The organism is Paenibacillus sp. FSL H7-0442 (genome assembly GCF_038593105.1).
GTDB lineage: Bacteria > Bacillota > Bacilli > Paenibacillales > Paenibacillaceae > Paenibacillus > Paenibacillus polymyxa_D.
In genome coordinates, this window is the sequence record NZ_CP151963.1 from 5390116 (window position 1) to 5505458 (window position 115343).

104 protein-coding genes and 1 riboswitch (1 of these 105 running past the window's edge) are annotated in these 115343 nt (G+C 46.2%); of the genes, 31 read left to right on the plus strand and 73 right to left on the minus strand.

The genetic code is table 11. The features are described from left to right. Positions 1-77 precede the first annotated feature (77 nt). From MHH57_RS23830 to MHH57_RS23875, 10 genes are all read right to left on the minus strand, one after another. Positions 78-224, minus strand: coding sequence for a hypothetical protein (locus MHH57_RS23830; protein WP_318627688.1), 147 nt, complete (start codon positions 222-224; stop codon positions 78-80). A 27-nt stretch (positions 225-251) separates the two neighbouring features. Beyond that, positions 252-1646 (minus strand): contractile injection system protein, VgrG/Pvc8 family, encoded by a 1395-nt coding sequence (locus tag MHH57_RS23835; RefSeq protein WP_340886716.1) that lies wholly within the window; start codon positions 1644-1646, stop codon positions 252-254. 21 nt (positions 1647-1667) lie between these two features. After that, the gene (locus MHH57_RS23840) at positions 1668-2282 is read right to left on the minus strand and encodes a hypothetical protein (protein WP_340886718.1); all 615 of its coding nucleotides are present in this window, start codon (positions 2280-2282) and stop codon (positions 1668-1670) included. 38 nt (positions 2283-2320) lie between these two features. After that, entirely contained in the window at positions 2321-3448 is a 1128-nt protein-coding gene (locus MHH57_RS23845) for an N-acetylmuramidase domain-containing protein (RefSeq protein ID WP_340886721.1), read from the minus strand. A 24-nt stretch (positions 3449-3472) separates the two neighbouring features. Beyond that, entirely contained in the window at positions 3473-4915 is a 1443-nt protein-coding gene (locus tag MHH57_RS23850; RefSeq protein WP_342434613.1) for a discoidin domain-containing protein, read from the minus strand. After that, on the minus strand, positions 4915-6375 hold the full coding sequence (locus MHH57_RS23855) for a discoidin domain-containing protein (RefSeq protein ID WP_342434614.1): 1461 nt from the start codon (positions 6373-6375) through the stop codon (positions 4915-4917). The genes MHH57_RS23850 and MHH57_RS23855 overlap by 1 nt, the downstream gene beginning before the upstream one ends. 89 nt (positions 6376-6464) lie before the next feature. Then, entirely contained in the window at positions 6465-9221 is a 2757-nt protein-coding gene (locus MHH57_RS23860; protein WP_342434615.1) for an NlpC/P60 family protein, read from the minus strand. 51 nt (positions 9222-9272) lie between these two features. Beyond that, the gene (locus tag MHH57_RS23865) at positions 9273-9650 is read right to left on the minus strand and encodes a DUF4280 domain-containing protein (protein WP_029518643.1); all 378 of its coding nucleotides are present in this window, start codon (positions 9648-9650) and stop codon (positions 9273-9275) included. Positions 9651-9652: 2 nt separating this feature from the next. Then, a complete protein-coding gene (locus tag MHH57_RS23870; protein ID WP_342434616.1) occupies positions 9653-10189 on the minus strand; it encodes a hypothetical protein in 537 nt (178 codons plus the stop codon). After that, a complete protein-coding gene (locus tag MHH57_RS23875; RefSeq protein ID WP_342434617.1) occupies positions 10161-10766 on the minus strand; it encodes a hypothetical protein in 606 nt (201 codons plus the stop codon). Before MHH57_RS23875 ends, MHH57_RS23870 begins: the two co-directional genes overlap by 29 nt. 372 nt (positions 10767-11138) lie before the next feature. On the opposite strand from MHH57_RS23875, the gene MHH57_RS23880 reads away from it, so the two are divergent. Further along, positions 11139-12323: a HAMP domain-containing sensor histidine kinase gene (locus MHH57_RS23880; protein WP_341040245.1), complete on the plus strand. Its 1185-nt coding sequence runs from the start codon at positions 11139-11141 to the stop codon at positions 12321-12323. Positions 12324-12462: 139 nt separating this feature from the next. On the opposite strand, the gene MHH57_RS23885 is transcribed toward MHH57_RS23880, so the two are convergent. Beyond that, the gene (locus tag MHH57_RS23885; RefSeq protein WP_342434618.1) at positions 12463-13419 is read right to left on the minus strand and encodes a nucleoside hydrolase; all 957 of its coding nucleotides are present in this window, start codon (positions 13417-13419) and stop codon (positions 12463-12465) included. A 210-nt stretch (positions 13420-13629) separates the two neighbouring features. Between MHH57_RS23885 and MHH57_RS23890 the strand changes: the two genes are divergently transcribed. After that, positions 13630-14223 (plus strand): hypothetical protein, encoded by a 594-nt coding sequence (locus MHH57_RS23890; protein ID WP_165145925.1) that lies wholly within the window; start codon positions 13630-13632, stop codon positions 14221-14223. A gap of 81 nt (positions 14224-14304) precedes the next feature. Here the strand turns inward: MHH57_RS23890 and MHH57_RS23895 are convergent, their stop codons facing one another. Genes MHH57_RS23895 through MHH57_RS23905 form a run of 3 tightly spaced genes read right to left on the minus strand, consistent with a single transcriptional unit; the run spans position 14305 to position 17822 of the window. After that, positions 14305-14913 carry a pentapeptide repeat-containing protein gene (locus tag MHH57_RS23895; protein ID WP_029518648.1) on the minus strand — a complete coding sequence of 203 codons (609 nt, stop codon included), beginning with the start codon at positions 14911-14913 and terminating at the stop codon, positions 14305-14307. 37 nt (positions 14914-14950) lie between these two features. Continuing rightward, positions 14951-15460 (minus strand): MarR family transcriptional regulator, encoded by a 510-nt coding sequence (locus MHH57_RS23900; RefSeq protein ID WP_029518649.1) that lies wholly within the window; start codon positions 15458-15460, stop codon positions 14951-14953. Next, positions 15450-17822: an ATP-dependent DNA helicase gene (locus MHH57_RS23905; RefSeq protein ID WP_342434619.1), complete on the minus strand. Its 2373-nt coding sequence runs from the start codon at positions 17820-17822 to the stop codon at positions 15450-15452. The genes MHH57_RS23900 and MHH57_RS23905 overlap by 11 nt, the downstream gene beginning before the upstream one ends. Positions 17823-17991: 169 nt before the next feature. Here MHH57_RS23905 and MHH57_RS23910 point away from each other — a divergent pair, with 169 nt between their 5' ends. After that, positions 17992-19068, plus strand: a complete 1077-nt coding sequence (locus MHH57_RS23910; RefSeq protein ID WP_029518651.1) for a diguanylate cyclase — start codon at positions 17992-17994, stop codon at positions 19066-19068. A 134-nt stretch (positions 19069-19202) separates the two neighbouring features. Continuing rightward, complete coding sequence (locus tag MHH57_RS23915; protein WP_013312483.1) at positions 19203-19376, plus strand: aspartyl-phosphate phosphatase Spo0E family protein; 174 nt, start codon at positions 19203-19205, stop codon at positions 19374-19376. A gap of 83 nt (positions 19377-19459) precedes the next feature. Here MHH57_RS23915 and MHH57_RS23920 read toward each other — a convergent pair whose 3' ends face one another. Beyond that, positions 19460-20347: a LysR family transcriptional regulator gene (locus MHH57_RS23920; RefSeq protein WP_328801165.1), complete on the minus strand. Its 888-nt coding sequence runs from the start codon at positions 20345-20347 to the stop codon at positions 19460-19462. 131 nt (positions 20348-20478) lie between these two features. Here MHH57_RS23920 and MHH57_RS23925 point away from each other — a divergent pair, with 131 nt between their 5' ends. Continuing rightward, entirely contained in the window at positions 20479-20850 is a 372-nt protein-coding gene (locus MHH57_RS23925) for a CidA/LrgA family holin-like protein (RefSeq protein ID WP_029518652.1), read from the plus strand. After that, positions 20847-21524, plus strand: a complete 678-nt coding sequence (locus MHH57_RS23930; RefSeq protein ID WP_029518653.1) for a CidB/LrgB family autolysis modulator — start codon at positions 20847-20849, stop codon at positions 21522-21524. Before MHH57_RS23925 ends, MHH57_RS23930 begins: the two co-directional genes overlap by 4 nt. A gap of 149 nt (positions 21525-21673) precedes the next feature. Here the strand turns inward: MHH57_RS23930 and MHH57_RS23935 are convergent, their stop codons facing one another. The 4 genes from MHH57_RS23935 to MHH57_RS23950 form a co-directional block, all read right to left on the minus strand. Then, the gene (locus tag MHH57_RS23935; protein ID WP_342435188.1) at positions 21674-23377 is read right to left on the minus strand and encodes an FAD-dependent oxidoreductase; all 1704 of its coding nucleotides are present in this window, start codon (positions 23375-23377) and stop codon (positions 21674-21676) included. Between the two features lie 193 nt (positions 23378-23570). Further along, on the minus strand, positions 23571-25061 hold the full coding sequence (gene glpK, locus MHH57_RS23940; protein ID WP_165145910.1) for a glycerol kinase GlpK: 1491 nt from the start codon (positions 25059-25061) through the stop codon (positions 23571-23573). A 56-nt stretch (positions 25062-25117) separates the two neighbouring features. Further along, on the minus strand, positions 25118-25675 hold the full coding sequence (locus MHH57_RS23945; protein ID WP_029518656.1) for a glycerol-3-phosphate responsive antiterminator: 558 nt from the start codon (positions 25673-25675) through the stop codon (positions 25118-25120). A 205-nt stretch (positions 25676-25880) separates the two neighbouring features. Continuing rightward, the gene (locus tag MHH57_RS23950) at positions 25881-26834 is read right to left on the minus strand and encodes an alpha/beta hydrolase (RefSeq protein ID WP_029518657.1); all 954 of its coding nucleotides are present in this window, start codon (positions 26832-26834) and stop codon (positions 25881-25883) included. Between the two features lie 260 nt (positions 26835-27094). On the opposite strand from MHH57_RS23950, the gene MHH57_RS23955 reads away from it, so the two are divergent. Then, positions 27095-27730: an NAD(P)-dependent oxidoreductase gene (locus MHH57_RS23955; RefSeq protein WP_029518658.1), complete on the plus strand. Its 636-nt coding sequence runs from the start codon at positions 27095-27097 to the stop codon at positions 27728-27730. 159 nt (positions 27731-27889) lie between these two features. Here the strand turns inward: MHH57_RS23955 and MHH57_RS23960 are convergent, their stop codons facing one another. From MHH57_RS23960 to kduI, 8 genes are all read right to left on the minus strand, one after another. After that, positions 27890-29077, minus strand: coding sequence for a cation:proton antiporter (locus MHH57_RS23960; protein ID WP_029518659.1), 1188 nt, complete (start codon positions 29075-29077; stop codon positions 27890-27892). 354 nt (positions 29078-29431) lie between these two features. Beyond that, positions 29432-30019, minus strand: a complete 588-nt coding sequence (locus MHH57_RS23965; RefSeq protein ID WP_029518660.1) for a GNAT family protein — start codon at positions 30017-30019, stop codon at positions 29432-29434. A gap of 65 nt (positions 30020-30084) precedes the next feature. Further along, on the minus strand, positions 30085-31446 hold the full coding sequence (locus MHH57_RS23970; protein ID WP_340933584.1) for an MFS transporter: 1362 nt from the start codon (positions 31444-31446) through the stop codon (positions 30085-30087). A 92-nt stretch (positions 31447-31538) separates the two neighbouring features. Then, positions 31539-32690, minus strand: coding sequence for a winged helix-turn-helix domain-containing protein (locus MHH57_RS23975; RefSeq protein ID WP_165145895.1), 1152 nt, complete (start codon positions 32688-32690; stop codon positions 31539-31541). Then, entirely contained in the window at positions 32671-33909 is a 1239-nt protein-coding gene (locus tag MHH57_RS23980; RefSeq protein ID WP_341071356.1) for an MFS transporter, read from the minus strand. The genes MHH57_RS23975 and MHH57_RS23980 overlap by 20 nt, the downstream gene beginning before the upstream one ends. Positions 33910-34156: 247 nt before the next feature. After that, the gene (gene kduD, locus MHH57_RS23985) at positions 34157-34933 is read right to left on the minus strand and encodes a 2-dehydro-3-deoxy-D-gluconate 5-dehydrogenase KduD (protein WP_069010990.1); all 777 of its coding nucleotides are present in this window, start codon (positions 34931-34933) and stop codon (positions 34157-34159) included. A gap of 49 nt (positions 34934-34982) precedes the next feature. Continuing rightward, a complete protein-coding gene (locus tag MHH57_RS23990; protein ID WP_029518665.1) occupies positions 34983-35627 on the minus strand; it encodes a bifunctional 2-keto-4-hydroxyglutarate aldolase/2-keto-3-deoxy-6-phosphogluconate aldolase in 645 nt (214 codons plus the stop codon). Positions 35628-35705: 78 nt separating this feature from the next. Beyond that, on the minus strand, positions 35706-36536 hold the full coding sequence (kduI, locus tag MHH57_RS23995; RefSeq protein ID WP_029518666.1) for a 5-dehydro-4-deoxy-D-glucuronate isomerase: 831 nt from the start codon (positions 36534-36536) through the stop codon (positions 35706-35708). 340 nt (positions 36537-36876) lie between these two features. Between kduI and MHH57_RS24000 the strand changes: the two genes are divergently transcribed. Then, positions 36877-37833, plus strand: coding sequence for a sugar kinase (locus MHH57_RS24000; RefSeq protein ID WP_029518667.1), 957 nt, complete (start codon positions 36877-36879; stop codon positions 37831-37833). A gap of 181 nt (positions 37834-38014) precedes the next feature. Here the strand turns inward: MHH57_RS24000 and MHH57_RS24005 are convergent, their stop codons facing one another. Together MHH57_RS24005 and MHH57_RS24010 are read right to left on the minus strand one after the other, a co-directional pair. After that, positions 38015-39028: a LacI family DNA-binding transcriptional regulator gene (locus tag MHH57_RS24005; RefSeq protein ID WP_029518668.1), complete on the minus strand. Its 1014-nt coding sequence runs from the start codon at positions 39026-39028 to the stop codon at positions 38015-38017. Between the two features lie 256 nt (positions 39029-39284). Beyond that, complete coding sequence (locus MHH57_RS24010) at positions 39285-40694, minus strand: MATE family efflux transporter (protein ID WP_029518669.1); 1410 nt, start codon at positions 40692-40694, stop codon at positions 39285-39287. A 356-nt stretch (positions 40695-41050) separates the two neighbouring features. On the opposite strand from MHH57_RS24010, the gene MHH57_RS24015 reads away from it, so the two are divergent. The 3 genes from MHH57_RS24015 to MHH57_RS24025 all read left to right on the plus strand — a co-directional run bounded on the left by MHH57_RS24015 (position 41051) and on the right by MHH57_RS24025 (position 44521). Next, entirely contained in the window at positions 41051-42058 is a 1008-nt protein-coding gene (locus MHH57_RS24015; RefSeq protein WP_029518670.1) for an acryloyl-CoA reductase, read from the plus strand. 257 nt (positions 42059-42315) lie between these two features. Further along, positions 42316-42876 (plus strand): RNA polymerase sigma factor, encoded by a 561-nt coding sequence (locus MHH57_RS24020; protein WP_029518671.1) that lies wholly within the window; start codon positions 42316-42318, stop codon positions 42874-42876. After that, positions 42836-44521, plus strand: a complete 1686-nt coding sequence (locus tag MHH57_RS24025) for a DUF4179 domain-containing protein (protein ID WP_069010992.1) — start codon at positions 42836-42838, stop codon at positions 44519-44521. Before MHH57_RS24020 ends, MHH57_RS24025 begins: the two co-directional genes overlap by 41 nt. Before the next feature lie 108 nt (positions 44522-44629). Here the strand turns inward: MHH57_RS24025 and MHH57_RS24030 are convergent, their stop codons facing one another. The 10 genes from MHH57_RS24030 to MHH57_RS24075 all read right to left on the minus strand — a co-directional run bounded on the left by MHH57_RS24030 (position 44630) and on the right by MHH57_RS24075 (position 57040). Beyond that, positions 44630-45454: a carbohydrate ABC transporter permease gene (locus MHH57_RS24030; protein WP_029518673.1), complete on the minus strand. Its 825-nt coding sequence runs from the start codon at positions 45452-45454 to the stop codon at positions 44630-44632. After that, positions 45454-46320, minus strand: a complete 867-nt coding sequence (locus MHH57_RS24035) for a sugar ABC transporter permease (RefSeq protein WP_016822711.1) — start codon at positions 46318-46320, stop codon at positions 45454-45456. The genes MHH57_RS24030 and MHH57_RS24035 overlap by 1 nt, the downstream gene beginning before the upstream one ends. Before the next feature lie 16 nt (positions 46321-46336). Further along, on the minus strand, positions 46337-47569 hold the full coding sequence (locus MHH57_RS24040; protein ID WP_341071359.1) for an extracellular solute-binding protein: 1233 nt from the start codon (positions 47567-47569) through the stop codon (positions 46337-46339). 349 nt (positions 47570-47918) lie between these two features. Next, the gene (locus MHH57_RS24045) at positions 47919-49301 is read right to left on the minus strand and encodes a lanthionine synthetase C family protein (protein WP_039271784.1); all 1383 of its coding nucleotides are present in this window, start codon (positions 49299-49301) and stop codon (positions 47919-47921) included. Beyond that, positions 49298-50899 carry an ABC transporter ATP-binding protein gene (locus MHH57_RS24050; RefSeq protein ID WP_340886744.1) on the minus strand — a complete coding sequence of 534 codons (1602 nt, stop codon included), beginning with the start codon at positions 50897-50899 and terminating at the stop codon, positions 49298-49300. The genes MHH57_RS24045 and MHH57_RS24050 overlap by 4 nt, the downstream gene beginning before the upstream one ends. Positions 50900-51180: 281 nt before the next feature. Next, positions 51181-54360, minus strand: coding sequence for a lantibiotic dehydratase (locus MHH57_RS24055; RefSeq protein WP_342434620.1), 3180 nt, complete (start codon positions 54358-54360; stop codon positions 51181-51183). 31 nt (positions 54361-54391) lie between these two features. Next, positions 54392-55159: an ABC transporter permease gene (locus MHH57_RS24060; RefSeq protein WP_029518678.1), complete on the minus strand. Its 768-nt coding sequence runs from the start codon at positions 55157-55159 to the stop codon at positions 54392-54394. Between the two features lie 13 nt (positions 55160-55172). Then, positions 55173-55967: an ABC transporter permease gene (locus tag MHH57_RS24065; RefSeq protein ID WP_029518679.1), complete on the minus strand. Its 795-nt coding sequence runs from the start codon at positions 55965-55967 to the stop codon at positions 55173-55175. Then, a complete protein-coding gene (locus tag MHH57_RS24070; RefSeq protein WP_029518680.1) occupies positions 55964-56692 on the minus strand; it encodes an ATP-binding cassette domain-containing protein in 729 nt (242 codons plus the stop codon). The genes MHH57_RS24065 and MHH57_RS24070 overlap by 4 nt, the downstream gene beginning before the upstream one ends. 174 nt (positions 56693-56866) lie before the next feature. After that, on the minus strand, positions 56867-57040 hold the full coding sequence (locus MHH57_RS24075) for an FDLD family class I lanthipeptide (protein WP_193373363.1): 174 nt from the start codon (positions 57038-57040) through the stop codon (positions 56867-56869). Between the two features lie 501 nt (positions 57041-57541). Between MHH57_RS24075 and MHH57_RS24080 the strand changes: the two genes are divergently transcribed. After that, positions 57542-58012: a hypothetical protein gene (locus MHH57_RS24080; RefSeq protein WP_342434621.1), complete on the plus strand. Its 471-nt coding sequence runs from the start codon at positions 57542-57544 to the stop codon at positions 58010-58012. Positions 58013-58217: 205 nt separating this feature from the next. Here the strand turns inward: MHH57_RS24080 and MHH57_RS24085 are convergent, their stop codons facing one another. The 10 genes from MHH57_RS24085 to MHH57_RS24130 form a co-directional block, all read right to left on the minus strand. Then, positions 58218-58409, minus strand: a complete 192-nt coding sequence (locus MHH57_RS24085) for an ATP-binding cassette domain-containing protein (RefSeq protein ID WP_029518683.1) — start codon at positions 58407-58409, stop codon at positions 58218-58220. 121 nt (positions 58410-58530) lie between these two features. Continuing rightward, on the minus strand, positions 58531-58704 hold the full coding sequence (locus tag MHH57_RS24090) for an FDLD family class I lanthipeptide (protein WP_155271705.1): 174 nt from the start codon (positions 58702-58704) through the stop codon (positions 58531-58533). 942 nt (positions 58705-59646) lie between these two features. Next, positions 59647-61710 (minus strand): ABC-F type ribosomal protection protein, encoded by a 2064-nt coding sequence (gene abc-f / locus MHH57_RS24095; protein ID WP_341071362.1) that lies wholly within the window; start codon positions 61708-61710, stop codon positions 59647-59649. A gap of 103 nt (positions 61711-61813) precedes the next feature. Further along, a complete protein-coding gene (locus MHH57_RS24100; protein WP_165145821.1) occupies positions 61814-61957 on the minus strand; it encodes an RAxF-45 family protein in 144 nt (47 codons plus the stop codon). Between the two features lie 80 nt (positions 61958-62037). Next, positions 62038-63216, minus strand: a complete 1179-nt coding sequence (locus MHH57_RS24105) for an MFS transporter (protein WP_209947677.1) — start codon at positions 63214-63216, stop codon at positions 62038-62040. A 69-nt stretch (positions 63217-63285) separates the two neighbouring features. Next, positions 63286-63385: riboswitch (purine riboswitch) on the minus strand. Positions 63386-63442: 57 nt separating this feature from the next. Continuing rightward, complete coding sequence (locus MHH57_RS24110; protein WP_341071363.1) at positions 63443-64402, minus strand: alpha/beta fold hydrolase; 960 nt, start codon at positions 64400-64402, stop codon at positions 63443-63445. A 12-nt stretch (positions 64403-64414) separates the two neighbouring features. Next, positions 64415-65464, minus strand: a complete 1050-nt coding sequence (locus MHH57_RS24115; RefSeq protein WP_341071364.1) for a glycoside hydrolase family 130 protein — start codon at positions 65462-65464, stop codon at positions 64415-64417. A gap of 59 nt (positions 65465-65523) precedes the next feature. Beyond that, positions 65524-66357, minus strand: a complete 834-nt coding sequence (locus tag MHH57_RS24120; protein WP_023990883.1) for a carbohydrate ABC transporter permease — start codon at positions 66355-66357, stop codon at positions 65524-65526. A 2-nt stretch (positions 66358-66359) separates the two neighbouring features. Next, complete coding sequence (locus MHH57_RS24125) at positions 66360-67244, minus strand: sugar ABC transporter permease (RefSeq protein ID WP_039271802.1); 885 nt, start codon at positions 67242-67244, stop codon at positions 66360-66362. 67 nt (positions 67245-67311) lie between these two features. Then, complete coding sequence (locus MHH57_RS24130; RefSeq protein ID WP_029518689.1) at positions 67312-68631, minus strand: extracellular solute-binding protein; 1320 nt, start codon at positions 68629-68631, stop codon at positions 67312-67314. Positions 68632-68865: 234 nt separating this feature from the next. Between MHH57_RS24130 and MHH57_RS24135 the strand changes: the two genes are divergently transcribed. The 3 genes from MHH57_RS24135 to MHH57_RS24145 all read left to right on the plus strand — a co-directional run bounded on the left by MHH57_RS24135 (position 68866) and on the right by MHH57_RS24145 (position 72464). Beyond that, entirely contained in the window at positions 68866-70041 is a 1176-nt protein-coding gene (locus MHH57_RS24135) for an AGE family epimerase/isomerase (protein WP_165145809.1), read from the plus strand. Next, positions 70038-71237, plus strand: a complete 1200-nt coding sequence (locus MHH57_RS24140; protein ID WP_318627716.1) for a glycosidase — start codon at positions 70038-70040, stop codon at positions 71235-71237. The genes MHH57_RS24135 and MHH57_RS24140 overlap by 4 nt, the downstream gene beginning before the upstream one ends. 213 nt (positions 71238-71450) lie before the next feature. Beyond that, positions 71451-72464, plus strand: coding sequence for a substrate-binding domain-containing protein (locus tag MHH57_RS24145; RefSeq protein ID WP_342434622.1), 1014 nt, complete (start codon positions 71451-71453; stop codon positions 72462-72464). 122 nt (positions 72465-72586) lie between these two features. Here MHH57_RS24145 and MHH57_RS24150 read toward each other — a convergent pair whose 3' ends face one another. Together MHH57_RS24150 and MHH57_RS24155 are read right to left on the minus strand one after the other, a co-directional pair. Further along, the gene (locus tag MHH57_RS24150) at positions 72587-72799 is read right to left on the minus strand and encodes a cold-shock protein (RefSeq protein WP_025721956.1); all 213 of its coding nucleotides are present in this window, start codon (positions 72797-72799) and stop codon (positions 72587-72589) included. A 120-nt stretch (positions 72800-72919) separates the two neighbouring features. Then, positions 72920-73435 (minus strand): DUF2179 domain-containing protein, encoded by a 516-nt coding sequence (locus MHH57_RS24155; RefSeq protein ID WP_013312523.1) that lies wholly within the window; start codon positions 73433-73435, stop codon positions 72920-72922. A 156-nt stretch (positions 73436-73591) separates the two neighbouring features. Between MHH57_RS24155 and MHH57_RS24160 the strand changes: the two genes are divergently transcribed. Together MHH57_RS24160 and MHH57_RS24165 are read left to right on the plus strand one after the other, a co-directional pair. Then, positions 73592-73768, plus strand: coding sequence for a CsbD family protein (locus MHH57_RS24160; RefSeq protein WP_068939077.1), 177 nt, complete (start codon positions 73592-73594; stop codon positions 73766-73768). Positions 73769-74023: 255 nt separating this feature from the next. Further along, positions 74024-75067 carry a stalk domain-containing protein gene (locus MHH57_RS24165; RefSeq protein WP_029518693.1) on the plus strand — a complete coding sequence of 348 codons (1044 nt, stop codon included), beginning with the start codon at positions 74024-74026 and terminating at the stop codon, positions 75065-75067. Between the two features lie 79 nt (positions 75068-75146). Here MHH57_RS24165 and MHH57_RS24170 read toward each other — a convergent pair whose 3' ends face one another. The 4 genes from MHH57_RS24170 to MHH57_RS24185 all read right to left on the minus strand — a co-directional run bounded on the left by MHH57_RS24170 (position 75147) and on the right by MHH57_RS24185 (position 79155). Beyond that, positions 75147-75944, minus strand: a complete 798-nt coding sequence (locus MHH57_RS24170; protein ID WP_342434623.1) for a copper amine oxidase N-terminal domain-containing protein — start codon at positions 75942-75944, stop codon at positions 75147-75149. A gap of 198 nt (positions 75945-76142) precedes the next feature. Beyond that, on the minus strand, positions 76143-77324 hold the full coding sequence (locus MHH57_RS24175; protein WP_069011002.1) for an NAD(P)/FAD-dependent oxidoreductase: 1182 nt from the start codon (positions 77322-77324) through the stop codon (positions 76143-76145). 27 nt (positions 77325-77351) lie between these two features. After that, positions 77352-77783 (minus strand): DUF1641 domain-containing protein, encoded by a 432-nt coding sequence (locus MHH57_RS24180; RefSeq protein ID WP_029518696.1) that lies wholly within the window; start codon positions 77781-77783, stop codon positions 77352-77354. A 544-nt stretch (positions 77784-78327) separates the two neighbouring features. Continuing rightward, entirely contained in the window at positions 78328-79155 is an 828-nt protein-coding gene (locus MHH57_RS24185) for an HNH endonuclease signature motif containing protein (RefSeq protein WP_341071368.1), read from the minus strand. 262 nt (positions 79156-79417) lie between these two features. Between MHH57_RS24185 and MHH57_RS24190 the strand changes: the two genes are divergently transcribed. Further along, complete coding sequence (locus tag MHH57_RS24190; protein ID WP_039271815.1) at positions 79418-80911, plus strand: alpha-amylase; 1494 nt, start codon at positions 79418-79420, stop codon at positions 80909-80911. A gap of 64 nt (positions 80912-80975) precedes the next feature. Here MHH57_RS24190 and gpmA read toward each other — a convergent pair whose 3' ends face one another. The 5 genes from gpmA to MHH57_RS24215 all read right to left on the minus strand — a co-directional run bounded on the left by gpmA (position 80976) and on the right by MHH57_RS24215 (position 86839). Then, positions 80976-81725: a 2,3-diphosphoglycerate-dependent phosphoglycerate mutase gene (gene gpmA, locus MHH57_RS24195; protein WP_029518698.1), complete on the minus strand. Its 750-nt coding sequence runs from the start codon at positions 81723-81725 to the stop codon at positions 80976-80978. 136 nt (positions 81726-81861) lie between these two features. After that, entirely contained in the window at positions 81862-82602 is a 741-nt protein-coding gene (locus MHH57_RS24200; protein ID WP_341071369.1) for a Bax inhibitor-1/YccA family protein, read from the minus strand. Positions 82603-82750: 148 nt separating this feature from the next. After that, complete coding sequence (locus MHH57_RS24205) at positions 82751-83038, minus strand: hypothetical protein (RefSeq protein WP_029518700.1); 288 nt, start codon at positions 83036-83038, stop codon at positions 82751-82753. Positions 83039-83237: 199 nt separating this feature from the next. Continuing rightward, a complete protein-coding gene (locus MHH57_RS24210; RefSeq protein ID WP_342434624.1) occupies positions 83238-85574 on the minus strand; it encodes a glycoside hydrolase family 2 TIM barrel-domain containing protein in 2337 nt (778 codons plus the stop codon). Between the two features lie 200 nt (positions 85575-85774). Continuing rightward, positions 85775-86839 (minus strand): LacI family DNA-binding transcriptional regulator, encoded by a 1065-nt coding sequence (locus MHH57_RS24215; RefSeq protein ID WP_342434625.1) that lies wholly within the window; start codon positions 86837-86839, stop codon positions 85775-85777. A 144-nt stretch (positions 86840-86983) separates the two neighbouring features. Here MHH57_RS24215 and pepT point away from each other — a divergent pair, with 144 nt between their 5' ends. Together pepT and MHH57_RS24225 are read left to right on the plus strand one after the other, a co-directional pair. Next, positions 86984-88219 (plus strand): peptidase T, encoded by a 1236-nt coding sequence (gene pepT, locus MHH57_RS24220; RefSeq protein ID WP_209947651.1) that lies wholly within the window; start codon positions 86984-86986, stop codon positions 88217-88219. A 198-nt stretch (positions 88220-88417) separates the two neighbouring features. Then, on the plus strand, positions 88418-89254 hold the full coding sequence (locus MHH57_RS24225) for a methyl-accepting chemotaxis protein (protein ID WP_069011007.1): 837 nt from the start codon (positions 88418-88420) through the stop codon (positions 89252-89254). Positions 89255-89447: 193 nt separating this feature from the next. On the opposite strand, the gene MHH57_RS24230 is transcribed toward MHH57_RS24225, so the two are convergent. After that, on the minus strand, positions 89448-90323 hold the full coding sequence (locus MHH57_RS24230; protein ID WP_165145785.1) for a DNA-binding protein: 876 nt from the start codon (positions 90321-90323) through the stop codon (positions 89448-89450). A gap of 556 nt (positions 90324-90879) precedes the next feature. Between MHH57_RS24230 and hxlA the strand changes: the two genes are divergently transcribed. Beyond that, the gene (hxlA, locus tag MHH57_RS24235; protein WP_340933625.1) at positions 90880-91515 is read left to right on the plus strand and encodes a 3-hexulose-6-phosphate synthase; all 636 of its coding nucleotides are present in this window, start codon (positions 90880-90882) and stop codon (positions 91513-91515) included. A gap of 5 nt (positions 91516-91520) precedes the next feature. Next, a complete protein-coding gene (gene hxlB / locus MHH57_RS24240) occupies positions 91521-92078 on the plus strand; it encodes a 6-phospho-3-hexuloisomerase (RefSeq protein ID WP_209947649.1) in 558 nt (185 codons plus the stop codon). A gap of 179 nt (positions 92079-92257) precedes the next feature. Here the strand turns inward: hxlB and MHH57_RS24245 are convergent, their stop codons facing one another. From MHH57_RS24245 to MHH57_RS24280, 8 genes are all read right to left on the minus strand, one after another. Further along, complete coding sequence (locus MHH57_RS24245; RefSeq protein WP_029518709.1) at positions 92258-94390, minus strand: endo-1,4-beta-xylanase; 2133 nt, start codon at positions 94388-94390, stop codon at positions 92258-92260. A gap of 62 nt (positions 94391-94452) precedes the next feature. Beyond that, positions 94453-95376, minus strand: coding sequence for a carbohydrate ABC transporter permease (locus MHH57_RS24250; protein WP_029518710.1), 924 nt, complete (start codon positions 95374-95376; stop codon positions 94453-94455). 439 nt (positions 95377-95815) lie between these two features. Next, positions 95816-96796: a sugar ABC transporter permease gene (locus MHH57_RS24255; RefSeq protein ID WP_029518711.1), complete on the minus strand. Its 981-nt coding sequence runs from the start codon at positions 96794-96796 to the stop codon at positions 95816-95818. A gap of 14 nt (positions 96797-96810) precedes the next feature. Continuing rightward, complete coding sequence (locus MHH57_RS24260; RefSeq protein WP_029518712.1) at positions 96811-98478, minus strand: ABC transporter substrate-binding protein; 1668 nt, start codon at positions 98476-98478, stop codon at positions 96811-96813. A gap of 210 nt (positions 98479-98688) precedes the next feature. Beyond that, positions 98689-100452 (minus strand): sensor histidine kinase, encoded by a 1764-nt coding sequence (locus MHH57_RS24265; protein WP_342434626.1) that lies wholly within the window; start codon positions 100450-100452, stop codon positions 98689-98691. Beyond that, positions 100449-102080 (minus strand): response regulator, encoded by a 1632-nt coding sequence (locus tag MHH57_RS24270; RefSeq protein WP_029518714.1) that lies wholly within the window; start codon positions 102078-102080, stop codon positions 100449-100451. Before MHH57_RS24270 ends, MHH57_RS24265 begins: the two co-directional genes overlap by 4 nt. A gap of 273 nt (positions 102081-102353) precedes the next feature. After that, complete coding sequence (locus MHH57_RS24275; protein ID WP_342434627.1) at positions 102354-103127, minus strand: class I SAM-dependent methyltransferase; 774 nt, start codon at positions 103125-103127, stop codon at positions 102354-102356. Positions 103128-103240: 113 nt separating this feature from the next. Then, entirely contained in the window at positions 103241-103582 is a 342-nt protein-coding gene (locus MHH57_RS24280) for a cupin domain-containing protein (protein ID WP_029518716.1), read from the minus strand. Positions 103583-103929: 347 nt separating this feature from the next. On the opposite strand from MHH57_RS24280, the gene MHH57_RS24285 reads away from it, so the two are divergent. From MHH57_RS24285 to MHH57_RS24300, 4 genes are all read left to right on the plus strand, one after another. After that, on the plus strand, positions 103930-105165 hold the full coding sequence (locus MHH57_RS24285) for an FprA family A-type flavoprotein (RefSeq protein ID WP_039271834.1): 1236 nt from the start codon (positions 103930-103932) through the stop codon (positions 105163-105165). Between the two features lie 36 nt (positions 105166-105201). Next, on the plus strand, positions 105202-106395 hold the full coding sequence (locus MHH57_RS24290; RefSeq protein WP_165145776.1) for an FAD-dependent oxidoreductase: 1194 nt from the start codon (positions 105202-105204) through the stop codon (positions 106393-106395). Positions 106396-106397: 2 nt separating this feature from the next. Beyond that, a complete protein-coding gene (gene rd, locus MHH57_RS24295) occupies positions 106398-106568 on the plus strand; it encodes a rubredoxin (protein ID WP_209947646.1) in 171 nt (56 codons plus the stop codon). 61 nt (positions 106569-106629) lie between these two features. Then, on the plus strand, positions 106630-107334 hold the full coding sequence (locus MHH57_RS24300; RefSeq protein WP_029518719.1) for a Crp/Fnr family transcriptional regulator: 705 nt from the start codon (positions 106630-106632) through the stop codon (positions 107332-107334). A gap of 132 nt (positions 107335-107466) precedes the next feature. Here MHH57_RS24300 and MHH57_RS24305 read toward each other — a convergent pair whose 3' ends face one another. The 4 genes from MHH57_RS24305 to MHH57_RS24320 all read right to left on the minus strand — a co-directional run bounded on the left by MHH57_RS24305 (position 107467) and on the right by MHH57_RS24320 (position 111790). Next, complete coding sequence (locus MHH57_RS24305; protein ID WP_209947644.1) at positions 107467-109263, minus strand: glycosyltransferase 87 family protein; 1797 nt, start codon at positions 109261-109263, stop codon at positions 107467-107469. 99 nt (positions 109264-109362) lie between these two features. Beyond that, positions 109363-110073 carry an MBL fold metallo-hydrolase gene (locus MHH57_RS24310; RefSeq protein WP_209947642.1) on the minus strand — a complete coding sequence of 237 codons (711 nt, stop codon included), beginning with the start codon at positions 110071-110073 and terminating at the stop codon, positions 109363-109365. 375 nt (positions 110074-110448) lie between these two features. Beyond that, a complete protein-coding gene (locus tag MHH57_RS24315) occupies positions 110449-111090 on the minus strand; it encodes an SDR family oxidoreductase (protein WP_342434628.1) in 642 nt (213 codons plus the stop codon). Between the two features lie 100 nt (positions 111091-111190). Continuing rightward, positions 111191-111790: a TetR/AcrR family transcriptional regulator gene (locus tag MHH57_RS24320; protein WP_165145764.1), complete on the minus strand. Its 600-nt coding sequence runs from the start codon at positions 111788-111790 to the stop codon at positions 111191-111193. A gap of 242 nt (positions 111791-112032) precedes the next feature. Here MHH57_RS24320 and MHH57_RS24325 point away from each other — a divergent pair, with 242 nt between their 5' ends. From MHH57_RS24325 to MHH57_RS24345, 5 genes are all read left to right on the plus strand, one after another. Further along, complete coding sequence (locus MHH57_RS24325; RefSeq protein WP_165145761.1) at positions 112033-112773, plus strand: phosphate ABC transporter ATP-binding protein; 741 nt, start codon at positions 112033-112035, stop codon at positions 112771-112773. Further along, positions 112770-113531 carry an iron export ABC transporter permease subunit FetB gene (gene fetB, locus MHH57_RS24330; RefSeq protein WP_165145758.1) on the plus strand — a complete coding sequence of 254 codons (762 nt, stop codon included), beginning with the start codon at positions 112770-112772 and terminating at the stop codon, positions 113529-113531. The genes MHH57_RS24325 and fetB overlap by 4 nt, the downstream gene beginning before the upstream one ends. A gap of 123 nt (positions 113532-113654) precedes the next feature. Beyond that, entirely contained in the window at positions 113655-114002 is a 348-nt protein-coding gene (locus MHH57_RS24335) for a general stress protein (RefSeq protein ID WP_029518726.1), read from the plus strand. Positions 114003-114242: 240 nt separating this feature from the next. After that, positions 114243-114539: a hypothetical protein gene (locus MHH57_RS24340; protein WP_029518727.1), complete on the plus strand. Its 297-nt coding sequence runs from the start codon at positions 114243-114245 to the stop codon at positions 114537-114539. Between the two features lie 89 nt (positions 114540-114628). Next, on the plus strand, positions 114629-115343 hold the 5' portion of the coding sequence (locus MHH57_RS24345; RefSeq protein WP_029518728.1) for an AraC family transcriptional regulator. The gene runs 188 nt beyond the window's last position; only the first 715 of its 903 coding nucleotides appear in the window; the start codon lies at positions 114629-114631; its stop codon lies beyond the right edge, outside the window.

Genomic DNA, 115343 nt, shown 5'->3' on the forward strand with positions numbered 1-115343 from the left:
ACAGTGCTAAAAGGGTATAGATCATCAAACTCAAATAAGGCTCCTTAGGAGCCTTATTTACTTGTTGCTAAACATATTTAACGCTCGTCACCTTTGGTACTATGCTGAGTTACATGAATAAAAGGATATTCGCCTTTGCTTATTTTACGTTTCCATTCTTGGACCATATCTTCCTGGGTCGGCGCTTTCTCATTGACAATTGCCCCTGTAGTTACTTTAGCCATGCTTTCCCCTTCTCTTGGTAGTTTTATTTACTGCGTCTTTATCTTTTCTCCAGTCATTTTAATGTTACCATCCATTTCTACCAGACTCGTTTTACATTTTAAACCGATAGCATCCTTCGCGGTGACCTGAATTGTGTTCCCCGCATTGAATACCAAATTTCCATCAGCCTTAACACGGATGTCCTTTTTACTCCGCAATTCGATGCCATGGTCATCCAGCAGTCGAATCACCACTTCATCGTCGTTCCCAGTGATTAAAATTTCATTTTTCTCAAAAATAATAGCTTTGCGGTACTTGGTCATAAAGATTTTCGTCGATGGGTCCTTAATAAAGTCACCTCCTTTGGATCTCTTTCGGATCGAGTGGGTCACAATAGCGTCTTTTTCTTTAGCGGTCGGAAAGTAAATGTCTACAAAATCAAATAGCTCCGGCATGCAGTACCATCCTGTATTCCCTTCCGATGTATAAAATGTAGCCGTTGGGAAAGCGTAGGTTTCCTTGACATTCGGCTTGACCTTATCCATTTCATAAAAGAAAACCTTCACATGGTCCTGCTCGATTCCAATAACCTTCGATTTTAACGAGATACCACGAATGCTTTCATTTACAATCAAATCCTGTTTCATTCCATCCGCTGTAGTCAGCACATATTCATGCCACAAAGCACTATGTCGTATAAACGCAACCGATTGCAGGACGTATAATGCTTTCCCTTTAAATTTAACCTCCCCCCCAATTTGCAGCAGGACATCTCTAGCCCCTGTCGTTTGCACTTTATAATATAAAAGATTGTCATCCTTGCTGGCTCCTGGTTTGGTTTTTCTCGTCATGGAGTAGTTATACTGCCTGAGCTCAGGCTGATTGACGCCATCCGGCAATCCAAAATAAAACTGAGGTTTTTCACCAATCGGATCAGGTATTAGTCCCCAACCAAGCCGAGACGCTATACGTTTTAGAAACGACCAGTCCGTTTCGTCGTATTGCATCGTAAATTCCTGTAAAAGCTGATCTTTTAAGCGGCTCGTACAATTGGCTTTGGGATAGGATTTGAGTACATGTTCAAGTAATGCCTGCACCTTCATCTTCACATTTTGAAAGGATTGTCTATGAAGCACTTCATCCAGCTGGCTTGTATAGGAGAGGGCCTCGACGACCAAATAGGCTACATTGGACACCAACTTGATTCTGAACTGCGTGACTAATCCCCTAAATAATACACTCTGCTTTTGATCATCATTCACATAAGAAACGACTAACTTCGCCCCTGCTTCCATATGATCTGTGTACTCTTCCATTTGGGCACCCGTTAACACACCTGTCAAAAAGACTTTCACATGCTCATTCATTTTCTGTACAACTTTAACTTTTGGATTTTTAAGAGATAAAACCGTTCCATTATACTTGATGATTGGATATCCCATGTTACCGCTCCCTTTTGTCGGTTAGTTTACGTTTATCCGTTGTTTGCTTACGTATTGAATGACATCGTTAATAGTTTGATTATGTCCCTTATCGTTAAGGGTCTCATCTAATGCAGGAATTGTGGTAAAAGTTTTATTTTTTTTCTGAAAATAAATGTCCGCTATAGGGAATGGTTTTGCACCATCTGGTCCAGACCCCGTTTCATAATAAGCGATAATGATAACGTCTTTTAATCCATCCTTATTTAGATCCTTGAAGGCCACCGCTTCTATGCCTTCATCAGCATACCACCATTCATTCCCATATAAATCAGGAAATGAATATACAACTCGTTCTCGGTCATCTAATAGAAAAAAGAAGTTTTTAGGAATTTCATCTTTTTTTGTTTTAGTCGATACAAACCGTACTTTCCCAAAGCCCTCAAGAGTAGTTTGAAAAGACTGCTCCTCGTTAATGGTATACTTATCTGTGTTTAGTTTTTTGATATTACTATTTACGTTGTTACGCGTTATAGAACTTTGCATCGGTTTAGTTAAGGTTGCAGTCTCTTGAGGAATAGCTGAATATAATCCCATAGCCTTAAGCCCATTTAAAAAGCTGGATATAACAATTATGAAGATAAACACTCTATACATGCACTTGCCCCCTTGAGCTCTTCATTTAAACATATATATTAACTATTCTTATACAAGTCAGTATTTGATTTTAGCTTTTTTGTGTAATCATCTACTTTTGCTGGTCCGTTATATCCACGTACAAAGCGTCTTAAATCATTTGTTTGTAAAGAACTAAGTAGATTTTTAGAGTTTTTTATATATCTGGAGAACCCTTTTATCTGCTCTTCATGCCCAGAACTGAATGCCAGAAACATATCTTTAGCAGAACTGTATCCCGCCATTTTATAATTAGAGCCCAATATTTGCCCCAATCCCATACTTATAGAAGCATAAGCTTTTTTTTCATTCTGAGTGATGGCAAAATTCAGAGTAGCATATTCACTGCTCTGATTAGTGTGCACTTCTTTCCACTTCATTTCAACACTTTCTCGATATCTATGCTCCTTCCAATGTTTTTTTGGTTTATCTAAAAATGTAAACAATGAAGTTGGATGCTCTACAAAATGATGCACTTCAAATCTTATTACTAACTTGCCATTTCTAAAACCTGAGCCTCCTGATTCAACAAGAATAACGGCTCCAAGTAAGTTAGGATCGACGTTTAACTCTGCTCCTAGTTTTTTAATAACGTCACCATACTTCTTTTTGAATTCAGCAACAGATCCAAAACTGCTTTTATCACCTTTTCCTGTTTCAATCCCGTCCGTTTTTGGCGTATTTGGAGGTTTAACTTCTTCTTTCTTCTTAGTATCATCAGATGGTGGTGATGCTTTAGTACTCGTATCGATCAAACCTAGCTTCTCGCGAATAGCTCGTCCCGCCTCCTCAGCAGCCAGCCTTTCCCTGATATCTCCACTTGCCTCCGCAGTCATCCAACGAACGGTTTCTTTTTGCATTTGCTCTTGAGCCCATTTGGGGAACGTAGCCATTTCGCGGAGCTTGCTACGAAGTCCTTCTGCCAGCTTCTGCGCTTTACGCATACCAACCTCGTCACCATTGGCTTGTGCAATATACCAATCTTCTTTGTATTTACGCAGCCAGGTGTGGGCCCAGTCGGGGTAATTTAGTTTTTGTTTTTTCTGTTCTGCTGCAAGATCAAAAGCCTGTGCCTTCCTGTGCGCATTAGCGGTTGTTAAAGCTTTCAACATAGGGGTTGCACCAAACGTTGGTTCTTTCCATTTCATATGTCTTCTCCTTTGTTAGAAATGCTAGAAGAATCGTATCTCCGACATACAGGTATCGTGATATTTAGTTCCTCGCTCTACGGTCTCAATCGTTATTTTCACGAATGAAGTATGAATAGGCTTATCAAGAAATTCGTTGCTTATAAAATCATTATCTATCATCATGGTCTGCCCGTTTGAAAACTCTAGTTTCATTCGTTTAACTCTATTATTTGCTTGGAAAGCTTTGGATGACTTAGCTAAACCATTAATAAGCTCAAACCCCTTCAGTTCTTGCATAGAGCCGAAATCAATTTTGATCCACTCCCCGATCCCGTTTCCTTTAACTCCTTCACACCAGGCTGTACTCGCATCTCCGTCCATGATGTTTTGGGCAGCATAGGAATTTCCTGCTTGGTCTGGAAGTGTAGAAGAGGCAATGATTTTCCGTGCCGGGATACTTTTTCGATATTTCATTAAATCCGTTGTTGTTTGTATCCATTGTGTAGGGGACACGTTATAGCCTATCCTGTGGAACACATTGGAGTATTTTATAGGCAGACCTGTTGGGATGTCTCGTTGTTGCATTTCACCCTTCGAGTTCAAATAAGCAACCCTGTGATTATCCGAGGTTATAACAGGAGAGTTTGTGGCTTTCATTAATAACCTCTTCTCTCCTGTTCTGATATTGAGCAAATACGTCTTATCAAGATCGTAAGAAGAGAGCAGTAAATTATCGTTATAAAGCCACTGTTCAATCTGTATGCCGTCTAATCCTGACTTGATTTGTTGAATTTGCTTATTCTTGAACAAGTCATAAATCAATACATTATGGTTACTATTGACAAGGGCAAATTGATTACCGTCAGGCGAAAACACGGGAAGATTGAGATAGTGACCATCATTTAATTGCCCTAATGCTTTAGTTTCCTGCATCTGATTTATATAATAAAAAAAGGCAGCATCCTCTGTGTAAACACACTTCCGAAAGTCAGGAGACATAACGGCGTAGTCCCTATTCGGCACCTTAAATTCAGTTATTTTCTTTGTGGTAGACAGATCAAAGATTTTAATGATTAAATAATCCAAATCCTGCGATTCTCTACATAAAGCGATATGTTTGCCATCATCCGAGAAACCAGCCAGATACAACTCATTTTCAGGATACGCTTCACCTTCACTTGCATGTAATTTACCTATAATGTCATCTAAATCAATATAGGTATTGCCTGTAGGATCATCCATATCAGCGAGATAATCCACAGGCATGTTTCCATTTTCCGCTTCAAAGAGCAACCAATTTACAGCCCTTTTTGTTGGAGGAAGTTTCTCGGACTGAGAGACAGAAGCATGAGTTTCATTCCGCTCCTGTCCTACTTTTCGGCTCTCGTTCGATTGTATACAGCCACATAGCATGGAAAAGATCATGACGAATAACGCAATTTTACTTATCCATACCGCAGTTTTATTTCGCTTTCTACTGCTCATCACAATAACTTCAGCTCACCTATACAAGTATTGGGGAAATCCGTGCCATTTTTGACTTCTAGAATGGTAACTTTAACGAAAGATGTCCGTATAGGTTCATCGAACTTGAAGCGGGTGTCATTATTCTCAAGCACCACAGATTGTCCATCCGAAAAATCAAGTTTCATTTTTTGGATTGCATTTATGTCTAAATACTTATTGTTAACTCGTATAATACCGTCAACCATCTCCAAACCTCTGACCTCTTGAATTGAACCCAAATCTATAGTTACTGTTTCTCCTATTCCGCCTTCCTTCGTTCCTTCACACCAAGGGGTTAAATTATTATCGTCCGTTAAATTTTTCACATTAAAAGAATAGTTACTCTGATTAGGAAGTGTGGAAGAGGCCGTAACCTTTTTCACTTTGACCTTGTTGCTATATTTCATATAATTGGTTTTTGTTTCGATCCACTGTATTGGAACTACCCAGGTTCCTTCACCACTTACAATGGACGAAATATCTTCTTTTTTTCCACTAGCTACATCAATCATGAACATTTTTACAACCTCATCATCTGCCAGAACCAATTTTTTTTGATCTGGGGATATAATAAAATCGCCCTCATTTTTAGTTATAAACTGTACTTTTCCAGTGTGTATATCTAGTGAATAAATATCGTTTATGAAAGTATTATCTTTTTTATAAGTGGTATAAATAAGTCGGTTCTCCTGATCCCATTGCATAATACTCGAGACATCAGTGCCTGCAAGCAGAAGCTTCGTACCACTATCACCAGATAGATCAAGCATTACGATCCCTGTCTGATCATCAACAAAACATAACTTGGTGTTATCCGGTGAAAACACTCCCTGAGCAATATTACCAACATCCGCTTTGCCTTTGTTAGTCTTCAATTCTGTAGTTCTTTTACTTATTGCATCATATAAATACAAACGTCCGTCCATTACGTATAGATATTTGCTTAAATCAGAAGAGATCACAGGATATTGAGCCGTTGGCGGCAATTTAAACTCTCGTTCTTTTTCTCCCGCGTCCAGATCGTACACTTCAATAATGAGCATCTCCTCTGGTTGCTCCCCATAAACATCTCTGATAATCGACATACGACTGCCGTCACTTGTTATTTCCCCAACATATACTTGTGAGCCACGATATTTTAGACGTTCTTCCCGAGTTTGCATGGTGTCAATCAGGTCGTCGATACGGATATTAGTTTCTCCAGTAGGATCATCTAAATTGGTTAAGAACTGAACTCGATCTTCTACGCCTTCCTGACCATTCAAAAGCCAGCTTGCTTGCTTTCCATTCCCCTTTGCAGCATCCTGATTGACCTTAACCTCATTACTTGATAGTTTATTGGGGGACTGCGAAGATGTATTGTCCTCTCCTATGGTTGCTGTACATGCAGATATCAGCACTGAAAAAACAATAATCAAAACTACTTTTATACAACGCATGATTTCTCCTCTCTTCTACACTCTCTATAAAGTTTCCTCATTAAGCGGGTTGGCTCAGTTCCTTTATACGATTCTGTACTTCCTTATCCCTACTTATTTTTAATGGATCCATCGTCTTGGATAATACGCCTAACTGCTATTACGTTTGTATATATACGACCGTAAGACCCCTTCCAATCTTTGCTTAATTTATCTATCGTTACATTATGAGAAGGCTTTTTATCTGAATCCATTTCACTAGGCTTAGTTGCGTTACCATGCTCGTGAATAAATTCCCCGTTCCCGATATACATGCCTACATGATTCGGTTGTCTCCCCGTTCTTTTTTTCCAATCAAATAATATTAGGTCACCTAACTTCAGGTTTTTATAATCCCCCTTAGAGCGTAAACTTTGGTGGTCAACCTCTGTCCCCCGATTGATTTGGTCTCTTGTAGTACCGCCTATATGCACATTTAATATGGTCAAGTACACCGAGGAACTAAAATCAGAGCAGTCCATATAAATAGGTGGATTGTTGGGGTCCAGCTTCATCGTTGTAATTTTAGTATCCATACAGTAAGGAATCTTGCCTAAAAACTTCCTAGCGAGTTCCACAATTGCTTTCCTTTTCTCATCAGCAGAACTGTTGGATGGTGTAGGCTTCGGTTCCTCCTTCGCTGGCTTTTCAGGAGTAGTCGGCGGCTTCTTGCCCGGTTCCGTTTTCGTTGTTGTCGTTGCTGGAACTGTTGGCGTTGCAGCCTTATTAACCTTAGGCCATGGAAGAATGCCATTGGCTACTTGATGCAGGTACACTGCGAGCACATCACGACCATATCCCTTATTTTCCAGGCCGTATTTTTTCGCAAAATCATGCAAAGCGGCGTTGAGCTCCTTATCCCAATCGCCTGTAGTTGGTAGCTTGTACGAGAAGCTGTCTGGATACTTCTTGGCAAGCTTGTTCAAATTATCTCTGGCAAGCAGGCTGTTCACGCCATACTTACTACGCAGGGCAGCCGCTTCCTTAGCAATAGCCCTTTGATCGGCGATGGTCAGCTTATGGGCCGCATCTGCGTATTGTCCGGACAGCTCCTCCAGCCGATTCGCATCCAGATAGGATTTGGCTGAATGACCACGAATCAGCTCGTTGATTAGCACGTTGTCACGCAGTTGGTTCGCGAGAAGATGCATCTGCTTTTGCTTGGCTTTGTCGTTGGCTCCATGCGCTTCCCACCACTGGGACGTGTATTCATGCATTTGCGCTCTGGCCCAGGCAGGCATACGATCTATTTCTGCCACCTGCTGACGCAATTGCTTGGCCTTGGCCGCTGCTTCCTTGGCCCCCTTTTTGTCCCCGGCTGCCACGGCTTTGTAGTAGTCCGTTTTAAATTGAAGCAGCAAATTCTGCACCCATTGCGGATACCCTTTTCCCTTCAATTCTTGAATCAGGGATTTATAAGCTTTCAGTTCGGCATCAGGTACCTGATTTTTCATGAACTTACTAGCCTTGATATGAAGTGCTCCATCGGTTCGGATATAGCTAGTTTTGCACGTCAGAGATATTTCGCGAGTAGCGGTCATCTGTACCTTTTTGCCATGCAGCACTAGGTCTGTATCGGCGTGAAAGGTAAGATCGTGATGACTGTACACGTGAATACCGGATGCAGGATTTAAGCGTACCAGTATCTTGTCTTTCTGGGTGGAGAGGGCTAATTCCTTATCATCGAATCTCGCCACTTTTTGTGTTTTGGTATGAAATAGCTTTCTTGACGGTTGACTGATTTCATCTCCTTTGTAGTCTCTCTTACGCAGGGATTGAACTACACGAGCTTCCTTTTCTTTGTTAGATGGAAAATACAAATGGACATGATCCCCCAGCTCAGGCATGCAATGCCAACCGATCCCATCTCCGGTATACATAGTGGGGTAAGAAAACCAGCACCCTTCAACTTTGGACTGCATGGAATCCACGGACAGATGAAGTTTAACGGATTCGTTTTCACTATTTAAATCAATAACTTTCCCTTCAATAGAGGTACCTTTGATTAACGGGTTATATATAAGCTCCCTCGGAATACCTGCTTCCGGAACGAGAATGTAGCCATATGTCATAATACCTTGCTTCATCCCTGCATGAATTTGATCAATAACCCAATGCTTTCGTCGAAACAAGACCACATCTCCAAGTTCAAAACGCTTCGTATCCTCCACTTCAGCATATGTATACCGGGGGCCTGACTTTGTTTTTTGGAGGGAAAAGTTAATGCTGCGCAGTTCACCTTTCACCTGTTCTTTTGAGGCACCTAACCATAGTCTCGGGAACACGGACGTAATCTCGGCAATCAGTCCAGTTTGTAGATGAGAAGCCATTCTTTTCAGAAGCTCCCAGTCACTCTCCCCATACTGAATAGTAAAGCCATCTAACTTTTGATTGCTGTCCGTCAGGTCAATAAAATCCCCATGTGGATAGGCATCTATGAGTTCGCGGAATAGTTGATAATATGTCAATTTGCCGTTTTGAAACGAACGGTTTTTCCTTTGTTGATCCATCAGATATGTAAAAGAGGCAGCCTCGATGTACATGTGATATACGCCATTTTTGAATGCAATTCTAATATTGGTGACGATTCCTTTAAAGATGCTAACTGTCCCTCGGTCTTCATCCATCTCATATACCTCTAGCACATCCTCATCATGTGCTAAACCGTCATACTTCGCATGGTCCTCATCCGGTATGAGAGCAGTAATGTACACCTTGCCGTGCTCATTTATCTTCTGTGTCAATTCAAAATCAAGCAGCCTGATAATCTCATACGGTGCATTTACTTTAATATTTCCATAAGTCAGCACAGTTCCTGCCAGTCCCATCTTACTCCCCCCGGTTGCTTTTCATGTGATGCAAATCCTACGATCTGTTAACTATTCCTGCCCGTCTGTGGTGAACGAGATTTTTCCACACCACATGCATAAGTTCGTGGAGCAGCTCATCAGAGCCGGAGATTGATCTACGTATACATCCTTTTTTCCATTCAACCAAGGCATAGAAACGCTCGGTTTGCAGGACTGCGGAATGATTTTCCCGGAATTCCCTTTGTTAGCAGAAGAGACTGCAGGATTATGCATACTACGACACATTCCGAAAGAAGGGATATGCGTCTGCGGGTGAAAATCCTGAATATTCCCTTGTAGTTTGTCACCAATACTAATTCCCCTGTTAGCTGAAACACTAAATCTTCCTGTATGACTTCCATAGCTGCAATGTATCTGTGCCCCATCCACTACATAGCTCTCACTCATTCTTAGACTCTCCTTTGTATAGATGGCCCCTCTGTATCGACCTTTTGTAATTTCAAGCCTGCCAGATTGAACTTCAAAATACATTCAGCCACATCGAGGTCTACAATGATATGATGATTGGCACCCTGAACCCTGAATATTTTATGATTCTCGACTGCATATTCATCTAAAATGATTTTCTTCAGTGTACCGTCCCTATGATATTCACTGCGTGGTGATAAACACATCAGGCTAGGCGGATTTGCCAGCCAATACCTTGTTTGCTGCATTCGCTGCATATCGGCAAAAACAACTAACTTCCAGCTTAATCCGGCTTGATATATATCAAAGATTTCCTTTAGTTGTTCCGAAACGATGGGTAACGGATGCTCTATAAAATCAATATAGTCCGCATCACCTGATACATAAAATTGTAAAATAGATTCTTCATCGGCACATGATGAGCTTTCTGCCCATTCCAATAACTGCCGGCGATTCGTCCCTACTGGATACATATACTCTGTAATACGATTATCCTGTTGAATTATGTAATACTCCATAAGCTGTTGAATACACCACCTCACTGATTCCTTTATACTCCCCTATTCTTACTTCCAAATCGTCCTCACATTTCAAGGCCTTGAATTCAGGTAAATGTACAGCCTGCTGAATAGCATCTTTCGCTAATTTCAGAATATATTGATGAAATTTCCCTGCAGCCTGGAGTACAAATCGCTCCACATCAGGCTGAAAAATCTTGTTCATATAAGGTTTTCGAAGCTGATTCAATTCATCCTCCAATTCTGCTAAAAAGCTGAATGCCCAGCCTGCATCATAGATTCCATAACAAGGTTGAGGATCAAAGAACCAATTTTTATCATAGGCTTCGACGACATAGTTATAGTTGCGATCCACCAGATACGTGCGCCTCATAGAATAAGTAATGTATCCGATCCTTGTCTTGGCCACTTCTGTGAAATTGGCTTGTAGGCAGATCGATTGAAAGGATTGAATAAAAGAAAAAATGAGTTCCTCTTTTCTATGCTCATATAAAGACGCTGCCTGATGTAATTTCTCATTCAGTACATCTTCCGCATAGGTCTTATGGAAGTGTTCTAGGGCTTCCTGTCTATTCATAATTCCACCTCTGAACCTATTATATAGAATATTTACATGATATTACTGGTTCTATCCTCCTATTTTATTACACAATTTTCATATCATGAGATTATATATGAATTTATGAAAATAGAATGAAAATAATCATATATTTTCGTGAATGTGTAATAATACAAACAAAAACCTTCCCAGAAAGGCTAGCATTAGACCTAAAAAATGAAGGTTTGCGCAAGCGAATAGGTAAATGGAAGTAGAAAGATCGGTTTATAATGAAATAATCATGTATAATTAACAATACGCTCCAAAAGCACATTCAGAGGATCGAGAATGGGATACACAAACTGCTAAAGTTTTTGGATAACCACCACTTTGCATCAGGATTGGAGATACATGACTACTTCACCTACAGGTTTTTATAATAGTATTCAAGAGGCTACCGCGCACGTCATTGATGTGCTAAGTGATATTTTACATGTAAACACCATTTTTATTGCCGCTAATGATGGGATTACGAATGTAATCGTTGATTCATTTAACCGGGAAGAGATACTCGTTAAGAAAGGGGATGTGCTCCCTTTTGAGCTTAGCTATTGCAGTCTGGTGTTGGATCATCCTGCGGATCACCTCACGATTTCAGAAACGACTATTCACCCGCACACATGCGATTTAGATGTGACTAAAACCATGGGAAACCACTCATTTACAGGAATCCCTATTCGCATGAAAAATGGTCAGGCTTACGGAACCATTTGTATCTTGGACGCACCATCTGTACATTTGACAGAATCCGAATTGAAGGCCCTACAGGCTATGGCTGTATTTCTGGGTTATGTGGTGGAACTGGAGAAAGAAAAGATAGATGCTGAGATCTCTGCCCTGAGCAAGCTGGATTTGATCTCTTCCCTGAGTAATAAAATTCGGTTTTCGCTAACCGAAATATGGGGAGCCACCGACCTCATGCTGACGACAGAGTTAACAGAGGAACAACAGCAATATATGAGCATCATGGAGTCGAGCAGTCGCTCGCTTATGACGTTGTTGAGTAATATTTTGGATTACAGCAATATAGAGTCCAGGCAGATCGATGATATTGAAGATCCGTTTGATCTGAGAACGATGATGGAAAATGTATTGAGTCTGTATACAGAGGTAGCCGCACAGCGGAATCTAGAGTTGAAGCTTGACTGGAATCTCACCAGCTCACCTATTTTTATCGGGGATGAGGCTAAAATTCGCCGTATGCTGATTAATTTGGTAGATAATGCAGTGAAGTTTACAAGCACAGGAGCCGTCACTTTATCTGCAACCACCCGATCTGTGACCGATGCACCTGAGGTTGAACTGGAATTAAAGGTGAAGGATACTGGAATCGGTATATCTCCGAATAAATTGAAATTGTGGCTTGAACATGACCGTGGATACTCCCCCTCATATGGTAATCCAGGCTTGGGTTGGCAGATTACCAAACATCTATTAAAACGAATGAAGGGTAAGATGACAGGGAGGAGTGAACCTGGTAGCGGGACGGAGATAACGCTCCAATTCACCCTGAAAATATACCAGGAGTCTGCCTGAAACAGAGATTAGCTTGTGATATATAGAGATATCATGCAATAGAAGCCCGTGACGTATAACGTTCACGGGCTTTATGTTATGGGTACGTCTCACTAGGCAGTATTATCGCCCTATGCCGCACGTCTGTACATTGCCAGACTTAGTAACGTTTGGGAGCAGCCAGTTTGGCCAAATCCGCCAAATACGTAAAGAAGGCTTCCGGGTCTGTATCATACACCAGATTCACAGGACGTCCATCCGCCTGTTCCACCGTTCTGCCCTGACTTGGCCCTTCTGCGATCACGCTGCAATGCACCGTCTTTTTCTTGACAATGTCCGGGCGTCCTACGGATGCAGTGGTCAGTACATCCCACAAGTAGTAGGTTGAGTTCGTTTCGCTATAGACGAGCGGCGGACATCCCGCGTAGCAGTTGCCTAGGAAATCCACACCCTCATATCGGCGCTCGGCAGCCCAACGATTGCGTACTGCTGGAGTTAATGGTACTTTGCTTGTGCTTTCCAGCGCTACCAGATCAATCGTGATGCCGCTTTGCCACACCCGATATGCCGCTTCTGGGTCCCAGAATACATTCCACTCTGCTGTGCCGTCATGCTCCGGCTCTTCCACATTCCCTTTTTCAAAGGTGCCGCCCATCCATACCAGCTTTTCAATCTTTGCTTCAATATCCGGTGCTTCATCCAGCGCCCGCGCCAGATCGGTTAGCGGTCCAGTGAATAGCAACAGCGTTTTGCCTTCAGCTCCGCGTACCTTTTCGATCAGATGCTGATGAGCTGGCAGGGATGAAAGCGGTGCTTCCATACGCCCCGATTCATTCAGTACGGGTAATGCATCCACATAGAAGGAATGTAAACGCCAAGCGGCAGGAAACGGATTTTTACCGCGTGAATTAGACTTTGCGACTTCCACAGGCCCTTTATTTTGTCCAAAACGATCAATAATTTTACGGCTGGCATCCGTCGCAGGCTCCAGATAACCATCTGCTGGAATCACCGATACTCCGGTCAAATGAACCTGCTCCATCTGAAGCAGCATAAAAAGGGATACTAGATCATCCACTCCACCATCATGATTAAAATAAACGTTTGTCTGACTCATCTGTCTCTTCCTTCCTTTATCCCCGTAAGCAGGCTTGTTCCTATCGGCAACCACCCTTCATTATGCCTGATCGCTTCACAGGAGTAAATGTGCGATAGTGCGTGAATCAGGGATTTTTTGCTTGCGCCATGCTTAAGATAGGTAGAAATGTGTGTAATAACAGGGTAGAATCATGGGTCCTAATCGGAAGCGTATGAAGGAGAGATGCATATGACAGCCCAAACAATAGAAGAGTTGGAGCAGATCCGTAAAGAGTGTAAATCCATGGTGACAAAAAGAGCTGCGGCTTCGGGTGGAGCGGTATTAGTTCCAGTTCCAGGGGCTGACGTTCTTGCTGATGTTGGCATTTTGATGCAGCTACTGCCAGCCATTAATGGAAAGTTCGGATTATCTGAGAAGCAGCTGGAAGGTCTGGACGCAGAAACCAAATCCATGGTGTATGGTTTTATCACTTCGATTGGCAGCAAGCTGATTGGGCGACTCATCACCCGTGAAGTTATCGTGCAGATTTTGCAAAAGATGGGCATTCGGATCGCTACCAAGCAGGTTAGCAAGTTTGTTCCCCTTCTGGGGCAAGGGCTAGCCGCGGCAATTGGCTTTACTGCTATGCGAACCATTGGCAATCGGCATGTCGATCAATGTTATGAAGTAGCCAAACGCTTGCTGGAACAGCGAACTGCCGTAGATATCGCGCGCAACTGGACGGTTCCACAGCAGCCTCTAGAGCCTGTGGGAATTGATCATTTGCCAAACCAGAACCCGGAAGCAGCAATTCCACTACTGCCGGCATCCACTAAAGATTAAGTCCTTCAATTTCGAATCAACCGTCCATTTCACCCGCACGGGGTACTCCAGATCAAAACCAGCATCGGTATCCCGTGCTTTTTAGCCTTCTACCTTGGCTCCATAGGAGCGAGCCACCGCTACTGCCTGCTCGATATCCAACTTGGCTCCAGTGATGTCCAGATCTTTAAAATTCACGCCATCCATCTTCGCACCGCGCAGGTCTGTTCCTTGAAGATGGGCTTTGTGCAGTCTTACCCGGCTAAGATCAGCCTCTCGCAAATCTGCTTTTTCCAAATTGCATTCGGATAAGTCGGCTTCCTTGAATCGTATTTTTCGCAAATCTTGTTTTCTTAAATCTGCATGACGCAAATTCGTATAAGACCAATCTCCGCCCGTAATTGTGATACCATCCATATTCGCCCCCGCAAAATCTGAACCTACCAGCTTGCAGTTATCAAACCGGACTACAAACAGATTGGCGCTGGTGAACAAACAATTGGTAAAAGCCGACTCCTTGTAGTGAGATGCATTCAGAATGGCCCCGGTAAAATCACAGTCCACAAAAGTACAGCCTTCCACAAGGGACTCATTCATCTCCACACCCCGAAAGCGACATCGGGTAAACTCGCAATTTTTCCACTCGCCTTCTCTGGCATCCATTGATCCAAAATCACGGTCTTCATAGACCTCATCTGTATAAAAGAACATGTTCTCTCTCCTATTCCTTATTCCCTATATCAGGAATTCAGCATTTCGGCAAGGACCGCTCAAAACCGCCTTTCATTTTCCCCAGCAAACCCTTCATCATCTGATGATCCTGCGGCGTAAACTCAGACATACACGACCGAATCAGCTTCGTATAATAAGGGACTATCTTACTTAATAGCTCTCGTCCTGCCTCTTTTAATCCGACAGTCACCATCCGTCCGTCACTCTCATGAGCCACACGTTCAATCATGCCATCTCGCTCTAATCCGTCGATCAACCCCGTCATGGTTCCACGCGTCACATCAGCCTTTTCCGCCAACTCTGACGGTGTCATGCGATGTGGGGAGTGGCAATGCAACAGGCTAAGCACGATAATCCGACCCTGAGAAGCCCCCAACTTGGTCAAATCTGTATCCATTTCTCTGAAAATACCATTAGCCAAGCGCGCAAATGTCACAAAAGTCTCTATATTATCTACTTCGGCATCCTCATGTCCAAAGCTACGCAGCACCCCGCGTATGGAGTCATTATGAAAATTAAAGTTCATAGTCTATCCATTCCTTCCTTAATCCCGCTTGTTCCGTCAGACGGTAGCTTTTCCATTCATCTGGCAGCAAAGAAGCATACGGTTCCTTGGCAAAACGATCATCTACCAGGACCAACAATCCTTCGTCGTGCTCTGTGCGGATAAGCCTGCCACCTGCCTGAAGAACCTTGTTCATCCCTGGATATACATACGCATAGTTGAAACCATTCCGTCCCTGTTCCGAAAAGTAATCCCGCAGCACATCTCGCTCTGCTCCAATTTGCGGCAAGCCAACGCCGACGACGACTACCCCATTTAAGCGATCCCCGGGTAAATCAACACCTTCAGCAAACACACCACCCAATACGGCAAAGCCAAGCAAGGTGTGCTCTTGCCCAGGCTGGAAGGCCTCTAGGAATCGATCCCGCTCTGGTTCGGTCATCCCCGGACTTTGTACCAACGTATTTGCGGACACGTCCCGAAGCATGAACTCCTCATATACCTCACGCAGGTATGGATAGGACGGGAAAAACACAAGCATATTTCCTTTCCGTTCCACAACCAATGCAGCCAGCATATCCGCAATCGCCCCTTTGGAACGCTCGCGATCCCGATAACGGATGGAGAGCGGCAGCAGACGTACATCCCATTGCTCCTGATGGAAAGGGGAAGGAACCTGTAACGTATAATCTTCCTCGTTTGCTCCGAGCATGTCCCGATAATAAGCAAGCGGTGTCAACGTCGCGGAAAAATAAATGGCTGAGCGGTAGCCCTTAATAGCTTGTCCCAGCAAGTGAGAAGGATCGAGGCAGAACAGCTTGACCCTCACTTCACTGCGCCCTGCTTCCACATAAGTAACGTACCGTTCATCATATAAAGCAGCAATCCGCAGCATATTCTGAGCAGTCAAATACGTATCCAGAAGCAATGCGTAGGCCGTACTTTCACTGCTTGCGCGACTTGTACTACTCCCCGTTACCAGTTCACGTTCAGCAGCTTCCACAAAAGGCACCAGCAGCTCCAGCACCTCTTGCGGCGCTACTGTCTCCACTGCTTTTCCTGTGTCTGCATATTGCTTGCGCAGCGTAATCATATGTGCGTTCACTGCACTCGCAGCCGCAGCAATCTCCGAGCTTAGCAGCTTAAATTCTCGTTTCAGTTCCAAAAAAGAAGATTTCAAAATTTCCGCCGAAAACATGTCCCGGCCGCGTTCTACCAGATTATGCGCCTCATCCACCAGTACGACACCTTTTCGCTTGTGCTCCTCCAGCAATCTTTTCAGAGAAATCCGTGGATCGAAAACATAATTATAATCACTGATTATACCATCCGAGGCATACGCCACATCCAGCGAAAATTCAAAGGGACAAACCTTATGCTTGCGCGCATAACGCTCAATCACCGCCCGGGTCATTAACGTCTCATTCGCCAAAATATCGGATACCGCACCGTTGATCCGGTCGTAGTAGCCCTCGCACATGCTGCATGATCCAGCGTCACAATCATTTTCATCCTTAAAGCAAATTTTATCCTTCGCAGTCAAAGTCACCACATGCATGTGCAGCCCTTGGGTCTGCATTCTGGCATAAGCTTCTTCAGCTGCTGCCCGAGTGGTGGTACGAGCCGTTACATAATATACTCGCCTAACCTGCCCCTCACCGATCGCCTTGATCGCAGGAAACAAAGTGGATACCGTTTTACCGATACCCGTAGGCGCTTTGGCAAACAGGTTAACCCCTTCGGCAATCGTCTTGTACACCGAACCCGCGAGCGTTCGCTGACCCGAACGATACGTGTCAAAGGGAAAGTCCAACATAGCAATGCTGGCATCCCGCTTTTCCGCATGTGCTCTCAGCAGGAATGCATACGGTGCATAACCAGCAATCATCTCCTGCGCGAAAGCTTCCAGCTCAGTAAAGGATAGCTCGCGCCTAAATCGGCGAATGTCTTCACTGTGTGCCTGCACATAAGTAAGCTGGACCTGCATGGAATGATGTTGTTCCTCACGAGCAATCATATAGGCATACAGAAATGCTTGCGCCCAGTGTACGGGTTGACCGTCACCCTGAATATCTTCGAGAGGCAAAGAGATCGATTTAATTTCATCGACCGTCCATACGCCATCCAGCTCAATCAGTCCGTCACAGCGGCCTTCAATGATAAACAATTCGTCCTTATACTGAATTTCTGTACGTAAATGTACCTCTTTGCGGTCATGCTCCTTGTAACCTTTCTGGATATCCTGATGCACGCGAGTTCCTTCGAGCATACTGCTATTCGATCGAAAGCCGCTATGAATGCTGCCGCTCCGATGCACATATTCCACAAGTGGACGCACCGATATGTGAATTGGTTCCTTCATACGATCACCCGTTCCGGTCATAGTCCTTTCACTGTACCACGTAGATAAACGAAACGTAAGGGACAGAAGAATCGTTTAATGGTCGATTGGTATTCACTCATGCCTACTTTTTACCGAAATATAGAAACGAGGCCTTTTGCTTTATTCCCCACGATACTACAACTCTCATTACAGCATAAAGGATAGGGATATGTTAAAAGAATTAATTAACAATTTTGCGTTATTAACGAGCTTCTTATTCTTCGGAAATTTATTTTCCCGGAAATATGAACGTTACCTGACAAATCATGCACTCATTCATCAGATATTAAACGGTTTAATGCTGGGCGTGTTTAGCATTCTGTTAATGATGACCGGTTTATGGATCCGTGGGCACTTTGTGGTTGATCTCCGCCAATTGGCGATTATCATATCTGTTTATATAGGAGGATCGGTATCCGGTCTGCTGACCACCCTGATCGTCATCCTGTATCGTATTTACATCACAGGGGGATGGACGGATATTACTCTGACTGTTACGGTTAATTGCTTCATGACACTAGTCCTTTCACTTATCTTTATTCGAGAAAAAAAGCTAGCCCTCGGCAAATGGATGTCAGCCGTGCTTGGGGCTGTTGTTGTGTCGCTGTTATCTGCTTTTTTTGTGGATGATCCACCCAACTTAGAATCTATAATAATGATCACAACCGTGAAGATTCTTGGCGGCTTGTTCACTTATTTTATGATGTCCCATATCAAAAAAACAGAACGGGCTATTCACCTGCTGGAAGAGGCTGCGAACCGCGATCATTTAACCGGGCTATACAGTCCGCGTGCTTTTGATGCGCTGTTCGAAGAGGTACTTCATGCTTCCAAAACTACAAAAAAACCCTTTGGACTTGTGATGCTAGATATTGACCACTTTAAAAAAATTAATGATACGTACGGCCATTTGAACGGAGACGCAGTCTTAAGCCAACTGGGAATTTTGTTAAATCGGGAATCTACAACAAGAGCATATCCCTCCCGTAAGGGCGGAGAGGAATTCGCAATTCTACTCGGAGACTGTGATACTGAAAAGGCGGCAAACTTTGCCGAGAAGATTCGGAAAGCTGTGGAAAATGAATGTTTTCTCTTGAATGACGGAACCATACTCTCCTTAACCGTATCCATCGGGGCAGGCAGCTCTCCTGTTATTGCATCGAGGCGTTTATTGGAAAAAGCAGACGAGGCATTGTATGAAGCTAAACGATCAGGACGCAATCGGGTAGAACTGGCAAAACCATAGATATTAGTCGCTAAATGTCAGGAAAGCTGGATTATTGTTAATAAAAAGTGGTAAAATGGAAATAACATCGTTATCAAAAAAACTTCTGCCGCTAGTGGAGACATGCCTTACAATCGACATGGGGGGTGGGCTTTGTGAACCTCGAACAATTGGAAAAACTCATGGAAAAAGAACGCCGTGAACTGAATCGCATGGCTGACTTACACGGATTAAAAGATGAACGTGTATTGGACAAATCCTCCAGACTTGACCGTATTATGGACAAGTACCTTCACACCAAGCGTGCAATAAACCAAACACACTCATAGAAGCAAGCTACATCGCTGCCCCTCAGGGCAGCTTTTTTATTCTGCATCGTACTCACCTTCTCGCGGACTGACTACTTCCCGCCCTATTCCGTCCGCAACAATTGCTGTGTGAACGATATCCATTCTCTGGCGGCAAAGGACAGGTAGCGATCGTTCCGCCAAATCATCCCCAAATGCCAAGGAATGACGGGGTCTACCAATGGAAGAACACGCAAGCGCTCAGAATCCAGATCTCGGCAAATGGCCTCCGGCAACAGAGCTACTCCCAGGTTTGCAGCAACCATTTCGCTAATCAGATCCCATTGTGAGCTTTCGTACACTACACGCGGCTGAAAGCCGGCACGAACACATTCCGCAATGATACGGTCATGCAGCGTAAAATCCTCACGAAACAGTACAAATGCCTCCTCCGCCAACGCAGATAACGGTACCTCCTTGCACTCTGCCAATGCATGCGTAGGATGAACGAGCAAATTCAGCTTTTCCTCCACAAACAGAAATGTCTCAAACATATCTCCAACTGCGGGCAGCACGATCACCCCGATATCCAATGCCCCGGCTTCTACGTCCCGTTCCACTTTCTTCGCCCCGTCCTCAAATAATTGAATGGTCACATCAGGATATGCCTTATGGAATTCTCCAATGACACGCGGAAAAAAGCTCGATCCGACCATAGGGGGCAGGCCAATACGGATATGTCCCTTTTTCAGGTTCATCAAATCACTCAGCTCCGAGGACAGGCTCTGAAAGGACTTTACAATTGCTTGTGCCTGAAGCTCAATGACCTTTCCCGCGTCCGTCAATTCGATTCTTTTGCCAATTCGGTCGAACAAAGCGACCCCCAGTTCATCTTCTAGACTTTTAATCGTCTTACTGATCGTCGGCTGGGTAATAAACATGCTCTGGGCTGCCTTTGTAAAGCTACGCAACCGCGCGACTTCCAAAAAATATTGTAAATGTCGGATATCCAAAGCTACACCTTCTCCCATAGATAAACGGAATAGATTATATTCTTTATATGCATTTTACTCATGAAAGCTTGTGATGTAAAATTTCATTACAGTTTGAAAATAACCGATCACAAAGATAGGAGTCATTATATATGAAAAGCTTCATACGCGGTGTCCTCCAGATCGCCGTCCTGATGGCCTTTTCGCTCATCCTGAACGCGGTAGTCTCCTGGCTCCACCTGCCTATACCCGGTAGTATCATTGGTATGCTAATCCTTTTTATTCTGCTGCAAACCGGCTTGGTCCGGCTAAGCTGGATTGAAGTTGGCGCAAACTGGTTGCTGGCCGAGCTGCTATTATTCTTTATTCCCTCCGCTGTCGGCGTCATGAATTATTGGCCGATGCTGGAACACGATGGTATGAGCATTATGCTGGTCGTGTTGCTCGGCACCTTTCTGGTGATGGCCTGCACAGGTATGGTCGCCAGTCTGCTTGGTAAACGAAAGGAGCATAAATCATCATGATCGGTCTTCTATGTATTGTATTGACACTCGCTATTTACTGGATGGCCAAACGCATGTACCGCACACTGCCCAAGGTGTATTTGTCTCCATTGCTCATTACACCTGTTGTTATCATTTTGATTTTGACGCTGACGGGTGTGAATTACCGTTCTTATAATTCGGGCGCCCACTTGCTGTCCATGCTGCTACAGCCAGCTACGATTGCATTTGCTGTCCCTTTGTACCGATATTTCCCAGTGTTAAAAAAACACGCTACCCAAATCGTGCTTAGCGTGCTGTCTGGATCTGTTGTAGCCGTGTTGTCCTCCATGGCGCTTGCCAAGTGGATGCACCTGAATTCTTCCCTGCTGAGCAGCCTGATTCCTCGCTCCATTACGACACCCATTGCGATGAATGTATCGCAAACGATTGGCGGCAATCCGACGGTCACAGCTGTATTCGTTATTCTGACCGGATTGAGCGGTCTTATTATCGGTCCAGTGATTGTAAAACTGTTCCGTATCGAAAATGAAGTCTCCCGTGGGGTACTGCTCGGTACCGGTGCTCATGGTACGGGCACTTCCAAAGCATTCGAGTTCAGTTTGCTGACGGGGACGATATCCAGCATCTCGATGGTGCTCGCCGCTCTCTTTACCTTGGCAGCCGCCCCGTTCCTGTTCCACTTGATGCTGTAAACAATCTGCATACAACAAAAGCAGCGATTCTCTTAAAAATAGAGAATCGCTGCTTTTGTTTTGTAGGCCCCTTTTCCGCATAAAGCAGCGGTGAGAACGAAACGATGGTAGAGAAGCGGAGCGGTAAAGGATACGCATCCTCGTTCCTATTAGATGGCTTTAACGTCACCTTGTTTCACCTGTACCTCTAAAGGCGTTACAGCTTCATACAGGTAAGCATCCAGCTCAGCCGTATATTGTCGTTCTTGCGCGGCGCTCCAGCCTGCATGTTCAGACATCCATGCGATGGCGGGCTGTTTCCAGCGCTTCACCTCGTCAATCTGGAAGAAAAGTGCTCCCGTTCGCCGTATGAAAAAATCAGACGGTGTCACCGTCATTTCCTGTTCCATCGCATACAGGAGCGGGACACGCACTTCCACAGGCAGTGCCGCTTCCTTCTCGGTAGTCTCCTTCATGCTGCGTGCCGCTATCGCAAACAGCCGCTCTGTGTTGGAGCCATAGCGGATTGCCCATGCTCTAGCCGTTTCAGGCGACAGGCCGAGTGCAACACCTGCTGCGGTTTGCTTACCTACGTACGCGTCCCAGCCCGCCGAGCCGCCTACGCTGCCACCCGAAATCGGGATGTGTCTGGTGCGGCATGCCCGGAAGCTCTGCCCATGCAAGCGCCCCAGCTCCCGTACCGCACGATCCACGACGAGTTCGGACATTTTCCGGTAGCCCGTCAGCTTGCCGCCTGCAATCGTGATCAGACCTGAACGGGATTCCCAAATTTCGTCCTTACGTGAAATTTCTGAAGGGCTTTTATCGTCTTCATAAATGAGCGGCCGTACCCCTGCCCAACTGGATTCTACATCCGTAACAGTCAGCTTCACATCCGGGAACATTCCGTTGATCGCTTGAAGCACATACGCCCGATCTTCGACGGTCATCCGGGGATGCGCCGTATCCCCCTCATACACCGTGTCAGTCGTACCTGCATAAGTTTTTCCATCACGCGGGATGGCAAATACCATGCGTCCATCCGGTGTATCGAAGTACACTGCCTGTTTGAGCGGAAAGCGCTCAGCATCGAACACTAGGTGAATACCTTTCGTCAGGCGTAGCACCTTACCCTCCTTGGAGCGATCCATTTCCCGTAGCGTGTCTACCCATGGTCCAGCTGCATTAATAACCAGCGAAGCTCGAATTTCGTATGGTTTTCCCGTTACCCGGTCCGTTACGCTTGCACCGCTTATTCGTCCTTTGTCATACAGCAGCTTGTCAGCCTTGGCATAGTTCACCGCCAGCGCCCCTCGTGTAACAGCTTCCTTCATGACCTCAATCGTCAGGCGAGCGTCATCTGTACGATACTCCACATAGCTGCCGCTTCCCTTCAGTCCATCACGCTTCAGCAAAGGCTCGCGCTCTAGTGTAGCCTGGATGTCCAGCATACGACGGCGCTCACTACGCTTAACACCAGCAAGGAAATCATATACCAGCAGCCCGATAGAGGTGGTAAATGCGTTAAACGTGCCGCCCTTGTGAAAAGGAAGCAACATACGCTCCGGTATGGTCACATGTGGACCATTTTCGAATACAATTGCCCGCTCCTTCCCCACCTCAGCTACCATCTTAACTTCCAACTGCTTCAAATAACGAAGACCCCCATGCACTAGCTTGGTCGAGCGGCTGGACGTACCTGCTGCAAAATCCTGCATCTCCACCAATGCTGTCTTCAAACCACGATCCGCCGCATCCAGCGCAATACCCGCCCCTGTAATGCCGCCGCCAATGATTAATATATCAAAATGCTCATGTCCCATACGTTCCAAGACAGCGGTTCTCTCCTGCGCAGCAAATCCCTGTTCTCCCATCATGTATCCCTCCAGCTTTGTATATATTCACGATGCAATCTGCCAACCGACTCATCATAAGGTACAAAAAAAGACCACGAACATCGCTGCGGCGGATGCCGAGCGGTTCATGGTCTCTCCAAGTCTCCTGACGAGTATTAACTTATCTATATCGTAGCACACACGATACGCTATGAAAAGGGAAATCTGCCTGCTACTTGAACGCCATTGCGGCATGAACTGCCTTTTTCCAGCCACCATAAAGATCAGCCCGCACGTCTTCACTCATGGACGGAGTAAAGGTATGATCACTTTGCGCATACCCCCGGACCTCATCCAAACTGCTCCAGAACCCAACTGCCAGTCCTGCTAAATACGCCGCACCGAGTGCAGTTGTCTCGTTCACAGCAGGTCGTTCTACTGGCAGATCGAGAATATCGCTCTGGAACTGCATCAGGAACTCGTTCATCACTGCACCTCCATCTACACGCAATGAACGCACAGGTACACCCGAATCGCTCGCCATGGCAGTTAGGACATCTTTAGTCTGGTAGGCCAGCGATTCCAGTACCGCTCGTATAAAGTGCTCCTTGGTCGTTCCCCGCGTCAAACCAAATGTCGCACCGCGCACGTCACTATCCCAATACGGGCTGCCCAGACCCACAAAGGCCGGGACAAAATATACCCCTTCTGTGGAGGTCACACGCGCCGCATACGCTTCACTATCTTTGGCTTCGCGGAACATACGCAACCCATCACGCAGCCACTGAATAGCAGATCCGGCTACAAAAATGCTGCCCTCCAGCGCATACTTCACCTGACCATTCAGCCCCCATGCAATGGTCGTAATCAGTCCATGTCCCGAGTCACAGGGTTCATCTCCGGTATTCATCAGCATAAAGCATCCCGTACCGTATGTATTTTTAATCATACCTTTGTCGAAGCATCCCTGACCGAACAGAGCTGCTTGTTGATCGCCTGCCGCTCCGGCAATAGGGATTTCCTGTCCGAAAAAGTGATAATCCACCGTATGCGCATATATCTCAGAAGATGATTTCACCTCTGGTAGCATAGACGCAGGAACGCCGAGAATATCCAGCAGCTCCTCATCCCATTTTAGCTCATAAATGTTGTACATGAGTGTGCGGGCCGCATTGGAGTAGTCTGTTACATGTGCTTTACCACCAGACAATCTCCAGATTAGCCAGGTATCAATCGTACCAAACAGCAAATCCCCACGCTCCGCTTGAGCTCGTGCCCCTTCGACGTTGTCGAGTATCCATTTGACCTTGGTGCCAGAAAAGTAGGGATCAATGAGTAGTCCCGTTTTGCTATGAAAAATATGATCAAATCCACGGCTTTTCAATTCCTCGCAGATCCCGGCTGTTTGCCGTGACTGCCATACCAGTGCATGATATACAGGCAGACCCGTATGTTTATCCCACACTACTACGGTTTCCCGTTGATTCGTAATACCAATCCCGGCAATTTGGCTGGCTTTCACACCTGATTCTGACAAGCAGGAGGCGATGACGGCCAAAATAGAGCTCCATATTTCATTGGCGTTTTGCTCTACCCACCCGGGCTGGGGAAAATACTGTGGGAACTCCCGTTGTGCCTTGTATACCACTGTTCCCTGCCGATCAAACAAGATGGCCCGCGAACTGGTTGTGCCCTGATCTAAGGCAAGAATGTATTGCTCCATCGTTTCCCAGCCTCCTTGCTTATTATGTATGGTTACCCACTTGATACAAATAAAAGCTATTGCTTATAGTGTTCGAACAGCTGTTTATTGGAGGTCGTAACTGCTGTAGCTCCCGCGGCCAACGCTGCTTCCACATCCTCAGGGGTGCGAATAAGTCCGCCTGCCAAAATAGGAATGCCAGTGCGTTCGCTGACCTCCTTAATCATCGGTGGAACAACACCGGGCAGCACCTCAATATAATCCGGACGCGTTTTTTCTACCAGCGCGTAGCTTTTTTCCAGTGCAATCGTATCGAGCAGGAACACCCGCTGTACAGCAAGAATTCCTTTCTTTTTAGCAGTTGCGATCACCCCGGACCGGGTCGAAATAATCCCAAATGGCTTAATTTCCTGACACAAATATTCAGCCGCATACTCGTCATTCTTCAAGCCTTGCACCAGATCGGCATGCAGGAGCATTTGCTTGCTGCGACTTCTAGCCATCTGGTACAGGCTACGCAGCTGCGCTACATGCGTATCCAGAAAAACCGCATACTCATAAGAACTGTCCAAAATACCCTCCAGCTGCTTCATATGCTTAGCTGCAGGTAAAATGCGTTGTCCCTGAAATGGCATGGATATCCCCCTTAGGCTGAATGTCGGTCAAACTCGTTCAAATTTTATATTATCACTCTGTTCGACGAACGTGAAGCGGTTTCATTGCAGATATGTATAAAGGCTGCCTTCCCTGCAATAGATGTCAGCAGGAAGAAGACAGCCTAATCATTCAAAGAACTGGATCAAATCACACGACGACACCCTTAAAATGCTCTATAGTGTACTAGCCCTCAAACCCTTGGCGCAGCCATGAGGTAGCGAGCATGATCGCACCGCGCTTGGCCGCGGTTTCAGACAATGGGTTCAGCATCACAAAGTCGTGGATGATGCCCTGAAAGCGTGCAGCGGTCACATCCACCCCCGCTTCACGTAGCTTGTCCGCATAGGCCTCGCCTTCATCGCGCAGCACATCGGCCTCACCTGTAATGACCAGCGCACGTGGTAGCCCTTCGAGCTGTTCTGTGGTGGCACGTAATGGGGACGCCGTGATCTGCGCTCGTTCGTTGGGATCCGTCGTATATTGATCCCAAAACCATTGCATTCCTTCGCGGCTCAGGAAATATCCTGTGGCGAACTCATGATATGATTCTGTGTCAAAGGAAGCATCCGTCACTGGATAGAACAGCAACTGCTGGCGAATGGTAGGGCCGCTACGTTCTTTGGCCAGCAGCGTTACGGCCGCCGTCATATTACCGCCCACACTGTCTCCGGCTACCGTCAGCGTATCGGGCTTCAGCCCATGCTCGCGTCCGTGCTGTGCCACCCATTGAACGACCGCGTAAATTTCCTCAATCGCCGTCGGATATTTAGCTTCAGGGGACAAGCTGTATTCTGGAAATACAACTGCTGCCTGTGAGCCGACTGCCAATTCACGAATCAGGCGATCATGCGTATGAGCATTACCGAATACCCAGCCTGCTCCGTGAATATATACAATGACCGGGAGATCGCTTGTCACCTGTTGTGGGCGAACAATTCTGACCTTCACCTCACCGCCAGGCCCGCCTGGAATAGTTAGATCTTCTACATCTGCGGCAGGTTTGTCTGCTGGGCCGGATTGAACCTCATTGACCGTTTCACGTCCTTTTTCAGGACCCAAATCATATAGAAACGGAGGCTTGGCATTATCGTCTGCAAATTTCTGTGCTGCGGGTTCAAGTTGTACTTTTTTACTCATATCGATTCACTCTTCCTTTCTTTTCTGTGGTCTACATATATCCATTTTGGCTTAAGTTTGCTCATTCAGTTTTACCTTATATATTTAAACGAGTTCCTCTCTTTCCAATCGGAGGACTTTAGTTTGCCCAACAGAAGAGCTTGACTTTTATTTTATATTGTAACTATAATAGTTACATATTAAAGTTCGTAAATGCACTGAGTACACTTACGATCAAACGAATGAATCATCCACATCATATTTATAGGAGGCTATCTATTATGAAAATTGCAGTTATTGGTGCAACCGGTAAAGCAGGAAATAATATCGTAAAAGAAGCATTAGACAGAGGGCATGAAGTAACCGCCATCGTCCGTGACTCGTCCAAAGTAACAGAAAGTCGTGCTACTGTGGTACAAAAAGACGTTTTTGATCTGAAAACAGATGATCTGAAAGGTTTTGACGTAGTTGTTAATGCATTTGCCGCTCCACTCGGACAAGAGCATCTGCATGTCGATGCAGGTAACGTACTGATCGAAGCCCTGCGTAATGTATCCGGTACTCGCCTGATTGTCGTAGGTGGTGCAGGCAGCTTGTTCACTGATGAATCCCAAACACTTTTGGTAAAAGACGCTCCTGGCTTCCCTGATTTCGTATATCCAACAGCCAACAACCAAGGAAAAAACCTGGAAATTTTGCGTGGTACCAGCGACCTGAACTGGACCTTTATTAGCCCTTCTGCGGAATTTGCACTGGGTAAACGTACAGGCTCTTACCAAGTAGGAAAAGACACACTGTTGGTTAATTCCAAAGGTGCAAGCTATGTCAGTTACGAAGATTATGCAGTTGCCGTAGTGGACGAAATCGAAAAACCACAACATCTGAACCAACGCTTCACAGTGGTGTCCGAGTCCTAATTTCTCTATTCTTGCAGCACATTTAGCATAAAAAAGACCCTTCGCCCATGTTCTCATGCTGCATGGAAAGTCCGCTCTACTCTAAAATCGGACTTTCCATGCACACTATGAGAAACTGAACCCGAAGGGTCTTTTTGTTATGACCTGTTGATACTCTCATTACAACTTATCAATGCTGGCCTTCTTTTCTGTATCGTGAGCGGAAGTCTCCCTCTTATCGCTAAAACACAGCTTGAGAATTGGAGGTGCAGCCAACGTTGTCAAAATGACGGCAATGATCACGGATGTAAAATATTGCTGTGCCAACAGACCCGACTGTAGACCGGTAGCTGCAATAATAAGTGCGACCTCGCCACGTGATATCATACCGGAGCCAATCGCAAGAGAAGAACGGTTATTGAAGCCCGTCAGCCGCGCGCCGAGGCCTCCTCCCACTAACTTCGTCACCAGCGCAATCAGTGTCAAAACAACAACAAATCCGAGCTGCTGCCCTACTCCCTCAAAGGAAACATTTAATCCAATGCTGACAAAAAAAACAGGAACAAAGATGGAATAAGCGATGGGTTCCACCTTTTCTTCTACGACGTGCTTAAAGCTTGTTTGTGCAATGGCAATCCCGGCAGCAAAAGCCCCGATAATGCCCGCCATCCCCAACATATCTGCAAAATACGCAAACCCAAAGCAAATAATCAACGCAGTCGTGATGACTGCTTCAGTCACCTTGAGTGGAGCGAGTATTTTCATAATCCACGGAACAACGAACCAGCCCCCCAGAATAGCTACGACGAAGAAAACTAGCTTTTTGCCAACAAGAAGTCCCAGCGAAGTCTCTCCACCCATACCGAATATACTCATTACTACCGCTAGCAGTACCACAACAAGCACATCGTCCAGCACCGCCGCACCCAAAATGGTCGAGCCCTCTCGGGTATTCAGCTTGTTCATATCCTTGAGCACCTGTACGGTAATACTTACCGAGGTAGCACTCAGAATGATCCCTAGAAACCAGCCTTCATGCACCGAGAATCCAAAGGCTTCCCCTACACCAAAACCACAAATTAGCGGTAAAATAATACCTCCAACCGCCACAGCTACCGCAGGCTTCCAATTACGTCGAAGTTGATCCAGATCCGTCTCCAGTCCAGCAATGAACATCAGCAACAGCACGCCGATTTCAGACATATCATGAATCAGCGAATCATTCTCAACCCATCCTAATACCGCTGGGCCCAGCACAATTCCTGCGATCAGCTTTCCTAGCACTGCTGGTTGACCGAGCCTGACAGACACATGACCCGCGACTTTTGTGAACAACAGAATCAGCAGAAGATACAATATAAATTGCATAGGCTGATAACCTCCTTTTGTTTAATCCTTGAACTTATTTGCAAAAATCCCATAAGCGACTTCCAATGAACAAGATATAGATCGGAGCGACTGGAATCGAATTTTGCAAATCCTAATCATAAAATGTAAAACAAACGTGCAAAATATGTGTCTGACCTTAACGGACAGCTCGCAAAATAAAAAGGGGAACCCGAAATACAGCACAGGTTCCCCTAAAAAGACATAAAGGAGCCTTGGTGACAGGCTCCTCCGGTAATTCATATCTTCATTTGATGTTGTCGGTCATACTTGCGCAAACAAGCAACTTTATCTTTTAATTATATCTCTTCTGTTAACCCGTGTAAACGTGCTGAATCAATTTTCTACTTTTTTCACGTAGCGGTCGCGGTATTCGTGGTCCAGCATACTCATCAGAATCGAATCATGGTATTCATAATTGTAGAATAAAGCATCCCGTTGTACACCTTCGCGCTGAAAGCCTACTTTTTCATAGCAACGAATGGCACGTTCATTAAAATCAAATACATTCAGCTCAATCCGATGCAGGTTACAGATACCGAATCCGTAACCCAGCATGAGCACAAGCGCTCCGGTGCCGTAGCCCTTCCCCTGATTTCCCTGCTCATTGATCGCAATACGGATGTTGGCACTGCGATTCAGGCTGTCCATATCCTGCAGAGCTATATCTCCGATGACACGATCATCTTCGCGAAGCGCAATCAAGAGCAGCAGGCTTGAGGAATCCTGTCCTTTAGCTTCAATATAACGGGCAATTTGATCCTTGGTAAAGCTGCGTTGTGTGCCTGTCAGCCTCCGCACATCCTGATGGAACAATGTATTATAGTATAGCTCGGTGTCCTCCACGTTAACGGGACGCAAGTACACCCGAGATCCTTCAAGTAACCGTGCCACAGGCTCTGAGGCTGAAGTTTGTTGAGTCATCATGATCTCTCCCATGCTAAAAATATAAATGACGAAAATCGAAGTAAATTATTGCGCAAGTTTGACTACGCAAGGTCTGCATTTTGCTCCGTAGTCAGGCTAGAATCAGCGAGGGACTCGCGCCAAATTACGGATTGAAGCAGTAGTCCTGCCAAACCCAGAATTCCAACAGTCATTCCGATCCAGACAAAAGCCGTTCCCGCCCCTGCTATTCGGATCAATACTCCCCCGGCAAGCGGCGAAACGACCATGATTGCTCCAATCACGGTACTTTGGATACCGAAGACGCGTCCTACCATATCAGCAGGGGTTTTGGCTTGTAATATATAGTTCTGGGTGATAATGTACAGGCCGTTGCCCACGCCCAGCACAGCCCCGATCATAAGCAGTACGGGCCATCCTGTTCCGGGTTGCGCCCAGCCTAAAGCAGCAATAGCTCCGCCAACCAGTACATACCCACCACCAAGCCCCCAGCCTGCACTTATGCGATTCAAGCGATTAAGCACAAGCATGCAGCCGACGGCGCCAGCACCAATGGCTGAAACCAGCCAGCCAAGCAGTGACTCATTACCCGGAGCGAGCACTCGCAGCAGCGTAGGGAACTGGTAGTCGATCATGAGAATGGCGATTAAGCCGAAAAGTCCGAATATGAGCGTATGCAAAAGCATTCGACTGCGCCATAAGAACGCCCAGCCCTCACGCCATTGGTTGAAAAAGCGAGATGCGCGGACATGCTCCTCCCGCATTTGGACTTCATCAGCCTCAGGCGCTGTATGCGTAGCAGACTTTCCATGCTGCTCGGCTGCAACAGCTTGTTGGTCTGGGCTGACCAGCGCCGGACCGATTCCGCGAAGCGGCCACAGCAGCAGGCCGGAACAGAGGCGCAGCAATGCATTGAGAATAATGCATGCCTGGGGAGACAACACAGTCAAGGTCATAGCGCCCAGTAGCGGCCCTGCCACTTTGGAGGCCTGATTGACCAACCCATTCAGCGAGGTCGCCCGAAACAGGTCGTCGCTGGCGACTACCGTACGGGTCAAGCCTTGCTGTGAAGGCATTTGAAATACGCCAGCCGCCGCGCGTAGACCGAGCAAAGGCAGCAGCCATACCGGACCCGGTACGGCGAGAATGGCCAGCGTCAATAAGGCAATAGCTGCATCGCAGACGATCATCAGCCGGGCCTTGTGTACCCGGTCAGCTAACGTGCCCGCGATGGAACCCAGCAGCAGACCCGGTAGCGCCATCACTACCGGAATCAGCGCAATCAGCATAGGGTCGGCTTCCCAGCGATAAGCAACAAGCACCTGAATGGCGATAGCATCAAACCAATCGCCAAAGGAAGCAGCCGTGTGTGCCGCAAACATCCGCCGAAAACGGCCATTGCGCCAAATGCTAGGCGCGGATTGCAGTTCTTTCTTTTCCTTCATTATCTACTCACCCTGCTCTCATTTTCAGCTTTTTTTAGCAATAAGAACATTCTAGCGGGTCTATATCAGAGGAAAGTCAGACAGCTAAAAAATCAGGCCATTGAGATTGTCTGCTCCAGCCAGCGCCTTAGCGCCGAACGATGCAGTGTTAAACTGTTGTCCCGGTCAAGCTGATCATATTGAGCGGCATACTTCTCTTCCAGCGCTGGATAGGAACCGCAAAGCTTCAGGAACGAGCGAATTTGACATACCGCTTTGATTTTTAGTAATTCCTGTTTAGCCATATCAAGGGTATCCAATCCCTCATCCATCAGCCGCTCGGCGTTATCCACATCTCCAGTACGCAACAGCATAAGCCCGCGCATCATGCGATAACGGCCCAGCTCGCGCAAAAACGGGGCCTCCGACAGCATGCATTCCAGACGATCAGACAGTTCGGCAGCCTTTTCCATATGATTGGCAACCAGATGCATATACATCTCCATCAGCGCAACAGGCATCACAAAATTATCGAGATTATCCCGTTCCATGACCATCATGGTCAGTGGCAGACCTTCCTGGGCGTGTTCAGGTTGTCCGTTCTCTACATAAGCCTCCAGAATGTTGAGAATACGCAATTCCCGCTCCTGCGCTTCAGATAGCAATCCACTGGAAAGCGCACGCTCACATAGGACAAGCCCCTCATCCGTCACCCCTGCTGTGCACATATATAGCAGTAGCATCCAATACAATCGATCTGCGGGAGCAAAGTCCTCCCGTTCCAAGAACCAAGGCACATCCGCCTGTACAAAACGGGTATACATTTGATAAAAGACAGACAATTCAAAACCCATCTGCTCCTGCTGGGCAGCCAGCGCTACGATGGAATTTCCCTGCCCCAACAGCTGGTATTTGCGGAATAGTCCATGTACGGCGTCTTGCACCTCCTGATCGTGCAAGGACGGATGATTCTGTGGCTGCACGTCAGTCAAGGTCAAGCTGTAGCCATACCCTCTGACCGTATGAATACGGAGACCATCCCATGACTTAAGTTTTTTGCGCAATCTGTAGATATGATCATCTACCGTACGCTCCACCGGATACTCCAGCGGCCACACCCGATCCAGCAGTTGTTCCCGGGTGAACACCTGGTTCCGGTTATCGTACAGAAAGCGCAACAGCGCAAATTCTTTAGCCAACAACATAACACGATCTGCATTACAAACCACACTGTAGCCATCTGCATCAAATTGTAGCCTGATCATCCACCTCGCCTCCGACATATCGTTTCTTGGCTGCACCCAGCCCTATAAACATAAGCAGAACACTCAGGCACAAAAGCAGCAACAGCGGAATGGTCCAGCCTTGTGTCGCATCATGCAAATAACCGAACAGTGTCGGCCCGGTCGCTGCCAGCAAATACCCAAAGGATTGCGCCATACCCGACAACTCTGCTGCCTGCTGCGGTGTCCGCGTCCGCAAATTGAAGAACATCATCACTAACGGGAAAGCAAAACCACCCGCTATACCGATACAAATGACCCAAATCACACTCCACTGTGTAGCTCCAAGCAGAAATCCACCCAGACCGATAAAATATAGCGCAGCCATAATCAAAACCAATACCCGCTGATCCTTCACCCGCGCCGCCCAAATAGGCACAATAAAAGTAAATGGCATTTGCGAAAACTGCAGCACGGACAGCATCCATCCCGCAGTCTCTGAATCCATTCCCTGTCCGCTCATCATTTCGGGAAACCAAGCGGCAGGAACATAGAACAAGGCAGATTGCAGCCCCATAAACAGCGTCACCTTCCAAGCCAAAGACGATGTATATACATTCACGGTTCGGGCAGACACCGCCGCTTTATTAGCCGTTTTTCCTGCCTTAAGGAGTTGTGGCACCCAGAGTAAAATCCCTACGACACCTACAATCCCCCATATTCCCAAAGCACCTCGCCAGCCCATACCTCCGTTCAGAGCCAGCGGTATACTCAGCCCGGATGCTGTTGCAGCGACCACATTCATGGATACTGAGTATACGCCGGTCATCAGTCCGCTGTTGCGAGGAAACTCCTCTTTGATCAAGCTGGGCAGCAACACATTACACACGGCAATAGCCAGTCCCAGCATGGCGGTCCCGACAAATAATGCAGTAACCCCTAACGTTGAGCGCACTACAATACCTGCGGTCAACAGCAGCAAAGCTGCAAAAATAATAAGAGGCGATCCGAAGCGGCGCGACAGTTTGGCTACAAAAGGCGACAACAGGGCAAAAGCCAGCAGCGGCAATGTCGTTAATAGGCCACTCAGTGTATTCGAAATATGCAAAGAATCCTTAATCAAACCGATAAGAGGTCCTACCGAGGTAATCGAGGCGCGCAGATTGGCACCTACCAGAATGATCCCTACGGCAAGCACCCAAGGACCGGCATGCCACAAAGATTTGTATACCAAAGCTCGTTGGTGTTGCTGTGAACTCATCTCTCCATTCTCCAATCTATCTGTGTTATGCTCAAAGGCTCCAACCAAGTGTACGGCTGGAGCCTAGCAATTTTTATCTCATTAAATTATAAAGGCATTCGTGCCATATGCATAGGACGGATCGACACAGCGCCCCAAGTCTTCAAGTTCAGCATATAGCTTCATTGAAAAAATAAAAGCTGCCTGAAAGGATCGTTTCCTTTTGAGGCAGCTTCCAGTTCATAAACTTCGATGCGACCAGCGCTGCTTAACGTACCAGCCAGCCGCCGTCCACCGCCAAGATATGACCGTTCATATAGTCGGAACCCTGACTGGCGAGGAAAACCACAACTCCCATCAAATCAGACGGATCGCCCCAACGACCCGCAGGAATACGCGACAGGATTTCTTGATTGCGATTTTCATCCGCACGGATTGGAGCTGTATTTGCCGTAGCAATATAACCCGGCGCAATCGCATTAATCTGAACGTTATGAACTGCCAGCTCGTTCGCAAATGCCTTGGTCAAACCAGCTACCGCATGCTTGCTCGCTGTATACGGCGGAACGAATTTGCCGCCCTGAAAAGCAAGCATAGAAGCGACATTGATAATCTTCCCGCTTTTTTGCTCTACCATCACCTTTGCCACTTCCTGGCTCAGATGATATACGGCATTCAGGTTAATCTCCATGACAGCGTCCCAATCCTCATCTTTATACTCCAGCAGAGGGGCGCGACGAATCGTACCTGCATTGTTTACAAGGATATCAATTTTACCGAATTCATTGACGCATTCTTCTACAATTTTTTTAATGGATTCTTTCTCTGTCAGATCTGCCTGATAAAAGGCAACCTTCACACCCGTTGGCTCCAGCAAACGTCTTGTTTCTTCATACTCATCATTGTTAGCTACAATGAACAGGTCTGCACCCGCTTTGGCCAAAGCTACGGAATACCCTTGACCCAAACCAGTGTTGCCTCCTGTTACAATCGCCGTTTTACCTTTTAGACTGAAAAAATCCAATGAAAAATGGTCCAGACCCATGTCTACGCCTCCATCACAAATTAGTATAAAAACCTATATTTCCTGAAGCCTACAGCGCTGCGCGTACTTCTTTATATTTAGCTACATAACGTGCTGCATTTTCTGTGATCAAGTCGTAGCGACCTTCCTTGGCTGGAGCCGTCAAATTACCCCCAATTCCCACAGCTACACATCCGTTACGCAGCCAGGTTTCCATATTATCCAGATCAACGCCACCCGTTGGCATAATCTGCACATGAGGCATTGGACCTCTGACGGCCTTCACAAAGTCCGCCCCCATTGCACTGCCTGGGAACAACTTCACGACATCGCTACCCAATTTCATGGCTTCCTTGATCTCATTCAGCGTCATACAGCCAGGCATATAAGGAATCGCGTACAAATTGCATAGCTTCGCTGTTTCTTCTTCAAAAGAAGGACTCACGACAAACTCTGCTCCGGCCAGAATAGCAATTCTCGCCGTCAGTGACTCCAGTACCGTTCCTGCACCAATCACTGCCCGATCCTTAAATTCGTCTTTCAATCTTCGAATGACCTGATCCGCATCCGGCGTCGTAAATGTAAGCTCAATATTATCCAAGCCGCCTTCAATGCAGGCTTTAGACATGAGATACGCTTCCTCCGCTGTGTTTCCCCGAATGACTGCGACGACACCTACCGAAGTGATATGTTCCAAAACTTTCTTTTTCGTCATGTTCCTGATCCTTTCCACGAATGGGATGACCATGTACCTCAGCCGCTTGCAGGTTTACGCTCCAATACACTAATCGGATTAACGCAACTCGCTCATGGCAACCTGATCCATGTCTTTGTATGTTTTATTTTCACCGGCCATGCCCCAAATGAAGGTATAGCTGCCCGTAGCCGCACCACAGTGGATAGACCAAGGTGGAGAAATAACGGCTTCATCATTTTTCATTACCAGATGACGCGTTTCGTTCGGTTCACCCATCAGGTGGAACATTCTTGCGTTCTCATCCAGTTCAAAGTAGAAATATACTTCCATCCGACGGTCATGAACATGTGTCGGCATAGAGTTCCATACACTGCCGTTTTCCAACGTCGTCATCCCCATAACCAATTGGCAACTTTGAATGCCTTCATCATGGATAAAGCGACGCAACGTACGGTTGTTAGCTGTTTCCTGCGAACCCAGACTTTCAGACGGTACATCGGCAAAAGACTGTTTCGTCGTCGGATACGTGGTATGAGCCAGGGCCGAAACGATATAAAATTTCGCAGGCTTTCCACTGGAATCGCTTTCAAAGATCAACTCCTTGCCACCTTTACCTACGTAGAGACAGTCTTTTGTGGCCAGCTCGTAAGTTTCACCGTCCACCTTGACCGTACCGCTACCCCCAACATTAAAAATGCCCAGTTCGCGGCGCTCCAGGAAAGTTTCCGCTTTGATTTGATCGTTACCTTCCAGTGCAACAGATTTATTCACGGGATAAATGCCCCCGATAATGACACGATCTTCATGCGTATAGACCAGCTTTACCTCCTCAGGTACAAACAGTTCCTGGATTAGATAGTGCTGACGCAACTCTTCAGTCGTAAAATGTTTGGCATGTTCGGGATGAGTTGAATAACGCATTTCCATAAAAACATTCCTCCTGTTTAGATAAACTTTTTTATCAACGGAATTGTTATAAAAGCGGTTTCTAACTCTACTTCTTAGCTAGAATTGTAATAATTATCTAAGGGGGTGTCAACCTAAAACTTCGATTTTCCTAGAAAAACCCTTAATACACACGAAGTTTCACACGTTTTTTACCTTTTGATAAACAAAACCACATTTTTTTATCTATATTACCCAAAAAGTTTTTAGCAAATATATCAACTTCATCATTGTGAAAAACCGATTTATGTGATAATTTCAATTTATTCAGTTGGTGCATGCGCTTACAGATTAAGTTTACTAAACACAAGGAGGAATTCAAATGACCGCAACATTGGATGCTGTTACCTTCGGAGAACCGATGGCCATGTTTTACGCCAATGAAGCAGGCTCTCTGGATGAGGTGCGTTCATTCACCAAAGCGTTGGCCGGGGCAGAGACGAATGTTTCGGCAGGTTTGTCGCGTTTGGGGCTACGAGCCGGACTCGTAACCAAACTCGGCGAGGATACGTTCGGCAAGTTCATTGCCGATGCGCTACGTCAGGAAGGAATCGACACCCAGAATGTCATGTTTACCAAAGACCACTCTACCGGGATGCTGATTAAATCCAAAGTTATAAGTGGGGACCCCGAGGTGGAATACTTCCGCAAGCATTCCGCCGCTTCCACACTGAGCATCGCTGATTTTAACGAAGCTTACTTTGCCGGGGCTCGCCATCTGCATTTTACAGGTATTTCCGTTGCCCTCTCCGCTGAATGCCGCGAATTCGCACGACATGCGCGGCAATTCATGAAGAAGGCAGGCAAAACCGTATCCTTCGATCCTAACCTCAGACCCAAATTATGGCCTGACACACAAACGATGGTGGAGGCGATTAACGAAGCATCTGAGGGGTGCGACTGGCTTCTACCGGGGATTCATGAAGGTAAAATATTGACGGGCTATACTTCGCCCGAGGATATTGCTTCGTTCTACCTTGACCGTGGTACCTCACTGGTCATCATCAAGCTGGGAACCGAAGGCGCATATTACAAATCCGCAGATGCTGAGGGATATGTCAAACGCTTCCGCGTAGATCAAGTCGTGGATACCGTCGGTGCGGGTGACGGATTTGCCGCAGGTGTTATCAGCGCGCTACTGGAAGGCTTGCCCCTGGCAGAGGCAGTCAAACGCGGTAATGCACTTGGTGCGCTGGCTGTCATGTCAGCCGGAGACATGGATGGCTATCCGACGCGAGCCGAACTGGAATCTTTTTTGCTCAGCGCCAGCACAAATTAGTCCGGGATCATCCCCCGCGTAACCTTCACTGCTATGAGCGCAAGCTCAACAAAGGCCGCATCCAAAGTCGGCTTAACTTCCAATAGCCCGTATTCGCATTTGTGTGACCTGAGCAGCATACGCATACTCAGGTCGTACAAAGGAATACGGGCTATTTTATAATATAAGACATGATGCTCGTCTACAGCGTTTTGACGGATTCTCCCCGATTGATATCCGGCACAAATCGGTAAATAATCGGAACCGATTCGCCGCCTTCCTCAATACTGGACAGCAGCGTTTTTGCCGCCTGCTTCCCCATATCCGCAATCGGTTGCGTAATGGTCGTAATCGGCGGATTGTAAATATGGGCAAACTCCGCATCGTCAATTCCGATAATGGACAGCTCTGCCGGAATGCGTATACGGCGGGCATTCACATACTTCAACACCTCAGCCAACACGATATCATTCCCGGCCAACAGCGCAGTCGGCGGCTCAGGCAGTTGGAAAAGCTCCTTCAGCGTCTGCTGGATTTCTTCTCTCGGCACGCTGTGCATATATTCTTCTCGAAATGGCATGCCATGCTCTTCCAATGCCTTCTTGTATCCGCTGAGCCGCTCCACTCGTGGAGTAATCCGATTCAAGCCAAGGGGCAAGGTAATCAGCGCAATTCGCTCATGCTTGTGAGCCACAAGTTCCTGAATCGCCAGCTTAATCGCCATTTCGTTATCCAACAGCAGGCTACGTGTATTGACACCGTCCACCAAGCGGTCCAAAAACACCAATGGATACTTTTCACGAATGAGCTGGTTGTAAATGTCTGCATGCTTGCCTGTCGGGAAGATAATTAAGCCGTCCACTTGACGGGCCTTGAGCATCTCAATATACTGGCCTTCCTTGTCGGGGTTTTCATCGGCGTTGCAAATGATCACCTGAATGCCGAAAAGCTGCAATTCCTCCTCAATCGCACGGATAGACTGGATCGACAGCGTATAATCAATGTTGGCTACAATGACTCCCACCATAAATGTCCGGTTCTGCTTCAAGCTGCGGGCCAGCCCGTTAGGCTGATAATTCAGCTCTTGAATAACTTCGGCAATCCGGTCCCTTGTCTGGTCGCTCATATATTTATATCGTTTGTTCAGAAATTGCGAGACAGTGCTTTTAGACACTCCTGCCTTCTGGGCAACATCTTCAATCGTCGGCTTCTTCATCGGTACACTCCTTGTCTTTCATGTACTGCGTTAGTGCAACAAAAGTATATCTTTTTTTTAGTAAATTTACCAGACTTCTATTTATGAAAGCCATTATGATATAAGTTGAACTTCAAAATTGCCTATCGTGCCACTGTATAAAAGGATGGTTCTCCCGGCAGCAAAAGAGGCAGTTCAAGATGTTCTCTTGAACTGCCTCCACGTATACAACTCTATCGAAAAGCTAGGTTCCAGTTGGCCCTAAATACTACTCGGATCAGTGTGCTGGAACAGGCGTTGCAGACTGATCTGGTGTATCGTGCTCGATCAGCGCATGCTTTTCCCATAACCGGCTTTTCCAGCGGGCATACATGATGACAGCACGAGTCCATTCATCAGCAGCAATCGCCAGCCACACACCGGCGAGCCCCATATCCAGCTTGAACACCAGCAGATAACCCAGCGGCAAGCTCATGCAGACCATAGAGATTAGTCCCATAAAAACCGGGAACTTGGCATCTCCAGCAGCACGCAACGAGTTAATAATGACGATATTCGTCGTCCGGCCAGTTTCTAGCAGAATGCTAAGTAAAATGACTTGCGCTCCCAAACGAATGATTTCAGGGTTCTCTGTAAATAAACCGAGCAAAGGTACACGGAAAAAGATAACCACCGCATCAATAATCACAGTCACGAGTAGCGCCCATTTCACACTGTTCAATACACGTTTATAAGCCGTATCCTTCTCTCTGGCTCCCACGAGCCTTCCCACTACGATAGCCGTTCCCATACCAACGGCCATACTGAACAAATAAATATAGCTCGAAATATTATTGGCATATTGACGTGTCGCCATCGCTTCTGCGCCCAGATAGGTCACATACAGTGTGAATATGAGCTGACACGACTGATACATGATAGACTCCAGCGCGGATGGTACACCAATACGCAATATTTTAGAGATAAACTTTTTGGACAAGTGAACGTAATATTTCCACTCGACACGAACCTCAGTGACCCGGTACATCAGCCAGAAGAAGATCAAGAGACAAATAAAGCGGCTACCTACTGTAGAAATAGCAGCACCTTCTACACCGAGTGCTGGCATTCCCCAATGCCCCAAAATCAAAACATAGTTGCCGACCACGTGGATCACGTTCATAAAAACCGATACATACATCGTTTCTTTGGTAAAACCGTGCGTACGAATGGTCGCCGCCAGCGCGTTAATCAATGCCTGAAGGAAAATAGCCCCCCCGACGATGCTCATATAGGATTCCGCATACGTAAGAATGTCCCCCTGGACATTCAACCATTGCAACATATGCGTACCAAACACAAGAAAAATTACGCTTAGCAAAAGACCTACCATCAAATTCAACGTAATGGCCGTACCTGTAACCTGGGCCGCTTCGACTAGTTTCTTAGAACCGATATATTGAGCTACGACGATAGCAGCGCCGTTGCCGATAACCTCCAGTACAAGGATAGCGATTGAAATAATTTGGTTGGACGCGCCCACACCCGACACTGCATTATCAGATACAGAGCTGAGCATGAATGTATCGACGCTTCCCATTAACATAAACAGGAATAATTCAAGGAAAATAGGCCATGTCAAACGGAACAAATTCAGTTCCTTGGCTTCGGACAATACCGAACCATTTTTTAGTGCTCTGGTTGTCATTCATTCACCTTTCTTCATAGATTTATTTAACGATCAAAAGGTATGTTAGCATAGTCATTCTGAAAATACATCCCGTTTACGTAAAATGGTTTGCAAAATGTGTAAGAATTCATTTATCACCTTCTTTATAATTGATTATCGAACTTTATTGAAACAGGATATTACAAGAATATACCGGCAAATCTGGGCTTATCGACGCAATTATGAGCTAAAGAGTATAATAGAATACGAGCCTGTGAGCATTGCCGCTGACAGGTTGTGAAAATTGTTGTACGCTTCCTAAGCATAATTCACGAATTAAAGAGGGAATATAGGACATTCATAGGGTTAAAAGGTAATAAAGGAGGCTTTTACAGATGACTCAATCATTTCAAGCCCTTGTCGTCGATCAGACGCAGGACGGTGAAGTTCAAGCAGAGGTGCGTTCTCTGGAAGCTAGCAGTTTACCTGCTGGAGAAGTATTGATTCGTGTCGCTTATTCCAGCATCAACTATAAAGATGGGCTTGCTGCCCGCAAGGATGGCAATATCGTCAAATCCTATCCGTTCGTACCAGGCATAGATTGCTCGGGAACCGTCGTCTCTTCGGAGGATAGCCGCTTTAGCGAAGGACAAGCGGTGCTCGTTTCCGGATACGGGCTGGGTGTGTCTCAATTCGGAGGATTCAGCCAATATGCACGCGTGCCTGCGGACTGGGTGGTTCCACTTCCAGACGGACTCACGCCGAGAGAGGCGATGATTTTCGGGACAGCCGGATTCACCGCGGCCCTGTCGTTATATCGGCTGGAGCAAAACGGCGTTACTCCGGAGCAGGGGAAGGTACTTGTCACCGGAGCGACGGGCGGCGTAGGCGGGGCAGCTATTGCCTTGCTGAACAAGAGAGGCTATCATGTCGTAGCCAGCAGTGGCAAGGCCGATGCGCATGATTACCTCAAGGCGCTCGGAGCAGCCGAGGTTATTTCTCGCGAGGAGGTCTACGACGGCGCGGAGAGCATCCGCCCGCTGAGCAAGCAGCTTTGGCAAGCGGCTGTTGATCCTGTAGGGGGAAAGCCGCTCGCTTCGCTGCTCAGCCAGATCGCCTACAACGGCTCCGTTGCCGTGAGCGGCCTGACGGCAGGAACCAAGCTGCCTACGACGGTGCTGCCGTTTATTTTGCGCGGCGTAAGTCTGCTGGGCATAGACTCTGTCTTCTGCCCATACGACACCCGTGTAGCGATCTGGAAGCGACTTGGCAGCGAATGGAAGCCGGAACAGCTAGAGCAGCTCGTTGAGCGCGAAGTCGGATTGGCCGACCTGCCCAGCGCGCTCGAAGACATCCTTGCAGCCCGCTCGCAAGGAAGAACGCTTGTACGACTGGCTGACTAAGCAGAAAGATATCGGCAATCTATCTGTTAACCTGGTTTTGCGTGAGGAAATATTCATTCCGTAGGGTCTAGCTTTGCAAAACATAAGAAGCTTGTAAATCTGAACTTTTGAGATTTACAGGCTTCTTTTTTCGTGTGATACATTTGAAGAAAAACAAAATATATCGAATCAGACGGTTTACTTTTCGCAACCAAATGAACCTTATGAGGGCCTCAGTTGTTATATAGATAAACTGCACAAGAAAGGAGAGCACATCATTGGAGAGTAATCGAGAGTTGTTTGATTTGTATCAACGAGATGTATACCGAACCTGCTACTACATGGTACATAACGCATCGGATGCAGAGGATTTAACGCAGGAAGTGTTTATCACCCTGTTTCGCAGCAATCGTGAACAGATCGAACAACTAAAAGCCTGGATTATGAAAATTACGGTCAATCATTGTCTGAATTACCTTAAACGCCGGAAAAGCCTGCATTTGAAAGTATCGGCTAATCCCTATTTATTTAGCGGGGCGGAAGGTAAGCCTGTAGACAAGCTGGTGGAAGAACGCGAATCGACAGAAGAATGGATCGTTTATATGAATCGCCTTCCAGCCAAAATCCGCGCTGTGCTGACCCTCCGCTATATGCATGATTTCACACTGGCAGAAATATCAAAACTGCTGGAAATTCCGCTGGGAACCGTCAAATCGAGGACTCATAAAGGGCTAAAGTTATTGGAGCAAATACTGCGGGATGCAGGTGTAGAAATTCCCGAGATGGAAGGAGAGAACTATGAACAACGTAGAAAAGGCATTGAAGCGCAAGTTAAATAATGATTCGGAAATGGCCTATCCTGACTTCGATGAGATGTGGAACCGGATGGAACAGACAGGGCATACTGCCCCTACGCTAACCGACACTTTCGATTCATTCACTCCGCACCGACATAGAAATTGGCGCAAAATAGCTATCGCCGCCTCTCTGAGTGCGCTTCTCGTTGCCGTTCCCGTCTATGCCGCCATCCATTATAATTGGGGCAATCTGCTGCACGGAAGAAGCGGCATTCAGACGGCACTAAATCAAGACCTTGGACAGCCCTTGGAGCAATCCGTAACCAGAGACGGAGTGAAGCTGACGCTGCATACCGCTATTGTCGATGAGAACCGGACCGTGATTCTGTACAGCTTGGAGGTCGGAAAACGGGCAGAGAACGAGTTTTGGAATGTCAAAGGCGTATCGCTAAAAGGTGCTGCGGGGGAAAGCAGTGCAGGGGAATATAACTTTCAGCAATGGGACCCGAAAAATCAACGGTACAACGGATACTTTGAAAGTGACTGGACACCGCAGCAAGAAACAGAGAACATGCGGCTGACCGTAGATCATATAGAGCTCACCAGCGTTCAGGAACTGGAATTGCCGCTCGATGTCACATCGCCTCAGATGCAGACATTCAAGCTGGATCGTAACGGCTTACAAGATATGAAGGTACAGGTATTTCAACAAGGGAAGGATAAGCTGATGCTGTCCTCGGCAATCACCTTCGATTCCTCCATACCCAAGAAATGGGACAATCCACAAATCGTTGCTTACCAAGGCGGTGAGCCCGTGATGTCGCAGCCTGGGGGGACTTTTGGCAAACCCGGAGATAACGGGGAGTATACAGCCCAGCAGTATTTTTCTAAAGCAGATATACCGGAAGGACAGACTGCTTTCAAACTGCAATATGCGCAAACTGAGAAAAGTATACATGAACCCATAAAATTCGACCTGCAGCTAAGCAAGAAGAAGATGGAAAGCGGGACGATTAAAAGCGTGCTGAATACCCCATTGGAAAAAGACAATCGGAATGTTTTGCTAGAACAAATGATTGTCACACCTACACAAATCCGTGTCACGATCAGAAGCAAGGAGAAATTCGCCATGTTACCTTATCAAAAGTACTTTCTTTCTGTGAACGGCACAACGTTAGAGGGTAACCGTTGGTCTTCACCTGATCAGGAGCACGATCTGAATACGATCCGTTTTGAACGACCGTCCCATCTTGTGATTACCAAGGACACTCCTATTACTTTTACAGGCAAATATAAAGTCACGATCCATTCGGATGACAAAACACCACAGCTTTTAACTGATATATCTGACCAGAAGCAGACACTAACGACGCAAATCGGTGGCTATCCTGTGAAGTGGACTTACTACAAACAGGAATCAGACTTATTCGTAGAAACCGAAAGCGAGGACGCTCACTTTGGAGGGATTAACCAGACGCATATTAGCCTGGGTAAAGAACGGATCATTGGCAAGCCGATCACAGCCAATTTTGCCGGAGACGGCAATAACAAGGCAGTGGATGTCTACAAGAACTTCAAAGGGAAGGAAGCTTCTATCTATATGTTCTACTATACAACGGACGACCCGGAAGCAGAGACAACCGTATCCTTGCAGCCTCTGACAAGCAACAGCGAAGCATCTAAATAGTAATGCTATAAAAAGAGGGTCCTCTATACCTGTGTGAACCGTGGTATAGGGAGCCCCTTTTTATTTTCCTGGTAAGGCACGGTCTGCCTAAAACGATTGGCTCCTGCCCTACTTCACAGAACCTTGCGTAACGCCATTGATAATCCATTTTTGTGCAATCAGATAGACGATAATCATCGGCAGCAAAGCCATCAGGTACGAGGCAAAAGCCAGATTGAAGTCTGTGTTGAACTGTCCTTGGAACACATACTGTACGAGCGGCAGTGTATATTGCTCCGCATCGCTGATAATAATGAGCGGCAGCAAAAAGTCATTATATGTGGACAGACAAGTGAGAATCCCCACCGTAGCACTAATCGGCGCCATCAGCGGGAATATAATGCGCCAAAAAGTGCCCCATGTCGTCGCACCATCTACCGTGGCTGCCTCTTCCAACGCTACCGGAATGGAGCGAATATAACCGACATACACGAAGACATTAAACGCCAAACCATACACCGTATGCAGCATAATGAGACCCAACAGATTAGTCATATGAAGGCCCGAGGCCAGTTTTACAATCGGCAACATGATGATGGGGAACGGAATGAACATGGCACTCACAAAATAAAAATATAACCCCTTGAAGAAACGCCGCTGCATATTACGAGCAATGGCATAAGCAACCATCGAATTGGTTAGCAAAGTGAGTATAACCGTCGATGTCGTGACCATCACACTGTTCCGAAAAGCGCTGAAGAAATTGGTCATTTCCACTGCACGACTAAAATTTTCCCAATGCAGTTCGGTCGGAAAGGCAAAGGCAGAATGTGCCATCTGCTCGGGATTTTTAAGGGCTATCGTCACCGTCATATAGAGGGGAAACAGAATGAATATTGTCCCCAATGCTACCAGAAGCAGCACAGGCCAGTTCGTACGTCTACTAGTTTTCATCAGTTATCCATCTCCCTTCTCTGGAGGAATCGAAGCTGTAAGATGGAAATGATCGCAATCACAATAAAGTAAATAACAGAGTTAGCCGACTGATAAGCGAATTCTCCACCTCTAAAGCCCCCGGTGTATATCAGGTGGGATATCGACTGCGTGGCCCGTCCCGGCCCACCATTCGTCAAAGCCACGATCTGATCGAACACCATCAGGGAATTTTTCATCGCCAATACCATATTGATCGTAAAAAACGGTGCAATTAATGGAAAGGTAATGCTCCAGAATTCGCGCCATTTACCCGCACCGTCCAAATTGGACGCCTCATACAGACTTGTCGGAATGGTTTGCAGCCCAGCCAGATAGAGAATCGTATTAAAGGCAATCCCCTGCCATACGGCTACGATGACCACTCCTACCCAAGCCAACTGCTCACTGCCTAAGATGTTTGTCGATAATGAACTGATGCCTAAGTTCTGTCCCCAGATCGTAAATACATTCGAGAACAGGTAATTGAATATGTAACCTACGATCAACACGCTCAAAATATTAGGTAAGAAATAAATCCCGCGAAAGAAATTACGGAAACGTATTTTAGCGTTCAGCCCCATGGCAATCAGCAAGCTGAGAATATTAATCGCAATGGTAACCACAATCGCAAATTTGAAAGTAAACCAGTAAGCATTGCCCACATTGTCGTCTTGAAACAAATTAATATAGTTCTTAAACCCGACAAAGTGGTACTGATGACCAAAGCCGTTCCAGTTCGTGAGTGAATAATAAAATCCCTGCAAGGCAGGCAAGGTCAAAAATACAAAAAACAATAGCACCGCCGGCACCGTCATCCAGTAAAAAGTCGTTAGTCGCTTATTCATGTCTCCTCCTCCTCTCTTATCGGCGGTTAGCTACCTTATCCCATTCTCGGTCCAGCTTGGCTAGATAAGCGTCGATATCTCTGTTTTGCAGGAAGGCCTGGACAATCGAATTCAATTGGACCGCTTTGGGAATATAGTGATCGGCAAAATCAATGACGCGACCCGATTTAAAATACGGCAATAGCTCCGCCACACTTGGATCATCCTGCGTGACTCCCTTCACCGCCGAAAACAGCGTTTGCTCTGTAATGTATTGCTTGCTATTCTCTGGCTTCAACAAAAAGGCAATGAACTCCTCGGCCTCCTTTTTATGCGGAGTGCTCTCCGATACGGCTAATAGCGTATCTATACCAGACACCAGCTTGACCGCCTTTGCGTCATTCCCTGTCGGTAATGGGAAAAAACCAAGCTCCACTTTCGGGTTGGCTTTGCGAATCTCAGAAATGGCCCACGAGCCCTGAATGTACATCAATCCCTGCCCGTTAGCGAAGGCACGATTGCCGTCGGCATAGTTTTTGCCAAAATTATCATTATGCCCGTATTTCAATAGCTCCAGCTGCTTTTCAGCAACCTCGCGATACTTGTCCTGAAAGGTGACCTGATTTTCACGCCGTTGCAGAAAAAAATCAATGCCCACCAGATTCGGGCCCAGCGCATTAAAGGGGAGGTTCGTTTGCCAATCATCTTTATATGTAAAATAGAAAGGAATTTTGCCAGCAGCCTTGATCTTTTGCGCTGTTGCAATCAGCTCATCCCATGTTTTGGGCACCTGTAATCCCATTTCTTTAAAAAGCGTTTTGTTATACATCACACCATTCGCATTCGCAGCATAAGGAATTCCATACACAGGATCGACCCCGGTCACATCCTTAAGCATCTTGAGGTAAATCGGATCAATCGTACGTGGCAATTCTGTATTCGCCAGATCCGTAAAAATACCGCTTTGTGCCAAAATGGAGTAGGTATCGGTGGCCCCAAGCCCCACAATGTCAGGTACATCGTTTTTGACAACCCGTGTCAATAACACCGTCTCTGCCTCTGGCGGGTTGACCTGTGTCACTTCAATACCGGGATGTTCCTGATTGAATTGAGAGATTAGCTTATCGAATGAACCCTTGGCCTCCGGCTTGTTTTGAAAGAATTCAATTTTCACCTTACCTGAATCATCGCCCTTGTTGCATGCGCTCACAAAAACAGCCAACAAAAGGATCGCCGCCAGTGTAGACAGCTTTTTGGCCCAACTCCACATGCTCATACCTCCTTTTCCCCTATGTCAATCTATGCAGGACTAAACAATTAATACCCGCCCCTTATGGAAAAGAAACGATACACCGTGTTTGGCGGTTATATAGTAAAAGGGTACTCATCTTCGCTCTTGTTTTTCTGTTTTGTTCAGGTATTGGGTTATTGAATGGGAGTACAACATATACTGCCTTGGGATTCCATGTAAGCGGAACCAGCTTGAAGGATGCTAATGAAAATACCTTGAGTCTCAGGAGGAATTAGTATGTTAAAAAAGATCCAACCGGCCTTCAAACGGTCGATTGGATCTTTTCTTACTTTTATTATGTTCAGGTTAGGGAATAACATGACATATCTTAGCGAATTAGAAGAGCAGCGTCCCAATCCGGATTTTCATTTCCTATCAATGAAGCCAACACCAAGGCAACTCCAGCACTTCCATTCAGAAAGCCAGCCTCATCTACTTCTGCTAGCCTCCCATCCAATAGGCTATGATCATAAAAGCCAAACGCCGAATTAGTATCGAACATATCCAGCACTTCTTCTAGTAGCCTGTCTCGCATCATACCTAACTGCTCATGGCCCGTATCTGAATACATACGCTGGATCAGATGCAACAATCCCCCAATACCATGACACAATGTCGCAGAAGATAGTCCTCCTTTACGATAGAGCCTTTTTTCTATATCCAAGTATGCACGTAGTCCCGTTTCGATCCAATCTTTATTTTGAAGAGCTTGTCCCGCCAGCCAGATCGAACGTGCAATGCCTGGTACGCCATAACACCAGGAATCACGATAATACTGCGTGCTTTCAGGCTGCAGACGGTTATCCACCCATTCCTCAAGGGAAACACGCCCAGGCCAAATCACGCCCTCAGTATCCTGAACACGCCAATGATGTATAAATTGTGACAGTCTGTTGATATCGCCCACTAAAGGGAGGGAGTCGGCTCCATTAAGAGCAGACAGGCTCAGAAAAGCTAATGGACCCGCGATACCATGCGAAAGCCCTAAATTAAAATTTCCCTGCGGATATTGTTTCTTTTCATTCTCTTGAAATTGATTCTCCGTGGTAATATACCATCCAGGTACAGGATGTCCATTCCAAGTACGGTCGCTGCACATTATCTGAAACAATTCAATCGTCTGGTTCCATATGGTATGCATAGTCGGGCGGTCAGAAAATAACATGGCGATGCGTCCGATCCCTGTAAAGCCTGATATGGCGTCATACTGGCTCATTTGTAATTGTCCTCTTCCCCATTCCTCCCGACATAGGGCCAAGCTATGTAAAGCAGCCTCTTCGAACCAGGAGGCAAGGGAATCAAGCATTCCTTGATAACGTGTGCCCTTCCTGGATAAAGAGTAAATAGCCAGCAAAATACCTGATAATCCACTATACAGGGATAAGTCATGGACACCCTTTTGCTCCACGATCATACGAATTCGCTCTAAATATTGGTGTCCTACAATATCCCAACCATCCTCAGGGTATAGTCGATCCAACTGACCCATTAACAAACAGATGCCCGTGAACCCACTTCCCAAACTTCCATCTGACCAACGGTCCATCTTCATCCCATCAGCCTCTATCGGGGGCGTTTTTTTCATATACATACGCACTTGATCGGGGTCTTTGTAACGATTGGAAATCTCTTGTAAGATTACAGTTACTTTATCCTTCATATCCAAATTAATGGGTATCCATTTATCACAAATATATGAAGTCGTCGTCATCCTAGCACCCTCCCTCCGCTTTCAATTAAGGAAGCTTCTTCATCGAATGAGCTGGCCTGAATGTTGTACATCTCTGCGTATAGCCCATTGAGTAACATCAGCTCCTTATGTGTTCCCTGCTCCACAATTAAACCATTGTCCATTACCACAATTTTATGTGCCAGACGTGCTGATGAAATCCGATGAGTAATAAAAATACCAATGCTATCCTTCATCAACTCCAAAAATAATACCAACAAATCCTGTTCTGCCACAGGATCTAAGAAGGAACTTGGCTCATCCAAAATATACACATCTGCTTTACGCAGGAAAGCCCGTGCGATTGCTATTCGCTGCCATTGGCCTCCTGAGAGTTGGTAGCCATCCTCAAACCATTTACCAAGCTGTGTGTCCAAACCTTGTGGAAGTTTGGCTATAATATGGTCTATAGCTGCGCACTGGGCTGCATGGATGAGCTCCTCATCCTGCTCCATAAGCCCTAATGATCCAAACCCAATGTTATGACGTGCTGACATTTCATAATGCATGAAATCTTGAAACACGGCTCCAATTTTGTCTTGAACCTGCTGCAGATCATAATCCTGAACGGGACGGTCGTTAATTTTAATGACGCCACTATAATCAGAATAAAGCTGCATCAGGATTTTCATAAGCGTCGATTTTCCTGATCCATTTTTCCCTACAATGGCTATCGTTTGTCCTTTAGTCATTGTTAAATGCATGTCCTGAATAGAAGCCTTCGATTGACCCGGGTACGTAAAGGAAACCCCTTCAATTGAAATTTGTTCAATACAAAATCCGGTGCTGCTCTTTGGGTGATCCAGAAGTGCCTGTTCCTTTTGACGCCGAATGGGGTCCGATGTAGGCAACTGTAGAAATACAAATAACTGCTCCATATACAAATTATTTTGTGAAAATTGAACAATACCTTGGATTAGTGCCTGCATTTGACTTTGGGTTAGCATAATCGCTTGAATATAGCCATATAAGTTCCCTATTAATATTTTTTTCACAAAGGTTTCCTGGATTGCCATCCACACTATCCATAACAGAACAGAAAGTTCAAGCAAACTGTACAGGAAAGTAATTCTAACTCTTTTGCCCAATATACGCCTGTCTTCTACAAAAAATCTTTGCAGTAAATTCTCATATCTTTTTAGTAAATAAGGACCCAAATTAAAAATCTTCACTTCTTTGACCGCACGATCATTTGTAAGCAAATAGGTCATATACCATGACTGTCGATATAACGGGGTACGATTCATATAGATTTCAAACTGTTCTTTGTTTAACTTAAAAATCGAGTAAACCGACACCAGTGAAATCACAAATAGAATAACCACAACCCACCATTTCCATAAGAAAAGTAAAACTGCCGAAGACAGCATGGTAACTAGACTAGATAAAATACCAGCCATTTGTGTATATAATTGGTAAGGTCGATAGGAAGCTTCTTGGGAAGCCCGCTTTAGCTGGTCGTTGATTTGAGAATTTTCATAATCCGCCAGTCCCAAGTAGCCTGATTTTTCTCCAATCATGATATTTAATGACTTGGACAGCACAGATTCAAGGACGCCCTCTACATAACTCTGACTCATCGTAACTAGACTTTTTAAAACGTGAATAAATATAAAGAGACCAAATTGTAGCATAATTATAGAGATATCATGAGGACTAGAAGAAACAATACTATTAAGTAAATTTTGCATGATAACCAAAGTAAGTACGGGCATCACACCTTGAATGATATGCAAAAAAATGCTAGAAAGCATATAGACCTTATTCATGTTAAATACTAAGGCAAAAAGCTTAAGCCCTTGACGTACAGACTTCCATATGGAAGAAGTCCTCCGATCTGTACTTTTTTGTACGCTACTCATTAGCGATTCCCCCGATATTGAACCAGGCTGTTCATAGCATGTCTGGCCATGATCATTATTTTGCGCTCCCGATCCCTGTCAATTCCAATTAATCGGTTCAAATGCATATGGATCACACTGTATATAATATCCTCTCTTGTATTGGTAGCTCCCCCCTCCCGTTCCTGCTCATGGAGTATATAATTATATTGCTCTACTGCTTCTTTTCTTGCATAAAAAATATTTTCTATGGATTCGCGACTGGATGCAGTCGAAGCTGTCATTTCCTGATCTGATGCCATCCATTGTAAAAAGAACTTCCGTTCCTTGCGAAAGTCTTTCAAATAGTCTTTGAGATCAAATTGACGATTTAAGAATTGAAACGCATCTTCCTTATAGTAACCAAACTGGTAGAGAAGATTGATCACGCTTAAAATAGCTATAACGTCCTTCTGTAAAGAAGTCTGGTTGAATCTAATGAGACGTACCAATTTGGCTGTCACTTCACTGTCACAAGAAAACATTCGTTCTGCCCACATCATGAGCTTCTTTCCACCGTAACGCTCTACTTCTGGCTCATAGGTATCGATCACAACTCTGGATATCATGCCTTCATTTAAAAGCATCTCTGTCCATTGATGAAACACGGGAAGAAACAAGTTTCCCTCCAGAAACTCCGGTAGCTTAAACCGGACACGAATATGTTTATCTGGATCAGCGTATCGGATAAAGTACCCCTGAAGGATGTTACCGTCCTCTTGATGCTTCCGCACAAATTCATCCCAATAACCACCAATAAACTCATCTTGGCGACTGTTCATACCATATAATTTGGCATAGAACCAAGGACCACCAGGAAGATAGGTACAGGTTGCCTCTGAGGAAAGACAACTTGTATCCTCATGCCTTCTATCTAGTGTCGCAGCAACTTCCTCCTCAAAATGGTTCGTTGCTACAGCCTGTTTACGTATACATGGAAATACAAATTCAGCCGCCAAGCGTCCACTGTGACGAGAGACTGGCGTTTCTCCGACTTCACCTATGTGTTCGATTAAAGTAACTTTTCCTTTGGATTGAAGATCTCTACAAACCTGTTCAACATGCAAGGGATGATTCATATCCAACAGAATTCGATTATCTAATTCAATCATATATACATAACGTGGTAGATTCCATTCTTTTTGGAACTGACACACTAAATTCTCCAAATCAATCATATCCTTGGATAGGCTAGTTGCCGCATCCCATGTCATTCTCCATGTAGCCGGATTGAGAATGACATGCTTATATCTTAGACGTGGGGTAAAAGGGGCATGGGTGGCGAATCCCCACTCCATAGATGACCAATGGCGATAACCATCCTCACTGACCTCCAAAAGAAAACGATGTATGTTAGGAGTCAATTCAGCATTGAGCATATGTCCAGCCCTAGCAATGACCTCACGATTGCGACTTATCGACTTCAAATAAAAATGATCATTACGTACCCCAACAGCAAGGTCCGAAACATGTATCTGCTGTTCCTTTGGCAGGGTATGATTGGTTCCTATTGCGATTTCATAGGGGCGAGTATGCTTCGTTAATACTACATTTGCCGATCTTCCCGAACTGGGTAAATACGATATTCCGGCTAACAGCTTTTCAGGCTGTAACCGTTGCTCTTCCGATTGAATGCTGGAGAACATATCAGTAAAAGGCTCGTCAAACAAATCCAGAAATCTCCCGAACGTCTTTCCCGCCCCGTCTGACCCCTGATTAGGTGCCAGAAGTAAAATATACTCACCGCGATCTACAGCCTGCTGATCAGGGGCGACCAACTGAAAAAACAATTCCATAGAAGGTGCTGCCAACCATTTGCCTGATTTCTGCCCTTTTAACATTGCGTCTATCATGGCATCTGTAAGTACCACTTCATGTTTTCCTTCATGGATGCAAGATACGAACCATTGAAATAAAAGCTTCTCCTGATGTGATCTCGACTGGGACGGTGACATGTTTTGAAGCCGTGTTCGGTTACTCAATGGATGTTTGTAGCCTGCCGGAGCACCCATCCCTGTATCCTCATCAAGAAGCTCCAGCAAAGGGACCTCCCGATATGGACCATACTTCTCCAAAAATTCCACACAAAATTCATCCAAAGGTCTATTCTCTCGCGACGAAAGCTTAGTTAGTAATTCGGCAACACATTCAACATCCTTACGGATACATTGGGGAAGAACAACTCCTCGATCCTCCAGGGAAAGGTCGATTTGCAAGCTTGATTTTGCACTGAACATTTTGCCCATCTTTCGTCTTAAATGCTCCAACGAATCTTCCCCTTGGCCTATAGGGAGACGATTATATTTATTAATAGTATCCGCGATGTTATTAAAATTCTCTTTTAACTCATCAATACCCGTTACTAATTTCAAGACGGATCGTATATGGTCCAGCGGTTCGGTAGTAGTGGTAGGAGGAATAAGCTCAGATATCAAAAACTCTTGCTCAAATAGCTGCCATACATAACGGTCAATTGTCTCTATATCAGCTCTTTCAAATGTCTTATGTAGATGGTTGACCAGTTCCTGATAAGGTATGAGGGTCGAACTTGCTTCCATCACACAATCAAATACCTGAGTCGCACGAATGGACACACTCTGATCTTCTCCACCGACTATACTGCCGCATCTTGTCGTGTAGGGGATTTTAGCCCGGTTACCCTGACGATAAATTAATGTATTACGCTGAACCCGCAGCTGGCGGACAACCTCCTTACTGCTTGTGACCATTTCAACGGCTTTCATTAGCCATTCCATGTCCGGTCTTGCACGCTTTCGATACATATCTGGCTCTTGTAAAATGAGCTGAGACTGCTCTCCGAATTTCCCGTAAGTGACTCCAGATAACAATCCGAACGGCGTAGGTCGTGTAGCCATTCTAGTGATATAACGCATAAAGGATTTGATAACTTGTTCCTGTTTGCGCGGATTGTCCTGATCGCTGATATGTACTAAAGATTCAAGCAGAGTAGGGCTGGAGGCAGCTAACGCTTCACGAATAAATGGATTACGAGATAATTCCGTAAGACGATTTATTGCAACTCGTCTGATTCCTTCAGTCTCTCCGACATTGGTTAGAAAGCATTTTCCGAACTCTTCCATAGGTAGCACAGGAGTACGAAGCATAAAAAAATCCAGGGTTTTATAAAGATGCTCTTCCATTCCCATTAAACCTCCGTTCTAAGCCAAATGTTTAAATTGTTTTCTTTTGCCAACGAACAAAGCTAATAGTCGAACAAATCAATATAATCACGATTAGACACATCCAGAATCTGGTGGAACCATCCACTCTTAAAGCAAGCATAATTTGCTGGAAAGGATCTATTAACATCACAAGTGGCTTGTAAAATGGGTAGATAAACATAGATATAAATAAAATAGAAATAAACGAGAATAAAGGTCTGGATATGAACAAACACACTGCACTACTTAGCATGAGCTTTGCCAGGCAAACCAACGTTAATACCAAATAAAACACAAGTGTATATGACATAGCATCTAATGAGGTGGAAGCCTCTGCTGAGCCGTATTTAAAAAAGGTTAAGCTACGGGGAAAAATAGTCCAACCAGCCAGTATGCCTATGAGCAAGGCTGTACCCGTAAAAACGATCGTCGTGACCGATAATGCGAACAGTTTTCCAAGCCAAAATTGAAAGCGACGGTATGGACGCAGTACATATAAACGATACGCCCCGGAGTGAATATCCCCGCTTAACTGATCCACATACAAAATAGGCAACAATGCCAGGATCAGAAATAGGGAAATTTCACTCATCATAAGCCACGGCAAGTTCAGATTATTAACAGTGGCAATCCCTTCGCCAAAGCGGAATTTCATTGTTCCATTAATTTTAAGACTGACAATATTCGCAATAACCATCAATAGAAAAATTGTATATAATAAAAGAGTAGATCTTCGATTCCATATTCGTTCCATTTCACTTCGCCAAATTCCTAGCATAAGAAAAATCCTCCTAATACAAATAATCATCCTTGGTAAAACGACGATATGCTCCCCATGTAAAAAGGATTAGATATAAAATAACAACGGTGGCAATCGCCCCATTTGCAGACAGGTTTCCGGATAAGGATGTCTTCAATCCTCTATACTGCATATAAGGAATAAATAAAAAGACTATAAGATCATGTATGTAGGGAATATGAGAAAATAGAGATGCTAATTTAAGGTATAAGCCATCGAACAGCAAGGAGAACAGATTATAGGTCGTACAAATACCAATTGCATGGGTTACACTCTTGCTACACATGGCAATGTAGGAATACAGACAGCCAATAGCCATAAGTGAGACAAAAGCCTTTGCATAATATTGAAATACATACATTATAAGCTCTCCATATTGCCTTGTTTCGCCTTCAGAATAGGGAAATCGCCATACTCCGACACCCCAAAGAGACAGACCCAATATAAGTAAGAGTAATAGAACAGAGACCTGTAAAACCAATAGCTTGCTCCAGAAAATCTGTCCCCGAGTAAAACGCCGCATGAAGATTAGACGCAACTGTCCACCCCGGAATTGCTCCGTATATAGAGTCGCTACTAATGCAGCTACAGCAATATTGCATATTAAAAACAAATTTTCTTGCAGGCCTATAATGACAAAGACTTTGGACAACACTTCTACCGAAGTCTTGAGATACAAAAAATAGCTGGCTGTGGAATAAGCGAGTACAGGGGTACATAAAATCAGAAGCCAGAACCATTTTCTGCTATACAATCTCTCGAACTCACTGTAAATGAGTGTCTTCATAATCCCATTAGCTCCATAAAAGCATCCTCTAGCCGTTGACCTTCCTCAACCAATTGATCTGCGGGTCCCTTCCAAACTAGCGTTCCTTCTTTAATCACAATTAATTCGTCACACATTTGCTGCAACTCATCCAGCAGATGGCTGGAGATAAAAAATGCATAATTTTCTGAATTTCGCAAACGAAGGATAATATCTCTCAACTCCCTCATTCCCATAGGATCGAGACCATTGGAAGGCTCATCGAGCAGCAGTAGCTCCGGGTTACCCAGCATAGATTGGGCAATGCCCAAGCGTTGCTTCATGCCCAAAGAATAAGTTTTCACCCTGTCGTCTCCACGCAAATCCAGGCCTACTCTTTCTAACAATTCCTCTATATGCTTTTCCCGATCGGAAGATTTAATATTCGGATGCAACCGAGACAAATTACGCAGCACCTGTTTACCCGTCATATAATCAAAAAAGACCGGGGACTCAATGATAGCGCCTACTTTGGAGAGCGCCTTTTCCCGATCCGCCTGTACGTCATATGAAGCTATCCTTACAGAGCCACTGGTTGAATGCATTAACCCCGTCATGATCCGCATCATTGTTGTTTTCCCGGCTCCATTCGGTCCAATGAAACCATATATTTTCCCCTTTTCAAGCTCGAAGGAAATGTCACTTAATAAAGCCCGTTTCCCCATTTTTTTGGATACTTTTTCAACTTTCAATAAGACATCCGACATTACACTTTCCCTCCATTACTAAATCCAAATATAAGGATGCCTCTGATATTCACAACCAGGAAACCAAAGGTTTTCTCAAAGAAGAAGAAGGGACTTCAAGGTCCCTCCTCCTTTGCTAAATTAAATAGTTATCCAATATAAAGGTTTTGCAAGTTGCAAAACAACTAAAATTTATTAACAAAGTGTTCCTAAATTACTGAAGCAAGGTGAACATGTCTCAACACAAGTTTGGGATGTATTACCGCCACCACAGCCGCTAGAGCAATTCCAAATACTTCTAATTTTAGGCTCTACAGAACCTTGAGATTTGTTTACTTGAACGTCCAGATCAAATAAGTTTTCAGCCATTGCATTCCCCCCCTTTCATTTAGATATACCATCAGCCTTCAGCGAGGTTCATGTTTACCCCGCCAAAGCCTTCCTTCTCGCAATAGAAGAGAAGGATTTTATATGAACAACACCCCGACCAGATCGTCACCTACTCGAAATATTGCCATATATCACGTAGACAACCGTATGTATGATCTTTGTTGATAACAAACACTTCATCTATAATAATTTATATCTTCCTTACAAATAAAAGAATATCATATGTTGCAAAATGTAAATCTATTACTTTATATGTAAACATACATAATAAAAAATCATTAATACCAATTTATTTTAATATATGGTTATTCTATTTCCACTCTCTCATTCTCTTTACCATACAAAAAAGGGGACTGACCCCATAACGTGAGACACATCAAAATACCTTCAAGAGAATCAAGCCATGTCGTAAGATATGGAGATAACCTTGGAGGTGTTTTTACGTTGGCAACGAGAGTGAGTTATCCCTTAGAAATAAAGATGAAAGCGATTGAAATGAGATTGGCAAGAGTTCTGGTAAGAGAGGTTATGGAGCAACTGGGAATACGGAATAAGACACAGCTAGAAACATGGATGAGGTGGTATCGAAAAGGCGAAGTGCATCGTCTGGAGCAGCCTGTAGGTAAACAATACAGCTACAGAAAAGGTCCGGAACACTCTTCGGAGCTTGAAAAAGTAAAAGCGGAGAATCGATTCCTGAAGCAGCAATTGGACCTGCTAAAAAAGTACAAGGAACTGGAAAAGAGGTGGAACCAGAAGTCGCCGTGGCCTGGATCGAATCCAGTACATGGCTCGGGATCGCAAGAGCGACCTACTACCGCTGGAAAGCAACTATGGAGACAAAGCGCACAGATGCTACGGTGGAGAAAATCCGAGAGCTTTGCATCCATCATAAGTTTCGGTATGGTTACCAGAAAATCACCGCACTCCTTCGGGCAGAGCAAAGAATGAATCACAAACGAGTTCAGCGGATGATGCAGCGTGAGGGGCTACAGTGCCGCGTGAGAATGAAGAAACGAAAGGTCACTGGGCAGCCTGCAGGCTGCTTATCCAGCAGAAAATCTGCTGAAGCGGCAATTCCTTGCAGAGGCGCCCCTGCAAAAGCTCGTTACGGACATCACCTATTTACCGTTTGGCGGAAAGATGTTGTACTTCTCTAGCATTCATGCCCGCTTGTAGGATGCATCAACCCTGTCATCATGCGCATCAACGTCGTTTTCCCTACTCCATTCGGACCAATAAAACCATATATCTTTCCTTTGTCAAGCTGAAAGGAAGAATCGTGAATTACTTGACGCTTCCCAATCACTTTAGTGATTTGCTGAACCTCCATAACAACATTAGACATTCTTTCTCTCCTTCCAAATCTATCATAATTGAGGGGAAGGATGGGACTAAAAAGACCCCTTCCTTCCATTTTTCACCCTAATTCGATTAGGATTCGAGTTCAAATTCCATGGTTACACTGTTCAACACAATGCTCCAATATTAGAAAAACATTTTACACCTGCTGTTTCAGCACAAGTGTTGGCTGTTCCGCCGCACATTCCGGTGCATTGCCACGCCAAACTTGTTACTTGAGGTTCTACTGAACCTTTAGACTTGTTAATTTGTACATCCAAATCAAAAATATTATTTTCCATTTTTTCCAAACTCCTCTCGATATTCATCTTTAATAATAAATACAATAATTTTGTGTAATCTAGGAAGCTAATTTATATGAAAGATATCTCAACAGATCGTCACCTATTGAAACATCCTCATATGACATCTTCTTTATATGGTTAGACACTTTATTCAGGCATTATGCCGAAAAAAATCCTGCAAATGACTAATCAAAACTCCTTGTATCGAGTAAAAAGAAATATATATACTAATACATAATTATATGTATAGTTAAATTATGTATTATTTAAAACATATTTAGTAACTGATTTTTTATGAATTCAAGATTGGAAGATATACTTCAATATTCAAGATGCATAAAAGGCCTTGATCCAACTTTGATGCGTGTCCTAAAAGTACACGAAAACGACTTTGGGAGTAAGATATAGCGAAGTCCGCTTTACAACCTGGCAACAAGCAAGTTTAGTAAGGGATTATAAATACCTATTGTAGATGGATCCTTTCTTGATGGACGAAATCATTTCATACCGAGTACTCGCTCGGTCGCGGTCTTGAAGCTCAAATGAGCCTTAAATTTCATTCACTTGAATATCCAGATCAAATAAGTTTTAGAACCACACCCTGACCAGATCGTTACTCAAGGAATATCCATATATGACAATGCGGAAAATCTTATGTATGATCTTAGTTGACCATTATAAAAATTTATCTAACAGTGATTATTTCCTTCTTACAAATAAAACAATATCACATGCTTCAAAATGTAAATCTATTACTTTATATGTAAACATACATAATAAAAAAATAATTAACACCAATTTATTTTAATATATGGTTATTCCGTTCCCACGCTCTCATTAGTCTTTACCATATAAAAATAGCCCCTCAGCAGACGCGCTACCTCAGGGCTATCCCTTTATAAAATATACGTTGCCTATCTTCAGCAACCAGCCTATCACTTACTCCAGTTCAACCCACTCGCCGAGCAACGTGTCCAGCTCAGCTTGCAGTCGCTCACGCGCGTCCCACAGCTCCGCCATGTGCATCGTGTCGCTGCTTGTGCCGAGCAGCTCCAGCTCGGCATCTGTCGCCGCCAATTCTGCTTCTTTGGCGGCAATCGCTCGCTCCAAGCGCTCGCTGGACACAGCGGGCGAGCGGGTTAGCTTCGCGGCCTTCGCTCCGGGTGCCCCCAAGCGACCTGCCGACCCGGAGCGAGCACGGCTCGCATCGGCTCCGCTGGTCGCTCCTGCCCGCGCAGCCGTCCCCGCGCCATTGCTCGCTGCGCTAGAATGTACATCTGTGCCCGAGCCTGAGCTGCCACCCGATGCGGCTCTGCTTGCAGATGTCGGGCGTGTCCCGGTATCCCCGTCGCTCTGTAAACGAGCATTCTCCAGCTCACGCTTCTTCGCTCGGTACTCATCAAAGCTACCTAGATAAAAGGTCAGCTTTCCAGCCTCCAGCTCCCACACGCGCCCTGCCAGCTTGTTCACAAAGTAGCGGTCATGCGAAATCGCCAGCACCGTTCCCGTGTAGGTGTCCAGCGCTTCTTCCAGCGCCTCGCGTGAGTCAATGTCCAGGTGGTTCGTCGGCTCATCCAGCACCAACAAATTTGGCTTTTTCATGACCAGCAACGCCAGCCGCAAGCGGGACCATTCGCCACCGGACAGCATGCTCACGGGTTTAAACACATCGGCACCGTAAAATAAATACTTCGCTAGCAATCCGCGTGCCTCGCCTTCTTCCACCCCTGCTTCTTCCTTGAAGTAAGCAAGCACAGTCGCCCGGCTATTCCGTTCTCTCTCTTGCTGCGCCAAATATCCGTACTCTACGCGCGTGCCCCACTGGACCGTGCCTGCATCTACGCTTTCCTGACCAAGCAACAGCTTGAGCAGCGTCGTTTTACCTGCGCCGTTATCGCCCAACAAGGCTACCTTTTCACCGAATTCCAGGCTGCCCGTTGCCCCGCTTAATATCTGACGCTCTCCATAAGCTTTAACAATATCTTCAAACTGTAGCACTCGGCGACCGGAACGATCCTCCAGTTTTAAGTGAAATTCTGCCCCCTGCGGGTCCAGTACAGGCCGCTTCACCAGCTCCATACGCTCCAGTGCTTTACGAATGGATGCTGCTTTTTTGAAAAACTTTTCGTTATCACCGTTGCGACCCCACTCTTCAAAACGCCGAATGGCCTCTTTCATCTTTTTGATTCGCTTTTGCTGTTCCTTATAATCTTCAAATTGCAGTAGCAATCGTTCTTCCTTTTCCTTAACGTAGCCGCTGTAGTTCGTATAATACGTAAACGCCTCACCATCCTCAAGCTCAATCATTTTAACGGCAACCCGATCCAGAAAATAACGATCATGAGATACAACCACACACGCGCCTGTGTAGCCCTGCAAAAATTGCTCCAGCCATTCCAGCCCTTTCAAATCCAGATGGTTGGTCGGCTCATCCAGCAGCAGCAAATCCGGTCGTCCGATGAGCTGTGATGCCAGCGCTATTTTTGTTTTCTCTCCACCAGACAGCGAGCCGAAGCTGCGCGTATACATTCCTTTGGGAATACGCAGACCATCCGCTACCTGATCAATATTTGCATCCATTTCATAGCCGCCGTTGCGCTCAAACCGTTCCTGTAGGGAAGCATACGATTGCAGCAGCTTCTCCAGAAGACCCGTATCCGCTACCACAATCGGATCTGACATTTCCCGTTCCAGTGTGCTCATCTGATTGCGGCAATCCTTCAGCTCACGATAGGCGTAAGCCAGCGTTTCGTACACGGTGAAGCTCTCAAACTCCGCCGGAATTTGCGGTAAATAGCCGATTTTCGCATCCTTGGCGATGACGAGCTGCCCTTCATCCGGGCGGGACAAACGTGCGATCAGGCGTAATAGGGTGGTTTTACCGCTTCCGTTGCGGCCGATGAGTCCCACCTTTTCTCCCATATGGATTTCAAACGATGCACCATCCAAAATCAGATTGGCAGCGTGGTATTTTTTCAATTGTTGACCGTTAACTATATACATGTTCAGGCTCTCCTTTATTTAGGAAGACCCTTACCCGGGTAACACAAAAAGAGCCGCAGGAGCAACCCCGCGACTCTTCGGAAGATACAGCAATCCGTTCGAGTTAAGGTAGGCGTCTTCTCGCGATGTTTACAACCATATGATTAAAATTGGACAGACTTCTCCCGTTGTATGGAAAAGCATGAACAATGCCAGCCATAGCAATCGGCAGCTGGCTAATACGGTTGTTCAGCATCTCGTGATTCACCTACCTCACCTCCTTCTTCATAATTGTGTGTAGTATATCATGTTTGCTCGTATTATAAAAGAGGGCGATGGTTCAGCGAACTATGAAACAGAGTGGTGCCCTCTGACAGCCTGCGATGTCCCGACTCTGGTAATCGAAAATACGCCGCAGACAAAAGCAACAATCACAAATGCCCCACCCACCCAAGCGTTCGTGGCAACAGATTCACTATTCTCAATTACTACGCCTCCCAGGGCAGAACCCAGAGCGATCCCGACCTGGAGTGCGGAGAAATTAAAGCTTTGCTGAATACTACCCGATTCGGGCGCATTTTCAATAAGATAGCTTTGCATCGGGGGCGACAAGGCCCAACTCAGTATGCCCCAGATGATCAATAATGGCGCAAATACATAAACCGAGTGGATTGAGAGTGGCAGCAGGAACATCACGGCGATAAACACGCCTACGACGACTAGAATACTTTTCGCTGTCCCGAACCTATCTGCCAAAGAACCGCCAATAAAACCACCGCTCACTGCCGCCAGCCCAAAGACAAAATAGGCCACACTAACCCACGAAGCATTTAAACCCATCATATTTTCTAAAAACGGAGTGAAATACGCATATAGCGTGTAGTGGCCCGCCAGTGTCAGCGTGGTCACCAGATGAGCACTGATGACTTTAACATTTTTTAAGGATTTCAATTGATCACGCATAGGCACAACATGTTCCGTCGGAATCCGTTCCATAAACAAGTTGATAACGATCATAGCAACGACCGTCAACAAGGCAATAATCAGGAAAAGCACCCGCCAGCCAAACGCATTTCCAATCAGCACCCCGGCTGGAATACCAAGCACGATGGAGGAGCTAACCCCCATGGAGATGACACCGAGGACACGGGCCTGATAAGCCTTGGACACCACTTTGACTGCAATGGTCAGTGACAATGTCACGATCAGCGACCCGCTTGCAGCGGTAATGATACGGGATACAAACAGGACTGCATAATTCGGACTCCAGAAGGCCAGCAGACTTCCCAGAATAAAGATAAACATCGACCACAGGTACAGTCGTTTTCGTTCAATTTTGGCGGTCAACGCCAACAAAGTTGGCCCAGCAATAGCGTACACGAGCGCATAGATCATGATAAGCTGTCCTGCCGTACTTACGGAGACATTCAAATCCTGTGCAATTTGGGGCAGCACGCCACCGATAATCAGCTCCACCAACCCCACCGTAAAGGTCGCAATCGTTAAAATAACTACTTTGAAGTTCATTACATTAGCTCCTTTGCTGTCATGTAAATTCCCTCGTATTACGCAAAAAAATCCTGACCACAAGAAATGTACAAGACGTACACTTTTTGTAATCAGGATTTATCGGTTCCTGGTAGAGACCCTCAAACCATATTATTGAGGTTATACAAATGGGGCATTCATTTATTACGCATTCACGAAGGTTATAGCTATTACTATAAAGGAGCCTGTGGCTAAGTTCAACCCCCTACAACCGCAAAAATTCACTCATGGCACGATCCGACAGATAAGGTAAGTATTCATGACCATATTCGTGATACAGGAGAATTTCCTTGTCTGATACGATTTTATTGTACACCGCAAACTGCGTGGAGGGTGGACAAATGATATCCGACAGCCCCGTCACAAACAACACACGACCACGAATACGATCTGCCAAATGTTGAATATCGATGTAGCCTAGTCGGTGAAAGAGCTCCTCTTCGCGCACATGGTTCGGATCAAACCAACGAAAATAATAAACCAGTTCTTCATATGCGGATGTAGTGGCATCCAGCGCCCAGGCTCTTTTATAGTCCGACAGGAACGGATATACCGGAACTGCCATACGGACACGCGGCTCCAATGCAGCGCAAGCAACCGTTAAGGCCCCTCCCTGGGAGCAGCCAAATGCCCCAATCCGTTCAGGGTCGACCTGCTCCATAGACATCAGAATGTGCACCGCCTGTACCGTATCCAAAAATACATTGCGGTAATATAACCGATCCGGGTCCGGGTCATCAATCCCGCGGATAATATGGCCGCGAACCGTCGTTCCTTGAACCTGCAAATTATCCTCGGACAGCCCTCCTTGCCCCCGGCAATCCATAGCCAGCACAGTGAATCCGTGTGCCGCATAGCTTACCTTGTCGAACCAGTCGCCACTGTCGCAGGAATATCCATGAAACATGGCCAAAGCTGGCCCTTGTTCCGTAAGGTGCTTGGGACGAGCCAGCTTCCCATGAACCTTTGCTCCGCCCACTCCAGTAAAATATAGATGGTAACACTCCACCAGCGGAGAGACAAAATCAGCAGGCTCCAGTGTATAATCAAGCGGCTGTTGCTCCAGCTCCTGTAATGCCCGTTCCCAGTATACGTCAAAATCCGGCGGCTTCGGGTTACTCCCCATATACGACTGCAATTGCTGTAAAGACATATCCTCAGGCATTCAAGTTCCCTCCTACATCCGGCCCGACTCACGGTCGTCTGCGACCACTTCATCCGTTGCGATGACATACTTCATAATGTCGGATACTGTCGTGTATGCGATACCTACATACGTATCAGCGGCTCCATAATAAATTGCGATTCTTCCAGTGTCCGCATCATGCAGCGTAGCACACGGGAACACCACATTCGGCACAAAGCCCCGCTCCTCGTACCATTCCTCCGGGGTCAGCACGAAGTTGGAGGAACGATATTTAACCTTAGATGGATCATCCAGATCAAGAACGGCTACCCCCATGCTGTATACCAGCCCATTGCACGTGCCTGTCACCCCGTGGTAGAACATCAGCCAGCCCTCGGTCGTCTCAATCGGTGCCGGTCCGCCGCCAATTTTTACCGATTGCCACCAGCCCTGTCCGCCCTTACTCATGACATGACGGTGCTTGCCCCAATAGACCAAGTCAGGACTTTCACTCAGAAAAATGTCGCCAAACGGTGTATGTCCACTGTCACTCGGACGGGATAGCAACATAAAGTTTCCGTTTAGCTTGCGGGGCAACAGCACACCATTACGATTAAACGGCAAGAATGGATTTTCCAATCGTACAAAACTTTTAAAATCCTTTGTTTGGGCTATCCCCAACGCTGCACCGTAAAAATCTGTACACCAGATGATATAATACGTATCCTCCACGCGGACCAGACGCGGATCGTAAGCATAATTAGGTTGGTAATCGTTCCCTTCCTCATCAACCAAATGCAACCGTTCTGTCTCAATGTCCCAAGCCAACCCGTCGTCACTCCAGCCTAGATGCAAATGCGGACGTCCGTTAATTGTTTCAGCCCGGAATACCCCTACAAACCGTCCCTCATACGGAGCTACTGCACTGTTGAAAATACGGGCAATGCCCGGCACCGGATTCCGCCCAATGACCGGATTCTCAGTATGTCTCCATACCGGAGCCTCACTGCCCTCAGGCTTATCCTGCCACGGCATTTTCGGCAGACTCTCTCCCAAAATTCGCATGCTATTTACTCCCAAATCCACATTCAATTTATTCATACGTATATTCTCCTCTCACCGAGATATTTGATCTCATCTTTTTTTATTTCGTCGTTATTCTATTTCACCGAACCCTGAGCGAATCCGTTATAGATATATTTTTGTAAGGATAAAAAGGCAATCAACGTCGGAATAATGGCAATGATAATGCCCGCGCTAATGACTTCCCATTGTGATCCATAGGGTCCTTTAAACTTGAACAGCGCCGTCGATATGACCTGAAGGCTTGTTTTGGGCATATACAGGAACGGGGTGTAAAAGTCGTTGTAAATATTAACGCCCTTGATAATGATCACCGTCACAATGGCAGGCTTCAGCAGGGGCAAGATAATCCGCCAGTAGATCGTCAGATAGGAGGCCCCATCCAGCATGGCCGATTCATCCAGCGCCACCGCAATGGAATCCAGAAATTGCAGAAAAATATACACCGCAATAATATCCGTTCCCAAATACAGCAAGATCGCCGCCCAAGGCGTGTTAAACAGCTCCAGCTTGTTGATAATTTGAAATGTTGATACCTGTGTCGTTACCCCCGGAATGAGGGTCGCGAGCAGGAACGCACCTAGCATAAGACTTTTGCCCTTAAATTTAAAACGGTTCAAAATGTACGCAATCATGGAACCGGTCAACGTGGCTCCGATGATCGAAATCAACAGGATAAAAGCTGTGTTCACAAATCCGGTCAGCATATTTCCGTTAATAAAGGCTTTGGTATAGTTAGCCCAATTCAGCCAGTTCACAGGGGGAGTCAGAGGACTGGTTGCCGCATATTCAGTCTTCGTCTTCAAAGATGCAAACAAAATTACGACAATCGGTAGCAGTGCAATGAACGCACCTAGTAGTAGCGCCGCATACTTGATGCTGCTAGCCAGTATTCTTTTCAGCTTATACATGATTAGTCCTCCTCTCCCCGAATTAGCAACCGTTGAAGCAGCGTAACAGCGATTACGATCAGCAGCAGAACAACTGCCATCGCCGAGGCCAAACCGACCTTGCTGTATTTGAATGCCACATCAAGCGTCTGAATGACGAATGTTTCGCTACCATTGGAGCCACCGGTCATAATATACGGAATATCGAATGCACTGACCGCACCGCTAATGGCCAAGATGAGGTTCAACTGCAAAATCCGCTTGATGCTCGGCAAAATAATTGAGCGGAACTGATGCCAGCGGTTGGCCCCATCGATATCGGCTGCTTCATACAGATCACTGGATATGGAAGAAATCGCACCTAGAAACACAATAAAGTTAAAGCCCATGTATCTCCAGATCGACGTGCCCGCCAGCGAAATATTGATAATCTCCGGGTTGCCCAGCCACAGCTTGACATACGAACCCAGCCCCACTGCCTGAAGCAGTGTATCGAGCGTGCCGTCTGGCTTAAAAAAGAATAGAAAAATAAAACCAATGGCCACCCCGTTCATCAGGGAAGGAAAAAACAAAACGCCTTTAAAGAAATTTTTAAACCAGGTCTGAAAGCTGAGAATGCTTGCAAAATAAAGGGCCAGACCCATCTGTACAAACGTGGCTACAAAGTAATACAGACTGACCTTAAACACCGAGAAATACTCGGGATCGGTAAAGATTTTGATATAGTTTTCAAAACCCACATATTCCAGACGCTTACTATAGCCGTTCCAGTCCGAAAAGCTGTACTTAAACATATTGATCACTGGCAAGTACGCAAAAGTGATCAGCAGCGCTAGCGGAATAAATGAAAAGGCAACAATAATCGCCAATCTTTGTTTGGAGTAGCTGAGATTCGAAAATTTTAACATGCTGCACCTCCTGGCTATCCGTCCATCGACTGCTACGTCGATCCTTTCTTTTCGTCAGTTCAGATGGCTATTTTGCTTCCTTAGCAGCCACTTCAGCACGCGCCTTCACCCATGCATCGTTCAGATCTTTCATAATGGCGTCATACGATTCCGGGCGGTTACCCACCGCTGCCTCAATAATGCGTTTCTTGAAATCAGGCTGCCACAAACCAATTTCGCCCATTTTGTCGATTTTATCAACAATTCCTTCCTGTCCTTTTGGAGATGGAGTAAGTGTTTCAAAAACGACCCCCTGATCTTCGTATTGCTTCAAAATGCTAGGCATTGGAGCACCCTTCAGCGGACTAATACTGCCTGCCTGCTCTACAGCATAGTTGGACTTTTCGGTAAACCAATCCACCCAGGCACGGGCCGCTGGTTTATTTTCACTGTTTACGTTAATACCGAGGTTAAAGTCACCAGCCAGCGGCACAAGTACCTTGGAGGCATTCGTCGGGAAAGGCATAAAACCGATATCATCCTTGTTAGGAGCTGTGCTTTTGATCTGGTCAATTGCCCAAGAGCCAAGCACCATCGTACCGATTTTGCCTTGAGCAAGATCTGCCTTGGAGGTCTCCCAATCCGTAGTCGTTGGATCTTTTTCAATCAGGCCTTTTTTAGCTGCATCGTATAGGACCTTATACAGTTCATAGTGAGGCTGGCCCTTTGTGAAATTGTCATCTGTATTCGGTTGTGTGACATTCACGTATTCCTTTGTACCCGCCAATGTTGCCAGACTAGACTCCCACTGGGTCAGTGCCCAACCAGAGGCATAGTTCGTAAACAGCGGCACTGCCTTGGTTTTGTCCTTAATCTGCTGTAACGCTGTCAGGAATTGGTCCGGTGTTTTGGGAAGCTGCGTGATTCCTGCGTCCTTGAACACCTTTTTGTTATAAATCACACCAGAGTAAACCATCGCAATCGGAATACCGTAGCTGTTATGATCCACCGTACGTTCTTCAATGCCGGTATACTTGTTTTTCATCTCCTCATAAGTACCCAGTGGTTCGAAAAAATTGGGCAGCTCTTCAACTGGAATACTGCCAGGGATCAGCAAAACATCCCCGTAATCCCTGGTCCCCATCCGAATTTTAATTTGACCATCATAATCGGCCAATGCCTGGAAATTGACCTTCACGTTCGGATAAAGCTTGTTAAATTCCTTAGCGTAGTCCTGAAATACCGTATCCACAATATCTGTCCGCTGTGTGATAACCGTAATTTCACCTTCCACGGCCTTTGGATCAGAGCTGGCAGCTGGCTCATCCTTCTTTGAGGTACAGCCAGTAAACAGCCCAGCTAACAAAACCACAGATAGTAATGACATCAAAACCTTGGACAACTTCATGAGACGACTCCTCCTGTTGTTTTTTAATAAGGTTATCGTTAAAGTAACAAAATCATTTTATTATGTTAGCGCTTACTATGTCAATTGCAATATTCTTTTTTTGTGAAGTGGAATCGGTCACACCTTATGAAAAAACACCAATTTAGCATGGTTGACAGTTTACAAACAGCTAGATATGATAATTCTGTAAAGTTAACGATAACCTAATATTTTTCCCGAAGGAGGCTTTGTCTCTTGGCAACACTACTGGACGAAATTAGACAGGAATGGAAGGAACACATACTCCCATTCTGGCTTGGACTGAAGGATGAGACACACGGTGGGTTTTACGGCGAGGTGGATGTGGATCTGCACACTCATAACCAAGCCGACAAAGGCGGGATTGCCACTGCACGGTTACTCTGGTCCTTCTCGGCGGCTGCTCGTGTAACAGGGGAAGATACCTATGCAGAAGCCGCACGAGATGCATTCACATTCCTGCGAGATCACCTGCTTGATCCATTACATGGAGGAATGTATTGGATGGTGGACTACACCGGGCAACCCGTGGACACGTGCAAGCATGTATACGCGCAGGCATTCGCGATCTATGCGCTAGCAGAGTATGCACGTGCTACAGACGACCCGAATGCATTGCCACTAGCTATGGAGCTGTTCCACCTGCTGGAGCAAAAAGGATATGATCCCGCCCGGCAGGCATACGGCGAGCAATATGACCGCTTGTGGAACACGCAGCCTAATGAGCTGCTCAGCGAAAATGGAGTTACCGCGCATATCACCATGAATACGCATATTCATGTTTTGGAAGCGTATACCCAATTGCTGCGCGTCTGGCCAAATGAAGAGGTTCGAGATGCACTGACGAACGTACTGGATATTTTATATCGTCGCGTTTACGATGCTTCTGCCCGACGATTGGGGGTATTCTTCGATCGTGAATGGCGCTCTCTGCTTGACCTGACCTCATATGGTCACGACATCGAAGCCAGCTGGTTGATTGAGGACGCTATGAATGTGCTGGGTTATTACCCGTCAGAATACCTGGACATGGTGATGGATATTGCCAATGCGGTAGCAGAGCGTGCTGTTCAGCCAGACGGATCACTCATCAACGAGCGAGAAGGAGAGCGGGTAGACACCTCACGTATTTGGTGGGTGCAGGCCGAGGGGATGGTTGGTTTTTACAATGCGTTTCAACGTACAAATGACGAACGATTTCTGCAAATTGTGCGTAATCTGTGGGCCTATACTCGGCAATATATCATAGATCCGCGCCCCGGAGGCGAATGGTTCTGGTCAGTTCAAGCGGATGGTAAGCCTGATGCGAGAGAGATTGCAGGCCCTTGGAAGTGCCCTTATCACAACAGCCGATTTTGCATAGAAATGCTAGAAAGGATGGAAAACCAATGATTCATAGCAAATACGATGAGCTGCTATTGCAGCAAGAGGAACTGATTACACGCCCTAATGAGGTTAAAACTACCTTTTACAATGGTATCTACGAGCGCTACCTCTATCCAGTGCTCACACGCCATCATGTTCCACTTCACTGGCGGTTCGATCTGGATGCGCAAACTAATCCCTTTTTCATGGAGCGGCTGGGTGTAAATGCGGCATTGAATCCAGGGGCGATCTATCATGAAGGAAAATACATTCTTGTTTCGCGTACCGAAGGACTGGATCGAAAATCATTTTTCGCTTTGGCAGAGAGCGATAACGGCATTGATCAATTTCGATTCATTGACGCCCCCCTAGTATGGGAGGATATCGACCCAGAAGAAACAAATATGTACGATATGCGGCTGGTGAAGCATGAGGACGGCTGGATTTACGGTATTTATTGCTCTGAAAAAAAGGATCCTGACGCGCCACCTCACGATACCTCCAGTGCTGTCGCTCAGGCCGGACTGGTCCGTACTCGTGATCTTCGTACATGGACCCGGCTTCCCAACATTACTACCCAGTCCCCACAGCAGCGCAACGTTGTTCTGCACCCTGAATTTGTGGACGGTCAATACGCCTTCTATACTCGTCCTCAGGACGGGTTTATTTCCACCGGCTCGGGCGGTGGCATTGCCTTCGGCCTGTGCAAAGATATTACACAGCCCGTGATTGAACACGAAACCGTCATTGATGAGCGCCGTTATCATACGGTGTACGAAGCCAAGAACGGACAGGGGCCTGCCCCGATTAAGACCAGCCGCGGCTGGATTCATATCGCTCACGGGGTACGCAATACGGCCGCCGGGCTGCGGTATGTGCTGTATACCTTTGCCACCAGTCTGGAAGACCCTACGCGCGTCATTGCTAAGCCCGGCGGGCACTTTCTAGCTCCTTATGATGAGGAACGCGTGGGCGACGTTTCGAATGTTATTTTTTGCAACGGGGCTGTTGTTAACGAGCAAGATGAAGTTTTTATCTACTACGCTTCCAGTGACACCCGTATCCACGTAGCGACAACCACCATCGCTCGACTGGAGGACTACACCTTCAATACACCATCCGACCCGCTGCGCTCTCTCAGCAGCGCCGCTGTTCGCCGTGATCTGATTCATCACAATGAAGCGCTATTGAAAGCGCACTCCCGTCCTTCTCAGCAGACATAAGCCGCAGGCTTTATCCTGCTTGCGGAACCATGTATACTATCCATAGAACAACTGTTACCCGCAGGCTAATTGTTGTTCTATGGGCAGCTACGCTGCCAGTCTTTGTATCTTTACAGGCAGCTAAGCTACTAATATATTCCCCCAGCATTTTGCATCCATTCTTTGGATTTAGGCAAGATGCTTATCTTTTTAAAATTGGAAGGCGGAACAGGAATGAAGAGCAACGTAACGATGCGGGATATTGCAGATAAGCTGGGAGTAAGCAGCGTGACCGTGTCGAAGGCGCTCAATGACAAGGATGGGGTTAGCGAGGAGCTAAAAGAGCGTATTAAGACGCTCGCGGGCGAAATGGGTTATCGTTTCAATACCGTTGCCAAGTCCATGAAGGAGGGCCTCACCTATAACATTGGTGTTGTCATTCCCGAACGTTTTACCGGCCCTGGCCAATCGTTTTATCTGCACATCTACCAGCAAATTTCACGGGCACTGGAGCCATACGGCTACTACGGCATCCTTCACATCCTCCATCGCGAAGACGAGGAACAGCTTAATCTGCCACGTATCTATTACGACCGTAAGGTGGACGGCTTCATTCTCCTGGGCCAAGTGAGCAAGCCATATATTGAGCTTGTACAAACCATGGAACTGCCCAAAATGTTTCTCGATTTTTATGATGAGCATGCCGATATCGACTCCGTGGTGACGGATAATTTTTACGGGGCCTACGAGCTGACCAACTATTTGATCGCCCAGGGACACCGGGATATTGCATATGTGGGCAACCTCTATTCCACCAGTAGTATTCAGGATCGTTTCCTCGGCTACTATAAATCCTTGCTGGAGCACAGGTTGCCTCTCCGTAACGAGTGGGTGCTCAGTGACCGGGACGACGAAGGCTCTTATGTTGAAATGGAGCTTCCTCAGCCGCTGCCGACTGCTTTTGTATGTAATTGCGATCAGGTCGCTCACAATCTGGTGCACAAGCTCATTGCTCTGGGATACCGCGTACCTAAAGACTGCTCTGTGGTCGGCTTTGACAATGATGTATACGCCACTCTTATTGTTCCGCAACTGACCACAGTCGGAGTAGACATCGAGCAGATGGCACGTACCGCAATTGATTCGATGATGAAAAAAATAAGCCATCCCGGCAGTCGCTTTGGTCGGGTCCTGGTGCAGGGTCATATTGTATATCGTGACTCCGTGCAGCCCATCGAGAGGCCATGATCATCAAATATTCCACAACCAAAAGCCGCTCAGCATGTCGCTGGAGCGGCTTTTGACGTTCATAAGTATTGCAGTGTGATCATCGTACTCACTTTCCATTGTGGATCTTGCAGAATCCTGGATTAGGAGCGCTGGGCGACAAAGGAATTGCCCGCCCGATTGAGAATCGGCAACATCCGCATTTCCTGCCCCATCGAGGCTTGGCAAAATGGACAAGCTGGCTCGTTCAAAAAGGTGAAATCCGTTCGCATCCAGCCATTGCAACCCTCATTTGTACACGACCAAATAGCCGTATTTTCCTCTGGAATGATTTCCGGGGCCTGGCGTCTGTACATCTATATCCCCCCTCGGTTTTTTATAGGGTAATATCCCCTGTCGGCTTACTGTTAATTCCAACCTGTGCGGGTATTAATATGCTCCAAGCTCCAAAAAATATGCGCAATTTACCAAAATGTTTATTTACGGATAGCCTTGGTCCAGAAGCCGCCATGAAATTGCTTCGGCTCTACCGTAATGACAAAAGCCTTAGGGTCCAGCTCCAGAATGGACTGATACAGCCTATTCTGGTTTTTCCGTTTAGCCAAAATTTCCATCACCAGGCGCTCTCCATCACGCCCACTGCCCAGCCAGGCTGTAACGCCGTATCCTTTGTCCCGCAGCGCATTGGCAATTCCTCCATTAATCTCATTGCTGATCACCTTAACAGTGACATAACCAAGCGCTATTTTTTCCTCAATCCATGCTCCAATCAGAATACCCAATGCATAGCCAATGGCGTATACCGCAAGACTTGCCACTTGATCCAGATACTTAAGCACAACATTCAAGCCCAATACATAGACCGTAACTTCTACGGTGCTAATGAGCGCAGCAATGTACTTCTGTCCTTTCAGCGTCAGAATCATGCGCAGTGTATACGCCGATACGTAAATAATTTGAATAACGAGAATAAATAATAAAATTTTGAGCATGCGCTCACTCCCCACTTCACGTTCTGATTTAACCCGTATCCAACATTATACCCCCGTCTGTGATATACAGCCTCTGGTTTCGTATTACCCTTGCTCGGGTAATGACTAACTATAGCATGCTGAATGAAAGTTCGATCACATAAGGAGGGCTTCAACATGAAGGATAACGGAATTAGCGATAAAATCAAAGGTAATGTGAACAAAGCCAAAGGTGAAATCAAGGACCAAATCGGAAACGCTACCGATAATAAATCCCTTCAAGCCGAAGGTAAACTGGATAAGGCCAAAGGCCATCTTCAGGAAACAGCAGGCAAACTGAAGGACGGCAAATAATCCTGAATGGATAACTTCGGCGCACTGTTTTACCTACAAGTCTCGCTGTCTTGTGCAGCGGGCTTGTTTTGTGTTGTTCGGATACTTTTGGAAAAACTTTTGCGCAAACAGGGCAACTTTTATGGTTGCTGTTGCGTCTAACCAATATAAGCACAACCTATAATGACTCTCCAAGCTGTTGGATTTTGTAGGCATTAATGTTACTCTAGTCTATGAACCAGGCTATAATTCTTAAATAAAGGGGTAGACCAACGAATGAAATCACTGAAATCTATCAAAAAACCTGTCATCATCACTGCCGTATCCGCCTTGGCCATATCCGGGGCTCTTTTCAGCCAATCCACATATGCCGCACAAGTGACTAAGCCGATCCAAGCAGTATATAACAATATCAAAATTATCTACAACGGAACCGAGGTTCCTACTGATGCCAAAACAGAACCGTTCCTGCTGGATGGCGTAACGTATATCCCACTGAAGCTGGCAGGTACAGCTTTGGATAAAAAAGTAACATGGGATGGAACAAACAAACGCGTAGTCATTGCTGACAACGGCGTTCCTATTGATCAATCTACAGTTACGGCGCTGAACAACCAGATTACGACGCTGACTCAAGAGCTCAACACAGCGAAAGCAGCAAACACGACGAAAGACGCTACCATTGCTCAATTGCAAAAAGACAACCAGACGCTAAAAGATGAAGCAAGCAAAAATAGCTCTAGCTCCTTGAAGGATCTTCAAAAGAAGCTGAACGATGATCACAGCGATGACTACAGCACCAACTCGGATATCACGTTGGATGGTAACAAAAGCGATATTACGGTGACCATCGAAATGACGAAATCTAGATGGACTGACCTAACCAGCAGCAGAAAGGAAACCTTCCTCGAAGACATCGGTGAAGATATTTTGAAAGAGTATAAAGATGCCGATATAGAGGGTACGGTTAAAAACTCTAGTAACAGGGATAAAATGGCAACCTTTACAATCAACAGCAGAGGTAAGGTTTCTTTGAGGGATGTAGCTTCTTCTCTGGATGCAAGTACGATCCAACGTAACTTGTCCGATAGATATGGCACCTATAATGGAGTCGGCTTTGATTTCACCGTAAGAGGCGACAGCAATGAAGCTATCGTCGAGGTTTATGTAAATTCGGATGACTGGAATAAACTTTCGAACAATCAAAAAAACAACCTGACAGATGGCGTTACTGATTATCTTAAAGATAAACAGTCTGTATCCAAAGTCGTTGGATATGTACGTAATAAAGGAAACAATAGTCAAATCATTACCTTCTAAGATTAATCTCTCAAAAAAAGCGACAAAGGCCCTTAAGCCTTTGTCGCTTTTTTGTGATGTACAAGCAACATATATTCCACTACTCAATCAATCTGCCTACAGAAGTAATATATTTTATATAGTCTTTATCCGCATCGGTTGTATCGATATTTCTCGTATAAACCAAATTACCAGGAGTGGTGGTTTTCACTTTGTAAAACATACTGGGTCTAGAATAAGGATTTACACTATAGGTCCCTTTGCTATAAACAATCATAGGATTAAAGTCAATTTGCTTGAAGGCGGGCGATAAGTCGCTCTTATAAGTAGCATGAATATTCAATACATCCTTCTTTTTATCCCAGTCAAAGGAAATAAGGTCAAACGCATTCGCATCAATGACTTGGGCCAAGTCTTGTCCCTTAAACCTCATAAGAACGGGACTCTCCGTAAAGCTATCATGTTTTAGCTTCAATAAGCCACGTTGGGGATCCCACTCCATCTTCGCATCTGTATCCTTCAACAAAATGGATACCGGCAAAAACATCGCGTTGCTTTTCATGATGGGGACTGTATCCATTGTCATAGGTTCGCCGTTAACCGATATTTCGGGTGATCCGATCGTAGCCGTTACATTACGCCCCAACAGATCAACAGCAGCCGTCTTGTTCGCTGCATTATAACTTACTTTGCCGCCCAGTATATCCTCAGCCGCTTGGAGCGGTATAAGCAGTCTCCCCTTCTTATCCACAAAAGGTGATGCAGGGTAGGTGTATAAAACGTAATGATCATTGACCTTCAAGTGTATGGGCGTTTGGCCTTGAGCTGATGCCCAATTCGTGTTTGTAGCACCCAAACTCAATACAATCATAAGACAGATTAGTAACCTAATTTTCATAATCATAATACCCTCCTCGTTATTGTTCGTTACCAGTGTATCGTCACAAAAATATCATTTCAACCATAATTTACAACATATATCCAGAAATACACATGACATTTTACATATACTGGTTTATAATGGGTTAAACTGCAAAACAAAAAGAGAGCACAGAATTGCACTCTCTTTGGATAAAGCATATAAAAGTAAGAAATATTAATAGGCCAATGCAAAAAGTCCTTTGATATGGGACAAGTAACGGATGTTACTGCCTTCTTTCATCAAAGTAGCTACAGCGCCTTTCAGTTGGGTGCCATTCGCGCCTACAGTACCGATCGCGTCTGTTCTGCCCAAGCTGCCCAGTGTTCCGGAGAATACCGGTGTAAAGCTTTCCATTTTCGCTCCGTTGAAATAAGCGAAGATGTTGTAACCAACTAATTCGCCCATTTGCCAAGCCAACTGTGCAGTTGGAGGGTATGGACGCTCGCCTTCAGCCGGGAACACCACTGCGCTGTCGCCAGCGAGGAAGATGTCTTCGTGAGAAGTCGATTGCAGTGCACCATTCACAGTTGCACGACCACGGTTTACTTCGATACCGGATGCGCCAACCAGTGCATTACCTTGTACGCCGCCTGTCCAGATCAGTGTGTTCGTTTTGATCGAACGTCCGTCTTTCAGGAGAACTTCGTCTGCTTTCATTTCTGTAATCGGAACACCCGCTACGATTTGAACGCCACGTTTTTCAAGGCTTGTTACTGCACGATCAACTAGTGGTTGAGGGAAGCCTGCCAAAATAGATGGTCCAGCTTCTACACAATACAAGTTGATATCTTCGTAGTTAATACCTTTTTCGCGACAAATTGCAGGCAATTTGTCAGCATATTCGCCCACCAGCTCAACGCCTGTCAGACCGCCACCACCGATAACGATTGTAGCGTCCGCTTGGTTACCGGATTGCTTGTAAGCATCTAGACGAGCTTCCACATGTGCGCGAATGCGATTGGCTTCTGCCACGGATTTCAGCGTGAAGCTATGCTCTTGCAGTCCCGGAATACCGAAGTATGCCGTTTCGCTGCCCAGGGAGATAACGAGAGCGTCATAGCTCAATGTAGCACCACTGGCCAGGGTTACTTTTTTATCGTCAGGCTTAATTTCGGAAACCGTATCCACTTTCAGGATAATTTCTTTGTTACGCAGCAGTTTCTCCAAAGGAAGCGCCACAGCTTTTTCGGCAATTGTACCTGCCGCTAAACGGTGCAGTTCCGTAATAATTTGGTGCGACGCAAAGCGGTTAACCACTGTAATGGTTGCTTGACTAGCGTCCATATGCTGGCGTGCTGTAAGAGCGGCCAGCAATCCGCCGTATCCGCCGCCCAAGATCAAAATTTGCTTCGACATGTCCATCCTCCGTTCTCGATCAGGTAATTATTTGCTTTCGCGTTGGCGCTCATTCAGAATATCCAGGAAAGCCTGGCTGAAACGCAGCGTTTTTTGTACATTCGGATCTTTAAGCATTTTGAGCAGACCGAACAGACCTACACTGCCATCCGTAGTTTGTACACGGTCATTTGCTTCAATCGCAGCAGAAGCCAATCCTTTAGCCGATTCTGTTACAGGCTTCACAAACTCTCCCATGGAGTTTTTCATATCTCCGATAAAGACAGGGTCAGTTGCCAGACTGCGAGCTACATCATAAGCGTCGGTCATCAAAGTAACCATCTCAGTCAACTTTGGCAGATTCTCTACCAGTACGGTCAGCGATTGCTGAACCTCCGGTTTCATCAATTGGTCCAGTACATCCCGAGACTCTTTGGTAGCTTCTTGTGTTACTGCCACCTCTTGTTGGTTTTCAGACATGCGTGAACGTCCTCCTTTACTGTGAAAATAGAAGTCCATCCTCTCTCGTAACCTGTATCCATAAACTCTAGCAATAAAACGTTCATTGAATTCACGCCCTTAAACATACAAGAAGCACAGCTTAAACCGGCCTATACCCTAAAGGGCAAGACTGATTTATCGCAGATGCCAATTGTATATTGCTCAGACGTTATTCTGTTGTTACTGCTGCGGAATATCTCACGAAGCGTTCCTTCGTGACTACAACAGGCCGAAACGGAACCCTATACCTTTATATTACACCTTTCACAACACAATCGTCGAAGAAATTTTAAATTTGCACAAATTTCTGCAAATTTTTTATTGTTATTTTAGATAAAAATTAGAATAAGCTCGATTTTTGTCCAAGTTTCCCTTGAAAAAGGGTCATTTTAGACTAGAGGAGGGTAATAGAGAGCGTACGTTTCAGTTCGATAATATGAAAATAACCCAAAATATATTCATACAGAGGCCCGATCATCACCACTTGTGGGTCGGGCGAACAAGCTGCATTGGCAGAATCGCCCTACCTACGTAGGGTGTCTTCAGAAGCATCAGGAATATCAGGTGGTTCGAAATCATCAGGAGACGGCTGTGGCACACCAGACTCAATGAACTCATCTACATCGCGGGCAGCCTTAACTTGATTGCATTCATTGCAAGCACATACACAATTGACTGGCGTCGTGTGGCCCCCTTTTGCCCGAGGCAGTAAATGATCAATCGTGTCACCGTAGCCCCCGCAAAAGAAACAAGTATAGCGGTCACGCTTAAGCACATATTGGCGAAATTCCTTGTTGCTATACAGTCTGCGCACGGTGTAAGGATTAACAATCACCGCCATACGCTCTCTGACCAGGGTCATGGCTAGATCAAGCTCAATCTCTTGATGCCAGCGTCTCCCCTGATCGGTTTTACCTCTTAGCCGAATCATGCCATTACGATTGAGCCGCAACGCCCGAGTATCCGCAGGCTTCAGCCTACTAAGCAGATGCCGAACCCGTTGCCGATGGCGCTCACGCGCTTTATCCGTGACCGGCTTCCTGCGGGGGCGCTGTGCCTCCATAGGTAGTGACGCCTCCAGGCTGTGCACAGCCGTATTTGCTCCAAGGCTATGCTGCGTCACGGGAGCAGCCGAGAGGTTCGCTTCCTCGCCGTAAGGAGCGGACGTAGCCGCACGTTCTTGCGGGGCCAACCCCCGGCAGGAACGGCAAGGACCACGCCGGGAATAAGGACCCGCCCGGCGACCCGTTCTGCGCTGAAAGTCCGTTAAAGGTTTCATCTCCTGACAATACGTACATTTTTTTATCAGCGCTTTGCTCGTTTCATCCTTATTCTGCTGCGGTTCTGTCACGTCCACCCCTCCTTTCTTCTATTGCTCGCGCTCCACGGTTTGCCCAAAACCCGAACTATTGTTAAGTTAGATTCATTTTACCGTTTTCACGTTCCCTTTTCTAGCTATTGAGACATTATGAACACTCAGGTATAACAAATTTTAATGATTTAGCATACGTTATACAGCGATCCTTGTTCTTCATTCAGCATCATATTGACCGTCTGACGTTTAGCCCCCCTCACTTGGTGGGTAACTTGTTATATATAAAGGAGGGACGCACATGAAAAGGAACCATACGATGATGCAATTTTTCGAGTGGAATGTCGAAGCTGACGGTTCTCACTGGAAGAAGCTTGCCCGCCTGGCACCGGAACTGAAGGCCAAAGGAATTGACGCGATATGGATTCCACCTGTCACCAAAGGCCAGTCGCCCGAGGATACGGGATACGGCGTCTATGACCTTTACGATCTGGGCGAGTTTGACCAAAAAGGCGCGGTGCGCACCAAATACGGAACCAGGGAAGACCTGCTGGAAGCTGTTGCTGCCTGCGTTCGTCACGGTGTGGCCGTCTATGTCGATCTGGTCATGAACCATAAAGCTGGTGCGGATGAAACCGAAGTATTCAAGGTCGTCGAGGTCAACCCGGATAACCGCAATGAGGTCATTTCCGAGCCCTTTGATATCGAAGGCTGGACTAAATTTACATTCCCCGGCCGACAAGGGAAGTATTCCACATTTCAATGGAACTTTGAACATTTTAACGGAACCGATTACGATGCGAGCCAGGACCGGACAGGAATCTATCGTATTTTAGGTAAAAATAAAAGCTGGAGCGAAAATGTAGATGATGAATTCGGCAATTATGATTATTTAATGTTCGCCAATATTGACTATAATCATCAGGATGTGCGCAAAGAGATGATCCGCTGGGGCAAATGGCTGGTGGACACTCTGCAATGCAACGGATTCCGTCTGGATGCAATCAAGCATATTAATCATGAATTTGTACGAGAGTTTGCTACAGAAATGATTAAAAAACGCGGGCAGGATTTTTATATGGTAGGCGAGTTTTGGAAACCGGATCTGGAATCATGTCAAAAGTTCCTGGATACCATTGATTATAAAATCGACCTGTTTGACGTATCCCTCCACTACAAACTACATAGCGCTTCCTTGGGTGGCAAGGATTTCGATCTAAGCACCATTTTCGAGGATACGCTGGTTCATACCCATCCCCTGAACTCGGTTACTTTTGTCGATAATCATGATTCCCAGCCGCACGAAGCGCTCGAATCCTGGGTGGAGGACTGGTTTAAGCCCAGCGCCTATGCACTTATCTTGCTGCGCAAGGACGGTTATCCCTGCGTGTTCTACGGCGATTACTACGGTATTCAGGGGCAAACGCCCGTGAAAGGCAAGCAAGCTGAGCTAGACCCGCTACTATATGCCCGGTACCATAAAGCTTATGGTGAGCAAAAAGATTATTTCGATGATCCCCATACGATTGGATGGGTTCGTCAAGGCGTGCCTGAGCTGGAAGGCTCCGGATGTGCTGTGGTGATCACCAACGCAAATGACGGGGAAAAGCGCATGTTCGTAGGTAAACAACGTGCAGGGGAAGAATGGATAGATTTGACCGGGCATCACGATCATATCGTAAAGATCGGGCAGGATGGCTACGGCATATTTCCCGTTCGTGCCGGCAGTGTGTCGGTGTGGGCACTTCCCGCAGAGGAAGACAGCCAGGAATCAGAAGAAGAAGCAAACGCTTAATCTATACCCAACACAAAGAGGACAGGATGCGAGGAAGCGCCCTGTCCTCTTTGTGTATGAAAACTCACTCCGTTACCTTGCTTTGGTTGGCCACAGCCTGCTTCTTAGCCTCTACATGACTCGGATCACCGAGATAAAAGCGCCGGATGGGATCTATATGCTCATCCAGCTCATACACCAGCGGAATACCTGTCGGAATATTCAAATCCAGCAATGCGGTTTCGTCCAGATTCTCCATATACTTGATTAAAGCCCGCAAAGTGTTACCATGTGCAGAAATGATAACTCGATCCTTTTTGAGAATCAAAGGTACAATCCGCTGCTTCCAAAACTCGCCGACCCGATGCACTGTGTCCTCCAGACTTTCCCCAAGCGGCAGCTCTTCTGGCTTAATATTGCGATAACGCTCTTCCCGATGCGGACTCCGCTCGTCTTTCTCATCCAGCATGGGGGGCCGCACTGTCAGGCTACGCCGCCAGATATGGACCTGCTCCTCGCCGTATTCAACGGCAGAATCCAGCTTGCTAAGCCCCTGAAGAGCACCGTAATGGCGTTCATTCAGCTTCCATGACTTCTGCACAGGTATCCACAGATGATCCAGTTCATCCAAGATGTGATACAACGTGCGGATAGATCGTTTTAGCACAGAGGCAAATGCCAAATCAAACGTATAACCAGCCTCCTTGAGAATACGTCCCGCCTCAATGGCCTCATGAGTCCCTTGTTCAGTCAGGTCCACGTCCGTCCAGCCCGTAAACAGGTTTTGTCGGTTATACACGCTTTCTCCATGCCTAACCAGCACTACTTGATACATGTACTCACTCCTCTCCTGTCTGTCTTAATGTTTTACCCAACTTCTATGTATTTAACGTAAAATGCAATTTTTAAACCGTCTATTTAAAATACAAAAAAGGACGGCATTCAGCCATCCCTTTCTTCTCACCCTGCACTTAGTCCCTCTTACTGAACTTGGCCAACAGGTCCAAAATCCGTACATACAGCCATACTAGAGTCACCAGCAATGCAAAAGCACCATACCACTCCATGTATTTGGGTGCGCCTTGATCTGCTTGCTCTTCAATGAAATTAAAATCCACCAGCAGATTTAAAGCCGCAATGATCACGATAAATAAACTGATGCCGATGCCCAGCCAACCTGTTTCATGGATATACGGAACATTCATACCGAAAAAGTTCAACATAAAATCAACCAGCGTCACCAGAAAAATTGCCATTGTACATAGGACAACGAATGAGATAAAGCCGCGTGTCACCTTGATGATTCGCTGTGTGTACATAAAGAGCATCAAGAACAAGATACCCACAGTCAGCAAAATGGCATTGGCCACAATCCCAGGGTACTCATACTCCATAAAAGCTGAAACGCCACCCAAAGCAAAACCACTCAGAATCGCATATACAGGAGAGAGTAATGGCGCCGTTTTTGGAAAAAAGGATATCGCAAGTGCTACGCCTGTCATACCAATAAATCCTGCCGTCAGCAAAGATAGCACCTCTACAGTTCCTTCATAGGTCATGTACCAGGTAATACTGCCAGAGACGATGAGCAGAACCAGCAGAAGCAACGTTTTGTTCACCGTTCCTCCAATGGTCATGCGTTGTTCACTAGCTTCTCTTTCATCTTCGCGCAAAAAGATGTCATCACGTAAAACCGGATTGCTAAAGCTCATACAGGGTACTCCTTTTCGATGTTGTTGTTTGCTATGCTATATGTATATATCGGCACAATATGAAAAAAGTTTCAGAAAATTTCAAACAAAAAAAGCTCTAACCTTGCCTTTCGGCAAAGCTAGAGTTAGAGAGTCAGGTCGTTACAAGTTAGAAATCAGATGTAGCAATTTGGATTGTACCTGTTACTGCTCCAACTGGAGTCGCCTGAAGAGCAGCTACCAGCAGCAAAGCAACTTCTAACGTTAGACTGTTGCCCGCCGGGATAACATAAGTGATCACAGGAGCATTGACACGGGTAACCACAAGATCAACCGGATTGGCACCCGTATTATTCACGGTAATTGTAGCATTATTACCGCCTCTCAGGTTTTCAAAAAAGGACTTACCCACACCAGCAGCAAGATTGTAGAATTGCGAAGGTAAAAGAATCGCCATAGTTTTCACCTCCCTTGCTTTTGATAGTGTATTCTATGCTTCCAATCTATGAACGTAACGTTAAGTGACTCAGTAATAAGACACAATTTAAAAGACTCATAGATTAACGTACCCTATATATGTAAAAAGGAGTTGCCCTCTCAGATCCTTTACAGAATCTGCGGACAACTCCTTTTTTAAATAATGGAAGGCTCAAACGTTATAAAAAGTGGCTAGTAGGATTGTATGTTGCCTTTGCTTCATTATTGCACGTGAAGGCTAATTCCTGCGGACCGAAACGGGAAGGCGCAGAGACCTTCACACGAATTTGTCCAGCCTCCCCCTTCGACCGAATCCAGAATGCAATACGTCCTCCAATCAGAGATAAGCTCGAAGGACCGATCAATTCACCCACTCCCTCGACCTCCACCGAAACGGGATCTGCATAGAACGGCAATACATTGCCGTATTCGTCCAGAGCATCGACTACCACTCGAGTGACATCCCAATCGCCGGCTTCCAGCACTGTATCGTCTGCAGCTACGCGCAGCTCTGTCGGCACCGGATTACGTGAATAGTATCTACGTATTACTTCTTGCCCATTTACGTACCCAATGAATACAGCGTCTTCCCACTTCATGCCCCAGTGGCCTGTCAACTCGTCGATCACGACAGGGGGGTGAGGAAGCGCTGGGTACTTCTCTCGGTTCGGACGATAAACACCTTTGCGCTCATGACCGTAGATGAACTCCACCTCATCGCAATTGGTGAACACGACCAGCGGCACGATGCCTCCGATATTCCGCTCGCCACGCGACCAGTAAGTGACCGGCTCCATAACGACTTCCTGTTCGACGTTCTTCTGGCTCCGGTACACGCTCGCTGCAAATTTAGGCAGGCGGAACATATCCATGACACCGTGGTAGCAGATTTTATCACCGGAACCAAAATCAGCATGCGTGTTATAGTCAAAAGCACACCAGCCAATCGCTCCGGCAATGCCCTCATCGGCATAGGAAGCATTTTGGACCCGCGTATGGCGCAGTGCATGCTCCATTACCCGTTCCTCCTGGTCAAAACGCTTGGTCGGGTACATATGCCCGTTATATTCCGTTACCAGATAAGGGACCGGATGATCCAGCTTTGTAACGAGAGAAGGCTGGCGCAAGCCTGTCGTTTCGCCATCTACGCCTTCTGTATCGTCATACGTATCAAAATTGCGGATTTCCTTCGCCAAATATTTTTTGTGCCCACCATCATGAACAAAATCATTTATCGTATATACGTCTTCCAGCAGCTCACTGCCTACAATATAACGCACACCACCCGTAGCACGGGTCGGATCTAGCTTTCGTGCCAGCTCATTGGTACGCGTGTACAGATCATGATCATCCTGCGACTCATTAATTCGTACGCCCCAGATGACGATGGAGGGATGATTACGATCACGGATAATCATGTCCTCGACGTCCCTCACCGCCTGGTCCTTCCACGCTTTACCGCCAATATGCTGCCAACCCGGAATCTCTTCGAAAACGAGCAATCCGATCTCATCACAGCGGTCTAGAAAATGACGGGACTGAGGGTAGTGGGATGTCCGTACCATATTCAGCCCCAGCTCCTCCTTGAGCACATCTGCATCACGACGCTGCGCTCTTTTGGGCATAGCATAGCCAACGTACGGATAGGATTGGTGACGGTTCAGGCCGAGCAGCTTGATCTTCCGCCCGTTCAAGTAAAAACCGTCCGGCTGAAATTCGGCCTCGCGGAAGCCAAAGCGCACGGTCACCTGATCCAACGCTTCTCCGCCTCGTAGCAGCGTCAGCTTCGCTTCATATAGCTTGGGATCATCTATATCCCAAAGCCGCAGGCCGCCCAGCTCTTTCAGCTCCAGTGTTACTTCCGCCGTCGTCACCGCTGTCAGCTCGGTCTCCGCCTTCACGCTCGCTCCGTCCAGCAATTGCAGCGCGACTGTCAAGTCGTCCTGCTGATCACCGATGCCCTCCAGCTCCACGACGACGCGCACCGCCTTATTTGCCGCAAGCGGCTCCGGTGTCTGAACGAATACCGTTCCGAGGTGTACAGGCTCCACTATTCGCAGCTGCACTTCGCGGTAAATACCGCCGTAGGCCAGATAGTCGATGACTGCCCCAAAGGGAGGGATGTCGTCCCGTTCCGTGGAATCGACAATGACCGTGAGCACATTGGAGCCGCCATACTCGGCAAGTTCGGTCAATTCAACACTGAACGGTGTATATCCACCTTTATGCTCCCCCGCTTTTACCCCGTTTAGATATACCTGGGCATAGGTCATGACTCCTTCAAAATCAACATACACTCGCTTACCTTTGGCATCTGCCGGAATGTCCAGCTCTCTTTTATACGTAGAAATAAACTGAAATGCCTTGTCGTCAAAATAATTGTACGGCAGCTCTACATTCGTGTGCGGCAGCTGAACTGGCTCATACCGACTCGCATCAATGCCTGCGCTTACTTCGCTCTCGACATATTCAGGAAGGTAAAACCATTGGTCATTCAACGGCAAAATGGTACGCATGGGCAGTCACCTCAACCTTTTATTTTTCACTCTTATACCATAGTAAAATATTTGAGTAAAAATAATGAGTAAAACTTAGTAAAATAAACATATGTTAAATGTAAGCATTTACAAGACAATTGTCAATCCATTTTTGTATCTTTTTACAATCAAAAAAACAGCCCCGGAAGGCAGGGCTGTCCAAATCCATAACGTTGATTTTATTGGGCATCGGTATGTAGCGGCGCACTGCTGTTGCGAATCATTAGTTCGGTCGGAATGATGACCTTGCGCCCTATCTCGTTGGGACCGTTGCGTACCGTATGCAGCAAGAACTGAACACCCGTTTCTCCCATCAGTTCGGTATGTGTTTTGACCGTTGACAGAGATGGGGTCAAATATTCCGCTGTCGGAATATCATTGAAGCCAACAATGGAGATCCGTTCCGGCACCGCAAGGTGATGCCGCTCCAGTGCCTTTAACACCCCAATAGCCACCGAATCGCTCGCAACAAAGAAAGCTGTAGGCAGATTTTCGGGTCCTGCCAGAATAGCCGCTTCCATCGCACGGAAGCCGTCTGCCGCCGTTCCGCCGCACACATGAATATCATCCGACGTGCACAGCCTGTGCTGTTCCTGATACCGCAAAAATGTCTCATAGCGAGCATCTAGATCCGCTCGTTCGAAATCATGGGACTGCTCATCCTTGCCCATACCTACATATCCGATGTGACGATGGCCTGCGCCCATCAAATAATCCAGTGCATCAGCTGTAGCGCGAGCAAGGTCAATGACCACATAGTCTGCCCCTGTGCGCTCTACCGAATGATCCAGAAAAACGCAAGGAATGGGCAGTTCCAGCATACGTTCTACCTCTTCGCTGCTAAAATGCCCCAGCACGATCAGCCCATGCAGCCCTTCGGATGACGCCTTCAGCGCAGTCAGGTCCTCTCTTCTGAAAATACGCTCCAGCTGTGCCCCGCTTTGGCGGCACTCTTTTTCCACGCCAAACCGGATAGACAGATAATAAGGGTCTTCCAGTTCCTCGTACGTACTAAACCAGTGCACCATGCCCAACCGAATGGGTCCATCTGCCTTCTTGCGGGGCTGACGACCAATACCGCCATTTTTACGTTTAACAGTCGTATACTTCATACGCTCGGCAACCTCAAAAATTTTACGCCGCGTTTCCTCTGATACAGACAGTGTTTCATCATAATTCAGCACTCGGGAGACCGTGGATATCGAAACCTCTGCCTCCTGGGCGATATCTTTTAACGTAGGCATTGCAGACTCCTTTAATCGTTTTACTCTATTTTTACTTTTATTTTACTATTATCCCTAAAAGGTTCAACCATTTTTTTCATATTATAAGCCTAATCATGATAAAATACGTACCATAATAGAAATGACACCAAGGAGGATACACACATGAAACAGGAACTGATTGACCGCCTGACTACCTATGTTCAGGTAGATACCCAATCTGATGAAAGCAGTCACACTTGCCCCACTACACCCGGACAGCTCACATTGGGCAACCTCTTGGTGGGCGAATTGAAAGCCATTGGTATGACAGACGTAACTATTGATGATCATGGTTATGTGATGGCGACCCTTCCTTCCAATACGGATAAAGAGGTTCCCGTCATCGGTTTTCTCGCTCACCTCGATACGGCTACCGAGCTGACTGGTGCAGGGGTAAAGCCGCAATTGACGGAAAACTATGATGGGGGCGATATCACGCTGAATGCTTCGCTTGGTGTGGTTCTTTCTCCACGTGAGTTTCCCGAACTGACTCAATATAAAGGCCACACCCTGATCACAACAGATGGTACCACCCTGCTCGGTGCAGACAACAAAGCCGGGATCGCAGAAATCATGACAGCTATCCACTACCTGATTGACCATCCAGAAATTCAACATGGCAAAATTCGCGTTGCTTTTACACCGGACGAAGAGATTGGGAGAGGACCGGAACGCTTTGATGTAGCCGCTTTTGGCGCTGAATATGCCTATACGGTAGACGGCGGACCGCTCGGAGAACTGGAGTATGAGAGCTTTAACGCCGCAGCCGCCCATATTACCATTCACGGTGTGAATGTGCATCCTGGTACGGCTAAAAACAAAATGATTCACGCTGCCAAAATCGCTATGGAGCTGCACAGTCGGTTACCTGCAAACGAAGCCCCGGAATATACAGACGGATATGATGGCTTCTATCATCTCTTGGATTCTACAGGCACCGCAGAACAAGCTAAACTGTACTATATTATCCGTGATTTTGACCGCGAGAGCTTTGAAAACCGGAAAGCTTATTTAACAAATGTAGTCAAAGAGCTGCAGGCCGCATATGGAGAAAACCGTATTGCGCTGGAGCTGAGAGATCAATATTACAACATGAAAGAGAAAATAGAGCCAGTCAAGCATATCGTCGATGTCGCTTATGAAGCAATGACAAAGCTGAATATCGAACCCATTATCAAGCCGATCCGTGGCGGTACAGACGGTTCACAGCTATCCTACATGGGACTGCCTACACCGAATATTTTTACAGGTGGGGAGAACTACCACGGTAAGTTTGAATATGTGTCGGTGGACAACATGGTGCTCGCTACCAAGGTTATTGTGGAAATCGCACAACTGTTCGAGCAACGCGGCAAGTGAACTACCTATACGCAGCACTGACACGTTCAGATTAAATAGAAGGCATATCGTTTCGTAATGGAAATGGTATGCCTTTTTTTCTGATGCTTTCACTTCCTTAAAGATTCAATATCTTTATAACTTTTATCCATCTTTAGACCGACAACTATATACGAGACTATAAAAAATATACCTAGTAAAGAAAGGTAGGTTATCTATTTGAATACAATAGATGCATTAATTGCAGCCATTCCCTACATACAACAGATCATGCGTGAGAAAGTGACCCTTGCTCTCTTCGACCGAACTCATGTCCTTATGTATACCCAATCGGAGGGTATGGACCTCGGCTTTGAAACAGGCTCGGAGCTACTCGAGGACTATAAGAATTTTGCCATGCTTAAAAATGGACGTGAGACCAGCCTGACCCACATTCCTGCTGAAATTCTAGGTTTTCCTCTGGATATGATCAGTATTCCTGTATTGGACGAGAAAGGTGAAGTCATTGCAGCATTTGCGGCCTCTTATAATTTGACTAACAAAAATCAACTGGATCAATTCGTATCCGAGAACCGCTCCATCACCGAGCAGCTCATTGATATGGTACAGCATGTAGCAGCTCATTCCGAGGAACTTCAGGCAACCAGTGAACAAATTTTGAAAAACACCCAAATCGCTGTGCAAAACTCGGGTAAAATCAATCAGGTAGCTGTGTTCATCAAGGAAATTTCCGATCAAACCAACCTGCTTGGATTGAATGCAGCGATTGAGGCCGCGCGTGTCGGAGAAGCAGGAGCAGGCTTTGGTGTCGTCGCTCAAGAGGTGCGCAAGCTATCCGTAGAATCCAAAAAGGCGACGGTCGATATTGAAGGGGCCCTTAAGGATGTACAGAACTCCATTCATCAAATGGAGCAGGAAATTGAGCAAATTGTTTCTTCTTCTCAAGAGCAGGCGACTCTGGTAGGCTCTTTCACTGAAGTGATGGACCGTATGCAAAAGGCGAGTGAAACGATGCAACATCTGGCCAATAGCCTGACTTCGTATGTCGTAAAATAAATTTTGGCATAAAAAAGGGAGCACACGGATCGCAAAATGCGTAAAAGTGTGCTCCCTTTATGTACAAAAGGCCTATCGGGCTTAAGGATCTAAATCTGAAACTCAAGCAGGATAAGAAAAAGAAAAAACACCATGATTTGAAGGAATCACAGGGTCTAACCCTTCCCAAATATTTCCCACCGGAAGAGCAATACTAAGAGACGCCAAGGCCATAGTTACCGAGATTAATGCCTTTTTCAGCATGAAGCCCCCTTAATAAAATGGTTTGGTATTGCTCTTGCTGTGATGGTGTTGCCCAATCTCGATAAGTCTCAAACAGAGCAACCAATGTCCTGAAATTGGCATCCACTTCTACATTGGCAGAGAATTGCAGAGAATCAAGAACATAATTTAAGGCAACGGAGTACTGCTTCTTCTTGAAATGGTAAATGGCCAATTGGTTGACCAGTTTTAGATAATATACGCGGTTTGCTCTATCTTCATAACCTTCAAATATTTTAATATCATCAGCAAAATCGTTCAGCAGGTCGTCTATATTCCAATTATTCAAGTTAGCCGCTTCCGCAATACCAACCAATCCTGGAAGTAACTCCTCTTCATTGTCATGAAGAAATTGAACGTACTCAGGCAAAAGTTCCCTTCTCCCCGAAAGTAACTCAATCGTAAATAAATTGGCCTTGGCGAGGAAACGGAATCTCTCTACTTCTTCGTGACCGCTCTGATCCAGCCCCATAAACCAGCCCATTTCGCTATACTTCATAATATAGTTTCTAGCTTCCTCATACTTGCCCATATTCTGATAGTAAATAGACTTCGCCAGATAACTGTAAGCATAATAAAACACTAGCGGGTGTTTGGTGTCCAATGTCTCATACTTGCCGTCTGCAGCATTTCTCAGTTGGGTGTGATACAGGTTTTCAGCCAACGTATGCAGAAAGTCTGCTACTCTGTTCGCTTCATCCCAATCATTATGTGTGTAGCTGAGTCTAAACAACTCACAAGCTTTATCGAGTTCGTGACTGTCCGACAACAAATAAATGGCTTCCCTTTGGTTCAAGACCTCTTCCATTAGACCCCGCCTCCCTAGCCTGAAAATTGCGGTTACCCCTAGCCCAATGGCTATTTTTCAGGGCAGTTATGCTGCTAGCCTCCATTTTTGCATACCGTATATTGCAAATATAGTCAAAACCTAACTTGAAGTCAATTCAATCATCGCTATCTTCTTTTTTTGCAACCTTACATTGCTGTGTACGGTTATGGATTTTGCAAAATTCGATTCCAGTCGCTTCGAAGTGCAAGATATAGACGAACCAAACCATTTCGATCTATATCTTGTTCATTGGAAGTCGCTTATGGGATTTTTGCAAAATCCTCGGTTACGAATAGTTGACTCTCCTTATAGAAATAATACTAAAAAAGACAAAGTATAGGCTCTCTCATGGATGGTTTTTATGATGCTATAGTATCGTGGGGGTAACTACGTTACGAATTAGTGCGTACTTTTCAACCGGATAGCTGGGCCTTACAATCAAACCTGTGCATGAAACCAAAGTATAGAGTGATACTCAACAGAGCATGTACCTGTTCATCAAATACAAATTCACTTAAGGAGTGAAGTTAATAACATGGAACTTCAATTGGCTTTAGACTTAGTAGATATCCCACAAGGGATTGCATTGGTAAAAGAAGTAGAGTCGTATATTGATATCGTAGAAATCGGTACGCCGATTGTCATCAATGAAGGACTTCATGCAGTAAGAGCAATGAAAGAGGCATTCCCGAATCTGAAAGTGCTGGCTGACCTGAAGGTTATGGATGCAGGGGGCTATGAAGTGCTAAAAGCTTCCGAGGCTGGTGCAGATATCGTTACGATTTTGGCTGTAGCTGAAGATGCAACAATCAAAGGTGCAGTAGAAGAAGCCAAAAAACAAGGCGGCAAAAAAATCCTGGTGGACATGATCGGTGTTAAAAACCTGGAGCAACGTGCGAAAGAAATCGACGCCCTTGGCGTTGACTACATCTGTGTGCATACAGGCTACGATCTGCAAGCTGAAGGACAGAGCCCATTCGAAGCACTGCAAACCGTCAAACAAGTCGTGAAAAACTCAAAAACTGCCGTGGCTGGCGGTATTAAGCTGAGCACATTGGCTGAAGTCGTGAAGGCTCAACCGGATCTGGTTATCGTCGGCGGTGGTATCACTGGCGAGGACGACAAAAAGGCTGTAGCTTCCCAAATGCAACAGCTCATCAAACAAGGTTAACCCCAATGGAAACCTCTCAATATTTATCTGAGGTACTCAACGAGCTACAATGGGTTCCACAGTTGATCAGCAATGCGGAATCGGAACAGCTGATCCACTCCATCGACGCTGCGAATAAGGTATTCGTGGCAGGTGCGGGCCGCTCAGGGTTCATGATTCGCTCGCTGGCGATGCGACTGATGCACATGGAAATTCAAGCTTACGTGGTGGGTGAAACCGTAACTCCCGGCTTGGGCGAGGGCGACCTGCTCATTATTGGTTCAGGCTCTGGCGAAACCAAAAGCCTGATCTCCATGGCAGAAAAAGCAAAGAAACTCGGGGCCTCTCTGGCGCTTCTAACCACGTCCCCCGAGTCTACCATCGGCAAACTGGCCAATATCATCGTCAAGCTGCCCGGTGCACCCAAGGATCCTTCCAACAAGGATTACCAGACGATTCAGCCTATGGGCTCATTGTTTGAGCAAACCCTGCTGTTGTACGGTGATGCACTGGTACTCAGAACGATGGAGCTGCGCAAGCTGACCTCCGAATCTATGTTTGGCCAACACGCTAACTTGGAATAAACCGCGATTCCTTTACGATAACAAAGCAGGCTGTCCTTCACATGTGAAATGTAAAGGACAGCCTGCTTTTATGCTTGTATAAGCGGACGTTCGATACAGCATACATGCCAATCCATACTTCCGTAAAACCGCCATTGCGTTCAGGTGAGATAACAAAGGCCGGCATGTATTCAAACCATTTATTCGTTATTCCCTGCTGGCAACGGCGGGACTTTGGACGAATCAGCAAGTGCCCAATAGGCATATTTGGCCTTTAACTGTTCGTCGAATAATAGCGGCTTATCCAGCCGGGCTATTGGAAACGTGCTGAGCCACGTATTTCCATCATCCGTACCCCAAATCGTCACATTGCTGATATGATCCTGCTGCCTTGAAAACATATCGAACAGCGCCCGATAGCGGTGAGCCTGCCGGATCAGCATAGATTCTGGAATCGTTTCATAGCGATCTGTGTCATTGGAATAAAGACCCATATCCAGCTCGGTAATCTGATTATCCAGACCAAGCGAAGCAAACTTTTCGATGGACTGCTCAATCTCGCTAATAGCGGGAAACTCTAGGCGGATATGCGATTGGTGGCCTACCCCGTCAATCGGTACACCTTTAGCGAGCAGATCACGTACCAAATTGTACAGAAAATCCCGTTTCTTCGGCTCATGCGTGTTGTAATCGTTAATGAATAGTCGTGCGTTCGGGCCCGCCGCTTCCCTCGTGACACGGAATGCTTTTTCAATATAATCCGTACCGGTAATCTGATACCACTTGCTGCGGCGCATGCCATCCGGCTGATCAGGATCAATGACCTCATTCACCACATCCCAATCGGTGATGACATTTTTATACCGCGCTGCAACAGCGCGAATATGCGTCTCCAGCCGATCCAGCAAAAGCTTTTTATTTTCAGCAGTCGGTGTCATCGGCTGTCCATTCTTATCCTTGAACATCCAATCCCCAGTTTGGTTATGCCACACCAAGGTATGGAAGCGAATCTCTAGTCCGTGCTGTCTAGCAAACTGCACAATTTGGTCTGCTTCCTCCCAATGGAACTGTCCCTCGGACGGTTGTAAGGAGATTGGCTTCATCGCATTCCCTGCAACGACGCTGTTAAAATGCTTCTGTACCAACTCTCCGTAAGCCCCTTCGGTCTGAAAAGCTTCAATCGCCGTGCCGATGCTGAACTGTCCCCCATATAATCCATGCAAAGAAGGAATGTCCTTTTCAATAGCCAGTGGTGGTACAAGTGACAGTTCGAAATCATCCATATAAAAGGAAGACGTTCCTTCTGCCGTTTCCAAATACATAGAAACAGTGTCTGCATCATGCGCGAGCGTATACGTACCAGATAAATGCATCCATCCCCCTGTCGTAGTAGCCGTGTCGCCTACAACAGTTTCATACGAACTATTCCCTTGGTGATCACGCTGCACGCTGAGCCTCACCTTGGCAGGCTGCTCACCCGGCGCCAGCTTCACCCAGGCACTGACCGTATATCGGCTGCCCTTTTGCATCGTAGCAGTCACATCCAGCTTCGGTCCGGCATATGTCTTTTGTCTGCCTGTTGTCAGCAGACTGTATGAGCCGCTTCGTGCATCGGCATCCGAAACCTGCACGGTCTCGGCTCCCATACGGGACACCCATCCTTGAGCCGTACCCTCTTCAAACCCGGATACGATACCATGGGCCGGCTCCGTTGGCGTCTTCGATACCTGTGTTATTTCTACCTCATCCACATAGTAGGCCTGCGCGGGATTCGAGCTTTCCACATACAGCTTCAATGCATCCATCCCCCCGGTAAAAGTATATTTCCCCTGAAGTTTAATCCACGATGTATCCGCCGTCTCCGTCTGCGCTACCGTCTTCCATGTCGTAGTCCCGTCTGTCGGCTGCTGCTCCACTGTAAGTTTAACCATGCTCGGAACCGCAGAATGACCATCTAGCTTCACATAGCCACTAATTTCATACTCTACATCCGGCTGCAATAGCGACTTCACATCCAGCTCCGCCCCGTTCCAAGCCGCTGTGCGGGCGGTTGCCTTCAGACTGTGCGTGCCGCCATATGCTGCTTCCGTGACGGATGCAATTTGGGTATAAGTTCCCCGGGGTTTCCAGCCGTCGCTGTTTCCTTGCTCAAATCCATACGTTCCAATGGTCTTATGGATATTACCCGCTGACAGCACCGTATCCGAAACGGGCGGGGAATGTTCTATAGACGGAGCTGCCTTTAGTACAGACGCCCCCCACCAACCGACAGGCGATAACAACAGCGCTCCAGCCAGTACCAGACAAAAAGGCTTAACCCAACATGACCGCAAAGCAATCCCTCCCGTACTCCGATTTTTTGGAATTGGTATTTGGCACCATTGGTTTTCATTTACTATCCTTTGACACCGCCCAAGGTCATACCCTTCACAAAGTATTTTTGCAAAAAGGGATAAACTAAAATAATAGGCACTGAAGCGACAATCGTCATCGTGGCCCGAATTGAGGTAGGCGTGACCGACTTCGCTAGATTTTCCGAACCAGCGAATTGGCTCGCATAGTCCTGAGTGTTAACAGACGTGTTGGAATTTTGCAGTATTTTCATCAACTCATATTGAAGAGTGCTCCATTGTTCATATGACGAATTGTACAAAAACACATCGAACCAGGAATTCCATTGCGCGACTGCTGTAAACAGCGACACCGTCGCTAGCACGGGAACACACAGCGGTAAAACGATGCGCATAAAAGTGGAAAACTCCCCAGCCCCGTCAATACGCGCCGACTCCAAAATCCCTTCCGGCAATCCCTCAATAAAGGAGCGAATAACAATCACATTAAACACCCCAATCAATCCCGGCACAACATACACCCAGAAAGTCCCCAGCATCCCAAGCTCACGAATCAGGAGAAAGTTCGGAATCAGTCCACCGCTAAAATACATCGTTAAAATAAAAGCAATCGAAACAAATTTACGCAGCACATATTCCGGCCGGCTGATCGTGTACGCCACCATCGCGCAGCAAAACACCGAAGTCACCGTGCCCGCAACCGTACGTAATACAGAAATCAGCGTAGCATGAAAAATCGTCGCTTCCTTGAACACAAATTCATAATTACTCCACGTGAATTCACGTGGCCACAAATAAATCCCGCCCCGTATCGAATCATTCGCTTCATTCAACGAAACCGCCAGTGTATTCAAGAACGGATACAGCGTGAACACCATCAGGCAGAGCATAAACAGAATATTGCACGCATCAAAAATCCGATCCGAGGGGGCCCGAAATCGCCCGTGTACAGCCTTCCCTTTACCCATGACTTCCGCTCCTTTCTAAAAAATAGCCTAATCATCTGACTGATAAGGTCAGCGAAGCGGCCTGTTAAAAATCCACTGACCTGCACCCGTAGTATGAATGAGCTCGCACCTTCTGTTATCACCACCACTAGCAGTCCTAAAAACAAGCGAAAGCGAAGCTGAGCCAACCATCATGGCGCATTTACCCAAGGAAGCGCGAGTCACGCGCCTTCCCTAAGTTCTCCCCTTGCCACTACCCTCAGTTCTCAAAAAAAGTGACTTTACGGCGGGTAGCAGCGGAGCGGGCGGAATTGTTCTGAAGAAGCGGAGCGTTCGCCTTTATCCCCGGATTTTAACCTATGATCTTTATTCCAATAAGAAAATACGGGGATAACAGCGATCGGAAGAACAATCCGCACGCGAAGCGACAACGAGCCCTCCCCAGAAACTCACTCTTTTTTTAGAACAATCTCTCCTCCCCTAACCGCTTCGCAATATGATTGGCGCTAAACAGTAAGATGAAGCTGACCACCGTTTTGAACATCCCGGCAGCAATGGAAAGCGAGAAATTACCCATCTGGATACCATATTTCAGCACAAAAATATCCAGATTCTCCGAGTAATCCACGTTCATACCGTTGCCCAGTAAGTATTGCGGCTCAAAGCCGGATTCCAGCAGATTGCCGATGTTCATAATGAGCAGGATGATAAATACAGGCTTCAATCCGGGTAATGTCACATGCCAAATCCGCTGAAAACGCCCTGCTCCATCCATCTCAGCCGCTTCATACTGCGAGGGATCAATCATCGTCATCGCGGCCAAATAAATGATGGTATTCCAGCCGACATTTTTCCATACCTCCGATGCACCGAGAATGCCCCAGAAATAGCTTCCTTCGCCCAGCCACAGAATAGGCTCCTTAATCAATCCCAGCCACATCAGCACCTCATTGATGATGCCGCCATCCGCAGATAGCGCCGTACTAATGATGCTGGCCGCGACCACCCACGAAATAAAATGCGGTAGATAGCTGATCGTCTGTACCACCCGCTTAAATACGAGCTGACGAAGCTCATTCAGCAAAATTGCTAGTGTTATAGCGGTGACAAAGCCCAACACCAAATTAATAAAGCTCATCGCCAGCGTATTGCGCATGACCCGCAGAAAGTGTTCATCCTGAAACAGAAAATGGAAATGCTTTAATCCAACCCATTGCTGATCGAGCAACTTGCGGGCAGGCTTAAAATCCTGAAAGGCAATCGTCCAGCCCCAGATGGGCAAATACTTGAAGATGAACAGCCAGATTAAAAAAGGGACGGACATCCATACTAGTGCCCGTTGCTGATTCAGCTTGTGCATAAATCCCCTAAAGCCGGTTCGCCGCGAGGGCGGAAAATGATCCGGGGAGATCGTGACAGGTGGTGGTGACGAGTGGCCCATAGCTGCTTCCTCCTTTATTTTTTACCGGGATTTTCGATTTTTTTGGCAACCTCCTTCGTGATCAACTCCTCATACGCCTTTACATCCAGCTTGTTGAATTCAGTAGTGTATTCATTCCAAATCGCATCAAACTGTTCCGGTGCAGACAGCACCAAACGCGGGAAATATTTGCGCTGTAGGTCCCCCTTCTTTTGCTGGAAGAGCTGCGCAGTTGAGCCTTGAGCAATCGGAATACTCCAGGCCGGATACCATGGGCGCTCGTCAGGTGCGGAAAACATTTGCGAGAAGGACTCTACACCATAGACTTTTAGTAGCTTTTTATCTCCCTCGGTGTAGGACATACGCGCAACCTCAGGCTGCCGTCCGGGGCCAACCGAGTTACCGTCAGGCAGGGTAGAACCGCTACCGTATCGCGGCCAACTATATTCAAAATATTTGAACCCGAATGATTCGCGGAACGCGTCCTGACCAGTCTGCTTAATTTGCTCCTCAGTCCGGTAAAAGCGTCCTTTTTTATCTACATCATAGGTTTCCCCCTTGATTCCCCAGTTGGATAATATCTGGTTTTCGTCCGTCAGCAGGTTGTCAAAAAATTTGATGATACGTACCGGGTCCTTGGCACTGACCGTAATTCCTATGCCTCGGTTATTAACGAATGACGACGGATCAATGTACTGATCCTTTATATTCTGGTCGTATACAATAGGCAGCCCTATATACTCCATATCATCATTGCCCGATTGCTTGGCAGCCTCTTGCAGATTATTCAGGGCCTGCCCCGCCTGCCAGCGGTAGTCAAAAAAGCCCAGCACCTTACCCGAAGTCAGCTTCGCCAAATATTGATCGTAATTGTCCACAAAGGACGATTTATCAAATAGGCCCTCTACATTGAGCTGATTTAGCTCTTTCAGATACCGCTTTGTGATTTCCATATCTCCATAATCCGTGGCCCGGTGTGTCTTCATATCAATAATCGTGCCGCCATCATTCGGATAGCCTGCCAGATGCATCGGCGCGTTCGTAAGAGCATAAAACCTATCCTGCGTGGTTAACGCCAGGTACCCAGTCAAGCCCTCATCTGCATGTTTTTTCGCATAGTTACGAATCAGGGCTAAATACTCGTCAAGTGTTTTGATTTTTGGAAATCCCGCTTCTTTTAATACCCTGCGTTGCACCCAAAAGGCTCCTTGCTCCAAGTTAGGCGCAGGTAAATAATCGCCTACCACCGCACTGAGCGGAAGAAAATAAATGTTCCCATCCTCCGCCTTCATCAAGTTGTAGTACGGTCCATATACACGCTTAATATTCGGTCCGTATTTGTCGATCAAATCATTCAGGGGAATAAAAGCCCCGGCATCCAGCAGCTTATCGATCGTGCCATCCGGTACTATCACATCCGGGAAATCGTTACTGGCAATAAATGTACCGATCTTCGTATTGGAATCACCCACCAAATGCTCCAGCTTCCAGTTTACCCCCGTCTGATCCTCCAGGATCTTGCCGATCCGCGTTTCATTGGTATTAATGTCCCTGCCCGCAGTGGCATTAAAATACGTGAATGTGACTTTCTCCTTGCTATCTCCTGACGCTGGCTCCTTGCCCGAGCTCCCTGAGCAAGCAGTGATCATAGATGCCATCATAACCATTACCAGACCGATGATTCCGAACCTTTTGCTTGTCATGCCAGACCTTCCCCTTTCGCCCTCTTTTGTCGATTGTGTGTGAATATCGTGCGGACGTACCGCAAGCACTGGGAATCCCGCACGCCCTAAATTGTAAGCACTTTCATTTTATAAAATGCCGTCCATTTCGTTCACCTGCCAATCTAAAGGTGTTACTTAGGAAACTATAGGTAAAGGTCCTTCAAAGCAAAATAGGTACCGCTCTCCACCTCACTCCCGATCCGCAGGAATCCTAATTCGTATCTCCGTACCCACGCCGGGGGCACTGCGTATGGCAAGCTCAAAGCGGCTCCCGTAGTAAAGTTTAAGACGATAGATGACATTTTGCAGACCTATACGCTCACCCATTTCTTCCTGCCTTTGCATGTAACCATATAAACGTTGTACCTGTTCCTCAGATATGCCCACCCCATCATCTCGAACCGTTAGAATCAGTTGTCCTTCCTCATGCTCAAAATGAATCTCAATGCGTCCCCCATGCTTTAGCGGCTCAATGCCGTGGATACTTGCATTTTCAACCAGTGTCAGCGCGACCATTTTGGGAAGCAGATTGTCCAAGTCTTCAGAGCGCGCCTGCACTTCGTACTGTATTCGCTCACCAAAGCGATATTGCTGGATTTCCAGAAAACAACGGATCAGCTCCAGCTCCTCCCGCAAAGTAACCCGATCCTTGTTCCACACCAGCGAATTGCGGAATATCCGTGCCATGTTATGAATAATGTGCGCTGTCTCATCCTCATGCTTCATCAAGCTCCTCATGCGAATCGTCTCCAGCGCATTGAACAGGAAATGGGGGTTGATCTGGCTGTGAAGTGCATTCAACTGGGCATGTCTGCGCTGAATTTCCAGATTTTTTCGTTGAATATCAGCCATATACACATCGTTAATCAGTCGCTTTATTTTCAGCGTCATCCGGTTAAACTCACCTGTTAATTGCCCGATTTCATCTCGCGACTCTGTACCGGGAATCAGCTCAAAATGCTGGTTTTTCACCTTTTTCATGTGCTTTAAAATACGATGAATCCTCACGTTCAGCGAACGTGTAATCCAGATAATAATTAATGTAGGTAACAGCATATTTACACAGGTTAACAAGAGCACAAAGTTGCGGGATTCCTGCATTTCATACAGCATTTCATCTCTGGATACCGCTGCCACAATGCTCCAGCCGTTCAGATTGCTCGTAAGCACATAATTCGTCTTGAACTCCATCGTGTCCTCGGGCAGCTTGAGGGTGCTATAGGCCACACTTTTGTGGTTTATAGCAACTTTGGGATCCGTTGTATATTCGATTTCCCCTCGTTCGTTCAGCAGAAAGAGACTTCCCTGCAAATTCAGGTTGTTGAAAATCTCACGAATGGACGACATTCGCAGTTCTATTTTCAGTATTTTTTCACGACCATTTTGGGAATAAAAGTAGTTCATCCGCCGAATCAGGCTGAAAGGGTGCAGCTGTTCGCCTGTACTGTCATCGGTACGTACAAATATAGGCTTGGACTGGCGTCCAGGCGGGATTTTGGTATACCAGGGCAAGCTTCTGACCCTCTCATCTATAAAACTGACTCCCCCGGAATCCAGCAGCGTTGAATTATCGGTGTAGATCGTAATTCCACCTACGGAATGGTATACAGGACTGTAATTATTGTTCAAGATACGACGTAAATAAGAGTCATAGGCAGCAATATAATCAGCAGGGTGGGAATATGTTTGTTCCAACACCTCATTGAGCTGATGATCGGTATAAAAGATAGACGAGATTTCCATCGCATCTTCAAATTCACGGTAAAATTCAATTTTAATCTGTTCCAGTGCACGCGAAATATCCTGAATACGCTGTTCTTTCACATTTTGTGAGGTAACATGGTAAAAAACCAGATTGGTCAACACTACAGGCGCGAAAACACACAGAAAATAAAGCAGCAGCATTTTATCCCGCAATCGCACATGATCAAGAGTCGTCCTCAGCATCTTCATTCGCCGGCCCTCTCTGGCTCGTCGCCAATACTCAGGCTGTTGCGGTATTCACTAGGCGTGGCGTGCGCCGTCTTTTCAAACTGGGTAACAAAATAGTCTGAACTGCCAAAGCCCACGCGCTCCGCAATTTCATAAATCCGCAGATCCGTCTGCCGCAACAAACGTTTTGCCTCCTGAACGCGCAATTTCAGCAAGAATTCGTTAAAGTACACACCATACGTTTTTCTGAACAATTGACCGAGGTACACCGGGTTCATGTAAAAGCGAGCCGCAATACTTTTCAGGCTTATATTCTCGGCGGCATGCTGCTCAATGTAAGCACGGATGTGCTGGATGCCTCCCTGCTGACAATCCTTGCGCAGAACCCCAATATACCTTCCACTTTCCTCTGCAAAAGCTGTAAACAATCGCTGTAGTTCACCCAGGGACAGGTTCATGTCCTGCCAGTTCATCATCGGTTCTAGTGACCGAAGTGAGCGCTCATCTCCCTGCATGTTTTGAATGACCCGAACGATACTAAGTACGCATTGATGCAAACTCATTTTCACAGCCTCAGGTGCATAACACTCCTCCCGAAAGCTGCTAAATAAATTATCCACGGCCACACGCAGCTCCTCCAACCGCAGTTCCTCGACTTGTTCCGTCATGCGATCCAGTACGTCCTGATGTATGGTCTTATAGTGGAGTGGTGGCATTCCCTCCTGTAGATATACAACAATACCGCTATGGTCATAAATGTATTTATGGAGCACTGCTTCCTTCGCACAGGCATAGGACTGCTGGATATCCTGCAACCGATTCACAGGCTTTCCTGCATAAATGAAAACCCGACTTCCCAGCTGGTCTTTTAGTGACTTCATCCCCTCTATCTCCTGTTGTAGCGCTTTCATAAAGACTTCGACCTTGCCTTGAAAATAGTTCAAAAAGAAGTCCGGTACGATAAGACCAATTCGGTTGCGATGCTCATGGACATAGAGAGGGTACTTGCCATCCATTAAACGATGAAGTGCTTGCTCTATAAGCTCCCTGAATTGGAAAAGCGATAGCATAATATTATTGTCACCAGAGCGCCAGGGATGTTGGTCATTCAGCTCGACGAGTACATAGTACATAGAAGTGGCCTCCTCAAGCCGTAGTTGCTGCTCCCACTGTGTCACCACTACATCATCCACTGGGTTCATCATCACAGTCTCTAACAACCCACCTGCATGGTGATTCTGATATCGTTGCGCATTCTGTTGTTCACGATGCAGTCTCTCACTCAGCTTGCGCAATGTAGCCGAAAAGTCACCCTCATCAATCGGCTTAAGCATAAAATCATGAACCCCATAGCGGATTGCCTGCTGCGCATAAGCGAAATCACTATAGCCGCTTAAGATAATAAACGCGGGATGTTCTGTACTCTGTTCGAGCACAGATCGAATCAGCTCTAATCCGTCGAGCACAGGCATACGAATATCGGTAATGACCAGGTCCGGGTGAATACGGCTGATTAGCTCCAGCGCATCCTCACCGTTATCAGCTTCTCCTACGATTTCAAAACCACAGGCTTGCCAATCCATGAGTTGAAGCAGCCCTTTACGAGTAAAGGTTTCATCATCTACCACAATGGCTCGATGCAGCTTCATAACACGCTTCCTCCTTTTGATGTACGCCTATTTTATTATTTTAGTTAACTATTCCAACGATCTTAGTCACTATGATAATGTAAAAACATCAGGGATTGGAAATTTTCACCACACCTATGATATGACAAATAGAGGGGTGCAAAGCATGCGCACACCAGCAGCCAAGCCAAGCAGCAAATATACAAAAAGGAGACGAATCCCTGAATGGGGGGTCGTCTCCTTTTTTTGCTATTGCGTAAAAAGCTTTATTATTCTCTTATTCGTGAATTCAGGCTATCGCTCAGCGATGATACTGACCGCTTGCAGATGGTCGGCGTACTTTACAAACTGCTTGCGCATACCCATAACCCTTGTCCGGGCAGCATGGTTACGCATAAGGTTAAAGGTGATTTTTCCAAGTCTCAACCAGCCCTCGTCCTGAATGATACGTGGCAGATGCAATAAGTGCATGGGAACCGTATAGATTTTAACGACCTTAAAGCCTTCCTCTTTCAGCAACTGTTCCCACTCTGACACCGTCAACGGTGTCGCGTTAACTCGCATGGCTACAGCCAAGTCCTTGTAAATTTGCTTTCTGAGCGCAGGCTCAATATGGCTAGGAGCAAGGCACATCTCATGGATAGCAAACTTCCCGCCTACTTTCAAAAGCCGCCTGGCTTCCGAAATAATCTGCGCTTTCTTGGCCCTTGTGTGCATCGTCAGCATGGCTTCCCCATATACCACCGTCGCAGAGGCATCCGGCAACGTAACTTGTTCAGCATCGGCAATAATGACTTCCCGGTTTGCTCCGCTTGCATACGTTTTTACGATAGAGGCCGCCTTCTCATTCTGTTCAATCGCAATATAACGGCGGGGATTAAGCTGTAGTGTGATTTGGGCAGTTATACCCAATCCGGGGGCAAACTCAATGACCTCATCCTGCCCGGTTACGTCAAGTCCCTCTATCATCCAACGTGTCGTTTTTAACCCTCCGGGCCTAAGCACGCGCTTACCGAGACTTGCTAATACCCAGTGCCCTGGCACCTGATTGTAATCTACTGTCTGCATTGGCCATTAACACCTCTTTTTAAAATACGATAATGATATTCATTATCAATACGAGTGTAAAAAAATAACCATTTTCTTTTTTTTATATGAGCATGTTGCTGCTATGTCTTCTTTTATATGTTCTGCGCATAGCTTTCACTTGGCGTTTGGGTCAACACTACATGCAGACTGGAATTCGTCTCTGCACCGCCACGATAGGAAAAGTGCTCATCGCCCGTAACATGAATGATATCCCCTTGGACAACTTCCGTTGCTTCGCCGTTCACAGTTACAGTACCGCTGCCTTCAAGAACAAGCAAATATACATTCGCTCCCGGGTGATTATGTGTTGGCAGCTCGGCATTAGGAGTAAAGTTGAGAATAAAAATTACATTGTCGGCTTCCTTATGCACAATTCGTTTTGTAAAGGCTGCTTCCTTATATTCCTGAAATTGAATGAGGTTTGATTTTTTCATATTGGTTCACGCTCCTGTTTGGAATTAAATTGCTTAAGATGGATTTATACCTTTATTGTATTGGATTATTTCGCTCGCCTTGTGATTGCAATCACAATACTAAATTTAAGGAGGATTTTGCAAAAATCCAATAAGCGACTTTCAATGAACAAAATATATAGATCGAAATGGTCTAGTTCGTCTATATATTGTACTTTGGGGCGACTGGAATCGAATTTTGCAAAATCCTAAAGTCAAAAATACTTTTGAAATATTTAAAAATTTGATTTCAATCATCTTTTTCATCGACACATCCAACTAGAATCGAATTGTGTTAGACAAACAAAAACAAGCAGGAGGTTGTTCCTATGAAACCAGGATTCCAACTGGCAAAGGATATTTATTGGGTAGGAAAAATTGATAATCGTGAGGTTCCCTTTCATCGTCTTCTACTATCTAAGGGCACAACCTATAATGCATATCTATTGAAAACCGGAAAACCAACCATTGTAGATACCGTAGATATGGCGTTCGGTAGAGAATTTGCAGAGGCTGTAGCCGAATTAATCGATCCATTGGATATTCAATATATTATCGTCAATCACACGGAACCAGATCACTCGGGCGGATTGGCGGCACTTGCCTCCAAGGCAACGAACGCTACGATCGTCTGCACGGAGATTGCCGTTCCGGAAATTCAACAAATGTACAAGCTTCAGCATCGCAACTTCCTCGTCATCAAGGATGGGGATCAACTGGACATTGGAGGCAAAACGCTGCTGTTCAAAGAAACACCTTACCTGCATACGGAAGAAACCATGATTACGTACTGTATAGAAGATAAAATCTTGTTCCCTTGCGATATTTTCAGTACACACGTGGCTGTAGAGCATCTATTTGCCGATGAGGCTGGTTTTGATATCACCGAGGACTTTGTCGGATACTATCAGGCTATTATTCATCCACATCGCAGATATGTGCGCACATTAATCGAAGCTGTTGCCGATCTGGATATTGAGATGATTGCACCTTCCCACGGCTTCGCAATCCGGCATGATATTGCCAAGTTTATCGATTTGTACGCCTCTATGAGTACAGAAACCAAGGAGGATAAAAAAGTAGCGATTGTCTATGCCACCCTAAAAAATAATACTAAAAAAATGGCAAACATTCTGAAAGACTGCTTTTTAGAGAACCAAATCAAGGTGGAGCTATGGGACGTGGATAAAGCCGATGAAACGGAAATATTGAATAGTATTGCCTCAGCGGATGCTGTTTTCGTCGGTAGCTCTACCAAATATGCTGATATGACGGGCAAATTGGAAGACCTATTGCAACAAATGCAAAAGATGAATCTGGAAGGTAAGCTGGCTGCTGCTTTTGGTTCCTACGGCTGGAGCGGGGAAGCCATTGAAGTCGTACAAGATTACTTGAACGGTACCAATATGAAGGTCCAAAGCACTTCAGATGTAATCAAATCAACAGGTATGACCCATGTGGAATTCCCGGTACGTATTCGTTTCTCTCCTACAGATGTTGAAAAAGTGAAAAAAATTAAAAATGCCGCTGAATTTGTCTCAGATCTACTGCTTAGTGTTATTTAAAACACAGTAGCATATAGCGAATAGGAGAGATACTGAATGGGTAACCAACATTACGTTATTATCGGAGGCAGTGTCGCCGCCGTCAACGCAGCAAAAGCGATTAGAGATCATGATGAGCTGGCTGAAATTTCTATTTACGGAGAGGAAGCATCCTTTCCGTACAACAGAGTCAAACTTTCCAAGGGACTGTTCACTGATTTGCACAGTGACAAAATCCTGATCAAAAAGGAAAAATGGTTTGCCAATCAACGAATTCATGTATATTCCGGCATCAAGGTAACCGAGATACATCCTGAGGATCGTACTATCCAAACCATAAATGGACAAACCGTTGCTTATGACAAGCTGCTGCTGTGTACAGGAGCTCACAACCGTAAGCTTGTGCTAGAGGGGGCTTCTCTAAGGAACGTTCACAATATCCGTTTTCGACAAGATGCAGATAGCCTTAAAGCGGAATTGCGACAGGGAGACCGGATATGCATCATCGGAGGCGGTATTCAAGGCGTGGAAACCGCCTGGTCCTTCCAGCAAGCAGGATATTCTGTAACCATACTGGAAGCTTCGCATCGGCTTATGCCCCGCCAGCTAGATGAAAAGGCCTCCGCTATTTTGACCGATCGAATAACCGAACGGGGTACTCAGGTACACCTTGGGCAAGGCGTAAAGCGTATTAAAGGCACAGATCACGTAGAAGGTGTGGAACTACAGGACGGCTCTGTTATCCCCTGCGAGCATGTCGTGTACTCTATCGGAATTGTACCTAATACGGAGCTTGCTCGCCAAATCGGCCTTGATATTGGACAAGGCATTCTGGTGAATGCGCAGATGGAGACCAGCTCCGCCAATATCTATGCAGCAGGTGATGCAGCCGAATTTCAGGGTAGAGTAGATGGGTTGTGGGAAAGCGCAATGGAGCAGGGAAAAATAGCAGGCGCCAATATGGCTGGCGCATCCGTCAGCTATCAGCGTCCCCTCCCTGTAACCCTGTCGAACTGCTACGAATCCCCTCTCTTTTCCATCGGTCTAGTAGATGAACAAGTCTGCGACACCAGCCTGATTACTAAAAATCAAGCTTCTTATACACGTATGTTCATACAAGACGGCTCTATCTGCGGCGTGATTGGCTTTGGGGATGCTCTTGCTTCACTACCCTACAAAACAGCTATCATGCAGGGACTCAAACCGGACGCACCAGAGCTTACAAAAATTTTGAATGACAAGGAGAACTAAAGATGAAAAAATATGTATGTCAACCCTGTGGATATATTTATGATCCTGCAATCGGCGACCCCGATGAAGACGTAATGCCAGGTACAGCGTTTGAGGATCTCCCAGAGGACTGGGTTTGTCCGGTCTGCGGTGAGGATCAAAGCCGTTTTTCTCCAATAGATGATACAGAATAACAACCATGCGCTATAACCTGTAGTTTCCGGTTTATGAATGGAGTGAATGAATGTGAATGAGATGTCCTGCCCCTGCCAGTGCGAAAAGGAGCCCTGTGCCCGCAAAGTACCTATCTTTTCCTCTTTGTCCTGCGAAGATTTGTGTAAGGTCAGCTCCATGATCCGACACCGAAAATATCAGAAGGGTGAGGCCCTAATTATCGAGGAACAAGCATCCGATACGCTGTACATTATTAAAAGCGGGCATGTCAAGCTGCTGAAGATGACGCCTCAGGGTAAGGAGCAAATCCTGCACATTCTAACAACTGGCGATTTTTTTGGCGAGTTGAACATATTTAACAGCGATGAGCTGAGTAACTTTAGTGCGTATGCCTTAAAAGATACTGATATTTGTATGCTCACCAAGGATGATATGGAGCAGTTGATCCGCAACAATCCCGATATCTCTTTGAAGCTGCTCAAAACCATTACTAAACGCTTGGCACATACCGAGAATCTGGCTCAAAGCCTAGCTACCAAAGACCCGGAAATCCGTATCGCCTATATGATTCTTGAGCTTGGACATAAATACGGCAAGCCGGATGGCTCCAATATTAAAATAAATCTCCCCCTTTCACGCGAAGAAATGGCTAATTATGTGGGTGTCACCCGCGAAACCATCAGCCGTAAATTTGGAAAATTTGAACAGCTGGGGATTATTCATAGCAAGGGTACACGAGAGATTACCATCTGCGATGTACAAAAACTGAACGAATATATGGATTGAGACACATAGATACAATGTTACTCTAACATGAGGACAACAAAAAAACCGCTTCTTTAACTTATGGATTGCAGTTGATCTATCAACCACTTCCATTTCGTTAAAAGGCGGTTTTTTACCGTATTTTATACTCCACTAACGATCAATTGTCGTGTTCACGCCTTGGGAAGACGCTCCCCATGCAGGCCGCGCTGAGGGAACTTCTGGCGAAACTCTGTCTGTGGAAGGAGCAGTCTCAATCGTGGTCGATTTGGAGCAATCCCACACTACTTTGACCAAATACCCAAACAACAACACATTCAACAATGATGTCACACACAAAATAATACCGTATTGATCCCGAGAATTGGAGCTATAGAAGATATCAAAGGTATTCAGGAAAATCGTAAGACTGAATCCACCTGCAAGCCATAAAAATCTGCGGTCTCGCAAATACAGATACGCCAGTACAGCTAACGCCGCCGCAGGGAACAAGTACCGTTCATGCATGCTGGAAGCGAAGGTAAATACACCTGCAATGAGTACCAATGCAGCTGCCGCTGCAAATTGTGGTTTGCGACTGCGGATATACATCCACCACGTAAATAGAGTCACCAACACAATGCAGATCATACCCCACGTATGGTAACTGAACAGGAACAACGTTGTAGTGTCCTGCGTATAATTGCCACCAATCAGTGCAAAGAAATTATACGCGTTCACCGAAGCATACGGATACTCGCCGACCGTTCCCTTGTATAGGTCAAGCAGCCATAACGGCTCTTGCCCCCACGAGAATGGCAATATGACCAGAATGGTCGTCACAACAGCACCGCCCATGGACAACAGCCAAGGCTGTATTTTACGTTGTCTCAGCAGCTCAAAGAATAGAACAGGCCCATAAATAATTCCCTGCGGCTTCATCAATACGGCTAACGTAAACAATACGGCTGACCAGCCGACCCGGTTTTCCACAAGCAGCACAATCATGCCCACAATCAGCATAGTAAAGAAAGAATCTACCTGCCCCCAGAAGGTCGAATTGATAAATACAGCTGGGTTAAACACGTAAAATATAGCTAATCCCAGGCTTATTCCAAAGCCGACCCGTTTGCTTGCCAACCGATACAGCATGTACGCTGTCACAATATCGGCTAATATATTGGGAAGCCGCAGCAGTACGGACATATAGGGACTGAAAGCATCCGTAGAGCTGATTTGACCGATCACATATAAAATATAAATATAGAACGGCGGATAATCACTTGATCCGTTCGTGTAAAAGCCCGATAAGCTATCCGCTGCTGTCGTAGCCCAGTTCCGGAATAGCATTAAATCCATGTGACCCGAAATCCATGGGGCGATCGTCATTCTTAAAAAGAAACCCACACCCAGCACAGTCCACAGCATCAGTCCTCGATTACGTTCCCCGAGCTTCCAATCACGAGCCCGAAAACGGTACGTAATAAACACGAATGCACCGAAGAACAAAGCGGCGAAAACCGCCAGCGGAGTCGCATAAGCAGATGAAGAATTCCCACTTCTTCCACCACCGCCAGGACCGCCCATGCCAGATCCGTTACCAGACATGCCTCCGGGGCCTCTGTGCTGGCCGTCTCTGGCGGCACCACTGCTGTCCGATGCAGACGTATCCGTTCCAGCCATTGTACCTTGGTCACCCGATGTTGATGTCCCCTCAGTGGAGGAGTCGGTAGTTTGGCCTGTCGTCCCCTGATCCTTGCTGTCAGCGCTATTCACCGAATCCAGCCCCCTCATACCTCCGCCAGGTCCGCCTCCTCCCCCAAACCCGCCGGATGGGCCCTGTCTAACAGCCGCAGACTGGGACGCGGAGCTACCTGAATAACTCCATAACGAAACGACACTAACGACAGCACACAATATGAGACTAAATAGAAGTATATATTTCAGACCGTTCGCTTTCCAAACGTTCAAATCCGATGCACCTCTCTCTGTTTCTATTTTCCCATATTGTATCTGCCTTAGCTTAGGACTTTGTGAGTTCTGGCTGAATGTTGGCTGAATACGGAATCATCACACTGAAGATTGTTGTTCCATCTCCATAATCGCCCTTTCCAGCTGAGATTGTGGATGCTTCAGCATGTTGCCGTGACCGACAGCTAATAAAGATGGATCGAAACTCGCCAGCTTTTTGGCGCTTTTCAGCGAAATTTCCTTGTTCCAGGTAGCCAGTGCCGGAAAAGGAAACAGCGGTTTAAGCCTTCCCGATACCGCTATACCTCCTCGGGTCTGAATGGCGTCGCCTGCAATTAACGCTCGGGTACGAGTATCCAAAAATGCCATCGAACCCGGCGTATGTCCTGGTGCGCTGATCGCCAACAGCGAACCTACATGATCCCCATCCTCCAGTAAAACGTCAGGCTGGGTAAGGATATGCTTCGGTACATCGCCCCGAATTGGAGTATCCGGTTCCCCTGCCTCCAACGATACATCGCCCTGTAGCAGCGGTGCGTCCCGCCTTGAAATGAATACTTGCGCGTCAGGATACCTTGCCTTCAGCTTATCCAACGCACCCACATGATCCCCATGGGCATGGGTAAGTACAATTCGAATAATCGGCTGCCCGATCCGCGCCGCAGCCTGCTCTATACCACGGGTACTGTATGGCAATCCGGCATCTACTAAGGTGAGCCCCTCTTTCTCCTCCACCAAATAACAGTTCACCGGGAACAGCCGGGGCATAAACGTCAATTGATACAGATGCTGTACCTGAACAATACGCATTTCAGCTCATCTCCTTGTCTTCATCACAAACTAATTATATTAGTATTATAATTAATATAATTAGTTTTAAGCAACTGTTTTTGCTGCTATTCAGCCGGAGTTGGAGCTTGGGACTACTACGGGGACGATCACACTGAGAAAAACAGCAAAAAAGCATCCCCGGAACTCTGCCTCCGTGGATGCCTCTCAAAGCAAAAATTAGTCTTAGATACGAATCTTCCTGCACGCTCCCTTTGCCCAGTCTTGGGAATGGTGATATCGAGATGTCAGGAGATCCAGATATCATTGCAGAAACTTGGTACAACTTATACGAGAAAAAAGACAGCTTTGAAGAAACATTCCCAAAAGAAATGGATCCAACAACTTCATCCGTAATTACAGCCGGATTGCCTCAGCAATAGGCGTACTGCCAGACACCAGATTAATTGAACGATGATACGTCTGCTGTTCCTCCAGCACTGCTATGACCACTGCCGCCACATCTTCACGGGAAATGGTGTGGCTGGTGAAATCCTCACCGGTAGCAACTTTGCCGGTGCCCACATCATCCGTCAGGCCACCCGGACGAAGAATCGTGTAGTCTAGGTTGCTCGCTTCCAACAGGCGGTCTGCATAATGCTTCGCCACATAATACGGTTTAATGGATTCGGGCCACTGCTCCCGATTCTCCGCATGTAGGGCGCTGACCATTACGAAGCGTTGGATACCTGCTTGTTCGGCGGCTTCCATCGCCTTGACCGCTCCATCCAAGTCGATAAGCAGCGTTTTATCTGCACCTGTTTTTCCGCCGGAGCCTGCTGTGAATACGACAGCATCGCTACCTTTTATAGCTTCGGCAATTTCACCAACCGTCCCTTCGAGGTCAGCTACCACCGTTTCTGCTCCCAAACGTTCAAGCGCTTCAGCCTGATCCGAATGGCGGATCAACGCCTTTACACGATGCGATTTATTTTGCCCCAGTAGACGAACAAGATGTCTGCCTACTTTTCCATTTGCGCCAATCACCAGTACGTTCACTCATATCCCCCCTGTATTCAGAGTCTCTCATCTACATTATACAGATGTATTTTACCCTTCGGGTCTGCGACGCAATCATGTTAGCTGCATCAGGTTGAAATCAGACTTCTTTGGTCAGCTCACCATCTCGTTCTTGCTGCACACGTAGACCTGCCAAAAAGGTAGCCATCATCACCTCTATGCTCCGGTCCACCTCCACAGGCAAACCAAACCCGCCCTTTTGTTCAAGCGAGGCAAATCCATGAAGCAGGCTACGGAATCCCCTCGCTGCATGAATGCAATCTTCTTCCTTAAAGCCATAACCACTGGACAGGACGGTAATGACCAGCTCGGCCACGCGATCCGCAGCCTGCCTCATTTCGGTATCATTTCGATCAGTTGCATACTGCATCGCTTCATACAAACCGGGTCGCTCGCGAGCATACCGCATATACGCCTTCCCCATAGCGGTTAGCGCATCTGCGCCCGCTCTACCAACTGCTGCGCTCATCAAAGCTTCCTCCAACTGTTCGAGACTGTGCAATGCCAGTACTTGGCGCAGTCCGTTCAATCCGTCCACGTGGTTATACAAGGACGGAGGGCGAATGTGCAACTTTTGCGCCAGCGTGGTGAGCGTGACATCCCCCATCCCTTGTTCATTGGCAATGTCCTCGGCAGCCCGCAGAATATCTTGCAGCTTTACTCCGTTTCTAGGCGACATCATCCAGCCTCCTTTCATCGAATTTCTATGTAATTCGGTTCCTTATACATATACAGAATCGATCCAGATTCTATTTTAACTAATCCTGTTAGTTTATACAAAGAAAATGCCGTTTACCGCAGCCAACCTGCATCGAATCTTTACAGAAGAGCATAGCAGTCATTACTGATATAATAAAAAATAAGATCATAGAACGGATCTGATACCTTTCTCGATCCCCTACAAAGGAGCTAGCTATATCTATGGAACCCAAACCACTTCCAGCTATTGAATTTAACCACATCATCAAATATTTCACCGGGTCTGGACAACAACGTGCGGTTCTGAACGGGATTACCGCAAAAGTTTCCCCCGGCAAAATCACCACGTTGGTCGGTCCATCGGGGTCTGGTAAAAGCACGTTGCTTTCACTGTGTAACCTCCTAATGACACCGGATGAAGGGGAAATCCGTGTCCTCGGCAAACCTATATCGGAGTGGGAGATCCCTGAACTGAGACGGAAAGTCGCATTGGTTTTTCAGGATGCCCCCATGCTTCAGGGAACTGTCCTGTACAATCTCCAAACCGTAGAACGGCTGCACGGTACAGTTCTGGATGATCCTGCCAGCCTGTTGGAACGCGTAGGGCTCACCCGCGACCTGTTGGAACAGAAGGCGCAGGAACTGTCTGGCGGACAAAGACAACGCTTGGCCTTGGCGCGGACGCTTGCGAACCGCCCGGATATTTTACTGCTGGATGAGATTACTTCTGCACTGGACCCTGCCTCGGTCAAAGAGGTTGAGGAACTGCTGCTACAAATGAACAAAGAAGAGGGAACAACGATGATCTGGATTACGCATCATATGGAACAAGCCCGCCGGATAGGCCACGAAACATGGCTGATGATCGACGGAAGACTGATAGAACAAGCGGATACGGAAACGTTTTTTAATGCTCCGCAGCATAGTGAGACCCGCAAGTTTGTAGCAGGAGAATGGGTATGACGATTGTTGCCTTGATTCTCTCTCTCGGTTTTGTATTTATCGCCATTGTCATGTCCAAATCCTTCAAACTCGGTCTGGACCGAGACATGATCATCGCCACGATCAGAGCGTCCGTTCAACTGCTGGCGATTGGATATGTATTGCATTTGATTTTTGGGATGCAAAGCTACGGATTTATCGTATTATTCATTCTGCTCATGATTACCGTAGCCTCACAAAATGTTGCGCGCAAAGGACGATTTATCCCCGGTCTCATGTGGAAGTCATTCCTGACTTTGCTGTGTGTGGAAATCGTTACACAGACATTCCTCATTGGCCTGCATATTATTCCGGCGACAGCCCGATATATGATTCCGATTAGCGGTATGATCATTGGCAGCTCCATGATTTTGTCCAGTCTGCTGGTATCCCGGCTCAAGTCGGAAGTCCTGCTGCGCAAGCCTGAAATCATGCTCATTCTGGCACTAGGCGGCACGCCTAGACAAGCCATCTTCCCTATACTCAAGGATTGCATACGTTCCAGTATGATTCCAACCATTGAGGGGCAGAAAACGCTGGGGCTTGTCCAGCTTCCCGGCATGATGACCGGACAAATCATCGCAGGTGCCAATCCGATTGCCGCTGTGCGTTTGCAATTGCTCATCGTATTTACCACCATGACCTCTGCTATTTTGACCAGCGTGCTGCTCAGCCTGTTCATTTATCCGGCATTATTTAACCGCCAGCAACAACTGCACACCGAAGCATGGGAACACTAATCAGGTGAATATCCCCAGTTATCTGCTATTTGGAAAAATAAAAGGGACATGTTTAATTCCTGACACAAAGGTTAATAGATACACGTACCCGCTTTACTAAAATTCGATGAGGAGTGATTGAACATGGCTAACAACAACCAAAATGGCAAAATGAGTCGCGAAGAAGCAGGACGTCTAGGTGGAGAAGCTACTGCTAAAAATCACGACAAAGAATTTTACCAAGAGATTGGCGAAAAAGGTGGCGAGGCCACTTCCAAAAATCATGGCAAGGACTTCTACCAGGAAATTGGTGAAAAAGGCGGCGAAGCCACTTCCAAAAACCATGACAAGGAATTCTATCAGGAAATCGGACGCAAGGGCGGCGAAGCCCGTGGCAATTCAGACCAAAGTGATAGCGACGGGAAAATGAGTAGGGAAGAAGCAGGCCGCAAAGGCGGCGAGGCTCGCGCACGCCAACGTAAAAATAATTGACAATAAAGCTATGCCGTCGGTGCAATCCTATGAAGAGGCACAGACTGCGTATAAACACAAAGTAAGTTGACGTTTATGTTATAAAAGCCTATCTGCCGGAAGAATGGCAGATAGGCTTTTTGTGTAAAAGTTACTTTCAACATCGGATCATACACCTTACAATATACATAAACAGGATAAATAACCAATCATACATATTTTATTACAAATGAAAGAATGGATTATGGGAGGTTGGTGCGAATGTTGATTACAAAAAATAAAACGGCTGCAACTATTTTAAAAATTATATTTTTTTCACTAATTTTCAGCTGGATTTATTATTATTCAGGTCATCACTCGACAGAAATCGCTAAGCTAGTTAAAACTACAGATGATTACTTGGTCATACAGAGAGATACTTTTAACGGAGGTGGATATAAAGAATTATATATTTCCTCAAAGTCCGCGATCCCTCCTCTGGTTATAGGCAAACAATATTATTTCGTGTCTGATCAAAGGTACTTTCAACACCCATATATCCGCTATGTAGAGGAGTAAAGCAGAACAAGAGAAAAAAACACATGCAACTCAAGTCAAATATTCCTGCATTCCGGCTGTTAAGATGGAGTCGAAAGGAGGGAACGCTCGTGTATGAATGGAACGAAATGGTTCAGCTTATGATCGATTGGATTGATAATAATCTTACTTCAGCACCTTCGTTGTTGAGAATGTCCAATCAGTTAGGCTACTCCCCTTACTACTGTACAAAACAGTTTCATTCCCTTACAGGAATAACGTTAAGGGATTATGTGTGGATGCGCCGGATTAGCCGTGCCGCGCTAGAACTCCGAGATGGCAATGTCCGCATCCTCGATGTTGCAATAAAGTATGGGTTTTCTTCACAGGAGGCTTTTACACGGGCATTTGTAAAAGCATTCGAGGTAACTCCGGCTGTATACCAGAAGGAGCCCCGACCTATTCCGTTAGCCATTCGCGTTGAGGTGTTCTCTCCTTATCATTACCATTTGAAGGAGCGGGATAAGATGGTTAAGGATCATTTGCAAGAAGCTGAAGTCAAAATCGAGCATATACCAGCACACAAATTTATTGGAATCTGGGATACCTCTTCTCGAAACTACGGTGATTTCTGGAGAAACGGTCACAATTGTGATGAAATTTGCGGAACATTGGAAAGCATGTCTCATCTCAAGCTTCCCGAACAATTGGGCCAAACTGCGGGCTGGTTCTATCAGGATGGTCAGAAGGGATATCTCTATGGAATACCGGTTGCCGCTGACTACGCCGGAGAGATTCCCGCAGGAATGAGGTGCCGGGACATCCCCGAATCAGATTACCTGGTGT

Excerpts from the sequence above, each read along its gene's own strand:
- MHH57_RS23830 (WP_318627688.1), bottom strand. The coding sequence starts at position 224 with ATGGCTAAAGTAACTACAGGGGCAATTGTCAATGAGAAAGCGCCGACC.
- MHH57_RS23835 (WP_340886716.1), bottom strand. The coding sequence starts at position 1,646 with ATGGGATATCCAATCATCAAGTATAATGGAACGGTTTTATCTCTTAAA.
- MHH57_RS23840 (WP_340886718.1), bottom strand. The coding sequence starts at position 2,282 with ATGTATAGAGTGTTTATCTTCATAATTGTTATATCCAGCTTTTTAAAT.
- MHH57_RS23845 (WP_340886721.1), bottom strand. The coding sequence starts at position 3,448 with ATGAAATGGAAAGAACCAACGTTTGGTGCAACCCCTATGTTGAAAGCT.
- MHH57_RS23850 (WP_342434613.1), bottom strand. The coding sequence starts at position 4,915 with ATGAGCAGTAGAAAGCGAAATAAAACTGCGGTATGGATAAGTAAAATT.
- MHH57_RS23855 (WP_342434614.1), bottom strand. The coding sequence starts at position 6,375 with ATGCGTTGTATAAAAGTAGTTTTGATTATTGTTTTTTCAGTGCTGATA.
- MHH57_RS23860 (WP_342434615.1), bottom strand. The coding sequence starts at position 9,221 with ATGGGACTGGCAGGAACTGTGCTGACTTATGGAAATATTAAAGTAAAT.
- MHH57_RS23865 (WP_029518643.1), bottom strand. The coding sequence starts at position 9,650 with ATGAGTGAGAGCTATGTAGTGGATGGGGCACAGATACATTGCAGCTAT.
- MHH57_RS23870 (WP_342434616.1), bottom strand. The coding sequence starts at position 10,189 with ATGGAGTATTACATAATTCAACAGGATAATCGTATTACAGAGTATATG.
- MHH57_RS23875 (WP_342434617.1), bottom strand. The coding sequence starts at position 10,766 with ATGAATAGACAGGAAGCCCTAGAACACTTCCATAAGACCTATGCGGAA.
- MHH57_RS23880 (WP_341040245.1), top strand. The coding sequence starts at position 11,139 with ATGACTACTTCACCTACAGGTTTTTATAATAGTATTCAAGAGGCTACC.
- MHH57_RS23885 (WP_342434618.1), bottom strand. The coding sequence starts at position 13,419 with ATGAGTCAGACAAACGTTTATTTTAATCATGATGGTGGAGTGGATGAT.
- MHH57_RS23890 (WP_165145925.1), top strand. The coding sequence starts at position 13,630 with ATGACAGCCCAAACAATAGAAGAGTTGGAGCAGATCCGTAAAGAGTGT.
- MHH57_RS23895 (WP_029518648.1), bottom strand. The coding sequence starts at position 14,913 with ATGTTCTTTTATACAGATGAGGTCTATGAAGACCGTGATTTTGGATCA.
- MHH57_RS23900 (WP_029518649.1), bottom strand. The coding sequence starts at position 15,460 with ATGAACTTTAATTTTCATAATGACTCCATACGCGGGGTGCTGCGTAGC.
- MHH57_RS23905 (WP_342434619.1), bottom strand. The coding sequence starts at position 17,822 with ATGACCGGAACGGGTGATCGTATGAAGGAACCAATTCACATATCGGTG.
- MHH57_RS23910 (WP_029518651.1), top strand. The coding sequence starts at position 17,992 with ATGTTAAAAGAATTAATTAACAATTTTGCGTTATTAACGAGCTTCTTA.
- MHH57_RS23925 (WP_029518652.1), top strand. The coding sequence starts at position 20,479 with ATGAAAAGCTTCATACGCGGTGTCCTCCAGATCGCCGTCCTGATGGCC.
- MHH57_RS23930 (WP_029518653.1), top strand. The coding sequence starts at position 20,847 with ATGATCGGTCTTCTATGTATTGTATTGACACTCGCTATTTACTGGATG.
- MHH57_RS23935 (WP_342435188.1), bottom strand. The coding sequence starts at position 23,377 with ATGGGAGAACAGGGATTTGCTGCGCAGGAGAGAACCGCTGTCTTGGAA.
- glpK (WP_165145910.1), bottom strand. The coding sequence starts at position 25,061 with ATGGAGCAATACATTCTTGCCTTAGATCAGGGCACAACCAGTTCGCGG.
- MHH57_RS23945 (WP_029518656.1), bottom strand. The coding sequence starts at position 25,675 with ATGCCATTTCAGGGACAACGCATTTTACCTGCAGCTAAGCATATGAAG.
- MHH57_RS23950 (WP_029518657.1), bottom strand. The coding sequence starts at position 26,834 with ATGAGTAAAAAAGTACAACTTGAACCCGCAGCACAGAAATTTGCAGAC.
- MHH57_RS23955 (WP_029518658.1), top strand. The coding sequence starts at position 27,095 with ATGAAAATTGCAGTTATTGGTGCAACCGGTAAAGCAGGAAATAATATC.
- MHH57_RS23960 (WP_029518659.1), bottom strand. The coding sequence starts at position 29,077 with ATGCAATTTATATTGTATCTTCTGCTGATTCTGTTGTTCACAAAAGTC.
- MHH57_RS23965 (WP_029518660.1), bottom strand. The coding sequence starts at position 30,019 with ATGACTCAACAAACTTCAGCCTCAGAGCCTGTGGCACGGTTACTTGAA.
- MHH57_RS23970 (WP_340933584.1), bottom strand. The coding sequence starts at position 31,446 with ATGAAGGAAAAGAAAGAACTGCAATCCGCGCCTAGCATTTGGCGCAAT.
- MHH57_RS23975 (WP_165145895.1), bottom strand. The coding sequence starts at position 32,690 with ATGATCAGGCTACAATTTGATGCAGATGGCTACAGTGTGGTTTGTAAT.
- MHH57_RS23980 (WP_341071356.1), bottom strand. The coding sequence starts at position 33,909 with ATGAGTTCACAGCAACACCAACGAGCTTTGGTATACAAATCTTTGTGG.
- kduD (WP_069010990.1), bottom strand. The coding sequence starts at position 34,933 with ATGGGTCTGGACCATTTTTCATTGGATTTTTTCAGTCTAAAAGGTAAA.
- MHH57_RS23990 (WP_029518665.1), bottom strand. The coding sequence starts at position 35,627 with ATGACGAAAAAGAAAGTTTTGGAACATATCACTTCGGTAGGTGTCGTC.
- kduI (WP_029518666.1), bottom strand. The coding sequence starts at position 36,536 with ATGGAAATGCGTTATTCAACTCATCCCGAACATGCCAAACATTTTACG.
- MHH57_RS24000 (WP_029518667.1), top strand. The coding sequence starts at position 36,877 with ATGACCGCAACATTGGATGCTGTTACCTTCGGAGAACCGATGGCCATG.
- MHH57_RS24005 (WP_029518668.1), bottom strand. The coding sequence starts at position 39,028 with ATGAAGAAGCCGACGATTGAAGATGTTGCCCAGAAGGCAGGAGTGTCT.
- MHH57_RS24010 (WP_029518669.1), bottom strand. The coding sequence starts at position 40,694 with ATGACAACCAGAGCACTAAAAAATGGTTCGGTATTGTCCGAAGCCAAG.
- MHH57_RS24015 (WP_029518670.1), top strand. The coding sequence starts at position 41,051 with ATGACTCAATCATTTCAAGCCCTTGTCGTCGATCAGACGCAGGACGGT.
- MHH57_RS24025 (WP_069010992.1), top strand. The coding sequence starts at position 42,836 with ATGAACAACGTAGAAAAGGCATTGAAGCGCAAGTTAAATAATGATTCG.
- MHH57_RS24030 (WP_029518673.1), bottom strand. The coding sequence starts at position 45,454 with ATGAAAACTAGTAGACGTACGAACTGGCCTGTGCTGCTTCTGGTAGCA.
- MHH57_RS24035 (WP_016822711.1), bottom strand. The coding sequence starts at position 46,320 with ATGAATAAGCGACTAACGACTTTTTACTGGATGACGGTGCCGGCGGTG.
- MHH57_RS24040 (WP_341071359.1), bottom strand. The coding sequence starts at position 47,569 with ATGTGGAGTTGGGCCAAAAAGCTGTCTACACTGGCGGCGATCCTTTTG.
- MHH57_RS24045 (WP_039271784.1), bottom strand. The coding sequence starts at position 49,301 with ATGACGACGACTTCATATATTTGTGATAAATGGATACCCATTAATTTG.
- MHH57_RS24050 (WP_340886744.1), bottom strand. The coding sequence starts at position 50,899 with ATGAGTCAGAGTTATGTAGAGGGCGTCCTTGAATCTGTGCTGTCCAAG.
- MHH57_RS24055 (WP_342434620.1), bottom strand. The coding sequence starts at position 54,360 with ATGGAAGAGCATCTTTATAAAACCCTGGATTTTTTTATGCTTCGTACT.
- MHH57_RS24060 (WP_029518678.1), bottom strand. The coding sequence starts at position 55,159 with ATGCTAGGAATTTGGCGAAGTGAAATGGAACGAATATGGAATCGAAGA.
- MHH57_RS24065 (WP_029518679.1), bottom strand. The coding sequence starts at position 55,967 with ATGAAGACACTCATTTACAGTGAGTTCGAGAGATTGTATAGCAGAAAA.
- MHH57_RS24070 (WP_029518680.1), bottom strand. The coding sequence starts at position 56,692 with ATGTCGGATGTCTTATTGAAAGTTGAAAAAGTATCCAAAAAAATGGGG.
- MHH57_RS24075 (WP_193373363.1), bottom strand. The coding sequence starts at position 57,040 with ATGGCTGAAAACTTATTTGATCTGGACGTTCAAGTAAACAAATCTCAA.
- MHH57_RS24080 (WP_342434621.1), top strand. The coding sequence starts at position 57,542 with ATGAAAGCGATTGAAATGAGATTGGCAAGAGTTCTGGTAAGAGAGGTT.
- MHH57_RS24085 (WP_029518683.1), bottom strand. The coding sequence starts at position 58,409 with ATGTCTAATGTTGTTATGGAGGTTCAGCAAATCACTAAAGTGATTGGG.
- MHH57_RS24090 (WP_155271705.1), bottom strand. The coding sequence starts at position 58,704 with ATGGAAAATAATATTTTTGATTTGGATGTACAAATTAACAAGTCTAAA.
- abc-f (WP_341071362.1), bottom strand. The coding sequence starts at position 61,710 with ATGTATATAGTTAACGGTCAACAATTGAAAAAATACCACGCTGCCAAT.
- MHH57_RS24105 (WP_209947677.1), bottom strand. The coding sequence starts at position 63,216 with ATGAACTTCAAAGTAGTTATTTTAACGATTGCGACCTTTACGGTGGGG.
- MHH57_RS24110 (WP_341071363.1), bottom strand. The coding sequence starts at position 64,402 with ATGCCTGAGGATATGTCTTTACAGCAATTGCAGTCGTATATGGGGAGT.
- MHH57_RS24115 (WP_341071364.1), bottom strand. The coding sequence starts at position 65,464 with ATGAATAAATTGAATGTGGATTTGGGAGTAAATAGCATGCGAATTTTG.
- MHH57_RS24120 (WP_023990883.1), bottom strand. The coding sequence starts at position 66,357 with ATGTATAAGCTGAAAAGAATACTGGCTAGCAGCATCAAGTATGCGGCG.
- MHH57_RS24125 (WP_039271802.1), bottom strand. The coding sequence starts at position 67,244 with ATGTTAAAATTTTCGAATCTCAGCTACTCCAAACAAAGATTGGCGATT.
- MHH57_RS24130 (WP_029518689.1), bottom strand. The coding sequence starts at position 68,631 with ATGAAGTTGTCCAAGGTTTTGATGTCATTACTATCTGTGGTTTTGTTA.
- MHH57_RS24140 (WP_318627716.1), top strand. The coding sequence starts at position 70,038 with ATGATTCATAGCAAATACGATGAGCTGCTATTGCAGCAAGAGGAACTG.
- MHH57_RS24145 (WP_342434622.1), top strand. The coding sequence starts at position 71,451 with ATGAAGAGCAACGTAACGATGCGGGATATTGCAGATAAGCTGGGAGTA.
- MHH57_RS24150 (WP_025721956.1), bottom strand. The coding sequence starts at position 72,799 with ATGTACAGACGCCAGGCCCCGGAAATCATTCCAGAGGAAAATACGGCT.
- MHH57_RS24155 (WP_013312523.1), bottom strand. The coding sequence starts at position 73,435 with ATGCTCAAAATTTTATTATTTATTCTCGTTATTCAAATTATTTACGTA.
- MHH57_RS24160 (WP_068939077.1), top strand. The coding sequence starts at position 73,592 with ATGAAGGATAACGGAATTAGCGATAAAATCAAAGGTAATGTGAACAAA.
- MHH57_RS24165 (WP_029518693.1), top strand. The coding sequence starts at position 74,024 with ATGAAATCACTGAAATCTATCAAAAAACCTGTCATCATCACTGCCGTA.
- MHH57_RS24170 (WP_342434623.1), bottom strand. The coding sequence starts at position 75,944 with ATGAAAATTAGGTTACTAATCTGTCTTATGATTGTATTGAGTTTGGGT.
- MHH57_RS24175 (WP_069011002.1), bottom strand. The coding sequence starts at position 77,324 with ATGTCGAAGCAAATTTTGATCTTGGGCGGCGGATACGGCGGATTGCTG.
- MHH57_RS24180 (WP_029518696.1), bottom strand. The coding sequence starts at position 77,783 with ATGTCTGAAAACCAACAAGAGGTGGCAGTAACACAAGAAGCTACCAAA.
- MHH57_RS24190 (WP_039271815.1), top strand. The coding sequence starts at position 79,418 with ATGAAAAGGAACCATACGATGATGCAATTTTTCGAGTGGAATGTCGAA.
- gpmA (WP_029518698.1), bottom strand. The coding sequence starts at position 81,725 with ATGTATCAAGTAGTGCTGGTTAGGCATGGAGAAAGCGTGTATAACCGA.
- MHH57_RS24200 (WP_341071369.1), bottom strand. The coding sequence starts at position 82,602 with ATGAGCTTTAGCAATCCGGTTTTACGTGATGACATCTTTTTGCGCGAA.
- MHH57_RS24205 (WP_029518700.1), bottom strand. The coding sequence starts at position 83,038 with ATGGCGATTCTTTTACCTTCGCAATTCTACAATCTTGCTGCTGGTGTG.
- MHH57_RS24210 (WP_342434624.1), bottom strand. The coding sequence starts at position 85,574 with ATGCGTACCATTTTGCCGTTGAATGACCAATGGTTTTACCTTCCTGAA.
- MHH57_RS24215 (WP_342434625.1), bottom strand. The coding sequence starts at position 86,839 with ATGCCTACGTTAAAAGATATCGCCCAGGAGGCAGAGGTTTCGATATCC.
- pepT (WP_209947651.1), top strand. The coding sequence starts at position 86,984 with ATGAAACAGGAACTGATTGACCGCCTGACTACCTATGTTCAGGTAGAT.
- MHH57_RS24230 (WP_165145785.1), bottom strand. The coding sequence starts at position 90,323 with ATGGAAGAGGTCTTGAACCAAAGGGAAGCCATTTATTTGTTGTCGGAC.
- hxlA (WP_340933625.1), top strand. The coding sequence starts at position 90,880 with ATGGAACTTCAATTGGCTTTAGACTTAGTAGATATCCCACAAGGGATT.
- hxlB (WP_209947649.1), top strand. The coding sequence starts at position 91,521 with ATGGAAACCTCTCAATATTTATCTGAGGTACTCAACGAGCTACAATGG.
- MHH57_RS24250 (WP_029518710.1), bottom strand. The coding sequence starts at position 95,376 with ATGGGTAAAGGGAAGGCTGTACACGGGCGATTTCGGGCCCCCTCGGAT.
- MHH57_RS24255 (WP_029518711.1), bottom strand. The coding sequence starts at position 96,796 with ATGGGCCACTCGTCACCACCACCTGTCACGATCTCCCCGGATCATTTT.
- MHH57_RS24260 (WP_029518712.1), bottom strand. The coding sequence starts at position 98,478 with ATGACAAGCAAAAGGTTCGGAATCATCGGTCTGGTAATGGTTATGATG.
- MHH57_RS24265 (WP_342434626.1), bottom strand. The coding sequence starts at position 100,452 with ATGAAGATGCTGAGGACGACTCTTGATCATGTGCGATTGCGGGATAAA.
- MHH57_RS24270 (WP_029518714.1), bottom strand. The coding sequence starts at position 102,080 with ATGAAGCTGCATCGAGCCATTGTGGTAGATGATGAAACCTTTACTCGT.
- MHH57_RS24275 (WP_342434627.1), bottom strand. The coding sequence starts at position 103,127 with ATGCAGACAGTAGATTACAATCAGGTGCCAGGGCACTGGGTATTAGCA.
- MHH57_RS24280 (WP_029518716.1), bottom strand. The coding sequence starts at position 103,582 with ATGAAAAAATCAAACCTCATTCAATTTCAGGAATATAAGGAAGCAGCC.
- MHH57_RS24285 (WP_039271834.1), top strand. The coding sequence starts at position 103,930 with ATGAAACCAGGATTCCAACTGGCAAAGGATATTTATTGGGTAGGAAAA.
- MHH57_RS24290 (WP_165145776.1), top strand. The coding sequence starts at position 105,202 with ATGGGTAACCAACATTACGTTATTATCGGAGGCAGTGTCGCCGCCGTC.
- rd (WP_209947646.1), top strand. The coding sequence starts at position 106,398 with ATGAAAAAATATGTATGTCAACCCTGTGGATATATTTATGATCCTGCA.
- MHH57_RS24300 (WP_029518719.1), top strand. The coding sequence starts at position 106,630 with ATGTCCTGCCCCTGCCAGTGCGAAAAGGAGCCCTGTGCCCGCAAAGTA.
- MHH57_RS24310 (WP_209947642.1), bottom strand. The coding sequence starts at position 110,073 with ATGCGTATTGTTCAGGTACAGCATCTGTATCAATTGACGTTTATGCCC.
- MHH57_RS24320 (WP_165145764.1), bottom strand. The coding sequence starts at position 111,790 with ATGTCGCCTAGAAACGGAGTAAAGCTGCAAGATATTCTGCGGGCTGCC.
- MHH57_RS24325 (WP_165145761.1), top strand. The coding sequence starts at position 112,033 with ATGGAACCCAAACCACTTCCAGCTATTGAATTTAACCACATCATCAAA.
- fetB (WP_165145758.1), top strand. The coding sequence starts at position 112,770 with ATGACGATTGTTGCCTTGATTCTCTCTCTCGGTTTTGTATTTATCGCC.
- MHH57_RS24335 (WP_029518726.1), top strand. The coding sequence starts at position 113,655 with ATGGCTAACAACAACCAAAATGGCAAAATGAGTCGCGAAGAAGCAGGA.
- MHH57_RS24340 (WP_029518727.1), top strand. The coding sequence starts at position 114,243 with ATGTTGATTACAAAAAATAAAACGGCTGCAACTATTTTAAAAATTATA.